The following is a 115,343-nucleotide window of genomic DNA, read 5'->3' as shown; positions in this document are numbered from 1 at the left end:
CTTGAGCAGTATCACGAAGGGCTGATCGGCACCACTGGATGCCCATCGGGTGAGGTGCAGGTGCGGTTGCGGCTGGGGCAATACGACGAGGCGCTGAAAGCCGCCGGCGAGTTCCAGGATATTTTCGGTAAAGAAAACTTTTATGTCGAAGTTATGGACCATGGGATCGACATCGAACGCCGGGTTCGCGATGAGCTGCTGTCGATAGCCAAGAAGCTAAATGCGCCGTTGCTGGCCACGAACGATTCCCACTATGTGACCGAAGATCAGCACACGGTACAAGAGGCGATGCTTGCCTTGAACTCCGGCACCACGTTGCACGATCCGAACCGGTTCCGTTTTGATGGATCGAGCTACTACCTGCGCAGTGCAGAAGAAATGTGGGACTTGTTCGGTCACCTTGACGGGGCGTGCGAGAACACGCTTGAGGTAGCCGAACGCTGCAATATCAGCTTTGATGAGGACGCTAATTACATGCCTCATTTCCCCGTTCCGGAAGGGGAAGACGAAAGCTCGTGGTTCGTCCGCGAGGTGAACGCTGGCCTGCACCGGCGCTACGGGTCGACGATTCCCGATGACGTTCGTGAACGCGCCGACTACGAAATGAAGGTCATCACGGACATGGGCTTCCCGGGATACTTCCTCGTGGTCTCTGATTACATTCGCTGGGCACGTTCGCAAGGGATCCGCGTTGGCCCCGGCCGTGGTTCGGGTGCCGGTTCGATGGTCGCCTACGCTCTGGAGATCACTCAGCTTGACCCGATCAAGCACGAGCTCCTGTTTGAGAGGTTCTTGAATCCGGAACGTATTTCGATGCCGGATCTTGATATCGACTTTGACGATACGCGCCGTGACGAAGTGATCGAATACGTTGAAAACAAGTATGGCCATGACAAGGTGTCCCAAGTGGTCACGTTTGGGACGATCAAAGCTAAGCAGGCGCTCAAGGACGCGGCGCGCGTGCTCGGATACCCGTACGAGATGGGCGAACGGCTCACGAAAGCGATGCCGCCGTCGGTGATGGGCAAGGACATCCCGGTCAACGAACTGTTCAATAAGGATCACGAGAGGTATGCGGAAGCAGTCGAGATCCGCGCACTGATTGAAGAGAACCCGGATGCGCGCAAAGTCTACGATTTGGCTTGTGGGCTTGAGGGGATGACCAGGCAGACGGGCGTGCATGCCTGTGCCGTCATCATGTCTTCTAAGCCGCTTACCGACGTCATCCCGCTCATGAAGAACAAGAAGGATGACCTCATCCTCACTCAGTTCGAATACCCCGAATGTGAGGCGCTCGGCCTGATCAAAATGGACTTCCTTGGCCTGTCCAACCTCACGGTGATTGAAGGTGCGCTCGCAAATATTCGTGCGAACGGTAAGGAAGCTCCCGACGTCGATAACCTGTCTCTCGACGATCCGAAGACATTCGAGCTACTCGGCCGCGGTGAAACCCTCGGCATCTTCCAGCTCGATGGCACGGGAATGCGCACGCTGCTCAAGCAGATGAAGATGGATTCGTTTGCTGACATTTCGGCAGTGTCTGCGCTTTACCGTCCAGGTCCAATGGGTGCGAATTCGCACACGAACTATGCGTTGCGTAAGAACGGGCTGCAAGAAAAGACGCCGATCCATCCTGAACTGGCCGAAGCACTCGAACCGATTCTTGGTTCTACCCATGGCCTGATCGTCTTCCAAGAGCAAGTGATGCGTATCGCCCAGCAGTTGGCCGGCTTCACGCTTGGCCAGGCCGATATTTTGCGTAAGGCGATGGGCAAGAAGCAGGCCTCCGTGCTGCAAGAGCAATATCAGGGTTTTGCTGATGGCATGGCCAAGAATGGCTTCTCACAAGAAGCGATTCAGACGCTGTGGGACGTCCTGTTGCCGTTTTCCAGTTATGCGTTCAACAAGTCGCATTCGGAAGCCTATGCCCTCGTGTCGTACCAGACTGCCTACCTCAAGGCGCATTTCCCGGCTGAGTTCATGGCCGCGTTGTTGACGTCGAAAATGTCGGATAAGACGAAGGTTGCTACCTACCTTGCCGAATGCCGGCGGATGGACATTAACGTGCTTGTTCCGGACGTCAACGAGTCGGCCGCTGATTACGCGGCTGTCGGTGATGAGATCCGCGTGGGCCTGCGGGCTGTACGAAACGTGGGAACAAACGTCGTGGAAGGCATCATCCAGGCTCGTGAAGAGAAGGGCCCGTTCACATCATTCCAAGATTTCTTGAGCAAGATCCCGCTGTCGGCCTGCAATAAGCGCTCGATCGAATGCCTGATCAAAGCCGGCGCGTTCGATAGTCTGGGTGAAACTCGGCGCGCACTGGTCGCGATCGTGGATGATGCGATTGATTCGGTCATCCCTGTGAAGCGCAATGAGGCTGCAGGCCAGTTCGATCTGTTCGCCGGTCTCGGTGGTGATCAAATCGAGGGTCAAGGCTTCGATATCGTTGTTCCGGATATTCCCGAGTGGTCGAAGCAGGACAAGCTCAATTTCGAACGGGAAATGCTCGGCCTGTATGTTTCGGATCATCCGCTGTCAGGAATGGAATCCGTACTGAACAGGTTTGCTGACACGACCGTCGTTGAATTGCTTGACTCCGAAAGTGAGGTAGACGGCAGGAGGGTGACGATCGCGGGTCTGATCACAAAGGTCGAGACTCGTATTACGCAGAAGTCAGGTCAGGCGTGGGCCACGGTCACGATTGAAGATCGTACGGGACCAATTGACGTGAATTTCTTCCCGAAGACCTACCAGCAAGTGTCGTCGATGCTTGTACCAGACACCGTCGTCGTCCTTGAGGCGACCGTGTCGGTCCAGGAAGATAATCCGCTCAAGTTGTCCGCTCGTTCTCTGAGGGTTCCGCCCACGTGGCAGATTGATGCGAATGCGCCCGTTGCGCTTACGGTGGATGAACGCATGTGTACGTGCGAGCGCATGATCGAACTGGGCCGAGTCCTGGGGCAATATCCGGGGGAGGCACCGGTGCATCTGCATATCAAGGGCCCGCTGAAAACCACGATTGTCAGGCTTGCAGACCGGTTTAGCGTATCGCCGGAGCCGAGTATGTATACCGATCTGAAAGTGTTACTCGGCCGGGACTGCGTAGTGAACTAGCCTTCAACCACGCGCACGGCATACCCGCCGGCGCTGACGACGTCACCGTCTGCGAGCTTATGGGAGCGGCGGGTCTCCACTTGGCCGTTCACGGTCACTTCGCCGCTTTCGATGAGCTTGCGGGCGTGTGCGCCGCTTTCAGCGAAGTTGGCTAGCTTGAGTAGTTGGCCAAGTTTGATGGGTAGGCGTACAGGGTAGTTCTCCATGTGTTCATCGTGCCCGGAAAGGCGGGTAGTTTTCAAACCGCCACTCTACTGGCGATTTTGACGAACTGATGCCGCGTTTTAGGCTGCGCAGTCTTCGCACAGTCCGTAGATTTCTAGCTCGTGCGTGACGTCCGTGAAAGAGTGCTCGGAGGCGACTTTCTGAGTTAGTTCTTCGAGTGGGTCGATAGTGATTTCCACGGTTTTGCCGCAGGATCGGCACATGAGGTGATGGTGGTGGCCCGCGTGTTCACAGTAGCGGAACAGTTGCACGTCAGAGTTTTCTTGGCGTAGCACGTCCACAGAGCCGGCCTCAGACATAGCTTGCAGGTTGCGGTACACGGTGGCTAATCCGATAGCTTCGCCGCGTTCGAGAAGCAGCTCATGGATTTTTTGTGCTGGTAGGAATTCTTCCGTCTCCGCGAGGAGCTCGGTGATGGCCGAGCGTTGGCGGGTCATTCTCATTGTTTAATCACGTCCACTTGATGCCGATGAGGTATCACTATGTTCACAATAGTCGTTTTCGGCGTCAAGCGGAGTGATACCTAGCTCAGATTCGATCTGCGGGTGAGGGTGATGGTGGCCGTTGCGTGCGAAGAGTTTCAGTAGAAGTGGGCGTAGTAGTGCGACGACGGCGTAGAGGGCCACCATGAGCACGACTATTGTGGCGCCTGGCGACCACGGTTTGATGTATGTGATGGTTAGTCCGGTTAGTGCGGTGACGACGCCGATGACCATCGCAGAGTGCATTGTTGTTTTGAACGATCGGGTCACTGTCTGTGCGATGGCGACGGGGACGATCATGAGCGCTGATACGAGGAGGACGCCCACGATACGCATCGCTACGGCAACGGTGAGTGCTGCGGTGACGGAGATGAGGATCGAGAGCATCTGGGTGGGAAGGCCGGAGGCGCGGGAGAATTCTTCGTCGTAGGACAGGGAGAACAGGGCGGGGCGTAAGCCGAGTCCGACGGCGAGGATGAAGATGGCGAGAATGATGGTGAGGATCGTGTCGGTGTGCGTGACTGTGGATATCGAGCCGAACAAGTAGGCGTTGAGGTTGGACGTCGTTCCACCGGCGATTCCGATAAGGAGCACGCCGCCTGCGATGCCTCCGTAGAAGAGCATGGCGAGGGCGACGTCGCCGGAGGCGTGACCGTGTGTGCGCATCCATTCGATGAGCAAGGCGCCGAGTACTGAGACAACGATGGCGCCGGGTACAGCCCAGGCGTCGCGGTCGACTGCTCCTGCCCATGATGCGGCGAGCCATCCGAGAGCCACTCCGGTCAGTGCGACGTGGCCGATGCCGTCGCCGAGGAGGGTGAGACGGCGTTGCACGAGGTAGGTGCCGACGACGGGCGCAGATAGCCCGACGAGTATGGCGACGATGATGGCGCGCTGCATGAGGGTGGATTGCAGCATGTCAGCGATGATCACAGCGGGCCTTCCAAATAGGGAGAGCGATAGTGGGGTGGGTCGTCGGTGTATTCGTGCGCGTGGTCGTGCAACGGATTGGCATGGTAGCCGGATCCGCGCAGATCGGAGACGTCGTCGGTGTGTTCACGTACGCGTCCGCCGTCGAGAATGAGCGCCTCGTCAACGAGGCCGAGGTATTCGTGGATCTCATGTAAGACGAGCACGATTGTTTTGCCGCGGTCGTGTTGGGCGTGGAGGACGTCGAGGATCGCGCGGCGGGAATTGGTGTCGACTCCGGCGAAGGGTTCGTCGAGGATGAGCATGTCTGGATCGCGTACGAGCGCGCGAGCCGTCAGTATCCGTTGCTGTTGGCCGCCGGAGAACGTCTGCACGGATTCGTGTGCTCGGTGGGCGAGACCAACCTGGTCGAGTGCGGCCAGCGCGCGTTCTTTACCGCCGCGGCTAGGGCGTAGCTTGTTGCCGTAGATCAGGCCGCCCATAACGGCTTCGAGGGCGGTGGCCGGCACTCCCGAGGTAGCGGTGACTCGCTGTGGTGCGTATCCGATCCGCGCCCAGTCAACTTTGCGGCGAGATGCCAGGCTCTGCCCGTAAAGTTCAATGCGCCCAGCACTAATCGGGATGGCCCCGACAAGCGCACGCACGAGCGTGGACTTGCCGGAGCCATTTGCACCCACGATGGCTAGCGTGCGCCCAGCGGCCAGTTCGAAGTCGATCCCGAGGAGAATATGAGCCGAACCGAGCTGGACGTGGACGCCGCTAGCTTTGATCGCGGTTGTCAATTGCAACCCATCGACGTCTGGAGAAGCTCAAAGTTGTGCTTCATGACGTCCACGTAGTCCATGTCCGGGTTACGGTGGGTTGCTGCCGGGTCGAGGATGTCGACCTTGAGGCCTGCCTCGTCCCCGATTGCTTTCGCCGTCTTCATTTCGGCGTCCGAGGTGCCGAACACGGTGTCAAGATTGTGTTCCTGTGCCAGTTCGGTGACTTCCTTGACGCGTGCAGGCGAGGGTTCGATCTCTGGATCGAAGCCGGCAATGCCGATTTCGGTCAGGCCGCCTTCGCGGGCCATGTAGGCAAAGGCCTTGTGTGAGACCAGGAAAGAGTTGGTGCGGCACTGCTTGGTTTCGAAAGAATCAAGCTCGTCGGCAAGCTCTTGCAGACGGGCCTTGACCGCGTCGCGGTTAGCCTTATAGGTCTCTTCGTTGTCCGGATCTAGCTTGATGAGCTCAGCAGCAACCTGGTCGGCCGCGAGAATCATACGGTTCGGATCGGTCCAGAAGTGCGGATCATGCGTGCCATGATCATGGCCATCGTGGCCGTGCCCGTGGTCATGTCCATGGTCGTGATCGTGTCCGTGGTCATGATCGTGTTCTTCTTCGGTGGCTTCACCATCGCCGTGGTCATGCCCATGGTCGTGATCGTGGTCGTGTCCGTGGTCATGATCGTGTTCTTCTTCGGTGGCTTCACCATCGCCGTGGTCATGCCCGTGGTCATGCCCGTGATCGTGCCCGTGGTCATGGCCGTGTGGATCTCCGCCTAGTTCTTCGTAGAGCAGGAGATCGACGTACTCGCCGATGTTGACGGCATCAACGTTTGCCGTTTCGACGGCGTCGTCAATCGCCGGGGAGAGCTTTTCGACGTAGAGCACGAGCTGGGAGTTTTCCATGTCGGCAATTTCGCGCGGGGAAAGCTCGACGCCGTGTGCGTCGGCTCCCGGAGGGGTGAGATCCGTGACCGTCACGTTGTCGCCGCCGATCTCCTCCACCAGATAGGTGAGGGGGTAGAACGACGTCGTCACTGCCAATTTGCTGTCTGAACCGGCCGAACCGGTGGTTTGCTCGCCGGAGGGGCTATCGGACGAGCAGGCGCTTAATGCGAGTCCGCTCGCAAATACTACTGCTAATAACTTCTTCTTCATGAGAGCCATTCTCACCTTAATGAGAATTATTGTCAACTAATTTATGTAAGGATGGCCTTGCTTTCGGCGACACACGCGCTAAGTGACTCGTCCCACGCGGCGTTTGTGGGACGTCGTCGTTATCTTCCCTAGAATGGGCGGTGTCGTATTTACGGCACTAGGCCACCGGGTTTCCGGTGAACCGCGGCAGCCAGTCGCGGGAAGTTCGTCCGCATCATCCAGATGCGGTGAGGAAAGGAGCGAAACAGTGGCCAAACCGGCACCTTCGCGTCTCGATCAAGTTATTAACCTCGCTAAGCGCCGCGGCTTCGTGTACCAGTCGGGCGAAATCTATGGAGGTTCGCGTTCTGCCTGGGACTACGGTCCGCTTGGCGTGGAGCTCAAGGAAAACATTAAGCGGCAGTGGTGGAAACGCAACGTGCAAGGACGCCCAGACATCGTGGGCCTCGACTCGTCGATCATTTTGCCACGCAAAGTGTGGGAAGTCTCCGGGCACGTGGACACATTCACGGACCCGTTGACGGAATGCTTGAGCTGCCACAAGCGCCTGCGTGAAGACGAGCTGAAAGAAATCTACGCGGCGAAGAACGACGTCGCAGAAGCCGACGTCGATATGGCCGACGTGCCGTGCCCGAACTGTGGCACCCGCGGCCAGTGGACGGAACCACGCGCCTTTTCCGGCCTGCTCAAGACGTTCCTGGGGCCGGTCGACGACGAAGCCGGGCTACACTACCTGCGCCCAGAAACTGCTCAGGGTATTTTTGTTAACTTTGCGAACGTCATGACGTCCGCGCGGATGAAGCCGCCGTTTGGTATTGGCCAGACGGGCAAGTCCTTCCGTAACGAAATCACGCCGGGTAATTTCATTTTCCGTACCCGCGAGTTTGAGCAGATGGAGATCCAGTTCTTCGTACCGCCGGGCACGGATGAGGAATGGCACCAAACCTGGATTGACGAGCGGCTGGCTTGGTACACCGACCTCGGCATTAACCCGGATAACCTGCGCCTTTACGAACATCCGCAGGAGAAGCTCTCGCACTATTCGAAGCGCACGGTGGACATCGAATATCGTTTCGGCTTCCAAAACAACGAGTTCGGCGAGCTGGAAGGTATCGCCAACCGTACGGACTACGATCTGAGTGCGCATTCGCAGGCGTCGGGTAAGAAGCTGGAGTATTTCGATCAGCAGACCGGCGAGCGTTACACGCCGTTCGTCATCGAACCGTCTGCTGGTCTGACCCGCTCGCTCATGGCGTTTCTCGTGGACGCCTACGCGGAGGATGAGGCGCCGAACACGAAGGGCGGGGTCGATAAGCGCGTGCTGCTCAAGCTCGATCCGCGCCTTGCGCCGGTCAAGGCGGCGGTTCTCCCGCTGTCGCGTTCGGACAAGCTCTCGCCGATGGCGAAGGAACTTGCCGCAGAGTTGCGCCAGTACTGGAACGTCGAGTTCGACGACGCCGGTGCAGTCGGCCGCCGCTACCGCCGTCAGGACGAGATCGGCACGCCGTTCTGCATCACCGTCGATTTCGATTCGCTTGACGACGGCGCGGTGACGATCCGCGACCGCGACTCGATGGAACAGGTGCGCATCCCGGTGGGCGAGGTCAAGGGTTACCTCGCTGAGAAACTGTTGGGCTGCTAGTGGGCGCTCACGGTTCTGGTCGGCTGAATCTGGCACCGAAGGATCGGCGCCGGGTTCAGCTGATTTTGGCGGCGATCGTGGTGCCGCTTGCGGTTGCCACGATCGCCGGCCTGATCGCTCTATGGCCGCGGGGGAGCACGCCTGTCGGCTCGGTTCAGTTGCTTGATTCTGGGGTCGAAATGGCCACCGGCAAGATCACGTCGATCGGGCAGACGGACGAGCTTGGCCAGACCCCGGTCCACATGGAGGTGTCCGGGGTCGAGGTGCCGGTACACGTACCGTTCGACGTGGTGGGTAACGGGCTGAGCGAGGGCGACACGATTAAGGCCATGTTCAACCCCGCGGCGCTCGATACGGGGACTCCATACATTTTCGTGGACTTTGTGCGAGGAGTGCCCCTCATTGCGTTGCTGGCGCTGTACGTGATCGTTGTGCTCGCGGTGGCCCGCATCAAGGGCTTGGCCGCGCTGCTTGGTTTGGGCGCTTCGCTGGCCGTCGTGGGCGCGTTCATGTTGCCTGCGCTCATGGTCGGCGAAGATCCCCGGCTTGTGGTCATGGTGGGCGCGTCGGCCATGATGTTTTCCTCCATTTATTTGGCCCACGGGGTGTCAATTCGCACGACGACGGCGGTGCTCGGCACCTTCGCGGGCCTCGTCATCACTGGCTTGCTGGCAGTGTGGGCGGTGGGGGCCACCAAACTGACGGGCACGCTGTCCGATGACGCCCGCACGCTCTACGGCGAACTGGGCTATCTCGACATGCGACATATTCTGCTGACCGGCATCGTGCTGGCCGGACTGGGCGCACTCAACGATGTGACGATCACCCAGGTATCGACTGTTTGGGAGTTGCATTCTGCGAATCCGCAGGCCAGCAGGCGGCGGATTTTCCGGCAGGGCATGGTGATCGGGCGCGATCACATTGCTTCGACCGTGTATACGCTCGCTTTTGCGTACGTGGGCACGTCCTTGCCATTGCTCATGAGCGCGGCGCTCGTGGATCGCGGCTTTTTGGATTTGATGACGGTGGGTCAGATCGCGGAAGAAGTGGTGCGCACGCTCGTGGCCTCCATCGGGCTCGTGCTCGCAATTCCGATGACCACGTTGATCGCCACTTGGCTCGCTCCGGTCGCGCCGGCTAAGCAGGTGAGCGACGAGTGAGCGCAGGCGGTACGAAGCCGCGCAGCCGGCGCGGAGAGTTCCCGGAGGCGCCACCGCGTGCGACTGGGGTGCAGGAGGGCACGCCGACCGTTCGGATCGGCGCTCTTACCCTGGGCACGCCCGTCATGCTCGCTCCGATGGCAGGGGTAACGAACCCGCCGTTTCGCCAGCTGTGCCGCGAATTTGGTGAGCGCGCTCTGGCAGACGTGAAGGCACACAATAGCGGGCAGCCGGTGCGTTACGAGCGGCCAGGCAGTTACGCACCCACAGGCCTGTATGTGTGCGAAATGATCACCTCGCGGGCACTGATCGAGCAAACCCCGGAGACCATGCGGATGATCGAACCGGACATGGGCGATCCCGTACGCTCGATCCAGCTGTACGGGGTGGCGCCGGCCGCGGTTGCAGAATCAGTACGCTTACTGGTTGGCAACGGCTGGGCCGACCACATCGACCTCAATTTCGGCTGCCCGGTTCCGAAAGTTACTCGCAAGGGTGGCGGATCAGCGCTGCCGTGGAAACACGACTTGTTCGCGCAGATCGTGGAAGCCTCCGTCAGCGCCGCACAGGAAGCCTCCGGCGGGCTTGTACCTGTCACAGCCAAGTTTCGGATTGGTATCGACGACGAGCACGAAACCTTCCGGGACGTCACACGCATGTGTGAAGACGCCGGAATCGCGGCACTCACCTTGCACGCCCGGACTATGGCTCAGCATTATTCGGGCCACGCCCGCTGGGATGTGATCGGCGAACTTAAGGAGATGACCGAGCTGCCTGTTTTCGGCAATGGAGACGTGTTCGAGGCCGAAGACGCGGCCGCACTTGTGGCGCAAACTGGGGCGGACGGCGTCGTCGTTGGGCGTGGCTGCCAAGGGCGCCCGTGGTTGTTCTATGACCTGGTAGCCGCCGCACACGGGTCTGACCTGCGATACAAGCCGAGCTTAGGCCAGGTGGCCGAGGTGATCGTCCGGCATGCCGAGCTGTCCATCGATCATTTCCGCGACGAGCGCCGTGCGATGCGAGAGATGCGCAAGCACGTGGGCTGGTACATGCGCGGTTTTGCGATCGGCGGGCAGGCCCGCCGCGATCTGGGCTTGGTGGACTCGCTTGACGATCTGCGCGGCCAGCTGGCGCGCCTGGATCTGAGTCAGCCCTATCCGGTTGCTGCGGAAGGTCCGCGCGGGCGAGCTGGCGGGGAAAAGCGCCCCCACTTACCCGAGTTCTGGTTAGATTCTCATGAACTGTCGGCCGAGCAACGCGCCCAGATTCATCAGGCGGAGCTGGGAATCTCCGGCGGCTAGTACGCCAAGAGCCTGCTAGAAGCTGCTTGTACGCCTGATCCACGCCACCTCGCCGGGCGGCACGAGCAAGTTCGGCCCGCGTTCGGGAAGCGCGATCATCGACGACATGAGCACGCGCCCGTCGTTTGGAATCTCGTAGTGGTGCGGGCCGAAGTTGATGAGCATGTCGGCGCGTTCGGTGGTGAGCTGAATAAAACCGTCGGCGGCCTTGGAATCGTCGATCAACAGATGCGCCTTGTGCAGGCCGAGAGAATCGCGCATCCGCATGGCGTGGCGGGTGGACGGCCCCGCGCCGACGACGTCCTTTTCAAAATGAACAATGCCCGGCAAGAAAATCGTGGCAAGTGCGAGCCCGGACTGAGATATCCGCCCGGAAATATTATTGAGAACATTCCACGTGGCATTCCAGGCGGGTAGCGCTCCGGCAGCGCGGTAGAGCTGGAAAGACATGGCGGTTTGGTGGAAGTAGTTGCTCGCGGTCAGCGGCGTGGCACCGGTTATGTCGAAACGGAGCACGTCGAAAAAGTCTTCGAGGGCGTGTTCGCTGACAGAGTCGAACGAATCGGCGCGCAGAGAGATTGAGAGTATTGAGTCGGGATGGCGGTACTGCATCCATGCTTGCAGTTCGCGCACGTTCCACCCGCTGTGCTCGTGCGCGCCATCTGAATGTGTGGCAGCGATGTTATCCCGGCCGAGTTCGACGCCGCGTGCACCCTTGTCGAACCAGTCCTCGAGTACGCCGAATCGTTCGCCGATGCTCATGTCATCGTGCCCCCGGGCGGCCAGCACGCCGCTGCCAATGTTGGGAATGACGGCGATTCCGCGTCGCTTTGCGTGTGCACTGACGGATGAGACGTAGCGCGGATCGGCGTCGGCAGCGATCGCCGGCAGTGTGACCACGTGCATGCCAACCCGTGCAAGCCCAGAAATAAGCTCGAGTGCGCTAGCTGTGTTAGGTACTTCGCTTGGCGCAGTCTGATACCACAGGTGGCGGTCTCGCCACGGTCCGGCGGATGCCGGGGCCTGGTAGAGGAGCGTCATGGACGTGGACGCGACTTTATCAACACCTCGTACAACCACGTTCCTTATTGTGCCATGTAAGGCGGGTATGGTTAATTCGTGAGTTACTCGAGTTTTGACACGGCTAGATGGGCGCCGGAGGCGTCGAAGAGTCCCTCGCGCACGGATTTCGAACGGGATCGGGCGCGGGTGCTTCATTCGTCTGCCCTGCGCCGTTTGGGCGCGAAAACGCAGGTGTTGGGCCCGGAGTCGAACGATTTTATTCGCACGCGGCTCACGCATTCACTCGAGGTAGCACAGGTGGGCAGGTCTCTCGCGAAAAACTTGGGTGCCGACCAGGATCTGGTGGAAAGCGCATGCCTAGCTCATGATATTGGTCACCCGCCGTTCGGTCACAACGGCGAGCGGGCGCTCAACGACATCGCATCTGGCATCGGCGGTTTCGAGGGCAACGCGCAGACGTTACGTATCCTCACTCGGCTGGAGCCGAAACGTTTTCACGACGACGCCCGCCCGGCCGGGCTGAATCTCACGCGCGCGGCCACCGACGCGGCGATTAAGTACCCGTGGGCGAACGGGCAGGCGCCTGCCGGGAAGAGCCAGCGCAAGTTTGGTTTCTACGCCTCGGATGAGCCGGCGTTTGCGTGGGCGCGTAGCGGCGCACCGGAAAACCGCCAGTGCGCCGAAGCGCAGATGATGGATTTGGCAGACGACATCGCCTATTCAGTACACGATCTGGAAGATTCCATTGTGCGCGGGGCGCTGCGCCCCGCAGAGTTTCTGGCTGATCGCGAAGGGCAGGTTACCGCCGTCGTCGAATCCACTTTGAACTGGTATGGCGACGCCGTTTCTGCGTCCGAGCTCGAAGCTGCGGCCGGCAGGCTGTTCACGATGCACTCATGGCCTGCCGAATATTCCGGTACGCTGCGCGATCTCGCCCAACTGAAGGATCTCACGTCGGACTTGATCGGAAGGTTTGTGGGGGCAGTCAGCGCAGCGAGCCTGGCAGCCTCTGGGGGCGAGCCGCTCACGCGTTACAACGGGGACGTGACGATTCCACGCGACACGCTTGCCGAGATCACGTTTTTGAAAGGCTTAGCAGTGCACTTCGTTATGGCACCGCGGGAAACCGAACCGCGCTACTACGAAGAACGCAGCCTCATCATGGATCTTGTGGACGCCATCATGGAAGATCCCGTAGAGAGGCTGGAACCGCATTTAGCGGAAATGTGGAAAATGGCCGACGGCGAAGACGCCCAACTCCGCGTCGTCGTGGACCAAGTAGCTTCGCTCACCGATCAATCGGCCAGGTTGTGGCATTCCACCTACTGCGGAATGCTCCGCAACTGACTACCGATTGGTGAGGCGGCGGGCGGCTCTGTGGAGGCATGCGGCGCGGGCGGCGCCGAGGGGTTAATATGAGTGCGTGGCTGGCCTAATCAAAAAGCAGAGTATCGACGAGGTGCGCGACCGCACCCGGATCGATGATGTGGTGAGCCAATACGTCACTCTCAAACCCGCAGGAGTCGGCTCACTTAAAGGCCTGTGCCCGTTCCATGACGAAAAAACACCGTCGTTCAACGTGCGCCCGCACGTGGGCCGCTGGCACTGCTTCGGCTGCGGCGAAGGCGGAGATGTCATCTCGTTCATCATGAACATCGAACACATCTCGTTCGTTGAAGCCGTGGAATACCTAGCTGAAAAAACGGGTGTGCAGCTGCAATACGAGGAAGGCAGCAGGCCTGCTGGTGGCGGGCAGAAAGACGTGACGCGCTCGCGGCTCATTGATGCCCACCGGGTGGCCGAAGAGTTTTATGTACGTCAGCTTGCTACACCCGAGGCGAAAGAGGCGCGTGCGATGCTCGCCGATCGAGGTTTCGATGCTGACGCGATTGCGCACTTCCGCGTCGGCTACGCCCCTGACACCTGGGATAGCGTACTTAAAGAGCTGCGCCGCAGCGGGTTTACGGAAAAGGAGATCAGTGCCTCCGGGCTGGGCACGCAGGGCAGCCGAGGCCTGTACGATCGCTTCCGCGGCCGGGTCATGTGGCCAATCCGCTCGATCACTGGCGACACGATAGGTTTCGGCGCACGCAAGCTTGGCGACGGCGACGGCCCGAAATATTTGAACACGCCCGAGACCATGATCTACAAGAAGTCGCAGGTGCTCTACGGGCTCGACCTGGCGAAGAGGGATATTGCGCGGGATCGGCGGATCGTCGTCGTCGAAGGATATACCGATGTGATGGCCGCTCATCTGGCGGGCGTGCCGCACGCGGTAGCCACGTGCGGCACGGCATTCGGCGAAGAGCATGTGAAGATCGTGCGCCGGTTGCTGCGCGATACGGCCAACCCGGCCGCCGGTGTCATGTTGGCCGGCGGCAAAGCCTTTGGCGGGGAAGTGATTTTCACTTTTGACGGCGATGAGGCTGGCAAGAAAGCCGCCTTGCGCGCTTTTCAGGAGGATCAAAGCTTCGCCGCGCAAACGTTCGTCGCGATTTCACCGGGCGGGTTGGATCCGTGTGACGTGCGCTTGGCCTACGGAGACGAGGGCGTGCGTAGCCTCGTTGAGTCACGCCAGCCTTTGTTTGCGTTCGTCATCAAATCAATCTTGGAAGGCGTGCCCCTGCACACTGCCGAAGGCCGCACGGCGGGCCTGCGGGCAGCCGCGCCGGTGATCGCCTCCATCCGGGATCGGGTTTTGCGAGGCGAATACGTGCGTGAGTTAGCTGGCTGGCTGGGCATGGACGAACGAATGGTTTACCAGACGGTGGCACAGTCTGCGCGCGTTCCCCAACAGATCGAATGGGCCGATGGCACCCCGGTGGAGGAAACCCGCCCGGCGAGCCCTCTGCCGCCGCGCAACCAGATCAAAGACCCGGTTGCGCGCGTGGAACGCCAAGCCCTCGAAGTCATGTTGCAACTGCCCGGTTTAGCGCTCGCGGCCAACGCTCAAGATTTACCCGCGCAGAGTTTCACGGTGCCCACCCACCAAGCCGTCCACGATGCGATCCGGGCGGCAGGCGGCGTCGCGCTCTATAAACAGCGCCTCGACCAGCTCAAAGAAGCAGGTCACAGCGACGATCTCGAGGCGAAGGCGACCAGCTGGTTTGTGGAGCAGGTGCTCGCGCAGGCCGATGACCTCGTCGCGCAGGCAATCACCCAACTCGCCGTCGAGCCGCTACCGGAATCGGACCCGGATCAGCAGTGGCCTTACGTGCGGGGGATCATGATGTCACTGATCAAGCAGGGGATCACACGCCAAATTGCGGACGTGCGGGGCATGGTGCAACGCGCCACGCCCGATTCGCCCGAGCAGGCCAAACTTTTCGAGCGGTTACTCGAGCTAGAAAACCAGCGGCGGCTCTTCGACGAAACCGACACCTGAACGCCGTCGTCGCTATCCTTCGTAGCGTTCGATGAGCTCTTCGATCTTGGTAACAGCCTGCGAGACCTCGCCGCTGGAAGCGCTGGTCAGGCCGATGAGGAAAAGCGTCATCGGTGCGCCTGGGCGGGATGGGCCGTGGGCGATTTTCGCAGTGAGGTTGAGTAGCTCGTCACGGTTAGCCTTGTACTGGGTGGCGTCTAGGCCAAGCTCATCGGCGACGGCGTCAAGCCACTTGCCCATGATTTCCATCTTCTTTGCTTCATCAGACACGGTGTTACTCCTTATCATCAGGGGAACTAGATTGGGGGAGCCGCGGTGGATCAGCGAGTTCGGCGTCTTCTTTCGCGCGCCTCTTTGCCCGCAACTTCTCGTTAATAAACGATATCAGCACGGCCAGCAGGTACAGTGCGATGAGCACGAAAGCTTGGATGGTCATCGGCCACGGGGAAGGGAGCGGGTTTGCAATCGCGGCGAACACGAAGCACAGCACCACCGCCCAGCGCCAGTGACGCAGCATCGACCGCCATGAGACGAGCCCGAGGAAATTGAGGACCACGAGCACTTCGGGAAGAAGGAACGACAGTCCGAACGCCATAACGAGCCGCATGTAGAACGACACGTAGGCGGTAGCGCGAATAAAACTCGCGGAGTTGTCGGGGTTGAACGAGGTGAGGATCTCGACTGCGATGGGTGCCATCCGCATTCCGGAGAGCACACCCGCGGCAAACAGCAGGACGCCGACCAGCGAAAACACAATGAGATGCCAGCGTTCCTTTCGTTTAAGCCCAGGGGAGATGAATAGGAATAGTTGGAGCACCCACCACGGGCTGGAAATGATGACGCCGATCCAGAAGGCTACGCGTAGTTTGAGGTCGAAGGCCTGGCCGATCGTGTCAAAGTTGAGAATCGCAGCCTGGCTGGTGATGCGAGTCAGCGGCTCGGTGATGAAGTTCATGGCCGGCTCATACAGGTACCAGCCGATAACAGCACCGACGAAGATACCAGCCAGCGATAGCAGAATGCGTTTGCGAAGTTCGCGCAGGTGTTCGCGAACCGGCATCACTGCCTTGGGGTTATCGCGTTTGCGGGATCTCACGTGTCTTGCTGCGGATAATTGTTTGCGCCGGGTTGTTCAGGGCCAGGTTGTTGAGTGCCGGGCTCGTGCGTACCGGGCTGCTGCATGCCGGGCTGCTGTGTGCCCGGTTGCTGTGTGCCGGGCTGTTGGCCTGCTTGAGAGGGCGGAAGCTGCTTCGGATCGTCGTCTTGTAACTCGCGCAATTCCTTCTTCATCACTTTTGCGGACTGGCCGATGGAACGCGCAATCTCAGGCAACTTCGATGATCCGAACACGATCAGTAACACGACGATGAGCACAATGACGTGCGAAGGCTTCATTGGCGTTCCTTTCCTAGGCAAGCGTTACTCGGCAAGCCAAACTCGAGTGGTGGTAGTTATCTTACCGTGTCGCACACTACTTGGGGTTACTGGGGTCGGCCGCTTTCGTGGTGGTTGGCCGTCGTTTCGGTGGGGTGGCACCCGTTTCACGGGCCCAGGCGGCGATCTCTTCTTGCACGGCTTCGCGGATCATTTGGCGCGGGTCGAGCTCGCTGAGGTCGAAAGCGGACAGGTCGACGTCGCTCAGACCGGTGGCACGGAGATCCTCGCTGGTTTCTTCACGGAGTTTTGCGGAAAATGCTTTGGCGGAGTCGATGAAGTTTCGAAGCCCGCGCATGGCGCTCGTGATCGCGTCGGGGCCGAGCACGATCACAGCGACAGTGAGGATCACAAGGAACTCACTGCCGTTGATCCCGAAAACTTCCATGCCTTCATCCTAGGGTTTGCGGGCAAGAACCTCTAGACGGTTGGCATGTAGGGTGGGAAGTAACGCGTGGTGGGAGGTGTGATGGCGACGCCGTGGCAAGATTCGGTGCCCGAGCAGCGGCTGCGGGCGGTGCAACGTGCGACCGCCCTGTTTTCGCTCGCACGGTTTTACGTGGAGGCTCCGAACTCCGAGGTGTTGCGCCGTTTCACTGACCCGCAGATGGCAGCCACCTGGCCGGTGCGCGATGAGCGGTCGGTGGCTGCCATGGAACAGATCGCAAGTGCGGGCGATCCAGGCAGGGTAGTGGCCGACGACTTCGCAGGGCTCTTCGGACCAGCCGGCACGGTGAAAATGGCCGAATCGGAGTATGCCGGTGATAGGGAAGCCACCGGAGCGCACAGCGGTGGTAGCGCGCGAGCCGGTCTAATCCGAAGCCTGCGTGAGGTCTACCGGGCGTGGCGTTATCAGCCGCTGAAGATGGCGGGTTTCCCTGTGGATCACTTTTCCGTGCAACTGGGTTTCCTCGGTCATCTCATCACGCAGGTAGGCGATGACACCGGCGCATTCGTGCAGGCGCGCGACTTCTATGCAGGCCACCTTGGGTATGCCGAACGCCTACTTGATCACGTGGAACGCGGTGCGCGAAGCGTGACGTACCGGGCGATTGCGCAAATGACGCGAGCAGCGTTAGACGTCGTCGGTGATGAACTGGCAAGTGTCGAACGGAGCCGGGGCGATGAGTGACGACGTCGCGGCTCTGCTGCGCTGGATGTGGGCACATGACCTGCCGCGTGAAGTTGTGCTCGCTTGCGATCATGCGAAGGTGCCGAGGCTGGGGCGAAGGTGCCAGCTTGTGGTGTGGAACGGGTGTTTGACGCAGGCGTCTGTGGGTGTGCCTGCGCAGATTCTTGCGCTCGGGATCGAGAAAGTGGGCGTGGTGGCGTGCTCGGAGGAGCCGGAGGCGATGGCCGAACAGACGTCGGTGTGGGAGTCCCTGACGCCGCGGCTGGTCTATCGCTACACCGAGACTAAGCGTGGGTTGCTTCCCGGTCCAGAGCCGCTGGTGGTCGGTCAGATTGGCGTGCCGCGCCGAGTGTTGCTCGGGCTGGGCTTGCGCGATAAACCGCCGATCCCGATCAAGGCCGACGAAACCGCGCGCACGCTCGCCGCACTGAAATTGCTGAGCGAGCAAGGTCGGGTGCGCCCAGGAGAAGGGCTCGAAGCAAAGCTGGGCGGCGTGCGGCTGGCGGTCAGTGAGTGCACGGCCTGCGGGGTATGCGTGAAGGCGTGCCCGCACGGAGCGTTAACCTTGCTCCACTACGACGACAGTTCTGCACTGTGGCAGACCTCAGAAAAGTGTGCCGGTGAGCAGGCGTGCGTGGAGCTGTGCCCAGTGGAAGGCCTGTGGGTGCAAGGTGACATGCGGCTTGCTGACCTGCTGGATGAACCAGAAAGAAAACTGTATTCGATTAATAGCGCTGCGTGCGTCCAGTGCGGGGCGCGGCACCCAGCCGACGAAGGGGAGCTGTGTGGGGTGTGCCAGTTCCGGAAGGCGAACCCGTTCGGTAGCGCAATGCCCACGATGACTGGTGGCGCGAATGTCACAGGGGCAACGTCGCACGCTGGAATTCAAAGTTCGTAATGCTCGCTGATAGACTGTTCCGGCTGGCCCCCATAGCTCAGACGGTTAGAGCAGGGAACTCATAATTCCTTGGTCGCAGGTTCAAGTCCTGCTGGGGGCACTCAATCGCCCGGACGCTAACAGCCGAACCGAATCCATCGTGGTGGCGTGGGGTGTAGCGTTGTCTTGTAACCCTGCGGGGCTTTCCGTAACAATGAAAACGTGGCAAAGCGGGTCCCGCGCCCGCTGGAAAGAAGAAAAGACATGATAGACGTCGCAACTTTCGGCGAAACCATGGGCACCATTCGATTCACTGACATTCCGGCTATCGGCGGGCGTACGCGCGCATCCTTTGCCGGCGCTGAAACCAATGTTGCCATCGGATTGTCCCGGCTTGGATATAGCACTGCATGGGTGGGAACAGTCGGGCTCGATACCTTCGGGCATCTCATTTTGCGTGGGCTCCGAGCCGAGCAAGTGGACGAGGGCGGCGTTGTCGAAACTGGCGAGTATCCAACGGGACTCATGGTTTCCCGTGAGGCTGGGCTCGGCTCGTTTGCTGTTGACTACCATCGCACCGGCTCAGCTGGACGCCAGTTCTCCGACGAACAGATCGACTACATGTTGTCGTTGAAACCCAAGGTCATTCACCTGACGGGCATCACGCCCGCACTGGGCGATAGTGCCTTGGCTACCACCCAGCGAGTCATCCGCGAAGCGAGCGAACACGGCGTGAAACTTAGTTTTGATGTTAACTATCGTTCTCGGTTGTGGACCGAGGAGGAGGCAACGCCAGTCCTCGCTGAGATTGCTTCCCACGCACATATCGTATTCGGTGGTCCGGAGGAGATTTCTTTGATCACGGGGGAAGCTGATATTGACGATGGCGTTGACGCGCTACTACGCCAAGGTGTCAGCCGTGTGGTGTATAAGAATGCTGGAAGTGCGACCTCGTGCGACGCGGACGGGCAGGTGAGCGCCCCCGGTTTGCAGGTGCCGGTGAAGGACACGATCGGTGCGGGTGACGGTTTCGTGGCTGGCTATCTATCCGGTTGCTTGGACGATCTTCCTGCCTTGGAGAGCCTGCAGCGCGCCCACCTTTGCGGCGCTTTCGCCGTTGGTTCGGTAGGTGATTGGGAGGGTGCGCCAACGCGCCAGACGCTGAAAATCAGCGACCTCGGTGACGGCGAGGTGCTGCGCTAATTGTTGCTGCTCCGAGAGCTTCTATAGCTGCTCGGCTAGCCAGCTGAGCGACTCCGTGGTGCCAGCGTGGACGATCACGTCGGCGTACTTGTCGCCCTTGGTGTGGCCACGGTTGATGATGACGATCGGTTTGTCTGCCCGGTGAGCGGTTCGTACCAGACGTAGTGCGGACTGGACGGGAAGCGAGGTTCCGGCGACGAGCAGGGCGTCGGCCTCGTCGATAATATCGGTGGCTGCTCGCACGTCTTCGGGGCGGACCGTGCCGCCGAAGAACACGACGTTGGTGCGCAAAATACCGCCGCAACGTTCACAGCCGACCACTTGGAATCCTTGTGTGTTTTCTACGGTGGCGTCGGCGTCTGGGGCGATGGCGTCGTTTTCCGGGGCGTCCGACACCCAGGTCGGGTTCGCTGCTAAAAGCCGCTTGTGCAGGCTGTCGCGTGTGAATACCCTGTTGCACTCGGTGCAGACCACTTCGTCGAAGCGTCCGTGCAGGTCGACCGTGCGTCTTGAGCCGGCTCGCGTGTGTAGCCGATCCACGTTCTGTGTGATTAACCCGGTGAGGATCCCGCGCCGTTCGAGATCGGCGAGCGCCTTGTGTCCGGCGTTCGGGGCTGCCATCCGCGGACCGAGCCAGCCTTGATGGTTACGCGCCCAATAATGCCGCCGCCAGCGCTCTTCGGCCATGAACTGCTGGATTGTGATTGGGTTTCGTTTGCGCGAGCCGGGGGAGCGGTAGTCGGGCAGACCCGAATCTGTTGACAATCCGGCACCCGTGAGCGCCGCTATCTTCTTTCCTCGAAGCAGATCGAGTGCTGGTTGCAGTGCCTGAGCGAGATCGTGTGGATCGGGTATCGCCGCCGACGCCGGCGGCACCTCCACGTTCTTCACACGCAAATTTGGCACGTGTGAGCTGGGGAAGTAGTCCTCGATCCGGTGCGCCATGTGGCTAGTCTAGTCCCGTCTATGGGAGGTTGTGGAAAACTGCGGCGCGGGTATGGCTGGCGCACTAGGTTTGGGGTATGGGAGTTCAACGACGGCGTTTTCGCGCCTTGCGTTTAGGTGCGGGTTTGGTGTGTGCTGCTGCAGTGTTGGCTGCCTGCGGTGGGGCTGACCCTGCTGATGGTGGTGGGTCGGCGAGTCCTGCGACCGGTGGTTCGGCTGTGCCGACTGAGGAGTATACGATTCCGCCGCGCCCGCAGGTGATGCCACCGAGCGAGCCTGTGCTGACTGGTGTTGAGCTCGAGGATGCTGCGGCACTTGCTGAGTACTACGTAAAGTTGTATCCCTACGTGAAAAAGACGGGCGATACCGCCGAATGGGAAAAATATGCCCACCCAGAATGTGAGTACTGTCAGACTGTCATTGAGTCCGCAAACAATATGAACCAAGTTGGTGCTTGGACGGACATTAACCTAGGAGTTGTTGAAACGGCATGGTTTAGCTCAACAGGAAAGCTTGATTACCGGATGGACTTCCTTGTTGACCGCAGTGAAATTCACCATTACAACCCAGAGGGTTCAGACTATCTTGAGGCAAATCGTCACGCTGTGATTATCGGCCTAGTCGTCGAAGAAGGGCTCAAAGTGCGATCCTTCGATATTTTAGACCAAGACAAATTTGGAGTTCCCGAGCTGTGATTCTGCACGTCTTATCAACTCTCGTCTTCGGAACTCTTCTCTCCGGAGGTGATGACACTACGTCATCGTGGTCTGCAAGCGTGAGCGGTAGCGCTGTCGTCATCGAAAGTGAACACGTCAGTCAGCCTAAGTCTCCACCCCGGACCGCCTATGCAGGCAGCACGGCGTCTATGCCAAGCGTGGCAGAGGCTCCGCGGGGGAGTGTGAGTGCGTTGGAGTCGGTGAGTGTGGATGAGTTGTGTCGTTCGTATGCTTTCCAACACGCGGGGGCGTTACCGGGTGCGTTGCCGAATTGGCAGATGTCTGGCCCGTTGGCGGAGTATTGCATGAACCGTGGCAGTGAGCCTGCCGCCGAACCAGATGCCGGCGAGGAGGAGGCTGAGGCGGCGGTTCCGGTGGTGTCAGCTGCTGATGTGGGATTTTATGTCCGTGACCACGCCCAAACCATTATTGATGGTGGCGTGTTAACGTTCCAGCCGGCCTCGGGCGAAGTGCTGGTGAATAAGGACGTGTATTTCGCGTCCTCGGCACGCCCCTATGAGGCTGCGGTGAATGTGTTGGGTGTGTCGGCAACGCTGCGGTTTATGCCGGTGGGGTTTCAGTGGTGGCCCGGTGATGGCACGAGTTTGTCGACTGTGAGCCCGGGCGGGGTGTGGCCAGATGGTGACGTGCGAGCCATTTACCGGGCCCCAGGTGTATACCGGCCGGGTGTGCGTATTGGCTGGCGAGTCGAGGTCCGCACTGACGGTAGTGATTGGTTCACCGTGCCAGGCCTAGGTTACACAGCCACTTACGGTAACGAGCTCACCGCGATCGAAGCCGAAGCAATCCTCGTCCCCGTCCCTTAACCGCTACGGCTAACACAGCCGCTGTCGGCTACAGTTATCGTGTCGGCAAAAAGAAGGGACGCACGGATGCACAAACCCGATGAACACACAGACGGCCAGGAACCACCCTCGGATGAGATGTACGACAAGCAACGCAAAGCTCTTTGGAAAACAATCATCCTCGCACTTGCTCTTGGCGTGATTCTGGCGATCTTAGGCTTTTTCGCTGGGCGCAACCTGGCCCCAATGCTCAAGGACTCGCCAGAAACCACGTCGCCGTCGGCCGATCGCGATAGTGCAGGTTGTCGATGTTCAAGCGTAAAAAGCTACCGGCACACCTCGCCGACGAACACGGAACCATGCCAGCTGCAGCCACGCCGGTAGAACCCGAAACAGAAGGCACGTGGATTGCTGGCTGGAACGCGCACTTCGCCGTCGTACCGAAAGAAGGCGAACGCACCGTCTATACGTGGTCCGACTTCGAAGCTGGCACGTGGGATGACGACACGGACACGCTCAGCCTCATTTTCATCGACCCACGCAACGCGCCGCTCACATTCCGCATCCCGCGCCACGCCGATCCGACAGCGATCACGATGATCCGGGAGAGAATCGACAGATCGATCGTGCACCGCCAGGTCGAAGAACTCCCATCCGGCGCAATCGCACGTGGGCAAGTACGGCGTAACCCCGACGACACGCTATTCACACAGATTATTGTGGACGACGAGGTCACCGACGAGGACCGCATCGCGCTCGACGTTTTTGAAAACCAACTCCGTGAAGCGGTTGGACTCGACATCATCTAGACATTTCTTCCGCATCGGGGCAGGTCAGCTTGTGTCAATTGACACAGTGAGGCATTTTGGCCGGTTCAGAATTCGCTTTTCGAAAATCGTTTGCTAAAGTGATCAAGTCGCAATCCCGCGTAGCTCAATGGCAGAGCATTCGACTGTTAATCGAAGGGTTGTTGGTTCGAGTCCAACCGCGGGAGCTTTTCTTTTCCTTGAGATACCAACAAAAACCGGAATCGTATAAACGAAAGCTATTCAGCGCGTACCCAACGTGCACCCATGGAATCAGTCGCGAACGCCTTGCACCGCTCCCAACGTGATCAGCACGTGTGAAACAATACCACCATGAGTTATCGAGATATCCGCATTATTGGCGACCCCGTACTACGCACCCCCTGCGACCCGATCACCACGATCACTCCCGGGATCCGCCAACTTGTGGAAGACCTGCTCGACACCGTCAACGAACCCGGCCGCGCAGGCCTAGCAGCTAACCAGATCGGCGTCGGCTACCGCGCGTTCTCGTGGAATATCGACGGCGAGCGAGGATACATCCTCAACCCAGTCATCACAGAGATGTCTACAGACGAGTTCCAAAACGACGACGAAGGCTGCCTCTCCGTGCCCGGACTGTGGTTCCCGTGCAAACGTGCAGTATACGCTCGCGCAGAAGGTGTCGATCTCGATGGTAATCCGGTCGTTGTGGAAGGCGATGGTATTTGGGGCCAGCTCGTCCAGCACGAAATCGACCACCTCGACGGCTACCTTTACATCGACCGTCTCGAACGCTCCCTGAAGAAAGAAGCCTTCCGCCAGCTCAGGGAGAACACATGACCACGCCAGTGCTTGTGCTTGCCGGAGCCTCCGGTTTCATCGGCACACGCCTCGTTGAGGCCGCGAAAGCCGCAGGTTACGAGGTGCGCCGCCTTGTCCGATCAGCGCCGGAACGCGCGGGTGACTACCAGTGGGATCCGGCGTCGGGGACGATCGACACCAGCGTCTTCGACTGCGCCTACGGGGTGATTTGCCTCAATGGCGCTGGCCTGTTCAGCAGGCCGTGGACGGCGTCGTACAAACGCGTGCTGTGGGATTCACGAATAGATTCGGTGTGCACGATCGCTGATTCACTTGCGGCACGCGCACAGCGTGAGGGTGCCGACGCATTGCCGCAGGTATTTATTGCTGGTTCGGCCGTAGGCTTTTACGGCTCGGGACGCCCGGACACTGATGGTACTGTGACCAGAAGCGCCTACGCCATTCTCACCGAAAGCAGCCCGAACGGGACAGGCTTCCTCGCTGAGCTGTGCATGGCGTGGGAGAGCGAAGCCAATAGGGTAGCCGACCTCGGGATCCGCACGGTCAACGCGCGTACCGGCCTTGTCATGGGCCAAAGCGGCGGAATGCTCGCGATTTTGCAACATCCGTATCGTATTGGGCTCGGTGCACGGCTTGGCGACGGCGAGAACTGGATGCCCACAATCGCTCGTGACGACTACGTGCGTGCATTGCTCTGCATTCTGCGAGAGCCGGACCTGTCTGGCCCGGTCAACATGACGAGCCCGGATCCGGTACCAAACAAGGTGTGGCACCGCGCGCTGGCCGACCATTTTCGCAGGCCAGGGTTCCTTGCCGTGCCCGAGTTGCCAATGCGCATCACCCTTGGAGATTTTGCGAACGAGGCCGTGCTTGCCTCGCAACGCGTCATGCCACAAAAGTTGCTCGATCACGGCTTCCGATTCATCGCGCCCACCGTGCCGGAAATTTTCAGCCACGAAATACCTGTGCCAAAATAAGTTTCTGGTTCTGCAGGGTGCTTGGATCTAAAGCGCGTTGGTCTAAGCCGAGCCGGATCAGCCAATCGCAAAATAATGTGGCGTGACTTTCTGGCTAGCGTATGGCATTCTTGAAGTATCTGACCTTTTCGGGGTGTCACGGGGAATTTCACCCAGAAGGAGGTCACGGTGAACAACAAAGCCACTCGAGGCGTCATATTTATTCATTCGGTCACACCGGCCGTTCAACCACACGTTGAATGGGCGGTGACAAGCGTGCTTGGCTATCCCGTTCATTTTGAGTGGACGAAACAGCCTGCGCTACCCAATATGAACCGCGGCGAAGTGTCCTGGACAGGCGAGGCCGGCACGGGAGCACAGATTGCCTCCGCCCTTGGCGGGTGGGAGCACCTGCGATTTGAAGTTACAGAAGAGCCGACGCCGACTACCGACGGCGGACGCTGGTCATGCACCCCGGGCCTAGGGATTTTCTACGCCCAGACAGATCAGCTGGGTAACGTCGTCGTACCAGAAAACCGCATCCGGGCGGCCATCGAAGACTCCGGGGGAGACGCGGCCGAACTACGCCGCCTGCTCGACGTCGCACTCGGCCAGGCGTGGGACGACGAGCTGGAAGTGTTCCGCTACGCCGGAGCAGGCGCGCCCGTAAGGTGGTTGCACCGAGTCGGCTAACAGCTTATTGCTCACGACGACGGCGGGCGTCGGCACGCGCCTAGCACGCCGCTAGGCATTCACGCCGCTAGGAATTGAATAGGTTTGCGAGGTCGGCAAGTGCGGCGTCGAGATCCTCACCGTCGATCAGCTCATCATCGGCGATCTCACCGTCAGCACACTCGCCACTAGCCTGCTCGCCAGATGCCGCGCCGCCATCCGCCAGCTGGTCGTCACCACCTGTGCTATCTGTGCCCTCGCCGTCGTCGACCATCTCGTAGTCAAGCGGAACGTCAGACAGGGCATGCTCCATGAGATCGCCGATGGTCGTGGCCTCAGCAATGGCGGCGTCGACGATCTCGACCTTCGCCAGCTTCTCCAAGCCGGTGGCAAGCGCCCAGATGGACACCACGTCCAGCCCCAGGTCAGCCTCCATACGAGCTTCGGGTACGATCTCAGCCTCAGGGATTTCGGGCGCAATATCTGCGAGTAGGACGCGCGTGCGTGCCAATGCTAGATCGTGCCTGCTTACCATGACCGCTCCTTCACCCGATAACATCCGTGGCCCATGTGAATCAGTTAGAATTACCGTATGGCATTTCTAGAACTCATGCGTCAGCTCTTCGATGGAACTCACCGCGGCGCCGACATGCCAGAAATTGAACGAGCAGCAGCGTTACGCGATCAACTGTCGAACGATCCTAATGATATCGCTGCTTTTGAGGAACTGGCTTCGATCATCAAGAATAGCGACACGGTTCGCAACCCCGCCGATCCGCTTACTGGCGACAAGCTGGTCAGCGAAGACATCGCGGAAAAAACAGATCCCGAACTGGTGCTGTGGGCACTGAGTGAAGAGATCGGTTCGGATTCTCGGGCGTGGTACCCGCTCGTGCAACTGGCTCGCCTAGCTGGTGAAGAAGACTCCGAGGCGGCACGCCGCTATCTAGAAACTGCGGCGGATAGGGACGACACCGGTCTGGCACTCGCAGAAGGCGTGAAGCTGTTGCGCGAAACAGGCCAGCACAATGCGGCTATCCAACTGGGCCTTGGCCGCTGGCAACCAGACAAACAGACGCCAGCCGTTGGCGAAGAGCTGGTTAACGCCGCGCTCGCTGCCAACAAGGTCGATGAAGCGCGCGGGTATATTGACATTCTTAAAGAATCGGGCGCACCCGATAACCTCATTGACGAGTTATCGATCGCGCTCGCCACCATGAACAAGGAGGACTAATGGCCGCATTTATTGAGATTCACCCGGAAGATCCGCAGCCGCGCCTCGTGTCCAAGGTGGTTGATCGGTTACGCGACGGCGACGTCGTCGCCCTGCCCACCGATTCCGGATACGCAATCGCATGCACGCTCGGCAACAAGGACGGGCTGGAGCGTATTCGTACCATTCGCCAAGTCGGTGCCAAGCATCACTTCACGTTGCTGTGCCACGACTTCGCGCAGTTCGGATCGCTCGTCATCGTCAATAATTCGTTCTTCCGCCTCATCAAATCACTGACCCCGGGCCCGTACACGTTCATCATGAAGGGCACGAAGGAAGTGCCGCGGATGACTCTCAACCCGAAGAAAAACACCGTCGGCGCCCGCATTCCCGATCATAAGATCACGCAGGCAATCCTTGCTGAACTCGGCGCGCCGCTGCTGTCATCCACCTTGATCTTGCCCGGTGAGGACGAGCCGATGACTGAAGGCTGGATCGTCAACGACCGGCTTGGCAACGCGATTGACGTCGTCGTCGAAGGCCCGGTGGGCGAGGAAGGCCCAACCACGGTAATCGACCTGTCGAGCGGTGAGGCGATTATCGAACGCGTTGGCGCCGGCGACATCTCCATGTTCGACATTTAGAACCTTTACACAACTTCATACACGTTCAATTCCAGACCACGAGGAAAGGTGCGAATGCTACGCGCAGTTCTTTTTGATCTAGACGGCACAATTGCAGATTCTGCCCCGATTATCACGCGGACGATCGGCAACACGATGAGGGAACTTGCAGGCCTCGACCAGCCCGACTCCGCCTACAGGCGATACGTGGGCCCGCCGCTCAACGAGTCGTTTGCCCACCTTGGTGTTCCAGCCGATGAGATCACGAGCTATATCGCCCACTACAAGGCCGCATACGCCAAAGTTCACCACGCTACGCCCGTGTTCGACGGCGTGCCAGAACTCCTAGGCGCGGTACGGGACGCGGGTTTCGCCGTCGGGCTTGCCACATCCAAAATGGAAGACGTCGCCAAAGTTGTTGTTGAGAACCTCGGGCTCACCGACTATTTCGACGTGCTGTGCGGCTCGCTGCCCGGGGAGGTCGAGCTTGGCAAACCCGCCGTCGTCGCCACGGCACTGACGCGTCTTCACGACGCCGGCCTCCTCGAGGTTGGCGTACGCGAGAAGCAGGGGATGGACAGCCCACTTCGCGACGACGTCGTGATGGTCGGCGATCGCATCTACGACATCGAGGGCGCCCGGCTACACGGCATCCGCACGATCCTCGCCACGTGGGGAGACTCGTGGCCGGAGGAAGAAAAGCTCGCCTGGCGTACGGCCAGCACCGCAGATGAGGTGCTCGAGATCCTGCTCGACGCACGCGAGAACGGCATCGCTTAAACCGAGCTATTCGGCATATTATTCCGTTACCACTAGGCTCTTCCGGCGCATACCCATTGCCAGCGCCTAGTCAGTGCTGGTGAACTGGGATTGATGCAGGTCGTAGTATGCGCCGCGTTGGGCGAGCAGCTCCTCGTGAGTCCCTTGTTCGACGACGTCGCCGTCGGCCATCACGATGATCACGTCCGCGTTGCGAATGGTAGACAGGCGGTGGGCGATGACGAACGACGTGCGCCCGCTGCGAAGTTCACCCATGGCGCGCTGAACGAGCATTTCCGTGCGTGTGTCAACGGAGGACGTGGCTTCATCAAGAATGAGCACGGCCGGATCGGACAAGTAGGCACGCGCGATGGTGAGAAGCTGCTTCTCGCCGGCGGAGATGTTGCCGCCCTCGTCGTCGATCACAGTGTCGTAGCCGTCGGGCAGCTGGCGGATGAGCCGATCCACGCCGGTGGCCTGCGCGGCCGCGATGACGTCTTCTCGTGTAGCTCCGTCCTTGCCAAAGGCGATGTTCTCTGCAATCGTGCCTTCGAACAGCCATGTATCTTGCAACACCATCCCGATGTTGGCACGCAACGAATCTTTGGAGAATTCGCGGGTAGACACGCCGTCCACGGTAATCTGCCCGGAGTCGATCTCATAGAAGCGCATCAACAGGTTGACGAGCGTGGTTTTCCCCGCGCCGGTCGGCCCCACGATCGCCACCTGATCGCCGGGTTCCACGTTAAGACTCAGCCCTTTAATAACTGGCGTGCCAGGTTCGTAGGCGAAGACGACGTCGTCGAAACAAATCCGCCCGCGCCGCTCGCCGCTCGGAACTAATTCGGATAGCGACGCCGTGGAGTCGGCCTCCATTTCGGGGGAGTCAAGGAAGTCAAAAATGCGTTCCCCGGAGGCCGCACCAGACTGCAACATGGCCGCCATCGAGGCGAGCGTGGAGACCGGCTGGTTGAGCTGGCGCGAATACTGGATAAACGCCTGAATGCCACCGATGCTAAGCCTCCCGCTGATCACCTGCAATCCGCCAGCAACAGCGACGATAACGAAGCCGATGTTTGCTACAAACCCCATGATCGGCTGGGCGAGTTGGGAAAGGAACTGCCCCTTATATCCTGCGGTGAAAAGCTCGTCGTTGGCGTCGGCGAACACTTCGCTGAAGTCGTCCTCAAGGCCGTAGGCGCTCACCACCTCAAAACCCGTAAAGGACTCTTCGACGATTGCGGACACGTCACCGGTTTTTGCCCACTGCTTGCGGAACTGGGGTCGCGCACGCCCCAACACGACGACGAGCGCGGCAATACCGAAGGGGAGCACCGCGAGCGAGAGCAAGGTCAGCAGCGGCGATATCCACACCATCATCGCGAGCACACCGATGAGCACGTAGAGCGAATAAATCACCTGGTTGAGGGTCTGCATGAGCGACTGGGTGACGTTGTCGATGTCATTCGTTACGCGGGAGAGCAGATCGCCGTGCGGTTGTGCATCGAGCCAGGATAGCGGCAACCGGTCGATCTTTTCTTGCGCGGCTTGGCGCAAGCGGAAGCCAAGATTTTGCACTGTTTGCCGAATGAGAATCCCAGCTGCGAAGTCAGTGACTGCTGAGAGCGTGTAGAGTCCAGCGACGACGGCGAGCACCTGGCCAAGTTTGCCGAAATCGACTCCGGAGCCGGCCACGCCGTCGACGATCACGTTTGTAGCATCACCAAGTAACTTCGGGGCGAGGATCGAACCGGCCGCCGCGAATACCGTCAGCACTACGGTGAGCCCGATCCGGAAACGATCCGGTTTGAGCAGCCGACCAAGGCGCAAAAGCGCGCCTTTCGCGTCGCGTGCCTTGGAATCATACGGGTTAACCCTGGAGCGCCGGCTCATAGTGCCGCCTCGATATCAATTTGGGAGGCCACGATCTCCTGGTAGGTCTCACACGTGGCGAGCAGGTCATCGTGCGTGCCCGAACCTACCACTGTGCCTGCTTCCAACACGTGAATCTCGTCTGCATCACGGATCGTTGCCACGCGCTGGGCCACAATTAACACTGCGGTGTCGCCAATAAAGGCTCGTAAGCCGTTTCGTAGGCGTGCGTCAGTCACGTAGTCGAGTGCCGAGAACGAATCGTCAAACACCAGAAGGTCGGCCTGCCGCTTCCCGGCGGCGTCCGGTAAGCATCGGTAGATCGCCCTCGCAATCGTCAACCGTTGGCGCTGGCCACCCGAAAAATTCTTGCCCCCAGATTCCACCTCGGCGTCAATCCCGCCAGGTAGCTTTTCCACGAACTCCCAGGCTTGAGCGGCCTGCAAGGCACGCTCGACCCGTTCGCGATCCACGTGGGAAGTCGTGTCTTTTGCCGACGCCGAGCCGGCCACGTTCGAGGCGATCGTTCCAGAAAACAAGAACGCGGTCTGCGGCACGAGGGCGATACGCGAACGCAGCTCGTGTGGATCCACATCACGAACGGATATGCCGCCTGCGGTCACCTGCCCGGTGGTCGCATCGAGCATCCGAGGCAGGAGCCGTACCAGCGAGGACTTACCCGATCCGGTGGAGCCGATCAACGCCGTCGTCTTCCCTGGAACAAACGACATGCTGATGTTATGCAGCACCGGCTGTTGCGCACCCGGATACTGTAAACCGACGTTCTCGAGCGCGAACGTTAACGGGCCAGACGGCAGCGACCGGAACGAAGCTGGTGCGGTGATCGAGGGTTCGACGTCGAAAATCTCCTGCAACCGTTTGGCCGACACCTCGCCGCGCGGATACATCATGACGATCATGCCCGATATCATCACCGAGATCATGATCATCATCAGATATGAAATATAGGCGGTGAGCGCTCCCACCTGCATGTCCCCGGCCGAAATGAGATGGCCGGAAAACCAGACGACGGCCACGCATGCGAAACCGACAATGAGGTTCGAGGCGGGGATCATGAATGCCCACAGCACACCGATTTCCACCCAGACCCGGCGCAGGGCAGTATTCGTGTCCGCGAACTTCTCCCGCTGCGTATCCTGGCGGATGAACGCTCGAATCACGCGCACGCCCGAAAGCTGTTCACGTAGCAGCGTGTTCACCCTGTCGATCAGTTTTTGTTGCAACTCGTAGCGCGGGGCCAAAATCCGGATGATCGTCAAGATAAGCAACGCTAGCAATGGCACGACGACGATGAGCAACGCGGAAAGCTTCACATTTTGTTGGATGGCCATCACAACCCCGCCGATTCCCATAAGAGGCGCCATGACCATGATCGTAAAACCGGCGATGATCACCATCTGCACCTGGTTCACGTCGTTTGTGGTGCGAGTGATGAGTGTGGGCGCGCCAAATTTGGCCTGATCGACCGCCGAGAAAGATTGCACTTGCCGGAAGGTTCGGGTGCGCAGATCACGCCCGAGCTCCATCGCCGTTTTCGCACCGATGTAGATCGCGCCCACCATCGCCACGATCTGCACGACGGCGATCACGAGCATGACGATGCCGAGCTGCCAAATCAATGATTGGTTGCCGGTGAGCACGCCGTCGTCGATAATACGCGCGTTGATGGCAGGTAGCACGAGACTTAGAATCACTTGCACGAACTGCAAAACCATAATTGCCGTAAAGGCAAGTTTCTTGCTCCGAAGATAATCTCGCGCGATGCGAAACAACGTCATGAAAATCCTTCACCAAAAGCCGCTAACTCGTTAAGTCTATGCGGTCAGCAGTCAACAACAAAGGTGGGCTAGGCGATTATGGCGCCTAGCCCACCTTTCGGGTTGTCCCTACACGGCAAGTGCTACCGTGAGGGTTTAGTATTCGCTAGTCCTGAGCGACAAGCCCGTACTTGTCGATGGCTTCCTTCACCTTCGAGCGGTCGATCTCACCACGGTCAGCGAGCGCCTGCAGCGCACGCACAACCATCGAGGCGGCATCGATACGGAAGTAACGACGAGCAGCAGCACGCGTATCAGCAATACCGAAGCCGTTCGCGCCGAGCACGTAGTAGTCGGTCGGAACCCACGGGCGGATCGCATCCTGCACCTGCTTCTCGAAGTCCGAGGTAGCGATAACCGGGCCGGCTTCACCCTCGAGCTTCTGCGTCAGGTAAGCCTTACGCGGCTCGGCCTCCGGGTGCAGGTAGTTGTACTCGTCAACCTCCAGGCCATCCTTACGCAGCTCGTACCACGAGGTCACCGACCACACGCCGGCTGCCACGCCCCATTCGTTGCGCAGCATCTCGCGAGCCTCACGCGCCCACGGCACACCCACACCAGAAGCGAAGAGCTGGACGACCGGGCCGTCACCCTCCGGCGCCTCAACACGGTAGATACCCTTGAGGATGCCATCAACATCCACGTTCTCCGGCTCGGCAGGCTGGTGGATCGGCTCGTTGTAGATCGTGATGTAGTACATGACATCCTGATCACGCCCATCCGAACCATCGCCGTACATGCGCACCAGACCATCCTTGAAGATGTGCCGGATCTCGTAGGCGTAAGCCGGATCGTACTGGACCACGGCCGGGTTCGTCGAGGCAATTACGTGGCTGTGACCATCCATGTGCTGCAAGCCTTCGCCCGTCAGCGTGGTACGCCCCGCCGTCGCGCCCATGATAAAGCCGCGCGCCAACTGATCGCCAGCATGCCAGAACTGATCGCCCGTACGCTGGAAACCGAACATCGAGTAGAAGATGTACACCGGAACCATCGGCAGCCCGTGCGTTGCATACGACGTACCGACGGCCGTGAACGCAGCGTTCGACCCCGCCTCGGTAATACCGGTGTGCAGGATCTGACCCTTCGTGGACTCCTTGTAGTTCAGCAACAGGTCCGAATCAACAGCCGTGTAGTTCTGGCCATGGACGTTAAAGATCTTCGCGCTCGGGAAGATCGAATCCAAACCAAAGGTACGCGCCTCATCCGGAATGATCGGCACGATCCGGTAGCCGAAGTCCTTATCACGCAGCAAATCCTTGAGCAGACGGACGAACGCCATCGTCGTCGCAACCTTCTGCTTACCCGAACCGCGCTTGAGCGAATTCCAATTCTTCTCCGCAGGCATCGTAATGCCCTGCTGGACTACGCGACGCTCCGGCAAGTAGCCGCCCAGCTTACGACGCTGTTCATGCATGTACTCAAGAGCCGGATTCTTCGGCGAGGGCTTGAAGTACGGCGCGTGGAACGGATCTTCAAGCTGATCGTCAGAGATATCCAGCTCGAGCGTGTCACGTAGCAGCTTCAGATCATCCGAGTTCAGCTTCTTCATCTGGTGCGTCGAGTTACGACCAGCGAAGTTAGAACCAAGCGCGTAACCCTTAATCGTGTGCGCAATGATCACAGTCGGCTGACCGGTATGCTCCACGGCCGCCTTGTAAGCTGCGTAAACCTTCCGGTAATCGTGGCCGCCGCGGCGCAGCGCCCAAATCTTCTCATCCGACCAGTCAGCAACCATCGCCTTTGTGCGCGGATCACGGCCGAAGAAGTGCTCGCGCACGTACGCGCCGTCGTTGGCCTTGAAGGTTTGGAAATCGCCGTCCACGGTCTCGTTCATAAGGTTGACCAGTGCGCGATCCTTATCTGCCAGCAGGAGCTCATCCCACTCGCGGCCCCAGATCACCTTAATGACGTTCCAGCCAGCGCCCTTGAACGATGCTTCGAGCTCCTGAATGATCTTGCCATTACCACGAACCGGGCCGTCAAGACGCTGCAGGTTTGCGTTGATCACGAACGTCAGGTTGTCAAGATTCTGCGACGCCGCCAAATGTGCCGCGCCGCGAGATTCGACTTCGTCCATTTCGCCGTCGCCAATAAACGCCCACACATGCTGCTGCGAGGTATCCTTCAGGCCGCGTTCGTGCAGGTAACGGTTGTACCACGCCTGGTAGATCGCAGAAATCGGACCCAAACCGAGCGAGACGGTGGGGAACTCCCAGAAGTCCGGCATCTGACGCGGGTGCGGGTACGACGGCAGACCGCGACCACCCGAGCGGCGCGAGAACTGCTGGCGGAACGAATCCAAGTCCGCTTCGGTCAAGCGGCCCTCCAAGAAGGCACGCGCGTAGTTACCTGGCGAGGAATGACCCTGGAAGAACACATGATCGCCACCACCGGGCGCGTTCTTACCACGGAAGAAGTGGTTGAAGCCCACCTCGTAGAGCGTGGCCTGAGCTGCATAGGACGAAATGTGCCCGCCCACCGCGATATCCGGATTCTGCTGGCGGGTCACCATCACCGCAGCGTTCCAACGCGTCCAGCGGCGGATCTCCTTTTCCAGTGACTCATCACCTGGATAGTACGGCTCGTCATCGATGCCGATGGTGTTCACAAATGGCGTCACAATATTTGGTGGAAGCGTGATCCCGCGGCGGCGCGCGTGATTTTGCATCGCTGTCAAAATATAACGCGTGCGTGGAGCTCCCTGATGTTGAATGAGCCCTTCAATGGACTCCACCCACTCCTGGGTTTCGTCCGGATCAATATCCGGTACTTGGCTAAGCAAACCATTGATGAGCGGCCTAATTGGCTGTTGACTCACGATTACTCCTCTGTATGTTCGTCAGCATGGTCGACCAAACCATGCGTTGATATATAGGTTACCGGTTTAGTGCGAAGATCACACCGTAATCTGGAAAACATCTCCGAAGCGCTCTCACTGAATGAAACGGCGTGTCGCGCTTATGCCCTTGGCACGTGCCCAGAAGTTACGTATTATCAACGAAGCGCACTAAAATAGTGTTTGCTTTGAAAAATCACGCGAAAGGCGGCACAAGTGTCCCGGGCAACGGGTAAGGAGTTTGACTTCAAGAGTGGCCAGCTCATCCAAGAATTTGGCTACGACGACGACGTTGACATGGAGTTACGCTCCACAATCGAAGACATCACCGGCGAACAGCTCGAAGATGAAGACTACCGCGGATCGTCAGATGGTGTGATCGCCTGGTGGCGGTCCGACGACGGCGATCAAGACGACCTGGCAGATCTGCTCGTGGACTGTTGTGCCGGCCTTGCCGACGACACCGCGCAAATCCTCCTCATGGTTCCTGACCCAAGCCAGGACTACTCGGTGTCGATGCAAGATGTTGATGAGGCGGCACGCACGGCTGGTCTCATGGTCACCACGACCCGCTATCTGCCCTCGGGGTGGACAGCCTTCCAGATCGTTCGCTAGTTTGCGCTTGCTGCCTATTGCGGCGTGTTGCTGACTCGCCTGGCCCGTTTGCATACAATCGGTGCCCGGTGTGGTGCGTTGCGATTTTCACAGGGGTCGAATTGGCCACCTGAGTTTCATTTCCGTGCTACCTGCGGTTAAGATATTCGGCGGACCCTTAGCTCAGTTGGTAGAGCAACGCGTTTACACCGCGTGTGTCATCGGTTCGAGTCCGGTAGGGTCCACTCTTTTTGCCTCGGCACACGGTGTGAGCGGAAACTTTTTGCGCTATAGCCGGAGATCTTGGAATATACGAAGATAACCCGCTAGAGCGGGAAAAGTTTCCGGTGCAAGCCGGGTATGGTGGGTTCTGGTAGCCGAATTGTCCCAGGAGGTTCCCATGTGTACGCCCGAGCCGCGCCCGATACTCGGTCACGTGCCCGGACTCGATCAAGCCGCAGCGCATTGGATCGATGAGGCGACTATCGCCTGGCCGTCATACATGGTGGACCGCCCCGAACAATACAGCTTCGAACTGTGGGTAGGTGCTCACAAGTCAGCTGATCTTACCTACACTCCAGCTCGCCTGGGCGCCGCGCAGCTCGAGAACCGGCGCCACCTTAAGGACTATCTTTCACTGCGTGTCATCATGGAGCGCTCCGAGATCGAAAAAGCGCTTAAGAGCGATCTCATCGTAGCGGCAAGAGATGCAAGCGGACAGATTGCGGCCGCAACGCACATGCAAATCCCCGGCGTGCTCGATTCGCTTTACGCGGGTTCGGCACGTGAGCGTGTTTTCGGAGTGACGTTTAGGAACGGGATTCCTACGTTTCGACTGTGGGCGCCCACGGCCCGTAAGGTGCGGTTGCAACTGTTTTCAGATGATCTCGGCGCAAACCCGCCAACGCGCTCGGGGGAGCACGCTAGTAAGGGCGCGCACACTCCCGTGCTGATTGACATGGAGCGCGCGGACGATGGCACGTGGGAAACTGTGGGTGCAGCTGAGTGGATGGGTTGTGCTTACAGGTATGAGGTCGAAGTCTACGTGCCGCAGACCGGCAAGGTGGAGCGTAACGTTGTTACGGATCCCTATTCGGTGGGCTTGAGCGTGAACTCCACGCACTCGATCGTGCTCGATCTTAACGATCCCCACTACATGCCAGACATGTGGTTGAACGCTGCCGCGCCCACGATAGACAATCCGTGCGAGCGGACGATCTACGAGCTGCACATCTGCGACTTTTCAATGTCTGATGAGACCGTGCCACACCACCTGAGAGGCACCTATCAGGCGTTCGCGCTCGATAACACGAACGGGGTGCGCCACCTGCGCGAATTGGCAGCGGCAGGTATGAACACGATCCACCTGCTGCCCAGTTTCGATATCGCCACCATAGAGGAGCGGCGAGATCGTCAAGCTGAACCGGTTATTCCGCAAGCGGGCCCGGCGTCGGCGAAGCAGCAGGCAGCGGTGATGGCCACCGCCGATCGGGACGCCTACAACTGGGGCTACGACCCGTATCACTTCACCACGCCAGAAGGTTCGTACGCTTCGGACGGCAATCAGACCGGGGGAGCACGCACCTACGCGTTCCGCCAGATGGTAGGCGCCTTGCATGCGATGGGTTTTCAAGTGGTTCTCGATCAGGTGTTTAACCACACGGCGTGTTCGGGGCAGGGCGAAAAATCGGTGCTTGATCGGATTGTGCCCGGCTACTATCACCGCCTCACCCCGCAGGGTGCGGTAGCCACCTCCACGTGCTGCCCGAACGTGGCCACCGAGCACGTGATGGCTGAAAAGCTCATGGTCGATTCGGTGGTCACGTGGGCGCGGCACTACCGGGTTGACGGCTTCCGCTTCGACCTCATGGGGCACCATTCTCGAGCGAACATGGACGCCGTTCGTGCGGCTCTCAACGAGTTGACGTTAGAGGCCGACGGCGTGGACGGTTCGGCCATCTATATCTACGGCGAGGGCTGGAATTTCGGCGACGACGTCCAGCACAACCTGCGCTTCACACAGGCCACCCAAGGGCAGCTGGACGGAACGGGCATCGGAACCTTTAACGATAGGTTGCGTGACGCCGTCGTGGGCGGGGCACCCTTCGATCACGACAAGTCTGCCCGCCAAGGTTTCGCAACAGGCCAATACACTGCCCCGAACGCGCTCAACGCCGCCGACGATGCCGAACTGGCGGCGCTGCGCTATCACCAGGATCTCATCCGGCTCTCGATGGCAGGCAACCTGGGGCACTACCGATTCCTAGCCAGCGATGGACAGCACAAGTCTGGCGCTGAATTCGACTTCCGGGGCAGCCCAGCAGGTTATGCCAGCCGCCCAGACGAAACCGTGAACTACGTAGATGCCCACGACAACGAAACCCTGTTCGACATCGGCGTGTGGAAACTTCCCGCGGATACCCCGATGGCAACCCGAATTCGGATGAATACGGTGGCGCTCGCGACAGTGATGCTCGGCCAGTCGCCGGCGTTTTGGCATGCGGGAACCGAATTGTTGCGTTCGAAATCGCTAGACCGGAACTCCTATAACTCTGGCGATCACTTCAACCGCCTGGATCTTTCTGGCCGCACGCACAACTTTGGTGTCGGCTTGCCACCCGCGCCCGATAACGAGTCACAGTGGGCGGCAATGGCCCCGTACTTGAACAATCCGGCGAACGTGGCAAGCGCGCAGGATATTGCGACGGCGCGCGCTCAGGCGCTGGACTTGCTCAGGCTGCGCCGAGCCCACCGCCTGCTCACGTTGGGTGATGCGGATGCGATCTGCGAGAAGGTGTCGTTCCCGGGCGCGGGTCCAGACCAGCAGGCCGGGCTCATCATCATGAGAGTTGATGACACGGTCGGCACGCCGGTTGATCCGGTGCAGGCCGGCCTGCTCGTCGCAATCAATGCGGCGCCGCATGTGCTCTCGCAGCAGATCGAAGATATGGCAGGGGTGGACCTGACGCTCTCACCGGTGCACACGAATCGCCCGGGTGCAGACCCGGTGTTGCTTACCACCCGGTGGGAGGCGGAGTCGGGCACGTTGCACGTGCCTCCGCGTTCGGCCGTGGTGCTCGTCCATTATCGTGCAAGCAACACGCCCAGTGCCATGCCAAGCCCCGCGCAGGCTACCGAGCCGCCGAGCATGATGAGCGCGTAGGTTCCTCCGTTCAGCGAATCGTCGGTGACTCCAATGTCGATGGACTGCACTGCGGCAGTTGAAAACGTGGTGAAACCACCGCAGAACCCGGTTCCTGCAAGCGCGTAAAAGAACTTGCCGCCGTCGCTCAGCGTTCCGCCGCCGCTGAACGCATCACTGCCGCGCAGCACGCCGACGAGCAGCCCGAGCAGGAAGGATCCGGCAAAGTTGACGGCCACCGTTCCCCAAGGCTTGGGAATATGAGAGTCGACGCCGTAGCGCGCGGCAGCACCAAACCCGCCGCCAATAGCGACTGCCAGTAGCTCTACCATCAGTGACCACCCCGTATCAGCTGCGCTACGAGGCGGCCTAATAGGGCAGCGGCAATACCGGCAATAACTGTGAATACGGCGTAGGCGAAACCCAGCAGTACCGATTCGTTCAGCATCTGCACCGTGTCAACGGCCAGTGCACTATAGGTGGTGAATCCGCCGAGGACGCCCGTCCCCACAAAGAGCCGGGCCCGTTCAGGTAAGACATCAGTAATAAATCCGAGCGCCAACGCGCCGAACACGTTAATAAGGAGCGTGACGACGGGCGGGTGCGCAGCGCCGACCGTCAGCAAGTAGCGAGCGCCCGCGCCGAGCGCGCCGCCAAGTCCAACAAGGAGTCCGTTCACGGTCTTACTCTAAACCCACGCCGACGTTCGCACGTCGCGAGCGAGTTTGCTCGGGTAGGGTTATGACCATGAGCACTGTAGCTGATGTTGTGGCCGTCATGAATACGCATTTTCCGCCGTCGCTGGCGGAAGACTGGGATCGCGTAGGGCTTGTGGCCGGTGATCCAGCCGACGAGGTAACCACAGTGGGCTTTGCCGTAGATCCGTGTGCCGCCGTCGTCGATGAGGCAATCGAACGCGGAGCACAGATGCTGATCACCCACCACCCGCTGTACCTGCGCGGAACATCCACGGTCGCTGCCGACACGCCGAAAGGCTCCTGGGTACACAAGCTCATCCGCGGCGGGGTAGCACTCTTTGCTGCGCATACCAACGCCGATTCGGCAGCGAACGGCTCGGCTGTTGCGCTCGCGGAATTACTCAAGCTCCGCAACACTCGGCCGATCGCACCGAACGACTCCGACCCTACGCTTGGTCTGGGACGCGTGGGCGAGTTGGAGATGACGATGACGGTGCGCGAGCTCGCCCATCGGCTGAAAGCGATGATTCCAGAAACGCCCGCCGGGATTACGATTGGCGGCGATCCGCACAAGATCGTCAAAACTGTGGCCGTCTCACCTGGTTCGGGTGATTCGTTCCTCGCGGCGGCCAACGCGGCCGGAGCGGACGTCTACATCACCGCCGACCTGCGCCACCATCCAGCCACCGATCACTTGTGGGCAGGCGGGTGCGCGCTCATCGGAGCCACGCATTTTGCTTCCGAATGGCCGGTGCTGCCGAAACTGCGCGACGCCGTCGCCGGCGACCTCGGCCTGGACGCGTATATTTCAACAATCGTCACCGATCCGTGGGTAGAAAGAATTTAAGACAATGGCACGTGCACCTCGCGAAGATCAACTGCAACTACTCGACGTGGCAGAACTGGACGCACAGTTGGCCAGGCTCCGCTCAGAGAACGAGAATCATCCGCTGCGCGGGCAGGTTGGCGCGCTCATGAATGAGGTTGCAGCGAAAGCACTGGACGTCACACAAGCACGCGAGGCATTTGCACAGGCCGAGCAAGCCTACGAGAAGGCAGCAGCAAAGTCAGCTGAGCTGTCCGGCGTCGTGAAAGAAAAGAAAGACCGGCTCAACGCGGGTATCGGGATGGATTCACGCGAACTCATGACCCTGCAATCAGAAATTGACACGAACGAGCAGATGCTCGATGAAGCCTTCGACGCCGAGTTCGCCGCACTCGAACAGGTCGAACACTGGGAAGCCGAAATCACGCGCCTGAGCGAAGAACAGAGCCAACTCAATGGCGCTATCGTGGCAGGCCGTGCTGAGCTCGAAGCCGAGATCGAGCAGATCGAGCGCGACGCCGCAGATATTCGCGCCCAACGCGATGCGCTGTACGAGCCGCTTGCTGAACCGCTTAAGAAGGAATACGAGCGAGCCGTGGCACGCGGGGGACTGTCCGTGATCGCACTTCACCCGAGCGGGCGAACCTCCGGTGGCGTGCAACTGTCGCCAATCGAAGTCAATTACATCAAGAACGCTGATCCGGATAACATCCACATCTCCGACGACTACCAGTGCATCGTCGTGCTTACCGACGTTTAAGCCCGCTAGGCGGAGACCTCTCGGTGGACTAATCGACGTGTTCGACCAACGTAAGCCGCGCCGGTTTGCGCCCTTCAGCAGGGCTCAGCTCCACGCCCGTGATCTCTCCGGAATCAATTAGCGAGTGCGCGAATTCGGCGAGCTCTCCGGCATCCGCGGGCGGGTTCGGCTCGCGTACCAAAGCTCCGGCAAGCAGCCCGCGGTAGTGTTTGGCCATGTGCGAGACGACGCTCCGCTTCTCGTTCTTGATTCGCGCCGCACCAACGACGACGTAGTCGGCATCCGACGGCGGGAACCACACCTGATATTCGGCCGACCGGCAGTCAACCACCAAACCGTTGTGTTGGGCACCAGTGCCGCGCAGTTCCTTCTTCCACGCCGTGCCCACTTTCCCAAGGTTCGGTAAGGCGGTGTTCATGGACAGCCGGTAATTCGGTATGAGATCGGACGGGCGGGTGTAGCCGAACACGGCGGAGAAGATGCGCACGACGTCGTCGGCGCGGGCGAGCTCGCTGGCACTTAGTTTGCCGAACTGGGCGGCGTCAAACAGTACGCCCGTATAGATCTCGTGTGCTGGCGCGCACGGCAACTCGTAAAAGTCGATCTGGGCTCGGACCTCGGGCTCGATGGACGGACCAACGCCAAGAACCTTCAGCGCCTGCGGGCTAGCCGATACCTGCTGCAGTTCGCCGATGATCTGCTCGCGTAACGGATTGTGCTCGGGTGCGGCAAGAGTATCGAGATCGAGCGCAGGGCCGTCTGGTGGGCTCGTCTTGCCAGCCGAAGGCGGAAGAAGAATAAGCATGTGTCCCATCCTAACGTCGAGTACAATAATCTTTCGCAGTTGGCTGGGCGGCCGCGTGCACGCACGAGGAACGTCCGGGCTCCACAGGGAAACGGTGGTGGGTAACGCCCACTCGGAGTGATCCGCAGGAAAGTGCAACAGAAAGCAAACCGCCCTCGCATCTGCCCTTGTGGCTGGATGTGAAGGTAAGGGTGAAAGGGTGAGGTAAGAGCTCACCGCGGGCTAGGTAACTAGGCCGGCACGGTAAACCCCACCGGGAGCAAGACCGAGCAGCGCGCTATGAGTGTCCCGCTCGCGCGCGGGTTGGTTGCTTGAACCCGCCGGTAACGACGGGTCTAGATAGATGGTCGCCACCGCCTTGGCGGTACAGAACCCGGCGTACAGGCTGACTGCCAGGGGCTCGCGTGATGCGAGCCCCTTTTCTGCCTCTGATCGCGTTAACTGGACAGGGTCTGGTGTGCAAACAGCGCCGAGCCGACGATTCCTGCCGAGTTGAGCAGATCAGCAGGTACGATTGGCGCATTCGTGGTGATGAGCGGTAAGAACTTTTTGTGCTTCTTCGAGATGCCGCCGCCAACGATGAACAGATCGGGGGAGAAGAGCATCTCGATATAGCTGAATATTTCCTGGAGCCGTCCCGCCCATTCTTCGTAGCTCAGGCCCTCGCGCTCGAACACGGCCGACGACGCGTACTTCTCAGCTTCCGTCCCGCTCGCCAACACGAGGTGACCGAGTTCCGTATTGGGCACCAGCACTCCGTTTGAGACGACGGCCGAACCAATCCCCGTACCGAGCGTGAGCATGATGATCGTACCGTGGTGCCCGTTCGCAGCCCCGTAATGCACTTCGGCGTAACCTGCGGCATCGGCGTCGTTCATGACAGCGACGGGGCGCTTGAGTTGGCGCGATATCACGCGCGCGGGGAACAAGCCCTCCCACTCTTTTGACAAGTTGGCCATGAACGGAATCGACCCGCGCACGATCGGCGCCGGAAAGGACACCCCCACGGGCAGCTCGCTCGGCAGCTCAAAATGATCGACGATGTCACGAATGATCTTAGCGATTGCCTTCGGCGAGGCGCCCTCGGGAGTGGGTACGCGGTAGCGCTCATCGAGAAACTGGCCGGTCTTTAGGTCAACCGGTGCGCCCTTGATCCCCGAACCACCAACGTCAACACCGATGGCAACTTTGCGATACTTCTTCTTCACTAGACCGCCCTTTCGCGGCGAAACTATGCCGTTTTAAGGAATGATAGGGCTCGTCTTACCCTCGGTGGGCAACGTTAAGATTTCTGCTCCGTCCTCGGTGACGACGAGCGTGTGCTCCCACTGGGCGGTACGGCCGCGATCTTTGGTCAGGACGGTCCAGTCGTCGTCCCACTGCCACCAATCAATCTCACCCAAGGTCAGCATTGGCTCGATTGTGAACACCATGCCCACTTCGATGAGATCACCATATCGGGGAGCGGCGTCGTAATGAGGAATGATCAATCCGGAGTGGAAGGCCTCGCCAACCCCGTGGCCCGTGAAATCTTCCACCACACCGTAGTCGAAACGCTTCGCATACGATTCGATCACCCGGCCGATGACGTTGATCGCCCGCCCAGGTTTGACGGCCTTGATCCCGCGCATCATGGCCTCGTAGGTGCGTTCACACAGGAGCTTCGATTCGTCATCAACCTCGCCCACGTAGAACATCGCATTCGTATCCCCGTGAACGCCGTCCTTGTATGCTGTGACGTCGAGGTTGACGATGTCACCTTCTTCGAGCGGGCGATCATCAGGAATGCCATGGCAAATGACCTCGTTGATCGAGGTGCAGATCGACTTCGGGAAACCCATGTAGCCGAGCGTCGACGGGTAGGCACCCTGGGAAACCATGTAATCATGCGCGATCTGATCGAGCTCATCGGTCGTGACGCCCGGCTTGATCGCGGCGCCCGCTAGCTGCATAGCATCAGCGGCAATCCGCCCGGCCGCCCGGATCTTCTCAATCGTCTCCGGCGACTTGATCTCCGAGGCCGTCACCACTTCCGGGCCGGAGTGAAACATGTATTCTGGCCGTTCAATATATGCGGGAACGGTGCGCATGGGCGAAACGACGCCCGGTTGAAGATTACCTAATGGTGCTCGATCTGCTTGCATGTCAATAAGCTTAGCAAGCTCAAGGTGGGTATGATCGAAGCATGGCATTCTGGTTCAACATGGTAACGGGGCAGGTAGTGGAGTCGGAGGAGCCGCCGTTCGCCGCCGCGGAGCGCATGGGGCCGTATCCCACACACGAGGATGCACACAACGCGTATCTCATTGCTGCACTGCGTAATGTGACTGCCGACATCGAAGATGAGGCCGCCACGGCCGCTGACGAAGACGATTTTGATCGCGACCAACGCGAATGGGAAGAGGCATGGGAATGAAACTCATACTTGTCCGCCACGGCCAGACTTACAACAACGCCGCTCATAGGATTGACACGGCCGCACCCGGCGCGGTTCTCACCGAGGAAGGGTGGACGCAGGCCAACGACGTCGTCGCCACACTTCTCACCCACGATCCACAAACCATCTGGGCGTCGAACCTCACCCGTACGCAGCAGACGGCCACCCCGCTCGCCACGCGACTCGGGCTTAACATCAACATCAATCCAGGCTTTCGGGAAATCCAGGCTGGAGATTTAGAAAACGGCGACACGGAACAGCACTACCGCGACTATTCGCGTACGATCTTCCGCTGGGTAGAAGGCGACATGGATCTGTCGATGCCCGGAGCGCCAGACGTGACCGGCACGTCCGTACTCGCACGTTTCGACGACGCCGTCCGCCAAGTCGAAGCCGAAGGGGACCAGAGCGCAGTCGTGTTCGCTCATGGAGCGGTCATCGCCTTCTGGGTGGGCATGCGCGGGGGAGGGGCACTACCGGACGAATTCGTGCCGCTCGTCAACACCGGGGTAGTGGTACTAAGCGGCACGCTCGATTCCGGCTATCGCCTCGAATCGTGGATGGATAACGTGATGTAAACGGCGGTTAGCCGCGCATCGCGCGCCGATCCGGGCGCACGTTAAACGGATCGATGCCCTTCGGGATCGGCAGAGAGTTAGTCGGGATTGCCTTCATTCGCGCCGAGACTGCGGCGACCTCGTCGTGACTCATCACCTTCGGCAGCCGCTTGATGTGCTTTTCCAGCTTGTCAATCGGCACCTGACCGTCGTCGTGCCCCACTTTCACCACTTGGACGGGCGCCGACGGCGCCACGCGCTTAATCGCCTTGCGCTCGTCGTTCAGCAGGCGATTAACCCGATTCGCCGGGCCTTCCGCAATGAGAACAATGCCCGGCCGGCCAATCGCACGGTAAACCATATCTTGCGTACGCGCGTTAAAACGCACCGGCTCCTGCTCGATCACCCAGCCACGCTTAATATTCCCGAGCACGGCACCAACCGCGCCAGGCACGCCGTCGATCTGAGCGTAGGACGCCCTCTTGACAAGTTGCACAAGAACCAGAAGCGCAAGCGTGATACCCATGAAGATTCCCATGAGAATCCAGATGATCCACTGGCGGGTTGTCACAGCGCCAATAACACCGATGACAACACCGAGGAGAAAACCACCCAGAATACCCCAAGGCGCCCACGGGTACGTCTTCTTCGAGACCCGGTACGCATCCCCGAGGTAGCTCCACCAGCGCTTCTTCTTAGGTTTGTTCTTTGCCATTGCACTTCCTTGATTTGGCCAACTGCTTAGAGTGTAGTAGATGAGCCGCGAGTGCTCAAAGCATACGGCGGCGTCGGCTCATCGGGCGGAATGGGCGCGTTCGTCGCGGCGCCCCGTCGTCGCAGCGACGAGCGTGAGAGCCAGCCCGCAGGCGGCCGCGGCGAGGAATCCGTAGTCCGTGTTCGTCTCGAGGAGCCGCCCGATCAGCGCGCTTGCCGCCGCGGTTCCGAGCACGTTCGAGGACACGATGACGGTGTTTGCGACGCCGTCGCCCCCACGCGGCGCCCACATTCCCGCCAGCGTAAAGATCGCCACGCCCGTCGGACCAATGAATAGACCCGCGAGGAACACCAATGGGGAGAGCGTGAGCCCCGACGTCGCGAGCGTACACGCCGCTGCACCCACGGCCATGCCAATTCCGCCGACGAAGATGCGCGAGACGAAGGTGAACCGAGCTGGGAGCCCGACGGCGATGAGCGCGGTGATCGCGGCGCTCAGGCCCAGCGATGCGTAGATGAGGCCGCCCATCCCGGGCATACCGTTTGCTTGGGCGAAAGCGGTGACACTGGTCTGCATCGCCCCGAAAAACATGCCCAAGAAAGCCATCGCCAAGAGTGGCGTGCGCACTCGCCGAACAATATGTGCGAATGATGGGCGCTGTGAATCCTTGAGCTGCGGCCCGGGTGAATGGCGTGAGAGCGCGAACGGAAACACGCAAGTGAGTACCAGTACGGCTGCCAAGAGCATTGGCGCGCTTGCCGACAGCGAGGCGGCAATGATGCCGACTGCGGCTGGACCGAGCACGAAAACCATTTCGTCGTTGACCGTCTCCCACGACATCGCGGCCGGCATCTGCTTACGCGAGGCGATGGAATACCAGCGAACGCGAGCCAGCGGACCAATCGGAGACGTGGTAATACCGATCGCTGCCGCGTTTGCCACAAGTGCTATTGGAGACGGGTCGCCTGCCGCTAACACCACGATCAGGATCAAGAACGCAATATTGAAAGGTGCAATAGCAAGCAAGGGTAGACGCTGACCATAGGTGTCGGTCAACCGGCCAATGACGACGTTCCCAATACCGTTCGCAATCGCATAGGCGGCCGAACAGTAAGCCGCGTTTGCCACCGATCCGGTCTCGCTCGCCACGAGCGTGAGGATGCCAATCGTTCCCATGCCCGTTGGTAGCCGCCCGAAAAATGAAATTAGCAAATAGGGAATCCCCACCAGTTTGGGTAATTCTTTATAGCCGCTCAATGCGCCCATGTTCATCCTTTACTTCTTTAATAACCAGCGCCTATTATCATCCAAAGCGGTCCAGATAGCGATTCACAAAGTTGTGGAAAAGATAATCATTACGCCAGTGACTATGTTGTGATTGGTCTATGGGCAGAGCATGGATGGCATGGACGGCATTGAGCGCGTTCATCATCGGATTCGGCATCGCCATTTTACAGCCTGCTGCCACGCCCGCCGAAGACTGGGAATCCTTTGTAATTGAACGGATAACAGCTCGCAACCAGGCAATCATTGACTCCGACTGGCCCGGGCTCGCACGTCTGACCGTTCCCGATTCTCCAGCGCGGAAAGCCGACGAAGAACTATGGGCATGGCTGGAACACAATGACGTGGAGTCCATCACCACCGAAGTTTTATCGGTAGAAGTTCTCCATGTGCAAGGCCCCGAGCTACAGGTGGTGACCCGGCAACTGGGTGCTCGTGTGCGAGGACATCCGGAGATGAACGAAGCAGAGTCGATCTGTGGAAGGTGGCGCTTCGACGAGGGCGCACTAGCCGAGATCCGCCCCTGCCCGATCAGTACGGCAGTCGGAGAACGCTAGCAGCTGTCACTGGCAGTTCCGGGGGTACCTGTTGCGTTCCCGGGGTAGACAAATCGCCGGATTCGGTACCCCGGGAAGCGAACGTGTACCCCGGGAACGGTGGGAACTGCGCCTGCACATAGAACTGCGCCTGCGCATGCCTCCCAACATGCCGGTGGGGCCTGGCGTTCGCTAGGCCCCACCGGGTTTTAGTTCAGACGCCTACCGGACGTCTACCAGATGCCTCCAGATTAGAGGACGTCTGGGAAGTCGCCTTCCTCGATGCGGGTCTTCACATCGAAGAGGTAACGCGAAGCATCCGCGCCGTCGACAATCCGGTGATCGTAAGAGATCGACAGGATGCACTTGTTGCGAATTGCGATCACATCGTTGCCGTCCTGATCCTTGACCACACCCGGTGCCTTGTAGATCATGCCCGTGCCAAGAATGGCAACATTCGGCTGGTTGATGATCGGCGTATCCGCGATAGCTCCCGCGGAACCGGTGTTCGTGATCGTGAACGTGGAACCGGACAGCTCGTCAGGCTTGATCTTGCCATCGCGCGTGCGCGACGCGAGATCAGCGATCGCCTTCGAAATACCTGCGATGTTGAGATCGCCAGCATTCTTGACCACCGGTACGAACAGGCCGCGATCGGTGTCAACAGCAATACCGATGTTCTCCACATCGTGGTAGACGATCTCGTTACCCTCCACCGAGGAATTCAGCAGCGGGTGTGCCTTCAGAGCTTCGGTTGCAGCCTGCACGAAGAACGGCAGGAACGTGAGCTTGACGCCCTCGCGTGCAAGGAAGCCATCCTTCGCACGAGCACGCAGGTTCCAGATTCGGGTGACGTCCACTTCCATGAACGTGGTCAGCTGAGCCGAGGTTTCGAGCGACTCGACCATGTGCTTAGCGATTGCCCTGCGCACGCCCGTCATCTTCTTACGAGTACCGCGCAGCGAGGCGGCTTCCTTGGCCTTTTCAGCGATCTTCGCCTTGGCACCAGCCTGTGGCGCGGCAGGAGCTGCAGGTGCAGCAGGAGCAGCGGGAGCGGCCGGTGCTGCGGCAGCTTCGGCCGCCTTCTTCGCAGCCTCAGCAGCAGCTTCGACGTCCTGGCGGCGGATACGGCCACCGACGCCGGTGCCTTCCACCGTGGACAGGTCGACGCCGAGATCCTTCGCCAGCTTGCGCACGATCGGCGTCACGTAGGCAGACTTGCCATCTTCAGGTGCTGCCGACTTTGCCGGTGCCGGAGGCGCCGGGGGAGCAGCCGGAGCAGCAGGTGCGGCCGGTTCAGCCGGAGCTGCAGGTGCAGCCGGGGCCGGTTCGGGCTCAGCCTTCGGTTCTTCAGCGGCAGGCGCGGCAGGTGCCGGAGCTTCGCCACCAATGATGGCAAGCACAGTGCCGACGGCAACGGTCTCGTCTTCACCGACCTTGATTTCGCTCAGAATACCGGATGCGGGAGCTGGAACCTCGGTATCAACCTTGTCGGTGGACACTTCGAGGATCGGCTCGTCTTCCTCGACCTCGTCGCCAACTTCCTTCAGCCACGTGGTCACCGTACCCTCGTCAACGGATTCGCCGAGAGCAGGCATCTTCACTTCGACACCGCCCTGCCCAGAACTGGTTGAATCCGACGCCGGGGCACGCTCTGGCTCCGCGCTTTCAGCGGGCGCTTCTTCCTGAGCAGGTTCAGCCGCAGGAGCAGCCTGTGCTGCGCCCGAGCCGTCGCCAATGTAACCGAGAACGGTGCCGACCGCCACGGTCTCATCTTCGCCAACCTCGATCGATTCGAGAATGCCAGCGGCAGGGGCTGGAACTTCCGTGTCGACCTTATCGGTGGACACTTCGAGTATGGGCTCGTCGGCTTCGACCTCGTCGCCAACTTCCTTCAGCCATGTGGTGACCGTGCCCTCATCGACGGACTCGCCCAGTGCGGGCATCTTAATAGGTTCAGACATGTTTAATTCTCCTTCGGTCAGTTGTGCATTGGCTTGCCTGCGAGAGCGAGGATCGCTTCGCCAACGGCTTCGTTCTGGGTTGGGTGAGCATGCACGAGGCCTTCGAAGTCCTCAGGCATTGCCTCCCATGCAGTCATCAGCATACCTTCACCAACCTGTTCGCCCATGCGGGCGCCGATGGCGTGGAAGCCGACGATCGGGCCGTCCTTCTCGCGGACGATCTTGACGAAGCCCTGAGCTCCGAGCATCTGCGACTTGCCGTTGCCAGCCAGGTTGAACATGGCGGTTTCAACGTTTTCCTTACCGAACTTCGCTTCGGCCTTCTCCTGGGACAGGCCAACCGAGGCGATCTCCGGGTTCGAGAAGGTTACCTTCGGGATCAGATCCTCGTTGATGACCTTCGGGTTCAGTCCGGCAATTTCTTCTGCCACGAACTCGCCCTGGAGGTAGCCGCGGTGTGCGAGCTGGACTCCCGGCACGATGTCACCGACCGCGTAAATGTTGCCGACGCCCGTGTGCAGGCGCTCGTTGGTGATCACGAAGCCGCGATCAATCTTGATGCCCTGCTCTTCGAAACCGAGGTTCGCTGTGGCAGCGCCGCGGCCAATGGCGATCAGGAGCACATCGGCGTCGTACTGCTTGCCATCCTGGGTGAACACGTGCACGCCGGAATCGTCTTCCTCAACGCGATCAAACATCGTGTTCGTCTTGAACGTGATCTTCCGACGGCGGAACTGACGCTCGAGCATCTTCGAGACTTCCTTGTCCTCATTCGGGACAAGGTTGGGAAGACCTTCGATGATCGTCACGTTAGCGCCAAGCGAGTTCCACACGGAGGCGAACTCACAGCCAATCACGCCGCCACCGAGCACGATCACCGAATTGGGCACCCAGTCCATCTTCAGTGCCTGTTCGGAGGTGATCACGCGGTTGGTGATGGTCTGGCCGATTGTCTTCGAGTACGAACCGGTGGCCAGGACGACGTTCTTGCCCTTGACCCGCTGGCCGTTAACTTCAACCGTGTCTTGGCTGACGAGGCGGCCATAGCCGTTAATGACCTCGATCTTGCGCGATGCGATGAGGCCCGTGAGCCCCTTGTGCATCTGGTTAACAACGCCGTCCTTGTACTTGTTGAGTGCGCCCATGTCGACGCCTTCGAAGGTGCCCAAAATGCCGATCGACTTCGACTCGCGCATTTCGTCAGCAACTTCGGCCGCGTGAAGGAGCGCCTTGGTGGGGATACAGCCGCGGTGCAAACACGTGCCGCCGAGCTTATCGCCTTCAATGAGCGCTACCTTCATTCCCAATTGTGCCGCGCGCAAAGCCGTAGCGTAACCGCCGGAGCCCGCGCCAAGAACGACTACATCGTATTCTTGTGAATCAGTCACTTACCTCTCCCTCGAGATTAATGGTGTGCTGGATAGACCAACCTGTATCGCCCTTAAGTATTCCACTTTGTGATCCAAAATTCTTGTATATCCATGAAGTTACCCACGGGCTGAACTTCGCACAGCGGCCAGTTAGACTCGTTCAATGGCACTATTTTCTCGCAGGCGTTCGAGCTCGAATAGCGACGGCGGTATTTTCGGCAAGCGTCGTAAGCGCGCTGAAACGACAGCGCATTTAGAAAACTTTGTTGCGACGCGCTCGGGCGTGTCGGCATATTTCGAGGCGGAAACTCCACGCGACCCTTCTGCGATCGTGCTTGTTGCTGTTGATGGCGAGTGGACGAGACGTAAAGTCCCCAGCTTCTCGGCGGCTAAAGAGCTGGCCGAAAAACTGGGGATTTCACTTTTTGACGTTGCTGCGACTGGCTATCCGCGTGCCATGCGGGAATGGTCGATGAAGAATCCCGGCACACAGGCACGCTAGGCGTTCGCCGTTGCTAACGCTTAGGCGTCGCGTTCAATGGCGGCGAGCATCGTGCGAAGCATGACGCCGGTTGCGCCCTTGGGTGTGGCACCGCGCGGAGCCGTACGATTGAACGACGGGCCTGCGATGTCAAGGTGTGCCCACTTTGGTGCGTCCACGAACTCTTTCAAGAACAGGCCGGCTGTGAGCATGCCACCGAAGCGGCTGCCACCGGAGTTCTTCATGTCGGCGATGTTCGAATCGAGCGTGTCGCGAAGGTGTGCCGGAAGGGGCATGTGCCAAGCATCTTCTCCCACGGTTCCGGCAACCTCGGCGATGGTGGCGGCATACTCGTCGCTTCCCATGACGCCGGTGTAGCGTTCGCCGAGGGCAACCATTTGCGCGCCCGTCAACGTGGCGATATCGATGATCTTGTCGGCTTTCTCCTCGCTGGCCATAATGAGTCCGTCTGCGAGCACGAGTCGGCCTTCGGCGTCCGTGTTGTCGATTTCGACGGACTTGCCGTTGCGGTAGACGATGACGTCGTCGGGATGGCCAGCGGTACCTGAGACCATGTTTTCTGCCAGGCACATCCAGGCCACAACGTGGCGCTTCACCCCAAGGCGTGCGGCAGCGATGATCGTGTTGAGAACCGTGGCAGCACCGGCCATGTCGGTCTTCATTTCCGTCATTGCGTTCGACGGCTTAAGCGAGTATCCGCCGGTATCGAAGGTGATGCCCTTACCAACGAGCGCGGTGGTTGACCCTTGCGCACCTTCAGGTTTCCACTCGATACGAACTAGGCGCGGGGGATTGGCTGAACCGCGGCCAACCTGGAGGAGACCGACTAGGCCAAGTTCTTCCAATTCGTCTTCCCGGTAGACCTTGACGTCCAGACCTGCCGCTCCGGCTTCATCTTCTGCGATCTGCGCCAGCGTTTCAGGTACGAGCTCACTGGGGGACAGGTTAACGAGATCACGCACGCGATTGATCTGCTCGGCGAGCACCTGGCCGCGCGTCACGGCGGCGTCGTCATCCACTGACACGACGAGCTTGCCAAGCGGAGCCTTCTTTGGCTGCTTGTATTCGTCGAACACGTAGCCGCCAGTCAGCGCACCTTCCACGGCGGCTGCGACGTCGGATACGGCTGAGGCGACGACGAGCTCGTCCACTCCAGCTGCGGCGCGTACCAGCTCGCCGAAAGCTTCGCGTTCGGAGTCCGGATCGACGACGACGAACACCAACTTCGCCGTATCTGCCGGGTTCACTAGGCGCACGACACCCGAGGCATCCAGCGTGGCGAGCGCTGTTTCGATCGCCGAGACGAAGTCCTTGTCAGTGATCAGCGTGTTTAATGTAAAAGACTCGCCCTTCTTTGCCGCGACAACGGCGAGATTGCGAGCGAGATCTTGCGAAAATTCTTTGGTTTCAATTTGGGTCATGCGTACAGTATAGATCTGGTACCGCCTCCGGGGCGATTTTCCGATTTCGCTTGTAGACGGACACGAAAATATAATCGGCATGTCATGATGGTAGTAGCCGCACGCAAAGGAGATAACGAGCACGTGAGTGAACAACTGAACGACACGCGCACCCGCGCCCGTGGCTGGCCAGTGGTTATCATCGCGGCGCTATGCGTTGGGGCGGCTGTTTTCGTGTGGCGTGCCGTGGTCGCGGTGACCGAAGCCGTGGTGGCCGGGAACTACCTAGTCGCTGTGACCACGATCGTTGCTGCACTGACGTGGTTGGCCGGCTGCGTCGGCGTCGTACACAACGGCAAGCGAATGCGACGCCTGGCCGCGATCGCATGGCTAATCAATCTCTTGGGCGCGGGCGCTGGCCTTATCTGGCCGGAGTATTTCGCCCGGGTGAGCCCCTGGTTTGAAGCTGGATCAACCTACTACTATCTGCCAACGCTCGGTGTGGTCGTTGCACTAGCGTGGCTGGCGTGGTCTCGGCCCGCAGCCCTTGCCGCACGCCAATAACGTAACGCCGCCTTACTTTCCCTTTTTCTTAGCGCGCCGTGCTTTGCGGGCGGCTTTCAAGTCGGCAGGTGAACCGCCGTCGGGATATTCGCCGCGTGCCACTTGCGGGCTAGGCAAACGCCAGCGGCGCAGGTAAAAAGCGCGGCCAACCATCTGAAGCATGAGTCCGCGCGGCACGTTATCAAACCGGTATTCCACAAGTAGTTTGGCACGGTAGCCGGTCATGAACGCGACGATCGTCATGAGCAGGAACACGCCGTACATCGTCCACACGATCGGAATGATCACATCAGGCCACTTAGGTTGGAGAAACATGAGCGGCAGGATCATGAGCGCGACGGGCATAAAGAACGCGGATAGCGGCCCGGAGGCGTCCACGAAGTCGCGGGCGAAACGCCGTTCGGGGCCGCGATGCTGGATGGGCATATTGCGTTCGTCGCCGGTGCGCATCGCTTCTTGTTGTTTGCGATAAATCTCGTTCGATTTGGCTCGGCTTTCAGCTTTGCGGGCGCGCCGTTCTTCACGTGTTAACGATTTCGTGTCGGAGACAAGGGGACGACGCCGCGCAGCTTCCACGTCTTTACGGCGTGGCGTTGGCGCACCCTTTGCTGGCGTGTAGCCTTTGGGCAGCGCCTTCTTCTTGGGTGCGAGGTCGCGGTTTTCTTCCTTATTCTTCTTAGGTCCGAACACAGTTATCCTTCAGCTTTGCGGTTATCCGCCCTTAGTGTAATTGTTACCTGCCACATTCACGTGGTCATTTCGGGTTAACCCCGCCACCCGGCGTAGGCTATGGTCATGGGATATCAAGATGTTATTGCGTCAGTTGACGAACGTATGGAGCAGGCAACCGCGGACCTCATTGATCTGGTTGCGATTCCTTCCGTGTCCGCCGATTCTTTCGATCAGCGTCACATGGTGGAATCCGCCCGGTGGATCGCCGAGCGTGCCAACAAGCTCGGGTTAGACACGCGCGTCATCGAGTTGGAAGCAAACGGTAAGAAGGGCCGCCCAGCTATTTTGGCGACCCGCCCGGCCGCACCCGGCAAGCCGACTGTCATGTTGTATGCACACCACGACGTGCAACCTCCAGGCGATCGTGACCTGTGGGATTCCGAACCTTTCGTGGCTGTTGAGCGTGATGGACGCCTGTACGGGCGCGGCACCGGCGACGACAAGGCCGGCGTGATCGCCCACCTGACAGCCATCGAAGCGGCGCGCCCCGGCGTCGGCATCGTCCTGTTTATCGAAGGTGAAGAAGAGATAGGCTCGCCCACCTTCGTCGACTTCCTCGAAAAGTACAAGGACGATTTGGCAGCGGACGTCATCGTCGTCGCCGATTCGAGTAACTGGAAAGTGGGAATCCCTGCGCTGACGACGTCGTTGCGCGGCGTTACTCAAGTGACAGTCACGGTTAGTGCGCTCGATCACGCACTGCACTCGGGTATGTATGGCGGACCGGTGCTTGATTCGGTCACGCTGGCCTCGCGCCTGATTGCCACCTTGCACGATGAGGCCGGAAACGTCGCGATCGAAGGTCTGGTGTCGAAAGATGAGACCGACGTCGACTATCCGGAAGAGGAGTTCCGTGCGGATGCCGGCGTGCTCGAGGGCGTACAACTTGCCGGTGAGGGATCGCTGACGTCACGGATGTGGACCAAACCCGCGATTTCTGTGACCGCGATGGACGTGACACCAGTGGATCTCGTGTCGAACACTCTCATCCCGTCTACACGTTTTGTGCTCTCGCTGCGCGTTGCTCCCGGTCAGGACGTGTCCGAAGCCGCCGATGCTCTCGTGGCACACCTCAAGGCCAACGCTCCATTCGGCGCTCACGTCGACGTGACGATCGACGAGCGCGGCCCGTCCTTCGAAGCTGGCGAGCGTACGGACACGTTTAAGCTCATGCAATGGGCACTGAGTGAAGCCTGGGGCACCGATTCGGTGGAGATTGGCGTGGGCGGGTCAATCCCATTCATTTCTGATCTTTCGAAGGTGTTCCCGAAGGCGCAGATTCTGGTGACCGGCGTGGAAGACCCGGACACCCGCGCACACTCTGAGAACGAATCCCTGCACCTTGGCGACTGGCGGCATGCCATTGTTGCCGAAGCGCTTTTGCTGACGAGGCTCGGAGAATAACACTGAAAGTCGCACTCATCTGTTCGGCTTTGCCGGGCATGGGGCCACGCGCTGTTGCCACACGGGCGATGAGCGCGTGGCTATCCGTGCGCGATGACGACGTCGAATGCCTGCTCACGTCCGAGGGCCAGACGGTTGCGCACGTGGGCACTGGTCTTGACGACGTCGTGGCCGCACGGCATCCACACGCGCAACCGAACTATATCGACACCGCGCCGCGCCGCGTGCACTGGACGTGGCCCGGCGCCGCGTTCATCGATCTGGCAGACGCGGTGAGCTGGGCGGGGGAGGGCTCGCCGATTGGATCCACCGCCTTTCTTGGTGGCGATATTCTTGCGCTCAAAGAAGCGGGCTCGACCGCGGTGCACGTGCACGTGCCGAGGCTCATGACCCATTCAGATCTGGGGCTTGGATTCCTTGGCAAGCTCGCCGGAGTAGAACTCGATGTCCTCGCAGAGCCCTTCGACCTGAGCGACATCGTTGCCAGGGCACGTCGCACGCTTGGCGACCTGCGGCTGACTGCCACCTATAGTGGCGACCTGCCGCTGACCGGAGTGGGCGGCATGGCTAGGGCGTGGCATGATGCCGGCGCAGATGGTGCTGCGGCCCAAAACTTTGAGCGGCGCGCGGGAGAATGGGTGGTCGAACTGACCCGAGCAGCGCAACGGGCTGGGCGTACGTCGCTCCTCAACGGGCCAACTATCAATCCGCGAGCCGGGTGGGCCGGCGTGGGCGGCGGTTTAGGAATGTTGCTTGATCTCATGGGCGGGCAACTACGCACGATCGGTGAGCATCTGGTGTCCGTGCCCAGTGACGTTGATCTTGTGGTGTACGTGTGCGGGGCAGTCGGCGTCGATTTACCCACCGGATTGCACGCCGCAGCTACCCAAGCACAGGATATCGGCGTGCCAGTGGTACTTCTCACTGACAGTTCGGGTTTGCGTAAAGGTGAACTGCCGCGGCTCGGTTTGCACGGTAGTTACGAGCTGCGCCCCGAGCGCGCCTTTGCTGGCGATAGCGACGATTTGGCAGCCATATCAACGATCCCGCCGCTTCTCGACGACGCCGTGGCACGGATAGCCCGCACGTGGGGCTGGGATTTTTAACCCCGTAGCGCCAGCGATCGTTACCCGATAGAGTGCAGGGGTGCGCCTAAAGCTTAAGCTCGCGGCGCGGGTCTAGAGACGCCAGCCAGCAAACGGGTACTCTAAGACCAGTAACTTATTTGGAGGTAACTATGAGCGAAACGGTCGACACCCAGACTCACGGCGTGACCCTCACACAGGTCGCTGCGAATAAGGTCAAGTCTCTTCTCGACCAGGAAGGCCGTGACGACCTGCGTCTACGCATTGCCGTCCAGCCCGGTGGCTGCTCCGGCCTGATGTACCAGCTTTATTTCGATGAGCGCTTCTTCGATGACGACCTGGTTCGCGACTTCGACGGTGTCGAAGTGTTGGTGGACGCGAAGTCGGCACCCTATTTGGACGGTGCCACGATCGACTTTGCTGATTCGATTGAACGTCAGGGATTCACGATCGATAACCCGCAGGCTGTCGGTACCTGCGCGTGTGGTGACTCGTTCCACTGATACGTTTTTGGTATTCCCCACCTTTGGGTGGGGAATATTCTTGTGAGGAGAATAGATGCGAAAACTTGCCATGGTTGCGGCGCTGGCATTACTTTTGAGCGGCTGTTCGGGAAGCGATGATCCTTCTCCGAGCGCAGACCCGAGTGAGACTGCGAGCCCTATCGAATATGGCACGGACATGCCCACGTTAGACACGTCCGGTGAGCACCCCAAGCTTGCATTCCCGGGGCCAAATCCCGTTGAGGGCCTCAAGGTTGAGGTCGTGGAAGAAGGCACGGGCCGGATCGTCGAGGCTGGCGACGTCGTCGTTGCTCACTATGTGGGGCAGGTGTGGGGATCGTCGGATCCTTTCGATTCGTCTTTCGAACGCGGTGAGCCGAGCTCGTTTTCGTTGCAGCAAGTGATTCGTGGCTGGACGGAAGGTCTGAGCGGACTACCCGTGGGATCGAAAGTGATCGTCTCAATTCCGCCCGAGTACGGTTATGGTCCGACCGGCCAGCCGAATGCGGGAATTGGTGGTACGGATACGATCGCGTTTTACGTTGAGTTGCACTCAGCACTCGGTATTAACGACGCCGGCCACGTCGACGCCGAGATGAAGGTTGACCTGGCAGAACTACCAGTGGAGATCACAGGTGAGCTCGGCAAGCCCGTCACTGTCAAGGTGAAAGATGGCGTGAAGGCTCCCGAAGGCGAACCCCAGGTCACCGTCATTGCAGAAGGTAAGGGTGAACCCGTAGGGGAAGCTGGAACAATCATGTACCAGCAGTACGCGATGTCGTCGTGGGACAACTCGGTATCCGAGGTCACCTATGGCCAGTTCGGCCCGCAAAAAGTGCTCATCGGTAACGGGAGCGTCTTCGACAAGTTTTCCGGGATTCCCGTGGGCTCACGCGTTTTGCTCCAAGTGCCGGCATCGGACGGTGGCGAGAATTCAACCACGGCTCCGGCTTTCGCTGCAGTGGTTGACATCATCGACCAGATGCCAAGCCCCAATCCTCCCGGTGACCAGGGCAAGCAGGCAGACGAAGCGAAATAATTAGCACGGCCTAGCAGCTGTGTGAATGCACGAGGGCGTGGGCGCAAACTTGCGCCCTCGTCTCGCGCTTGGAACTGCGAGCCTGAGTTCACTGTTTTGTATCGAACTCGGTACTATGGAACGAGATCTTAGATATGGAGAAAACTTATGGGATCCGAAGTCAACGATAAGGACGGCAAGCCGTTCGAAGTTCTCGTCTACTCCGATAATCGCACTACTCGGCAGGATGTCATGTTCGCGGTAGGGCGCCGCGTTGAGCGGGGACTTCCGCAGATCAATTGGACTGAGGCCGCCACGTGGGAAGGCGCTTACCTGCTCGTGGAAGAGAACCATTTTGATTTGCTCATCCTCGATGGTGAGGCTGCCAAACTCGGCGGTATCGGGTTGGGCAAGATGGTTCGTGACGAGCTTGTTCCAGACATGCCCTACGTGATCCTCATTGGGCGCCCTCAAGATGAATGGCTCGCCCGCGTAGCAAAGCCGAACGCGATCGTGGAGCACCCGGTTGATCCGCGTACGTTGCATGCCGCGGTTGCTGAGATTTTGAGGGAGAAGGTCGCTGCTTAATGTACACATGGCCAGAGATTACGACCAAGGTCATTAACCGTGTTGATCTGAGCTCCGAAGAGACTGCGTGGGCGATGGATCGCGTGATGAGTGGGCAGACGTCGTCGGTGTCGCTTGCCGGTTTTCTGACCGCGCTTGCAACAAAAGGGGAGACGACGGACGAACTGCTCGGCCTCGCTGACTCCATGCAGGCACATGCTGCGCCCGTCAATCTTGATACGGATTCTCTTGACATCGTGGGCACGGGAGGCGACCGGCTTCGCACAGTCAACATTTCCACGACGGCCTCGCTCATCATTGCCGCATCGGGGATCAAGGTGGTCAAGCACGGCAATCGCGCATCCTCGTCGAAGTCTGGTTCTGCTGACTGCTTGGAAGCTCTTGGGATCCGACTCGACCTGCCGGTGCACGCGGTGGAAAAGATTTTCGACGAGCTGGGCATCACGTTCCTGTTTGCAAACCTGTTCCATCCGTCGATGAAATATGCGGCGACCGCACGCCGAGAACTTGGCGTAGGAACTGCGTTCAACGTGCTCGGACCGTTGACTAATCCGGCTAAACCAGAAGCGGGAGCTATCGGCGTGTCAAACAAGCACCACGCTCCGCTCGTGGCCGGAGTGTTGGCAAGGCGCAATAATCGCGCGCTCGTCTTCCGCGGTACGAATGGTCTAGATGAACTATCCACTGTGTGTATGAACGAGGTGTGGGAAGTTCGCGATGGTGAGATCACCTACCACGAGTTGGACGCGACCTCCGATCTTGGCCTGGAAAAAGCCGATATTGAGGATCTGCGAGGCCAGGATGCCACGTATAATGCGGGCGTTGCTCGGCGGGTATTGGATGGCGAAAAAGGGCCCGTGCGAGATTCAGTCAATCTCAACGCGGCCGGAGCTATCGTTGCAGATGGCCGCCTCGAAGGTGTACGCCCGGACGATGGTACGTTCGTGGAGCGGATGCGCAACGGGCTGGCAATCGCGGAAGCGACGATCGACTCCGGAAAAGCATCCGATCTGCTGACGAACTGGATCGAACTGTCGAAAAAGTTTTAGACCCTCAGAATAACCCTGGGATGTTGGGATAGACCGGGCGATGCGGCGTTGGCCGCTCGCCCGGTCTAGACTATTCAGCTCCTACTCGGCCTTTGGCCTCATTAGTCGAGTCCGATGTCGAAAGCAGCCTCGAGGTCTGCGCGGGAAAACTCCTGGAAGGCCAGATAGGTCTGCAGTTCTTTCACTCCCGGAACCTTCGCGATCTGGTCGGGGATCACCGTTGCCAGATCCTCGTGTTGGGGAACCGCCACGATGGCGATCAAATCGACGTCGCCAGTAACGGAATAGACTCGCTTAACACTCTTGATGCTGGCTACGGCGTCGGCAACTTCGGGAATGTGATCGACCTCGGCGTCGATCATGACGATTGCAGTAATCATGAATGCTCCTTGCTCGCTAATACAACAATTCTAATGCGCGTGCCACCATTATTCAGATTATTCACGCATGCCGGTGTGGTTGGCCGATCTGTTTGGCAGCTTGAGCGAAAAGGCTCCTGCCCGGCTCCACGCCAATAAATCCGGCGCGGTTGCGTGGAGCAACTGGACGTCGTCGCGAAATAGCCACTGCGCTAGGATCCGTACCTCGTCGTGAGAAACGTGCTGGCTCGCAAATTCCGGTTCGGTAGCTGGCGGATATCCAGAATCAAGGAATCGTGCCACGGCAGGGACCTCCTCGATCGTGCTCGCACTCATCGTGGTACGCAAAGCCCCGTAGTCAATCACGGCCACATCCCAGCCCGTGCTTCCGGGAGCTGCATCGTTTGCAGGAGCTGCGGCGATAATACGTTCGTTGCCAACCAACGAGCGAAACTCTTCATAGTTTTTAGCGCCTGCTACGAGGCTGTAGAGCCGATCTCGTTCACCAGCCGCCTGCTCGTAGCGCCGCTGGGAGCTCAGGTTGCGAATTTTAGCCAGTGAAGCGTTCACGCTGTCACGTACCTGCCCGCCCAACGCCAGTTCGACGGCGGACACCTGCTCTACTTGCCGGATTCCCGACAAGCATGGCGCCGAACATTTACCAAGCTCGGCAAGATGGCACGCGCCGCGGCCATCAGGAGCCAGTGGAATGACCTGCGTGCACTCACGAATCCCGCTGACCGACTCGAGGAGCTCAATGGCGTTACGCGCCTGACGTTCCGAAGTAAACGGTCCAAGAGCGCTACCCATCTGGGGTCGAGTGATTTTCCGGCACACTTTCAAACGCGGATGGGCTTCGTCTGTGAGCGCGATCCACGGACGGCTCAGGGTTCGCCGCGAGCGGCGATTATACGGCGGATCAAGTTCGTCAATAAGGCGAACTTCGAGCACGTTGGCCTCGAGCACAGTATTGGTGGCCTGAGCGTCAACTGACACCGCAAGATCCACCATTTCAGCCATACGCTTACGCTTTTCAGCTGCGGTGAAATATTGGCGCACCCGCTTATACACGTTGACTGACGTGCCAACATAGAGCACTTCGCCGCCCGGCCCGATAAACCTGTAGACGCCTGGTCCGCGCGGCAAACCATCGGCGAGCACGGCCTTGGCACGGCGGTGCTGCGGAACGGGATCTGCAGCAGTGAGCAGATCATCAAGATGAGTGACCCCAATACCGCCCAGCCGAGCGAGGATGGCGTGCAGCACGTCAACGGTTGCGCGCGCATCATCGAGTGCCCGATGGGTTGGTTCCACGCTGGCTCCGCATATCCGGGCGAGCGTTGCCAGCTTATAGTTCGGTGCTTCGTCCCGTGTAAAAGTCTTGCGAGCCAGCTTGAGTGTGTCCACAACCCTGCGTTTTGGTAGGTCAATGCCCAAGCCAGCGCACGCTCCACGCAGGTGGCCCATATCGAAACGAGCGTTGTGGGCAACGAGCACCACGTCGGGGTCATCGCCCAGAAACTCTAAAAACTCGCCCATCGCCTGCGAGATATCCGGAGCCAGAGCAACCATTGCGTTTGTTATTCCGGTCAGCAACGTAATGTGCGGTTCGATCACTACCCCCCCCCCCCCCCCCCCGGGTTAACGAGCGTGGTAAACTCGTCAAAAACTTCCCCTCCGCGTACTTTCACCGCACCAAATTCGGTGATCGCGTTCAACCCCGGTGGGCCGCCCGTCGTCTCTAAATCAAGCACGAGGAACGTAACATCGAAAAGATTCGGACCCAGTGAATCCAACGCCAGTTGCTCTTCTTGTGGCGCAGCAGTGCCCTCTCGATGCGGGCGAGAGGGAGTGAGGTCTAGGCGTGCACCTGGGCGCTGGCCATTGCGGTGTCTCATGCCCATAGGCTAACGAGTGCCCTCCGACAATTAGACGCGCGTGCCGTCGTCGTCAGGATTGTGCGCCCAGGGAGCGCTCACGAAAACTCCGCCGGCCGCTGAACCAAAGCCGATGAGTCCCAGCACGATCCACCACGATTGATCCAGGGCGATCACCCCGGCAAAACCGAGAAGGAAAAGAAGCGCGACGGCCGCCGTCGTTAAGAAGAACAGCCGGGCTAAATCAGGCCGCGAAGCTGGCGACACCGGTGGAGAATCGGGAAGGTCTGCCGGGTCGAAAGGCTCATCTACAAGCTCGTCATCTGCCGGGGGAGACCACGTGCGAAAACCGCGCTCTTGCGCCATCTTGTGCTGCATTGCCACCCATTCGGCATCCCAGTCAGTACCCGAATCCTTTTCCCGCATAGTGTTCACCATATCGCTTTACGCTGACGGGGGAGCAGTAGGCCGATTATCCTCCGCGAAGTGGTCAAGAATCGGTAAGATGATAAGCGTTGGCAAACAAACGTCGCGAAGGAGCGACATTGTTAAAGGAAGGTACTATGACAATCCGCCGTGTTGCATTACTCACAGCAGGAGGCTTCGCTCCCTGCCTTTCCACAGCCGTTGGCGATCTCATTGAGCGCTACACGAAAGAAATTCCCGATGCGGAAATCATCGGCTACCAGCATGGATACCATGGTCTGCTCAAGGGCAACTATGTTGTGTTCGACGACGAGGCGCGCAAGAAGGCACACATTCTTACGAAATTCGGTGGCTCGCCGATCGGTAACTCGCGTGTGAAGCTCACGAACTCGAAGGATCTCATTGAGCGCGGCCTGATCGAGCCTGGCCAGAACGCTCTCGAGGTCGCTGCCGATCAGCTGAAAGCTGACGGCGTGGACGTGCTCCACACGATCGGTGGCGATGACACGAACACCACCGCAGCTGATCTGGCCGCTTACCTGCATGAGAACGGCTACGAACTGACTGTGGTCGGCCTGCCGAAGACTATCGACAACGATATTGTTCCGATCCGCCAGTCGCTCGGTGCCTACACGGCTGCTGAGCAGGCCTCGCTGTTTGCGCAGAACATTGTTGGTGAGCACCGGGCAAACCCGCGCATGCTCATCATTCACGAGATCATGGGCCGTAACTGTGGTTACCTTGCCGCGCAGGCAACCAAGTACTACCGCGATTGGGTGAAGGAACAGGAGTGGGTGCCCTCGGCTGGCCTGACGAAGGAACGCTGGGACGTGCACGCACTCTACTTGCCGGAGATGACCTTCGATCTGGACGTGGAGGCTTCCAGACTACGCAAGATTATGGACGAGCAGGGTAACGTCAACATCTTCCTGTCCGAGGGTGCGGGCGTTGCAGAGATCATTGAAGAGATCCTGGAAAGCGGCGGCGAGGTGGAACGCGACGCGTTCGGCCACGTCAAACTCGACACGATCAACCCGGGTGAGTGGTTTGCGAACAAGTTCGCTGAAATCATTGGCGCCGAAAAGGTGATGGTGCAAAAGTCGGGCTACTTCTCACGCTCGGCCAAGTCGAACGACACCGACCTCGAGCTCATTCGCGAGATGACCGATCACGCTGTGAAGTCGGCGAAGGAAGGCGTCTCGGGCGTCGTTGGTCACGATGAAGAGCGTGGCGACGAGCTGCGGACCATCGAGTTCGACCGCATCGCCGGCCACAAGGCATTCGACGTGAGCCAGGACTGGTTCACCGAAATGATGGATGAGATCGGCCAGAAGTGGGCTCCGGCTCCCAAGGCTGAGTAACACAATCACGTGACGCGGCAGCGCGCGAGGGGATTTCCCTTCGCGCGCTTTCGCTTTGCGGACTGCCTGCCAACTGCGGCGCAGAATTTGTTTACAATCAAGATATGTTTAACGACGCAGATGACACGATTCTTGACCAGGGATGGAAGAAACTTCCGGCAAAGCATCAACCGCAGTATCCGGATCCTGATTTTCTGAAGACGACCGTTGACTATCTGCGTACCCTTCCGCCGCTCATTTTTGCAGGTGAGGCGGATTCGTTGACGAAAGAAATCGCTAAAGCCACCCGCGGCGAAGCGTTCGTGCTTCAGGGTGGGGATTGCGCGGAGTCGTTTGCGGACGCCACGGCTGATCGTATTCGCGCGAAAATCCGCACGATTTTGCAGATGGCTGTCGTGCTCACCTATTCGGCGTCGGTGCCGGTTGTTAAGGTTGGGCGGATGGCCGGGCAGTACGCTAAGCCGAGGTCGAATCCGATGGAGACTCGCGACGGCGTGGAACTGCCCTCGTACATGGGCGATGCCGTTAACGGCCACGAGTTCTCTGCTGCGACTCGCACGCCAGATCCGCACCGGTTGGTGGAGGCCTACCAGCATTCGGCAGCAACCTTGAACTTGATCCGCGCGTTTACCGGTGGCGGTTTTGCGGATATCGCGAAGGTGCACGAGTGGAATAAGGGCTTTTCTTCGAATCCGGCGTACCGCCGTTACACGACGCTCGCCACGGAGATCGATCGGGCGATGCAGTTCATGAAAGCTGCTGGCGCTTATTCGGAGTCGTTGCGAACAGTCGATTTTTACTCTTCACACGAGGCGCTACTGCTCGACTACGAGGATGCGATGACGCGCATTGATTCGCGCACGGGTTTGCCATACAACACGGGCGCGCACTTCCTGTGGATCGGGGAGCGCACACGTGACGTGGACGGCGCACACGTTGCCATGCTCGCCCAGGTACAAAACCCAATCGGTGTGAAGATCGGCCCAACGGCCACGCGCGATGAACTGCTCGGTTTGATGGACAAGCTTAACCCGGAGGGCAAGGAAGGCCGGCTCACGTTGATCACCCGGCTCGGTGCGAACAAGGTTGAGCAGGTGTTACCTCAGATTATCGAGGCCGTGCAGAGCGATCGTCGCCCGGTTAATTGGATGTCTGATCCGATGCACGGCAACACGATCTCAGTGGGCAGGTTCAAGACCCGCCGCTTGGACGACGTGCTGGATGAGGTACGCGGATTCTTCCGCGTACACCGCGAAATGGGAACAATTCCGGGTGGGCTACACATGGAGCTCACTGGCGACGACGTGACTGAAGTGCTCGGCGGATCTGAAGAGATCGTGGAAGAAGCGCTGGGCGATCGCTACGAGACGCTCGTTGACCCTCGGCTTAATCATCAGCAGTCGCTCGAGCTGGCATTCTTAGTCTCGGAGATCTTGCGCGAAGATTTCTAGCCTAAGCTCACGCTAAGCGGGCGCCCGTGATGGGCGCTTAGACGATCGTGATCGTGATCGTGCTGCCCGGCTTGACGCGTTCGCCTGCACCGGGGGACTGCGCTCGCACAGTGCCGAAGTATCCGCCAAGGAACCGGTCGTAGCTGACGACGAAACCGGCTTCTTCCAGTGTTGTCGTGGCTTCGCCTTCTTGCATGCCAAACACGTTCGGTACTTCCACCAGCTCCGGGCCTTTCGAGACCGTGAGGTTCATGGAATCACCTCGATAGAGCGTGGTGCCAGCGGCTGGTTCTTGGGAGATGACGTGGCCTTGCGGCGTCGTGTCTGAAAACTCTTCCGTGGTGGTTGCACTGAGTCCGTACTCGGCAAGGCGAGCAGAGGCGTCGTCCAGTGACGCTCCGGTCAGGTCCGGCACCGAGATCGGCTTGCGACCCAAAGACACGGTGATGGTGACCTGCGAGCTGTGCGGAACGGACGTGCCCGGTTCTGGAGTCTGCGATATGACCTGGCCCTGCGGCACGGTCTCAGAGTAATCTTCTTCGACGACGGCGTTGAGCCGCGCCTCTTTGAGGGCGGCTTGGGCCTCATCGGACGTTTGTCCGACGACGTCGATGACGTCGACGTGCTCAACGCCAGCGGAGACGACGAGGGTCACAGTTTCGGAAGGATGAAGGGACGTGCCGGCTGTGGGATCGGAGTCAACAACGAGCCCGGCAGCGACGTCGTCGGAAAACGTTGTGGTGGTGTCGACGGGGAAACCAACTGCTTCCAACGATGCGCGTGCGTCAGCTTCAGACAGACCAGTAACCACGGGTACCTCTACACGCTGTCCGGGACCTTCCGAGAAGTACCACCACGTGCCGTAAGCTCCAGCGCCGATAAGCACGAGAAGGATGGTCATGAGCAGCGGCCACACCCTGCGCTTGCGCGCGGGCCGTTCCGTTTTAGCGGTGTCGTTACGCGTGGCCTTGGCCGGCAACTCGGCGGCGTCCGGTGCCTTCGCGGGCATGACGGCAGTCTTCGCCGGCGGGTTAGCAGGGATAGAAGCGGCCTCGTCGGTGGTGTGAGAGACCGGCTTGGCTGTGGGAAATACAGGAATACGGCGAATGAGGAGTTCTTCAGGTAATGATTCTGAGATGTCGATAAGCGCGTCGAGTGCTGCTGAGGCGTCCTGTGGCCGTTTGGACGGGCTCTTCGCAGTGAGGAGCGCAATCAGCGAGTCCACCTCGGGCGGAATCCAGTCAGCAAGATCCGAAAGCCGCGGCATCGTGTCGTTAACGTGCTTGTACGCAACCGACAGGGCAGACTCCCCTTGGAACGGCAGCTGGCCCGCAATCAGCTCGTAGAGCATCACGCCAACCGAATACAGATCGCCCGTCTTACCCGTGGTGCCATCTGCCACAAACTCGGGTGCAACGTAACCGACCGTGCCGAGCATCGTGTTCGTCTGAGTCGACGTGGCATCAGACGCTGCCCGAGCCAGGCCAAAATCCGTAAGTTTGGCCGTCAAGCGGGGCTCAATGGCAGTTGGTTCAAGGGGAGCGGCCAGCAACACGTTTTCCGGTTTGATATCGCGGTGAATGATGCCCGCCGAATGAGCAGCTGCAAGCCCGGTGAGCACCTGACGAATAAGTTCGAGGCTAATACCGAGCGGAAGAGACCCATGGGCCGTCAGTTCAGAACGAAGATCCGGACCAGAAATGAGCTCCATCACAAGGTAGGGCCGTTCACCTGTGGGAGTGTCCGCGATCCCTTGGTCATGCACGGCAACAATGTGAGAACTTGACAGGCGCGCAGCAGACCGAGCCTCGGAAATGAACCGGCGCACAAAATCAGACTGCTCAGCCAGATGCGAATGAATGACCTTCAGAGCAACTTCGCGTTGCAAGCGCTCGTCAGTTGCCCGATAAACAGTGGCCATACCTCCGCGAGCAATGCGCGCGGAGATGGCGTATCTGCCATCGAGGACTGTACCTAGCAGTGGGTCTGGTGCTCTCACGATATCTACAATAGCGCGCAAAACCGATCAGCCCGGCATGGACTGATCGGCTTCGCGTGTCGGTATGTTAGAAGCGGTTCATGGCCTGCTTAATCTTGGCCACGTAGTTCACCGTATCCGGGCGCATGCCGTACTTTCGCACGCCTCCCAGACCCTGGTAGTAGCCCGCAACAGCGACGTCGAAATTCGACTCCGCGCGGTGCAACTGGCGGATGATGGCCACGCCGGCAACGACGTTGTCGTAGGGGTCAAGCAGATCGAGCTTGCGGCCGACCAGATCGGATGCCCATTCACCCGACGATGGAATCACCTGCATCGTGCCAATCGCGTTCGCAGGGGAGACTGCCGTGGCATCGAAACCGGATTCGATGTAGGCGTGCGCAAGAGCCAGGCGAGGGTCAACACCCATGTCGCGTGCGACGTCGGCAACCATCTGCTGCATCTCAGCGCGCGAGGGCACGCTCTTCGAAATGAGCGCGTGCTTGTTTTCGTTCGCTGCTGCCACAGTCTTGTCCGGATAGGTGTATCCGGGGAAGTTATTGGTGACCAACTGCTTCTTGGCTGGCGCGCCGGCTGCTGCCTGCTGTGCAGGAGCAGACGTTGCGCCGCCAATCGTGAGCTTTTGGCCAACATAGATTCTGTTCGGGTTAGAGATTCCATTGGCAGCCGACAGCTGTGCAACGGACACCCCGTGCTGGCGGGCGATCTTACCGAGCGTGTCGCCTGCCTTGACCGTGTAGGTAGTGCCAGCCGGCGCGGCCTGAGGTGCAGGCGCAGCCTTGGGCGCAGGAGCCGGTGCTGGTGCAGGCGTGGCCGCGGGGGCCGGCGCCGGTGCGGCCTGACCGATGGTGAGACGCTGGCCAACGCGAATGATGTTCCGGTTAGCAATGTTGTTGTCGGCAGCCAGTTTGGCAACAGTGGTGCCGTGCTGGCGTGCAATCTTCCCGAGCGTATCGCCGGCCTTGACCGTGTAGGTAGTGCCAGCCGGCGCGGCCTGAGGTGCAGGCGCAGCCTTGGGCGCAGGAGCCGGTGCTGGTGCAGGCGTGGCCGCGGGGGCCGGCGCCGGTGCGGCCTGACCGATGGTGAGACGCTGGCCAACGCGAATGATGTTCGGGTTAGCAATGTTGTTGTCGGCAGCCAGTTTGGCAACAGTGGTGCCGTGCTGGCGTGCAATCTTCCCGAGCGTATCGCCTGCCTTCACGCGGTAGATCTGCGTGACAGGTGCTGGCGTGGCCGCTGGTTGCGGAGCTGGCGCCGGCTGGGAAACGTTTGCCGGCCCAGGAATGCGAAGCTGCTGACCGGGGAAGATGAGATTCGGGTTGCGCAGATTGTTTGCCTGCGCAATTGCACTCACGGTGGTTCCAGTGCGATGAGCAATAGCGCTGAGGGTATCGCCCGGCTTGACCTGATACGTCATGAGAGGAGACGTAAAAATAGGAATTCGCGACTGTGTGGTGTTAGCCACTGCGTCTGCGTGGGCGGTAGGAGTAATGATCGTTGCCGCTGTGGCCGCCGCGAGCGCAGCTCCCGAGCGCTTAATCCATGAGGACATGGAACCTCCGTGTTTGCACGTGTTTTACATGTGACTGTTGTGAGTCGAGATGTAAATGTTATTTATGATTCACATGAGACATTAGCGCACCTCTCGGCGTGTTTCCACTTATTTTCAAAAATATGGTGTAAGGAATACCCCTTCGAACGTTGTCGCTCGAAGGGGTGCGTCACGAGGTGATGCTAAGCGGGTTTAGCTGCGCCGCGTTGCGAGTGCTTCCATTACTGAATGCAGTATGGGCGAGCTGGGAATGTGCGTGAGCGCAACGAGCGCCTCTTGTTCGTAGCGAGTGATCATCTCTTCGTGAGCATCATATGCCCCGCATTCGGTGACGACTCGCTGCACGTAGGCGACGTCAGTAGGCGACAGTTCTTTGCCGAGAAGGGAGTCGATGTTCACGACGGCGTCGGCGTCGGCCATTCCCCGGGTGAGGGCGAGGAGCACAGTGCGCTTACCTTCGGTGATGTCACCGCCAGCCGGCTTTCCGGTGTCTTCGAGTTTGCCGAAGATGCCCAGTTCGTCGTCGCGAAGTTGGAATGCGATTCCGAGAGGGCGGCCGACTCGCGACAGGTGAGTCAGATCGGTGTCGGTAGCACCCGCGAGGGCGGCGCCGATGAGGAGCGGCAACTCAACGGAGTAGCGGGCTGATTTGTGCCGCACAACAAGGAGGGCTTCGGATACTGCGCTAGCCTGATCGTCGTTGAGCGCGGTAAGTTCAGCTCGAAAATCGAGGTATTGGCCGTATGCGGTTTCCGCCGTCATTTCGTGGAAGAGTTTGCGCGCTGTTGCGAAGGCGTCTGCGCTCATGTGTTCGGCGCGTTCGAACTCCAAAGCGGCAAGCGATAATAGGAAGTCTCCTGCCAAGATTGCAGACTTGCGCCCAAAGCTCCCGGAATCGCCCATCATCGACATCGCCCGGTGACTGGTGGAAAAACTGCGGTGAATCGCAGGCACGCCGCGGCGGGTGTCAGATTCATCGATGATGTCATCATGGGCGAGTGCCGATAGTTGGTAAAGCTCCACGGCCGTTCCCGCGTGGATCGGTGAGAGTGTTGGCGCGTATGCCTCACAGCCGGCAGCTACGAGCAACGCTCGGGTGCGCTTTCCAGCCTCGGCAAGGCTGTAGACGGGGCGCAGAAATTCTTTCCAAATGCTCAGTGCCCGCTCGTCATCGATGAACGGAGCCGATTCGTCGAGAGCTGTGATGATCCGCTGAGATACTGCGGCACGAAAGTCTTGCATGGGTTGAGCATATCGAGACTGCGTCGAGTTAACCACAGGTTGCCAAACGTCATGTTAATCCACAATTGACTACCGCCGGAAAAGCTCGCGGTACACAAAAGAGTTGAATGAGGGCATGGATAGAATACGACTTACACACCAACATGAATCTTTGGCTTTGACGCCTCACCTCATGGGCTTTCGCCCACACAACTCCGTGGTCCTGCTTGCGCTTGCAACCGAGCCGGATGGGATGAGCGGGCCTCTCATCCGCGCGCATGCCGATCAGGGCGTGCCACACGGACTTATCGATACCGTTTTAGAGTTCATCGACGTCTTCAATGTGACGAATCTTGCCATCGCCTGGTATGGCACAGACATGGCCGCCATGCTCGCTGATACCACGTCGATGGATCTGCTGGATACGGCAGGCCTGGCAGCCCAAAGCTTTCTGGACTGCCGATACGGGCCTAACGGATACGTGTGCGTGGGTATCACCGACTACACGCATTGGGCTGGACTCATGGACGTGCGCGACGTCGACGGCCAATCGGTAGAAGAACTTGTTGCGCGCGGCCTCGTGGGATCTTTCGCCGAGCTCAACGAGTCTCCCGGAGTGATGGAGCTCGTCTTCCAAGGATCGGCGCCCCTTGACACAGAACCAAAGGATGAACCTGCTCGTTTGCCATGGTCGAGCCGCCAATGCGCGGTTGAGTCGGCGCGCGATGAGCGCGAACGGACCAGGCTGCGCCGCAAATGCGCCAATGTGTGGCAAGAAGTGCTCGATCTGCTTCGGCAGGGGATAGAACCTGAGCAGTGTGTACCTTCGGATGAGGCCATTGGCCTACTCAATGCAGGGTTAGATTCGGTGCTGTTACGCGATCGCGTGATCGTGTGCGCCGTCAACAACGCGGTGACCAATGTCACTCGTATTCCGCGGGCTCAGCTAGCTAAGCGGCTATGTGATGCCAACGAATATTCAGCCACGTATCTGCCGCAGATCGTCGACCTGCTCGAATACATTGCACGCTATTCCGACGACGACGATCCGGCGGCTTTCGCCGTCGCTGGCTATCTGTCGTGGTGGCAGAATGACCATGAGCGCGCATACAAAAACGCCATGCACGCAGCCCAGTCGGACTCTGAATATTCTCTTGCTAAGCTCGTCCTGCGGGCTCTGTTTGTAGATTTACAGCCGCCGGTGAATTATTGTCAGCAGCAAAGCGAACAAGCCTAAGCTGGCGACGGGCACACCAAGAACATGTGGACGATGCACACGCGTGAACGGAGGGACTATGGCAATCATCGTGCCGATGATGAAATCCGAGCATGCCCTGCACGCGGGTATTGATATCGCTCGGCGGCGTCATGACACGCTGGTGGCGCTTTTTATTCGCCCGGTCGCTCACTCCGATCAGCACCTGGTCGATGAAGAAGTTGATGGACTGGCACAACGGTTAGATCAGGCAGATATCGCATTTCGAGTTGAAGTCCGCCTCACTGACAGCGAGCCTTCACGAATTATCAGTGATGTTGCGCAAGAGTTCGATGCCGGCCTCGTCGTTGTCTCGGCAGCCGCTGGGCAGTCGCATGGCAAATATATGCTGGGCACACAGATCCAAAAACTACTGATTGAATGTCCGTGTTCCGTGCTCGTTGTTCGTGAGTGACATTACATTGACCACATGACGCCGCGGGAATATCATCGCGCATTTTGCGTTCTTATCAATGAGCAATAAAGGTTTTCAACAAAAACCGCTATAATATGCAAGTTGTCATCACTTTTCGAAAGGTTGCACGTGGCTGTATCTCAGACTCCGACTTCTACCGCTTCAACGTCTGCGCACAAGGTAAATGTCGACGTCGCCTCACTGCCCGACATGCGGGTTCCCGAGCTGCGCACGCTCGCTAAAGAACTCGGGCTTAAGCTCAACTCGCGGGCCGTTAAAGCTGTGCTCATCGAGCACATTACCGCTGCGGTAGAAGCGCCCGCGCAACCGGGTAAAGGCAACTCGGCAGATAAGGCCGTGTCACAGGAGTCGGCCGAGTCAGCACCACAAGAGAAAGCGCAAAAGCCCGCTCAGAAGCCGGCACCAACAGCAGCTGAACCAGCTAAGCAAACAAAGGCTAGCTCAGCGAAGGCCAAGGAAGCAGGCAATAACTCTGAGCTTGCCAAACTGACAGTGCCAGAGCTAAGAAAAATTGCGAAAAGCCGCGGAGTATCCGGCTATTCGAATATGCGCAAGCAAGATCTTGTCGACTTACTGAGCTCGCTAGAAACGCCGGCGCCTGAAGCACAGACCAGCTCCGATACGGCAAAGGCGGCCTCGAAGCCGGAGAAGGCTACACAGCCAGAGAAAACTTCGACACCGAAGAAAACTGCACAGCCGGCAACGCAGCAAGCCGGTGACCTCGTCGATAGCGCAGATGTTGATAGCGCAGATGAGGACGCCACTCCTGCTACGCCAGATGATCCGGATGACGATCTTGACGACGATCTTGATGACGACCTCGACTTAGATGACGATCTTGACGACGACCTCGATGACGACGATCTTGACGATCTCGATTCAGCCGATAGTGCTGACGAAACTGAGGACGAGGACGACGAAGACGAGGACGACGATGAGGAAAAGACCGTCATCGTGACCGCGTCGAGTAAGGACTCGAAGGGCGCGTTCGTCGTCAAAGACTCCGATGATACCGATGAACCGGAACAGCGCGTCCACGTTGCCGGCGCAACCGCCGATCCTGTTAAGGATTACCTCAAGCAAATCGGTAAGGTGCCGTTGCTCAATGCTGCTGAAGAAGTCGAGCTTGCGCAACGTATTGAGGCCGGGCTGTATGCGCAGCACCTTCTTGATACGACCACGATCGAAGATCGCAAGTATCGCCGTGAGCTGGAGATCATTGCACGTGACGGGCGTAACGCCAAGAACCACTTGCTCGAGGCAAACCTTCGCCTCGTCGTCTCTCTTGCCAAGCGTTACACGGGTAGGGGAATGCTTTTCCTCGATCTCATTCAGGAAGGCAACTTGGGGCTGGTGCGCGCAGTGGAAAAGTTTGACTACGCTAAGGGCTTTAAGTTCTCCACCTACGCAACGTGGTGGATCCGGCAAGCTATTACCCGTGCGATGGCCGATCAAGCGCGAACTATTCGTATCCCGGTCCACATGGTCGAAGTGATCAACAAGCTGGCCAGGGTTCAGCGCCAGATGTTGCAAGATCTTGGGCGAGAGCCCACCACCGAAGAGCTCGCACGCGAGCTCGACATGACCGAAGAAAAAGTTATTGAGGTGCAAAAGTACGGGCGTGAACCGATCTCGCTCCACACACCGCTGGGTGAGGATGGCGATTCCGAATTTGGCGACTTGATCGAGGACTCGGATGCCGTGGTTCCCGCAGATGCAGTTGGGTTCACACTCTTGCAAGAACAGCTCCACCAGGTGCTGGACACGCTGTCGGAGCGTGAAGCGGGAGTGGTCTCGATGCGCTTTGGGCTCACCGATGGCCAGCCCAAGACTCTCGATGAGATCGGTAAAGTCTACGGGGTGACCCGCGAGCGGATCCGGCAGATTGAGTCTAAGACGATGTCAAAACTGCGCCATCCGTCGCGTTCGCAAGTGTTGCGTGATTACCTCGAATAATTCCACGGCCGAGCCCGCGCCCACTGAGCTGGGCGCACTTCGGCGTCGTCGCGATTGACCGCAACATCGGTGTAGCGCCGCCCTTCCTGCTCAAATCTGACGAACGTGCGGAAAATATCCGCACAGGTGAGGGCGTCGCCGAGTGCGCGATGCGCCCTGCCAGGCACAATGTGCAGACGATCGGCCAGCCCACGTAGCGAGTGGGAACCAGGCTCGAGGTAGATCCGAGACTGGTCCATTGTGCACACCCACGATTCATCGCCAAGCCGATGTGGCACTCCTGCTCGTTCGAATTCCCGATTGAGGAAAGCCCGATCGAACTGTGCGTTGTGTGCGACGATGAGCCGGCTGGCCAGCCTGTCTGCCAGCGCGGTAGCAATATCGGCAAAAGTGGGTGCGCCTGTCACGTGGGCCGTGGTAATGCCATGGATATGGACGGCTCCGGTATCTCGGCCAGGATCAACGAGGCTCTGCCAACGCCCAGTTTCTTGCAACGCCCGATCAAGATGCAATACAGCGATCTCCACTACGCGGTCGGTGTGCGGGTCCAAACCTGTGGTTTCGATATCAATGACTGCAAAGCCCGTGCCACTCATTGCGCCATTGTCTCATAGCCGGGCGGCAACCTAACTATTTTGCCGGGGGCGAACCACCATGAGATGTGCGGAATTATTTTGTGCTTTCATGCTTTGATCATGGTGTGAACAGAATAATTGAAGCACCAGTATTGACAGCCGCTGATCGTTGCGATGCCTGTAACGCGCAGGCCTTCGTGCGTGTTGCGCTTGTATCGGGCAACCTGTTTTTCTGCGCTCACCACGCGCGCAAGCACATGCCCAAACTCAAGAAGGTGGCTCTGAGCATCGTTGACGAAACGGGGCAGCTCGCTCAGTAACCACATGTCACATCAGGCGTGGGGTGCTGGTCGCCCCCATTTTCATTTCCATTGTGGTGAGCACCCCGAGTGCACTTCACCGATTTCCGCGCCGTTTCGGGCTAGCATTCTTGCGTGTCAACTTCGCAACAACAGGAATATACCGCCCGCCATCTGTCCGTCTTAGAAGGGCTTGAGGCGGTCCGTAAACGACCCGGAATGTATATCGGATCCACTGATTCTCGGGGCCTCATGCACTGCCTGTGGGAAATCATTGACAACTCTGTTGACGAAGCTACAGAGGGGCACGCAACAAAAATCACGGTGACCCTGTTTGCTGACGGCTCGGTTGAAGTGAGCGACGACGGGCGTGGCATCCCTGTTGATGAAGTTCCGGGAACGGGCGCGTCCGGCGTCGAAGTGGTGTACACGAAACTGCACGCTGGTGGAAAGTTTGACGGCTCGATGTACGGAACAGCCGGCGGTTTGCACGGTGTGGGAGCCTCGGTTGTTAACGCGCTGTCGGCACGGCTTGATGTTGCTGTACGGCGAGACGGCAAAGTGTGGGAAATGTCGTTCCGCAGGGGCGAACCAGGTGAGTTCACTGACAAGGGCCCGGCCACGCCTGATTCGCCATTTACCGCCTTTAGTACGCATTCGCAGCTGCGGGTCACGGGTAAAGTGCCGCGCAAGTCCACCGGCACCACGGTGCGATACTGGGCAGATCCGGAAATCTTTCCAGCCGACACCGAGTTCAACTACGACCACCTTGTTGAGCGGGCTCGCGAAAAAGCGTTCCTTGTGCCCGGGTTAGAGATTGTGATTCGCGACGAACGCGATTCATCTGAGGCTGTTGAAGAGGTTTTTAAGTACGATGGCGGAGTCGTTGACTTTGTGGACCACCTCGCCACGGATGCGCCCGTCACTCGCACGATGCATATCACAGGTTCGGGCACGTTTACTGAAACAGTGCAAGAGCTCGATAAGAAATCGGGACACCTGACACCGCGCGAAGTGGAGCGTACATGCGACGTCGATATTGCGTTGCGGTGGGGCACTGGCTATGACACGCGTGAGGAAACGTTCGTCAATATTATTGCCACGCCCAAGGGCGGCACTCACTTGGCAGGTTTTGAAGCAGGTCTAGTGAAGACGGTGCGCGGCCAGATTAATGCCAGATCACGCCAACTCAAAGTGACTGCGCGCGATCCACGGATCGAAAAGGACGACATTCTAGCGGGCCTGACCGCCGTCGTCGCGGTGCGTTTCCCGGAGCCACAATTTGAAGGGCAGACAAAAGAGGTGCTTGGCACGGCGCCGATTCGCGGTATTGTGTCGAAGGTCGTCGAAGAGGGCCTAACCAAAGAGCTGACCTCAACTAAGAGGGACGCACGTACGGAAAACCTGCGCGTGTTAGAAAAGATTGTCGCGGAAATGCGTGCCCGTGTTGCAGCGCGCACGCAAAAAGAGATTTCCCGGAGGAAGAACGCGCTCGAAACGTCCACCCTTCCGGCCAAGCTTGCCGACTGCCGGTCTGAAGAGATCGACAAAACCGAACTGTTCATCGTAGAGGGCGATTCTGCTTTGGGTACGGCCAAACTTGCGCGGGATTCTGATTTCCAAGCGTTACTGCCAATCCGGGGCAAGATTCTCAACGTGCAAAAGGCATCACCAGCGGACATCTTGAAAAATCAGGAAGTATCGTCGATTATCCAAGTCGTGGGAGCTGGCTCTGGGCGCACTTTCGACCTAGATGCGGCACGATACGGCAAGATCATTTTCATGACGGACGCCGATGTGGACGGCGCACATATCCGCACGCTCCTGCTCACGCTGTTCTTCCGCTACATGCGTCCGCTCGTGGAAGCAGGCAGAGTGTACGCTGCCGTGCCGCCACTACACCGCATCGAAGTCGCCGGGCGTGGCGGAAAGAAGAGCGAGTATATCTACTCCTATTCGGATGCGGAACTAAACCAGATTCTTGCCCGGCTTAAGAGGCAGGGCAAGAGCTACAAAGAACCGATACAGCGGTATAAGGGTCTTGGTGAGATGGATGCCGATCAGCTTGCAGAAACCACGATGAATCCGCAGCGGCGCACATTGCGCCGAATCTGCCTCGAAGACGAAGAATCCTTGCGCTATGCGGAAGAAACATTCGAACTGCTCATGGGATCAGAAGTCGCGCCGAGGAAAGACTTCATTATCGAGGGTGCACATGACATTTCGCGCGACCAGATTGACGCATAGGGCACGCATCGAAGGTTAGGTACACTGGAGAGCATGCACACGGGCAAGTATTTAGGACGATCGCTAGAGCAGCGCCTGGCTGCTCCTCGCGAGCTCATGTTGCCCAGCCCCCATCTGGGATTAACGTGGAGGCCGCTCGACGTCGACGATCTTGACCCCGTCCGCGAACTCATTGACGATTCGGCGGACCCGCGGATATCGGATGAACCTCGCCTAAGTACGCTCATCACACCCCACGTGGCAAATGATTCCCAGAACTCCGCGGACTTCGCCAGCCTGGGCGGCTGGGATTCAGCAGGCACACTTCAAGCGTTCGGCCTTGTGGTCATCAAACCACATCCACTCACAGAACTGCAGGCCGATATTTTCGGCCTTATCCGCCCCCAGTGGCGGGGGCGTGGTATTGGGCGGGCGCTGCTGGAATGGCAAGATGGGCGGGCGCGCCAACTCATGCTCGCACAAGGCCGTGACCTGCCGGCGTCGATACGCAGTAAAGTACACGCAGACAACATGGGTAGGCGCAGGCTGCTCACCGCAGGCGGGTTCTCTCCGCAAACCAGTTGGGCGATGATGGATCTTGACCTTGAGACCAAGCACAAGTCGATGGCCGAATCTGCTCGCACACGGCTCAGGCAACGCGGAATGGAACTGCGCCGGCTTGACGAATCTGATGGCGATGAAGTGCGCCGCCTTCACAACCGGTTGGCGATGGTGATGGAACGTCGCCAGCCACTGACCGAAGACGAATGGGAAAAACGGCTTTCAGAATCAGACCCGTACACGTCCGCAATTTTGACCGACGGCGAACACCTCGTCGGCTATTCACTGTGCGTGGTTGATCATCATCTGGCGCGTATGCGTGTCACCTCCTATGGGATTGACCGCGGTTTTCGCCAGCAAGGTAACGGCACCGACCTCCTGCTTTCTCAAGTGGGCATTGCGCTACGGCGCGAATATCGTACGGTGCGCGTGCCCGTCGTGTCCGCAACAGCCTCCCTTGCACCGGTGCTGACCGAATACGGTTTTCATGAAGGGCAGGCCGAGATTCTTTATACAATCGATATCTGATGAGTGTTTCACCGTGGCAATGGCAACCTCTCACGGCGTCGGACGCGCCGGAGATTCTCGATCTGATATCCCGAATCGAGGATTCTGATAACGCACCGATTCGCACCACGCGCGGCGAAGTTGAGTCGTATTTCCATGCGTCTCACGAATGGCGTGCACAGGGAGCATGGGTGGACGGCGAGCTCGTGGCCTTCGGCCTTGCTCGAATGCCGCTATCTGTTTTAGCCATGCCGATCACGATATCTGGTGGGGTTGCTCCACAGTGGCGAGCGCGCGGACTGGGTAAAGATCTTTTGGATCGCCAGTTACATGCGGCACGCAGACTGGCGGATATCGCGGGAACTGACGAAGCGGCCGTGCACATGTATGCGGAAAGCTCGCAGTCAGGGCTTCTCGAACTTGCGCAAAGTATCGGATTCGAACACCATTCACAGTTCATACAAATGCGCCGCAGCCTCGATGAGCCATTGACTAACTCGGCAGAGTCCACCTACGTGCAGATCGTCAAGCTTACCGAGGAATGGATGAAACCTGCTCGCAAAACACACAATCGGGTGTTTTCCCAGTCTGCACCTCCTACATGGACGAAACTGAATACCGAAGCTTGGAATGCGCGCATGGAAACAATGGAACGCGACTGGTGCCTCGTCGCTCTCGACACCTTCGGTGATCGACCGCGCCTAGCTGGATACTTACTGGCCTCGCGTTTTTCTTCCGATATTTCTACAGACGGTCCGCTTGATGATGAAGGCTACGTCGAAGAAATCGTGGTCGCACCCCAATGGCGAGGGATGAACATTGCTCGCACACTGATCTATTCGGCAATTGAACGTTTCCGCGCGGCGGGCCTGTCCTACATTGGTTTGGACGTGAATGTGGACGCAGAAAACTCGGATCTGGTGACTCTTTTTGAGCACTTTGGGTTTTCGCAGATTTCGAAAACCTACATCCTTGCCACCACAGTTTAGAGCTGGCGCGGGCTACCCAATCGCGTGAACGACGCTCGATAATTGCTCCCCGGAACCATCTCTGCGTTCGTCGACGTCGGGAAGCTGCACGGGCTTGCCGCGCTGGCCTGTGGCACGGGTAGGCATTTCGCCCACCCAAGCGAGCTGTAGCATGTCTTCTCCGGTGAGGAACCTGTGTGCACGTACTCCGCCTGTTGCTCGGCCTTTCGAGGGGAAGCGGTCGATCGGAGTAACTTTCGCTGTGCCCGGCACGGCTCCCGGAATCGAACCGCTTGAGCCGGCGATCGTGACAACAGCATGCCCGGCAAGATCATTGGATGGTACGACGCCGAACGCGATGACTCGCGCGTCGTCGGCAAGGCGAATGCCGGCAACACCTTGCCCTGCGGGCCCTTGCGGGCGGACGTCGCCAGCGCTGAAGCGCAAGAGTTGAGCATTCGATGTTACGAGCACAATCTGATCGTCGTCGCCCGCTGGCATCGCACCGATCACGCGGTCGCCGTCAGCAAGCTTAATAATGCTCAGCGCACCTTTTTCTGGAATATCGGGCTTGACGCGTTTGATCTTCCCGCCGGCAGTGGCGACGCCGAGTACAGGTGCGTCCTCGCCAAGAGGAACGAGACCGACGACGGATGCTCCCTTACCCATGAGGATGAGTTCACTCACCGGTGCACCACCGCTCAAACTGGGGGCAGTTTCGGTGGCAGGAATCGCCGGGATGTCAGCCACGTCGAGACGCAGCACGGCGCCGTCCGAGGTCACCACGCCCACCTGAGCAAGATTGGTAGTTGCCACTTTGGACCGCACCGTGTCGTGTGCCGCACGTGGGCCGGTACGTGCCGGTTCGACGTCGCTTCCAATGCGGGCAATGAGCCCGTCAGCAGAGAGCACCACCCAGCACGGATCGTCCGTGAGCTTGGCCCCCGTCCGGGAGGACGATGCAACGACGTCAGACTCTAACAGTACAGTTCTGCGGGGTGTGCCGAACTCACGGGAGACCTGTGCGAGCTCATCAGACACGAGGGCTCTCAGGCGGACATCGGATTCCAAAATCTCGGTGAGCTGGGCAATGGTGTCCAACAACTCGGAGCGTTCTGATTCGAGTTCGATCTGACTAAACTTCGTTAGTCTGCGAAGCCGTAGCTCAAGAATGTACTCGGCTTGCAGTTCACTCAGGTCGAACACTTTCATGAGCCGATCTTTAGCGATCGCAGAATCATCGGATGAGCGGATGACGGCGATGACCTCGTCAATATCGAGAATCGCGATGAGCAAGCCTTCAACAAGGTGGAGGCGGTCTTTGGCCTTGTTGAGCCGGAAGTTCGTCCGCCGGCGAGTCACCTCAAGGCGGTGGTCCAAAAAGACCTGTAGCAGTTCTTTCAGGCCGAGCGTGCGGGGTTCGCCATCAACCAGGGCCACGTTATTAATACCGAAAGACTCTTCTAAGGGCGTGTACTTGTACAGATCTGCAAGTACGGCTTCCGGGTCGAAGGAATTCTTCACTTCGATGACCAGGCGTGTCCCATGATGCCGATCGGTCAGATTCTGAACTCCAGAAATACCCTGGAGCTTCTTGTTGTGGACCCCGTCCTTGATCTTGTCGATCACCTTTTCAGGACCGACGAGGTAGGGCAGTTCAGTAAAAATAATGCCCTTCTTGCGCGCCGAAATGTTTTCAATATGGGCCGTAGCGCGCGTGCGGAAAATCCCGCGGCCGGTTTCGTAGGCTTGGCGGACCCCGTCTAAACCAACGATTTTTCCGCCTTCGGGCAGGTCAGGGCCGGGAATGTAGCGCATGAGATCTTCCAGTGAGGCATCCGGGTTGTCGAGCAGGAAGCGTGCGCCGGCAACAACCTCGGTCAGGTTGTGGGGAGCCATATTCGTGGCCATGCCGACGGCAATGCCTGAAGAACCGTTGACAAGCAGGTTTGGGATGGCAGCGGGAAGAACCTCCGGCTGCATGTACGTGTTGTCATAGTTGGGCACCATGTCGACGACATCTTCGTCTAGCGACGCCGTCATCGCCAGTGCAGCCGGAGCCAACCGTACTTCGGTGTAACGCGGGGCTGCCGGCCCGTCGTCGAGCGAACCGAAGTTTCCGTGCCCGTCCACCATCGGCAGGCGCATCGTAAACGGCTGTGCAAGGCGGACCGTTGCGTCGTAAATCGCCGTGTCGCCATGAGGGTGGAGGCGGCCCATGACATCACCGATCACGCGCGAAGATTTCACGTGACCCTTATCCGGGCGCAAACCCATCCGATCCATCTGGAACAGGATGCGGCGCTGTACCGGTTTCAGGCCGTCACGCGCGTCGGGAAGTGCGCGAGCGTAGATAACCGAATACGAATATTCGAGAAAGGACGTGCGCATTTCTTTCGACACGTCAATATCGACAACCTGCTCTTTGGTCTTCGCCATTGTTCTATTATCCGAGGTCTTACCGTCGATTTCGGGCAGGAAGGCGCCGTGTTGGCCGTGAGATTGGTGACCTCCGGTCGCTAAAGTCTGCCATTTTGAGACAATGGACTAATGATTGATGTGCGTTCGGAATTTGATAGGGCTTTAACCAGCCTTGTATCGCCTGAATCACCTGTACTTCACGACGTGTACCGTGCCGTTGGCTCGCAGACTATTCAAACGTTTTATGTCCGTCCCGAAACGGTGTTTGATGCGGATTCGGTCTACGACCGCATCGTGGCTTTCGTGGTTACCGATAGCCGTCTGGTGCTCGTGTATTCAGATACGAACTATGAAATGGACACCCGTGGCGAATACGTGACGACCACCCAGTCAATTCCGCTCCACACGATAAAAGACCACCAGATTATTCGCCGTCGCAAGTTCGAGGGTGAACGAGTGGGGGAGTTGAATTCGATCCTTATTCGTCTGCGGTGGGGCACGTCGTATAACTACGATGTCCAGCCGGGTGCGTGTGAGGATCCGACGTGCACGAACGACCACGGCTACATCGGGGTCGTGACGAACGAGGATTTCCAAATTTATCTCGATCGGCACACGGACGAAGCGTATTTCAAAGCCGGAGTGGCCTTCATTGAATCCCTTGAGTCCATTTTGGGGCGTCGGTGAGCCTGGAAGCGAAGCTCGCCGGGGCAGTATTGCCGGCGTCGCGCAACCTATCTGGAGTGCTCCCTAGTGCGCTGGCTGCAATAGGTGCGCCGGAAGGGCAGAAGGTTTTCGATTTTCCTGCCGCCTCACGAGCGTGTGTGGTTCTGGCTGACGGCCTAGGTTTCCATCAGCTTCATGGCCGTATTGGGCACGCCCCGAACTTGCGCGCATTCGGGGTTGATAACTTTATTACCACGGTCGCGCCGTCGACCACCGCGGCCGGCATTACCGCATTCGGCACGGGCCAGCTTCCAGGGACCACGGCGATGGCAGGTTATTCTCTGCGCGTCCCGAACAGCTCAACGACTTTCAACCTCATTTCGTGGGATCACCCGGATCTGAATCCGGCCACTTGGCAACGCCAGCCCACCCTGTTTGAACGCTCCAGTGCGGACCTCGTGAAGATCCAACCGAAAAAGTATGTGGATTCTGGGCTTACGCTTGCCGCACTGCGCGGTGGCCGTACGGCGGTTGCGCAGAGTCTTCCTTCGCGTGTTGACGCTGCTGTCGACGAGCTTGCACAGGGAGCAGACCTCGTTTACCTCTATTGGGATCGCATCGATTCGGTCGGCCATCGCTCGGGGTGGACATCCCCGCAGTGGACAGCCGAATTAGAGTTTTTTGACGCCGAATTTGGGCGCCTTCTTAGCATGCTTCCCGCAGATACGCTCGTGATTGTGACCGCCGATCACGGAATGGTCGATACTACCGAGCAGGTTGACATTCGGGACTTCGACGATCTTGCCACAGGTGTCGACGTCGTTGCCGGTGAATCACGCGCAGTCCAGGTGTACACGGACACGCCCGACGAGGTCGCAGACCGCTGGGCTCACTTCTTCGGCGACGACGCCTGGGTTGTCACAAAGACCGAGGTCATAGAGTCGGGTATGTTCGGCACGGTGAACGAATTTACTCGCGCCGCCATCGGGGACGTGTTCGCTTTCGCCAAGGGCGGGCTCGCTATTGTCGATTCACAGTTCCAATCGCCCGGCGCACTGAGCCTCGTTGGAGTACACGGCTCGCTGACCGACCAGGAGATGCACATCCCGCTGGCGGTCGGGCTCGTGTAGGGGTTCCTACCTGTCTTTCGAATAGCCGAACACGATCTCATCCCATGACGGCATGGCAGGCCGATCCCGGCGCCCCTTCTTTTTCTTCGCCTTACCCTTTTCTTGCTGGGCATTCTCAAGCGTTTCTTTATCCACAACGCCCGGGATTTCTTGCTGATCAGATGCGGGCTCGCCTTCGTTGCTGGGTAGCTCTAACACGGTTGCGTCAGTGGCTGCTTCCGGCTCTGAATGTGCTGGGTGCGCACCTGCGAATTCCGGCTCGTCGGCGTCGTCTGGCATGGGCTGAGATGTGCCCCGCTTCGAATTAAGTGAAGCGAGCATCGAATCGATATCGACAGGGTTCGACGTCGACACCGGCTGGGCATCGAGTGCAGAAATCTTATCCGCACTCGGCTGCGTAGACTCTTCTTTCGTGGCCGAGTCACCGCGGGCTTCGCCTGCACCGGCAACAGATTCGGACGTAGGTGCAACCGACGACGCCGGAGCGCGCCACGGATCAGCAGGTATCTGACTTTCCGTGAGCCGCTTCGCTTCGTCATTACGTGCATGCAGAGTCTGCGCCTTCGTGTCGACGTTCCACAGGGCCGTGTGTTCCCGACCCTCACTGGGGTAGCGCGCGGCAAGAGTCCACATTTCGCCCTTGTCGCGGTACGCGTCCCACGTCACCGCCGTCGCATCAACCTGGCGAGCAACCAAGCGGGAGGTCACGAGTTCCTCGAGAGTCATTCCACCCACGTCTTGGCCCAGCCGGTACGAACGGGCCAACTGGGCGGTGTATTCACGTTCCGCGAAAATGGGGAAGGCCAGACCTTTGAGCTGGCTGGGCGGAAGTGATGAGATTTCCGATACTTCAGCAATCGACAGACCCGCTCTAAAATGCGCCTGAATCTCCCGTGGCGTAATGGGTTTTGGTTCGGCGTCGTCGCTCGAAATATCGGTGCGTAGCGCAGCGCGAAGCTCGTCAGTAATCGGCAACACGTAGCGGTTGCCTTCGGAGTCGTTGAGACTAAGCTGTTGCCCGTCCGTCAACCCCAGCAGTTCGAGCTCGATCATATGTTTCCTCCTACGCTACTTTCTCAAGGGTGCCATCTACACGCCGATAAAGGTGCATAAAAGCTGGCGTGTTGCCATATAGCAAGTATCTCACTAATTCTTCTATGTGGGATGTGTTGTCAAATCTGCGCAGCTTTGGTACAAAGACCATGAAGATTTATCGATCAAGGGATGAACATGGCTACAGATTACGATGCGCCACGCAAGCAGGACGAAGAGCTGAAAGAAGACTCGCTCACCCAGCTCAAAGCGCGCAGCAATGACCATCAGTCGAGCTCTGTGGATGAAGACGAGGTTGAGGCCGCCGAGGGTTTTGAACTTCCGGGAGCCGACCTGTCCAATGTTGAACTGTCAGTCGCGGTCGTTCCCGCGCAAGATGACGAGTTCACGTGCTCACAGTGTTTCCTTGTTCATCACAGATCTCAGCTAGCCTACGAGGAGGGCGGCTTGCCCGTCTGCGCGGATTGCGGATCGTAGAGGGAGTTTGACAATCGTGTGGTTTTTCCGGAAGAAAAAGACATCCGTTCCAGCTGAGACCGAAGACGCCGAGCAAGGCGCCGCGTCAGAAGTTGAGACGCCGGCGCCCACCACTGGTCCGTGGGATAGTGGTGACATCGACGACGTCGGCGATCGCCTCGACGCCGGTTCGCTGTGGATTCCTATCGTTCCGGAAGCCTCACTCCAGTTTTCTTTAGACAAGGCACGCAAGCAGGTGCTGAGCGTGGTTTACGTCAAAGACGGGTCCGCGCTCCAATTGCAGGCGTTCGCAGCGCCCAGGTCGCGAGGCATTTGGGACGACGTTCGTGGAGACATGCGCACGTCAATCGCCAACCAGGGCGGTTCTTCTCAGGAGGTAACCGGCCCCTTTGGTGCAGAATTACAGGCTCAGATGCCCATTCCGAATTCGAAAAACTTCGCACCGCACAGGTTTATTGGGATTGATGGGCCAAGGTGGCTGCTACGCGTCACGATCTACGGGAAGGCGGGCTCTGACGAAGCTGCCGCAGGCGAGCTACTCGACATCGTGAAAGATGTTGTTGTGCACCGCGGGCAAACCCCGCATCCACCTCGCGAATTGTTGCCGCTTGAGATGCCGGACAAGGTGAAGAAGCACCAGCAAGCTGGCAGTGAGTAGTTAGTACACATGCGTGAAAAGTCGGTGCTCACTGGAGCGGTTCGTGCTATCACCTATCCAGGCGTGGGCACTCCGGCACGGCTACATATCAGGTTACAAACAGCACGTGGAATTATCAGCCTGATCTTCCTATCCCGGGAAACGATCGAATGTATCGATATTGGTTCGCAACTGACCGTGACCGGCACGTTGACCACGCACCGGGCAATACCAACAATGTTCAATCCGAGCTACGTCGTCGAGGACTCCCATGAGCAACAACAATGAGCAGGCCCCTGTAGGGTTGCGTGCCATCATCGAAGAAGACTTCAACCTGATGGATGCCGTGGGCGGCCCGCGTGGTGTGGTTGAGTCGGTGGTTCCCACGCTCGTGTTCCTCGTGTTGTACACGATCACGAACGAACTCAACATGCCGCTCGCTATCTCGGTGGGTTCCTCGCTCGTTCTTATCGCTATCCGGGCTATTCAACGTATTCCCGTTTTGCCGGCGCTCGGCGGCCTGTTCGCTATCGCGCTGTCTGCTTTTATCGCGTGGCGTAGCGGGCAGGCGGCAAACTTTTTCGTGTGGGGGCTCGTCACGAACGCGGCCTACCTGGCAGGCTTGCTGATTTCGCTTGCGCTGCGTTGGCCAGCACTCGGCCTGCTCATTGGATTTTTGCGCGGTGACGCGACCGGTTGGCGGCGGGGCACCAGCCCGGAGGCGATCATCACCCGGCGTAGATATACGCAGATCACGTGGATGTGGGTGGCGCTGTTTGCGGCGCGCCTGACCGCTCAACTGCCGCTCTATCTTGCCAACGCCACGGAGGCGCTGGGCGTGGCACGGCTTTTTATGGGTGTGCCACTGTTCGCGCTTATCGCATGGTTTACGTGGATGATGGTGCGAAGTCTTCCGCCTGCGGACTTTGCAGCAGATCTTCAATCACACCAACATCCGGACCAGCCTGAGGACCCACAATAAAAATCAGTTGATCTGCGGCCTCGATACTCATATCCGGTGCGGCCGCGAGCGGCACGCCGTCGCGAATAATTGTTGTGATGACGATATCGGGCGGCAGCGTGTAGCTACCTAGAGGCGCACGGGTTATCTCAGATCCGGGAGCAACGGTACCCTGATACAGGCTGGCGCCGGATTGGAACTGCATTCGGCGCACGAGCCGGCCGGTGGTAATCGCTTCTTCGATGATTTCGGACATGATGTGCGGTGTTGACACGGCGACGTCGACACCCCACGTCTCATCGAACAACCACGCGTTGGCCTGATGTGAGACTCGAGCGATGACTCGTGGTACGCCGAATTCGGTTTTGGCGAGCAGGGATATGACAAGGTTCGCCTTGTCGTCACCGGTTGTTGCGACGACGGCGTCGGCACCGCCGGCCCCCGCGGCGGTCAGCGTGTGGACGTCGCAGGCGTCGCCGAGCACCCAGTCTGCCTGCGGTACGGAAGCCACTCGCATGGCCTCATGCTTCACGTCGATGATTGTGACGTGGTGGCCGTCGGCTGTCATGTCTTTTGCGACGAGCCGCCCAACCGATCCGGCGCCTGCGATGAGAATGTTCATCTTTGTTCTTCTTCCAGCGGGTGATTACAGATGCGTTGAACAGTCTGCGCTCCTGACATGTGGGCGATGAGCCGCAGCTCGTCGCCGTCTTGGATGACCGTGTCTGCTTGGGGTAGGAGAGCGGTGAGTTCGCGCGTGATGTAAGCACATCGTGCCCCCGTAATCCGTTCCACGTCGCTCACTGTTGCGCCGTACCATGATTCGTGGAGGTCGACGTAAAACACTGCGGCCCCTGTTGCCGAATCGACGTGTTCGATGTGCGGGCCGTGGGCGATGAGCTTGCGCATTGCCTGTTCTGTCGACCACGGGATAGGGACGACGACGTCGATCCCCATTTTCGAATAGACGGCGGCACGTTCAGAATCGTAAATCCGTGCGACGACGTTGCTCAGACCGAATGTTTCACGTACCACGCGCGCGGCGATGATATTCGAGTTGTCGCCACTCGAAACCGCTGCGAAACCGGCGGCTTCCTCGATGCCTGCTTGGCGGAGAATATCGCGTTCAAAACCGGTTCCGGTGACCTGCTGGCCACTAAACGATTGCGGCAACTTGGAAAACGCGCGTGCGTTGTGATCAATGACAGCCACCGAGTGGCCAAGGTCTTCCAATCCCACTGCGAGGCTGACCCCGAGACGCCCGCAACCCATAATGACAAAATGCACGTTATAGACGCTACCCCAATTCAAAATAAAGCGTAACCTTTCATTGTGTTCTTTTTAAGGTCGCGGGATAATTCGCACTCGGTTGCCAGTGCGTTTTCTACTGTTGTCCTGATGGCAGTGATCGTGCCCCAGATCGTTTTGCGTGCGATGTCATATTCGCAAAGATCGACCGGCGCCCTTGTGGCGCTCGTTGTTGGCTTCATCACCACCACCGCAGCCTTGTGGTTTAGCCGGAGAATGGGCGAGCAGGCTCCCCGCAGACCTTCCCACCAACTTGCCGAACGTAACATTGCACGCTGGGCGGCATTCTTGGTGGCGGCAGCCCGTATTTTCGCCTATTCACTGCTCATCATTTTGGGCATCGAGCTTGCGGTTACTGCGGTGGAAACCGTGACGTCGATTTCGTGGGGAGCGTGGCTTGATCCGATTCTTATTTTGGTGGTGGCCGTACCCGCGCTACTCGGGTGGGCACGCAAACCACGGCTGATCATGCTGTGTGCTGGCTTAGCCCTGATCATGCTTGGCGCTCTGCTCGTCTACGGGCTCGTTCAAGAGGCGATCGGGGCGATCGACTTCGAAAACATTAGGCTGGCGCGCAAGGAAGCCTACTCCACCCCAGGAGTCTATGATGACGCGTGGCCGTTCGTTGAAGCTGCTGTCGGGGGAGCGGCACTGGGCGCGGTAGCCTCGTTGATCAGCGAACGTATTTTGGATCCGCAGCAAAACCGATGGGTTCCGGCTAAAACAATGGCGCGCTTAATGGCGGTGGCTTTCCTTGCGGTTGCAGTCACGCTGTACTTCGTGGTCGCGCTGAAAATGCCCGGGCACCGGGTTGCGATCCCATCGCTGTCCATGGCATACGCGTTCTTTGGGCCTGGACTGCAAGCAGTGCTCGCGGCCGTCTATGCGCTACTTGGCTTGTGCGTGGCGAGCGCATCTTACGGGCAACTGCCGCGCCTGCTTCGCGAACTCGCCTTAGATGGCCTGCTACCACGGCGTCTGCAGGCTGCCGACGCCGTCATGCCGCGCCGGCTCATCATCGCCACAATCAGTGTGCTCGCCGCAGTTGTCACGCTCGTCCTTGATTCGACGAGGTCGGTATCTTTAGTTTTCGTGCTCACGATGTACATCGTGGTCGCCATGACATGCCTAGCCATGGTGGCACGCGCTCGCCGGACACTCCAGGTCTCAGTCGATTCCGTGCAGCGCAAGCAAGCTCGGGTAAACGCGTGGGCATTTGGCGCATACGCGCTACTTGCGATCACGGTGGTGATCGCGGTGATCATAGCCCGGCCCAAATGGGCGTTTTACGGCAGCGCCGCCCTGCTCGTGCCGGTCATCTTCCTCATGACCTACGCGCGCGGGCAAGATAAGCGGGAAGCCCAGCTCGAACTGGCCTCAATATCCGCCGGCCGTACACTCCCTACCCGCGTACACGGCGTCGTCATCATTGAAAGGGTGGACGAGGCGGCGATCCAGGCCGTCACGTGGGCGCGTGCGCTACGGCTGTCCTCGCTCACCGCGATAGCGGTCGACGTGAACCCCGCTCAAACGGACCAGATTCGCACGGCGTGGAAAGAAGCCATGATCCCGGTGGATCTCACTATTTTGGGCGAGCCGCAAGGGGCGTTGCGTGGCCCGGTCATTGAATATGTGCGAGCAAGGCTCGCTGAACATCCTCGTGACCTCATCCAAATCATTGTTCCGCGCGTGATCTCAACGAGTGTGTGGGATCGTTTCTTCTTGCACCATTCCACGCCGCGCGTCATCTCCTCGCTACGGCACGAGCCGGGTGTGCTCATCAGTGAAGCTCCGTACAGGTTGGGAGACGACGATTGAGAGTTCGGATTGACGACATCGGACACGGCGGGGTCGGGGTTGGGCGGATTGACGACCGAGTGATCTTCGTTCGCGGCGCTATCCCAGGTGAGCTCGTCGACGTCGCCATCACGGATAAGCGTGCGAAATTCTTGCGCGGTGTTGTACGAGACGTGATTGAGCCAAGCCCTGATCGCGTTGACCATCCTTGGCCAGACGGGCAAGCCGGGCGGGTGGGTGCCGCCGATTTCGGCCATATTCGCCTTACCGGTCAGCGTGAGCTCAAATCTGCGGTGATTAAGCAGGCAGTCCGACGTATCGGGGGTGAGGCGCTTGCGGACATGGTGAGTGGGCACGATCTTGGCGTGCGCGCCGTGGACGAGGGCGATGGGTGGCATAGCCGCACGAGGTTCGACGTCGTCAAAATGGAACGCGGTGTTGGCATGTACGCCGAAAAGACGAACACTCTCGTGCCGATCTCGTCCGTGCCGCTTGCTGTGCGCGATCTTGAACAACTCGACCTGTTCGGAACCTCTTGGGATGAGGCGATCAAGCCGGGAGAAAGGATCAAAGCTGTGGCTCCGGCGTCGGGCCCAAACGTCGTTGTGGCTGGCGGGCGCGTGTGGTCAGCTCCGGGGCGCGACGCCGCCGACCACGTCCAGGAACGTGCGTATACAGGCGAGGAGATCGTCGACTACCAGGTGAGCGCGGCCGGCTTTTGGCAAATTCACCACCGCGCCCCATCTGCGTTGTTAAGCGAAGTTCTACGCGGCAGCGACGTTGGGCCCGGAGACCACGTTGCTGAGCTGTTTTCGGGTGCAGGGCTATTTACTGTGCCGCTTGCTCGCCGTGTGGGGCCTAGCGGCAGCGTACGAGCATATGAAGGTTCAGCCCGAGCGGTTGCGGATGCCAACGTGAACCTTGATGGCATGCCGTGGGCGAGCGCGCGCCAGCGCAGGATTGACGCGACCATAGCGAAAGAGCTGACGGGGGCAGACGTCGTCGTCGCTGATCCGCCGCGAGCCGGGCTTGGAGCCCAAACTGCGGATGCGCTGGGTGCCTTGCCGGCACGAAAAATTGTTCTGGTGTCGTGTGATCCGGCCGCGATGGCTCGAGACGTGGCACAATTGGTTGCAAGCGGCAGGGAGATTGAGTCCATCGTGGCACTTGATATTTTCCCGCATACTCATCACGTTGAAGTGATTTGCGTGTTGAGGTGACATCACGGCGTAAGCCTGATATCTTAATGTCAAGATAACTTGTTCGGCGGCAAGCTTTCGAAGGAGAACAATGAGTATCGATAGTTTTGGAGCGAAATCAACGCTCGAGGTGGGCGGCACAGAATACGAAATCTACCGGCTGGATGCGGTCAGCGGTACGGAAAAACTCCCGTTTGCACTCAAAGTGCTCGCGGAGAACCTACTTCGCACTGAAGACGGCGCGAACGTGACCGCCGAGCACATTAAGGCGTTGGCTAACTGGGATCCGAATGCGGAGCCGGAGCACGAGATTCAGTTCACTCCGGCGCGCGTGGTCATGCAGGATTTTACGGGCGTGCCGTGCGTGGTTGATTTGGCGACGATGCGCGAGGCCGTCACGGATCTCGGCGGTGATCCGGATCAGATTAACCCGCTTAACCCGGCCGAGCTCGTCATTGACCACTCGGTGCAGATCGACGTGTTCGGCACCCAGAACGCGTTCCAACGCAACGTGGAAATCGAATATGGGCGCAATCGGGAGCGCTACCAATTCCTGCGTTGGGGTCAAAACGCCTTCGAAAACTTCAAAGTGGTTCCGCCGTGCACGGGCATCGTCCACCAAGTCAACATCGAATATCTCGCGCGGGTGACGATGGCCCAAGAAAACGGAGGCGTACTACAGGCCTACCCAGACACGTGTGTGGGAACCGATTCGCACACCACGATGGTCAACGGTCTTGGCGTGCTGGGCTGGGGCGTGGGTGGTATTGAGGCTGAAGCCGCAATGCTTGGCCAGCCGGTATCCATGCTGATCCCGCGCGTCGTCGGCTTCAAGCTCACCGGCCAAATTCCTGCAGGTTCCACGGCCACCGACGTCGTGCTCACGATCACCCAGATGCTGCGCCAGCACGGTGTGGTGGGCAAGTTCGTAGAATTCTATGGCGACGGCGTGAGCGCAGTACCACTGGCGAACCGGGCCACGATTGGAAACATGTCGCCCGAGTTCGGCTCGACCGCGGCTATTTTCCCAATCGACGACGTCACCCTTGACTACCTGCGGCTGACCGGACGCTCTGAAGAACAGATCGAACTCGTCGAAGCATACTCGAAGGAACAGGGGCTGTGGCACGATCCGGAGAAGGTCGTCGAGTACTCCGAATACATCGAACTCGACCTGTCCACGGTGGTTCCCTCGATCGCCGGCCCGAAGCGTCCACAAGACCGCATCGTGCTGACTGAGGCGAAGGAATCTTTCCGCAAGGAACTCCCTAACTACGCCACGGGTGAGCCTTCAGACGACGGCCGGATCCACAAGGTTTCCCCGGTGACGCTGGCTAATGGCACAAAGACCGAGCTCGATCACGGTGCGGTTGCGATCGCGTCGATCACGTCGTGTACGAACACGTCAAACCCGTCGGTCATGATGGCGGCCGGTATCTTGGCTCGCAATGCTAACCGGCGCGGACTCAAACCTAAGCCCTGGGTCAAAACCTCGATGGCGCCCGGTTCACAGGTGGTCACGGACTACTACGAGAAGGCCGGTCTGTGGCCGGATCTGGAAGCGCTTGGCTTCCACCTCGTGGGTTACGGGTGTGCCACCTGTATCGGCAACTCCGGTCCGCTGCCCGAAGAGGTATCCAAGGTTGTCAACGACCAAGACCTCGCCGTCGTCTCAGTGCTCTCCGGTAACCGCAACTTTGAAGGGCGTATTAACCCGGACGTGAAGATGAACTATCTCGCCTCCCCGCCGCTCGTGATCGCCTACGCGCTGGCTGGCACGATGGATTTCGACTTCGAGTCGGAACCGCTAGGCCAGGACCAGGACGGCAACGACGTCTTTTTGGCCGACATTTGGCCGGATGCGGACGAGGTACAGGCGACGATCGACGCTTCGGTTAACCGCGAGATGTTCGAAACCTCGTATTCGGACGTGTTCAAGGGCGACAAGCTGTGGCAGGAACTGGAAACCCCGGAAGGTTCGACTTTCGACTGGGATCCGCAGTCCACGTACGTGCGCAAGCCCCCGTACTTTGAGGGCATGACGATGGAGCTCGAGCCCGTCACGGATATTTCTGGCGCACGCGTGCTTGCCAAACTCGGTGATTCGGTGACCACCGACCATATTTCTCCGGCAGGCGCGATCAAACCGGAATCGCCGGCCGGTCAGTACCTCGAATCGCATGGTATCGGGCGTCGAGACTTCAACTCGTACGGCTCGCGCCGAGGCAACCACGAGGTCATGATCCGGGGAACGTTCGCCAACATTCGCTTGCGCAACCAGCTTCTGGACGGCGTTGAGGGCGGATACACGAAGAACTTCTTGACTGGGGAGCAGGAATCGATTTACGACGCCGCGCAGGCCTATCAGGAGGCCGGTGTTCCGCTCGTCGTGCTCGCAGGGGCCGAATACGGTTCGGGATCCTCACGTGACTGGGCAGCGAAGGGAACGGCACTGCTCGGCGTCAAGGCTGTGATTACGACGTCGTTCGAGCGTATCCACCGCTCCAACCTGATCGGCATGGGTGTGTTGCCGCTGCAATTCCCGGCGGGGCAAAGCGCGGACACGCTTGGTCTCGACGGCACGGAAACGTTCGACATCGAAGGCATCACCGAGCTCAACGACGGCCGCACACCGAAGACTGTCAAGGTAACGGCACGCAAGGACGACGGCACCGAGATCGAATTCGACGCCGTCGTCAGGATCGACACCCCTGGAGAAGCCGACTACTTCCGCAACGGTGGCATCCTGCAGTACGTGCTACGCAACCTCGCCAAGCAAGCATAAGTGTGCAGGGCTTGACCACAAAACGCCGCACTACCACCGTCTTAGAATGTAAGGGTGGTAGTGTGGCGCCAGTGGTGAAGGAGGTGTGCCGGTGATGCTCGACTCGATTCATAGTCCTGCCGATCTGAAGAAGCTGAAGGTCTCGCAGCTCGAAAAACTCGCGGCGGAAATCCGCCGGTTTCTCGTGACCAACGTGGCCAAAACCGGCGGTCATCTGGGGCCGAATCTCGGTGTCGTCGAACTGACGATCGCGATCCATCGAGTCTTTGAATCGCCAGCAGACCCGATTATTTGGGATACCGGGCACCAAGCCTACGTTCACAAGATTTTGACCGGGCGCAAAGATTTCACAAAGCTGCGCCAGGAGGGCGGGCTATCCGGCTACCCCTCGCGTGCGGAGTCGCCGCACGACGTCGTCGAAAACTCGCATGCGTCCACCGCGCTGTCCTGGGCCGACGGCGTAGCACGCGCGATGCAATACGCTGGCCGAGACAACCGGGTGGTTGCCGTGATTGGCGACGGCGCCCTCACCGGTGGCATGGCGTGGGAAGCGCTCAACAATATTGCCGAAGATCCAGATCGTCCGATCGTCATCGTCGTCAACGACAACGGACGATCATACGCGCCCACCGTGGGCGGTATCGTGCGCAGGCTTGATCCGGTGCGCAAACTTGACGCCGTGCGAGTCAACCGTGATTACGATAATTTCCTCGACTGGGGCAGGCGCACCTTGCAAGGTTCGGGCATCCCCGGCCAGCTCACCTATGACGCGCTACGCGGGCTGAAGAAGGGCATGAAAGAAATGTTCTTCGATGCCGGTATTTTCGATTCTCTCGGACTGAAATACATGGGGCCGATCGATGGTCACGACATCCGTAGCCTCGAAGAAGCCCTGACGATGGCACGCGACTACGGCGGGCCCGTCGTCGTTCATGCGATCACAGAAAAAGGGCGCGGCTACAAGCCGGCAGAAAAGAACAAGGCGGATCATTTCCATGCAGTCGGGCGGATTCACCCGGAAACCGGTCTGCCGATCGAACCGTCACGGTTTGGCTGGACGAGCATCTTTGCAGACGAAATCGTGGACATCGCTCGGCAAGATCCCACTGTCGTGGGAGTGACGGCCGCAATGTTGCGCCCAGTTGGGCTCGGCCCGATGCTCAAAGAATTTCCCAAACGAGTCATCGACGTCGGTATCGCGGAACAGCACGCGCTCACTATGGCCGCTGGGCTATCACATGGCGGCTATCGTCCGGTGGTCGCCTTATATGCAACGTTCATGAACCGCGGCTTTGACCAGCTTCTCATGGATGTCGCGTTACACAACGAGCCGGTGACGATCTGCCTTGATCGTGCTGGAGTCACGGGTGACGACGGCGCGTCTCACAACGGCATGTGGGATCTCGCACTGGCAGCAATGATGCCGAACATCTCGGTTGCGGTCCCTCGCGACGAGGCCACGATGCGCGCCTTGCTTTACGAAGCAATCGACAAGCCCGGGCCCGCGATCGTCCGCTATCCGAAAGGTTCCGTACCGGCCGAGCTTCCAGCCATCCGTAAGATCGGCAGTATTGACGTCATTTACGAGCGTAGTATTCCGGGGCGCGCTCCAATCGTTTACGTGGCCGTGGGTGCAATGGCACACACGATGGTTGAGGCTGCCCGCCAACAGGACAATGAATCGATCATTGTGGTCGATCCGCGGTGGGTGCTTCCCGTTAACGAAGATCTCGTTAATCTCATCTCGAACGCCGGGGGAGTGGTCACTCTCGAAGATGGGCTGGCCGATAATGGAGTGGGCGCTGCCATCCAACGTAGTCTCACTCAATCGGGGCACCTCATTCCTGCGAAGACGTTGGGAATCGCAAAAGAGTTTCTTACGCACTCGGCGCGAGCCGATATCCTTGCCGAGCAGGGGATGGACACCGCCGCAGTCATCGCAGCAACCCGTGAGGTGCGGGAAAAGATTACCCAACGGGCCGCGGCCCGCGAGCGCGGTACGCTCTAAAGTACCACGCCGGCTTCTTGAGCTGCTTGGTGTATCGGGCCTGAGACCTGGTCAATTTGCCAGGGGCGTGCGCCTTCGCGGCGGAGAATCGCGCCCAGGTCATCTATCGTGTGCCAGCCTTCCCATGCGGCCATGCGTTGGATCGCCGGTTTAATGAGCACCTCCTGCCGGATGCCTAATTCTTCAGCGAGGTCAAGGACTGTTGTGCGCAATACCTGCCAGCGGTCGAAGGCATCCGGGTCCATCGTTTCCCAGCGGTTGACAGGCGGATGGGGTGTTTTCTTATCGGTGAGTTTGCGCTGCGGAAGATCGTGGGGATCAAGAGCCCATGCGGTTCGAATCGCTTTCCACCAGGTTTTAGCATCCTCGAGTCCGTCGTCAGCTTCTAAGAGAGGGGAGTTCTCTATGGCTGACCAGGATCTCGGCTTGCTTTCCGCCAGTTCGGCAAGAACAGTGCTCGATATTACTTTGGAGGGTGCGACGTCGCGTTCACGGGCAAGTGCGTCACGGGCGTCCCACAGTTCGCGAAGCATTCCTAGAGCGCGCCGGTCCAGTATCCCTACGCGGTGGGCGTATCGCCGCCACGGATCTTTACGCGGCGGTTTCGGTGTGCGAGTTCGTACCTCTTCGCATTCTTGCTCGAACCAAGACATGCGGCCTGCGGCCACAAGCTGATCGGTGAGCTTGTGGCGAAGTTCGTGGAGCAACTCCACGTCTAGAGCCGCGTAGGCACGCAGTTCGGAAGGTAGCGGACGCTGTGACCAATCGGAGTTCGAGTGTTCTTTCGCGAGCGTCCACCCGGTGAGTTTCTCCGTTATTGCTTGCAAAGAGTGCCGTTCGTAACCGAGGATGAGCGCTGCAATTTCGGTGTCGAACACCTTCGTCGGTGTGAGGCCGAGTTCGTGCAGGCTAGGAAGATCCTGATCGGCGGAATGTAAAATCCATTCCTCGCGCATGACCTCCCGCAAGCCGTCGAGGCGATCCTCGATACCAACGGGGTCGATGAGCACAGTGCCTGCTCCGGGGCGCCTTACCTGAATGAGATAAGCCCGGTTAGAATATCTGATTCCCATCGCCCGCTCGGTGTCGACTGCGAAAGGACCGTGACCTCGGGCCAGCCGAGCAACGGCGTCGTCAATATCTGAATGCGTGACGTCAGGAATACCCTCTCGAGGCTCCTCAATGAGCACGGGCGGAAGATCGTAGGTCAAATCCGCTCAACCTTACGGGCAAGCGTGGCCACCTGATCACTCCACGGGCCAAGCCCTGAAATCGAAGCCAAGAAATCTGCCCAGGCGTGCACATGTTCTGTTAAGTATTCGGTCTGTGGCGTCCAGGACGCGCGCACCTCAAGGTCAACGCGCGCCGAATTAATGTGCAACCCACCGAACGTTTCGTTGAACACGCGCGTCACCGTTCCGTTCAAACTGTGATAGGAGGCTCCACGGTTATCAAGCGCGTCACGCAACCACGACCAGGCGACTTCACCAAGAAGCGGATCATCACCCATGACGGAATCCATTGGCGCCTGGGCGTGCACGACGATCCGAAACGTGCCGTTCCACGCAGGCTGAGTTTGAGGATCGTGCAAGACGGCGAACCTGCCTGCGCCCTGCCGTTCGGCCTCGTCATGGTCCGCCGAGGGGAACACTTCAGCCTGCAACGCCACCGCCCACGGGGCAATCTGGGTAGGCCCGGGAATTTGACCAATACGCAGTTCCGGGCGGAAGGTTTGCCCTTTCAAAGAACTAAGCGCGGTCAGAAACTCCGCAGTCGGCTGATTCGTGGTCACGTTTCGACTTTAACGGCCTAACGTGACAAGGTGGCCGTGGCGCGCCGATCATTGAAAAATGGCCACTGACGCCCCGCCAAAACTGACGGTGGTGCCAGATACCGTGGGTACGTCCCAGCTGAGGACGATCTCCTTGCCATCGATAGGAGCGACGACGTCGAGCGGCTCATCCGCACGGGAGAACACGATGACCGTGTCACCTCGGCGCATCCACCCGCCATCGCCGTCCACGCGCATCGTGGTAGCCGACCTGTCTCCACTGGCAATATCCGGATGGTCGCGCAGGTCGATGAGCTGGCGAACAAAATCGAGCATGCGCGCGTGTTCACCGAATCCGACCTCGTGCCAATCTAGCTTCGACGTGATGAACGCCTGGATATCCTGCGGATCATACATTCTCGTTTCGATATCGCCGTATATCGATGTCATGTCCCAATCAGCAAATTCTGCTAGACGGCCAGCCAAAATGTGTTGCCCCAGATCCGGGCCGTGATCAGTGAAATAGTGGAACGGTTTACGGGTGGCAAACTCCTCGCCCATGAACAGCATGGGCGTGTAATGAGAAAGCAAGATGAGCGCCCGAGATACCGCAAGCTGCCCTAACGAGGCTTTCAACGACGGGCGATCTGAAATAAGCCGGTTACCCACCTGGTCGTGATTCTCGTCAAACACCATGAACCGGTGCCCCGAAAAACTTTCCGGGATCGGCTTGCCCCGGGGCGCAGACGGGAACGTTAACTCTTGGCCCACTCTCACAAAACCATGTTCGAAGGCTTGCGCCATGGCAGATTCATCCACGTAGTCTGCATAGTAGGCGTTTGACTCGCCGGTCAGCCACACATGGAGGGCGTGGTGGACGTCGTCGGCCCACTGCATGTCCATCCCATATCCACCCTCGGCCGTGGGAGTGACGAGCAGCGGGTTATTATCTTCGGACTCAGCCGTGATCGTAAAAGTACGCCCGAGCTGTCTGCCAAGCTCGGCAACCTCGTCCGAAAGCTGGGCAAGAAAATGCCTCGGGGAATCGTCGAGCAGGTGGTGCACGGCGTCGAGCCTCAGCGCGTCAAAATGATAGTCGCGTAGCCACTGCTTCGCATTGTCAATAAGATAGCGCCGAACCTGCTCGGAGTGCTCGCCGTCCAAATTGAGGGCCTCACCCCACGGCGTGTGATGAGCGCTCGAAAAGTAGGGTGCGAACTGGGCCAGATAGTTGCCGTCCGGCCCGAAATGGTTGTAGACAACGTCGAGGCACGCCGACATCCCGCGGGCATGAATCCCATCGACGAGCGCCACCAGGTCTGTGGGCGAACCGTACGGTTCATGGATAGCGTAGATAGACACGCCGTCGTATCCCCATCCACGCTGCCCTGGCATTGGTGCGATCGGCATGAGTTGTACGACGTCGACACCCAGGTCACGCAGATAATCAAGGCGATCAATGGCCGCACGGAACGTACCTTCGCGAGTGAACGCGCCGACGTGGAGCTCGTAAAAAACCTTCCCATGCAGGTTCTCACCCTGCCAGTGGCCATCAGTCCACGAAAACGACGCCGGGTCCACGATCTCACTCGGGCCGTGCGGACCTTCTGGCTGGCGCATGGACCTCGGATCAGGCAAGGCCATCCCGCCGTCAACCTTAAGCTGATAACGAGTTCCCGCTGGCAACGGCTGGGGTGACACGAAATGTTCGCCGTCACGGATGAGCGCGGTTTCGTTATCGCCGACGACGAGGCTCACTGTGCGAGCATTGGGCGCCCAGATCGACACGTTAGTCATCAACACGCTCCAACACGGCAGCAGGGAAACGGCCAAGAACGTCAGAAAGCGGCTGCGTACCACCGCTAATCTCGCTACCCGTCAACACGTTACGCCAACTGCCATCAGGTAGAACGATCGTGTAATCACCAGGGGATTCTGGAAGGTGCCGCATCGCGGCAGTCACGACCACCGGTTCGTCATCAAGCACCCTCGCAAAAGCAAGCGCCCGACCAGTAGAGACAGGCAACGGTTCGTAGCCACACTCCGCCGATGAAATCCGTGGCAGTGAGCGGCGAAGCCTGGCAATCCGCGACGTGACCCACAGCTTTTCCGTATCCAGATCAGGCGACGAAGGTAGACCATCACGATCCAGCTTTGCGAGTAGCTCGCTCAGCGCCTCGTAATCAACCGGGCGGCGATTATCCGGATCCACAAGCGAGGTCTGTGTGACCTCTTCACCGTTGTAAATATCTGGCACGCCCACCGCAGTCATCTGAATGGCCTTCTGAGCCAAAATTTGCGCGCGAGCAGCAGCGGATGTCCGCTTGTGGAAATCCGCCAGAAGATCAGCAGCAGGAGAGTTAAGGATCGCCTGCGCATAGTCGAGCAGAGCCTGTTCTGCTTGCTCGTTTTGCTCTGTCCACGTGGTCCACGACTTCTGCTCGCGCGATGCCTTATACAGGTACTCGTTGAGCCGCTCGGCAGGAATCGGACCGGCCTCGCTCCACGTTCCAAGCAGAGTCTGCCACAGCAGGTTTTCAATCTGACCATCCAGATCAGCTGGCCGCTCATCAGCAACGATGTCCCGCGCCTTGGCAAGCATCTCCTGCCAGTCGTCGGCATACTGTGCGATCGGCGCTATTCGGGCCCGCACATCCTCACAACGCTTCGTATCATGAGTGGACAGGCACGTCATCGTGGTCGGCCAGGTGAGTGACAATAGATTTTGGAAGTCATGGAAGTCGTCCGGCGTCGTCGTGAAATAATGCGGGCCGCCGCCAACCTCATTCGCCGAAGTCAGCACGGTGTAGCGATAGAAGGTCGTGTCCTCTACGCCCTTAGCCATAACCGCTCCGCACACCTGCTGGAAGCGAATAATGGCCTCGTTACGAGCAGACTCGTGCGTACGACCAGCCGAACCGATTTCGTAACCAAGCAACAATTCGACGACGGTGTTCAGCGTATCTTGCCGATCCTCATCAAGCTTGCGGGCGGCACGCTCGGCGGCATCACGCAACACGCGCTCATCCGTGGGGTTAGGGCGCTCCCCAGGAACCACGTAGGCCCGGTAGCGATCCATGTGAACCACGAGCTCAACCACAACTTCAACAATCGCACGGAACGTGTGATCGCGAAGCCGGACGTCCGCGTGGCAAATCTTTGCCAAAATGTTGGCCAGCCGATCGACCTCCGCATATAGCGAGGTGTCAATAATCTGCCGTTTCGCACTGACTTCAACGGACCCCACAGAGTGCACAGACCCCGATAGCTCACCGTAAATCTGGGTCAACACCGGCAAGCCACTAGGATCGGTAAACAGGCCCTGCACACGCATCAGCGTGTCATAGCCGGTAGTACCAGCACACGGCCAATCCGACGGCAACTGTTCATCACCTTCGAGGATCTTTTCCGCCACTGTCCACGCCCCGCCCGTCGCATCCGACAGGTTGCGGAAATATTCGCGCGGATCAGCAAGCCCATCAGGGTGATCGATCCGGAAAGCGTCAATATAGCCTTCCTCCTGCAACTGCAACAGTAGTGCATGCGATTCGCGGAATACGTCGGGATCTTCCACCCGGATCGCAGCCAGCGTGTCGACGTCGAAGAACCTGCGATAATTCAGTTCCTCGTTCGCCACCCGCCAATGAGCAAGCCGGTAATACTGCGCATCCAACAGTTCCGGAAGCGGCAGATTCTCAGTACCGCGGCGCACCGGGAACACGTGGTCGTAGTAACGCACCACCTTAGTTTCGCCGTCGTCTTCAAAACCTGGCACGCGCATGTCATCAATCGTGATCGTGCCATCCGTGATCTCTTGGCCAATTCGCCTGCCCAACACCGGCATGAGCAGGCCATCACCGGCATCTGATAATTCGATATCAAACCAGTTAAAGTACGGTGATTCCTCGCCGTCGCGCAGCACGGACCACAGCGCTCGGTTATGGAACAGGGGAGTGGGAACTGCCATATGGTTCGGCACAATATCGACAATCAGGTACATGCCGGCGTCGTGGATCGCCCGCGACACCTTCCTGAAACCTTCGATACCGCCAAGATCGGCAGAAATCTTTTCGTGGTCAACCACGTCATAGCCGTGATTCGACCCGGGAGCAGCCTGCAGGATCGGGGAGAAGTAAACATCCGTGACACCGAGTGCAGACAGGTAGGGAACAATCCTTTCAACATCCGCAAAATCGAAGTCCGGGCTGAGCTGGAGACGATAGGTGGTCACGGGGGTGCGCCGGTCAGCGGGCGGCACATGTGAATGACGTCGCTCTTCGGTGGTCATGTTACTCCTTTGTACGCAAACCATTGTAGGCGAGTCCCCGGCGTTGTGGGGACCCGCCTACACAGTAGCTCCGGTAGTTACCGCGACTTCTTAGTCTTAGCTGGTTTCGCCTTTACTGTAGATGCTGGCGCGTCTGCATCAGCCACAGGCTCTTCGGCAGCAGGCTCGGAATCTTTAGCCTCAGGCACAGACGACGCCGTTTGCTCTGCCTCCTCAGAACTATCAATGTCAAGGAGAGAATGGCGATCTGCACGGTAACGCACCAAAATCGTGATCGAACGCGACTTTACCGGGAACGTATCGCCTGACATGTACTCGTCCGCGCAATTCGCCTCACAATCGGTCGAGAGAACTTCGACCCACTTTTGTTCCTCATCAGTTGCCGGGATCGTGAAGTCAAGATCCTCTTCCGAGGCGTTGAAAGCAAGGAGGAAGTCGTCATCAAGGACCGGGTTTCCACGCGCGTCCGGCTCCGCAATACGATCACCGTTCAAGTAGACCATGACGGAGCGGGCATACCACGTATCCCAATCCTCATCTGCCATCACCTGGCCGTTGTTCGCGAACCACATGATGTCGCCCAGTTCGGATTCGCCGCCGCGCCCGGCGTCGCCCTGGAAGAAACGCCGACGCCGGAACACCGGATGGTCGCGACGCATCGCAATCAACTCTCGGACGAAACGATGGATCTCAATTTGATCCGCATCAAGTTCCCAGTTCACCCACGACAGCTCGTTGTCCTGAGCATACGTGTTGTTGTTGCCGTTTTGTGTGCGGCCGATTTCGTCGCCGTGCGAAATCATTGGAACACCCTGCGAGGTGAGCAACGTCGTGAAGAAATTTTTGATTTGCCGCATCCGAAGCGCCTTGATTTCCGGATCGTCCGTGTGGCCTTCCACGCCGTGGTTCCACGAGCGGTTGTGGTTTTCGCCGTCGGCGCCGTCTTCTCCGTTGGCGTCGTTGTGCTTGTGGTTGTATGACACGAGGTCGCGAAGCGTGAAACCATCGTGTGCAGTGATGAAGTTGATCGACGCGAACGGGCGGCGCCCCGAATGCTCATAAAGATCTGACGAGCCAGCGAACCTACTTGCGAACTCGGACAGCACCGAGGGTTCCCCACGCCAGAAATCACGCATCGTGTCGCGATAATCCCCATTCCACTCCGTCCACAACGGCGGGAACTCGCCCACGTTATAGCCGCCTTCGCCCACGTCCCACGGCTCAGCAATGAGCTTGACCTGCGAAATGATCGGGTCTTGCTGAATGATGTCAAAGAACGACGACAGCTTATCCACTGCGTGGAGTTCGCGCGCCAACGTGGATGCCAAATCGAAGCGGAAGCCGTCCACGTGCATGTCAACGACCCAGTAGCGCAGCGAATCCATGATCAGCTGCAGCGAATGCGGAGATGACATGTTGAGCGAATTACCCGTACCAGTGGTGTCGAAGTAGTGCGCCTTGTCGTCTTCCACCAGACGGTAGTAGGCAGAGTTATCGATTCCGCGGAACGATAGGGTCGGACCCATATGGTTGCCTTCTGCCGTGTGGTTGTAGACGACGTCGAGGATCACCTCAATATCAGCGGCATGGTAGGCCTTGACCATCGATTTGAACTCGTCAACTTGCGAGCCACGTTCGCCCGACGACGAATAGGTGTTCTGTGGCGCAAAGAAGCCGATCGTGTTGTATCCCCAGTAGTTCGACAGCCCTTTTTCGATAAGCGACGTGTCGTTCACGTACTGGTGGATCGGCATAAGCTCCACTGCGGTGACGCCGAGCTCCTTCAAGTAATCCACCATGGCCGGATGCGCCATACCCATGTAGGTGCCGCGTAAAGATTCGGGGATCTCCGGATGCAGCTGGGTCATGCCTTTCAAGTGCGCTTCGTAAATGACGGACTTGTGATAGGGATGCTTCGGCGGGCGATCATGCCCCCAGTCAAAGAACGGGTTAATGACCACAGACAGCATCGTGTGCCCGAGTGAATCAAGTTCAGAACGCTTCGAATTGTCGAAGAAGTCGTAACTGAAATTGGCCTGGTGATTTTCCACCTGCCCCTCAATGGCCTTCGCGTATGGGTCGAGTAGAATCTTCGACGGATCACACCGGTGCCCAGCAGCCGGATCATACGGCCCGTGTACACGGAACCCGTACCGTTGACCAGGGCGAATACCCGGTAGGTAGCAGTGCCAAACGTGCGCGTCGACCTCTTTGAGCTCGATGCGCTTCTCATTGAGGTCGTCGTCAATTAAGCACAGCTCGATCTTGTCCGCAACCGACGAAAAGATCGCAAAATTAGTGCCCGTGCCATCGTAGGTGGCACCGAGCGGATAAGGTTTACCAGGCCAAACTTCCATGCCTTAAGACTCTCATGTTTGCGGCAAAACTTTATGCCAAAACACTGTGATGTGTGCTTTTTCGCTGATGGCCGCGGCAGTGCAACGAGGCTCGCGCGATGCGGTGGATAACAATCCGATGTGGTGGGCGATACTGGGATCGAACCAGTGACCTCTTCCGTGTGAAGGAAGCGCGCTACCACTACGCTAATCGCCCTAAGATGAGCTGGCAATAACCAACTGCCCACTGACAATAGCCGACCTGGCCGCCTTTGCGCAAACCAGTATCGTGGTGGCACACATCATGTTTTCAGGATTAGACTTTCTCGAGGCTAACTGGCTATATTAGTCAAGCACTCAAACGAGAGTTCGCGGACGTAGCTCAGCTGGTAGAGCACCACCTTGCCAAGGTGGGGGTCGCGGGTTCGAATCCCGTCGTCCGCTCGATGGCCATAAAGCGGGTGTCCGCTTCAACTCCTGGTGGGTTGGCCGAGAGGCGAGGCAGCGGCCTGCAAAGCCGTATACACGGGTTCGAATCCCGTACCCACCTCTCAATCACTAGGGCGATTGGCGCAGTTGGTTAGCGCGCTTCCCCGACACGGAAGAGGTCACTGGTTCGAGTCCAGTATCGCCCACCAAGCCCCGGCTTTGCCCGGGGCTTTTTGCTTATCTGCGCGGTGCGTGGGGTAGCGCAGGCTCGGCCTTAGCGTTCCGGGGGTACCCGTTGCGTTCCCGGGGTAGACAAATCGCCGGATCTGCTACCCCCGGAAGTGAACGTGTACCCCGGGAACCGTACGGCGCTAGATGGACGCGGCGTCCGCCTCGGCGCTCGCATGCACGTCAGCGCTGACGTCGTCGCCGTCGGCAGCCTCGGGTGCTTTGGGTCCAACGAATGCGCTGATGGCCAGCAGGGCTGCCAAGATTAACAGCGCTGCGATAACGATCACCCGGGCGTCGATCTGCGCTCCGGCTGCCCGGATGACGCCAGAAACGGCCGTGATGATTCCGAATGCCCCAAGTGTTGATGTGGTTGCACGCATTTACTGTCCTTCCGTCGTCGTGGTGGTTGCTTGCTGTTCAGGGGTTTCAGCCGGGGTTGCGGACTCTAGCCACTGGCTCCACGGCATGTCGCCCGGACTTTCTCCATGGAATTCGAAGTCGCCGTAGGCATAGCGGATAGAAATCACGGTGGCCTTATCCGGATCTGCGACGGCGGCCGGGCTATGAACCTCAATGGTGTCACCGGGTTCTAGGTTGTCGTGAGCCCCGTAGTGAGCCAGGACGTCCTCATACAGATCGGGAGATTCCACAGCCATCGGTGTGAGTAGTTCGTTGCCGTCGTGGACAAGTTTCCATGGCCTGAGTGTGGCGTAGAAGATGCGGGAAGGCCCAAGAGCTTCCTCATCTCGAGTAAGCCGGTAAATGACCGGAACGTCCTCGGACACGATACGTAGGCCGTTATGAACCGCGAGCGTATCAACATCGGTGATGGCGTTCTTTGAGATCGGCTTGGTGACCTGGGATGTGTGGCGGTAGAACAGCGACGGCGTCGTGGTCCCGTCGTCGTAGTGGAAGACCTTCAGGTTTTCCGCCAGTAAAAACCTCGTGGGAATCACAAGCGATACAGCCAGTGCGATCGCTGTGGGAAATCCGATCAGCCAGGTTAGTGCTGTGAGCCATGTTGCACGTTTGCCTCGGATACCCGCGAGGAAAACGCCGAGAGCCAGGATACCGAGCGCTACAGATAGCGCCATGAGAATGCTTGCCAGGTACCTGCCGGTAAAAAGGAGTGCGAGAGCTGCTCCCGCGAGTGCCAGTGCGGTGAACGCTGTTGCGTAGCGATGTGATATTGCCGGAGTTACTTTGCGTTTGCGCAGCTTTTTAGGTGCGGGTTCCGGGGAGACGAATGGCTGGGTGGGCGCGGCAGTGTACGCCGGCTCGCTTGGCACGTACGTGTGCGCTTGAGCTTTCATACGCATGCGGATCACAGCGAGAAGGGCGATCACAGCGACGATAAACACGAGGATGAAGAACCATTCGCCGCCGCGGACATCCATGAAAAGTCCGAGCCAAAACACGGTAAACGGAACGAATGCCAGTAATCCAAGGAGGGTGAGAACGATTCCGGCGGCTAACGTGGAATCGGGGTCACGCAAAGCTCGCTCCGCGACGATGTCTTCGGTGTCGTAGTCGGGAATGAATAGCCAGCCTAGCCCGTACACCAATAGCCCAAGACCGCCGACTGGAATGATGAGTAGTGCGAGGATGCGCACGATGGCGGGGGAGAGCCCCCACCTGTGTGCGAGCCCGGCGCATACTCCACCGAGTAATCTGTCTGGGGTACGCCGGATCGGACGGGAACGAATCTTGTCGAAAATGTTCATGGCTTAAGTCTTCGCTAAATGGCCGACCTCAGCGACCCTTAACACCCCTGATTCTTCCCTGATTTTCGCCTTATTCCTTGGACTTTGAGCGCATCGGTGAGAGCCTTAAACCGTGAACACATATTCTGATTTACGAGCACCGTGGGCACGGCAACGCCCGGAGCTGGCTCGCCGTGAGCCGATGATGGTGGCAGGCGTGTGCCGGGGGCTCGCGGTGCACCTTGGCGGGAAAACGTGGGCCTGGCGACTTGGCTGTGTTGCGTTGGCGTGGACGGGTATCGTTCCGGTTATTTACGTTGCGCTCGCATTGACGACGCCGCGCGAGCGGCCCGCCGTCGCAGTAGAAAACCAGCGGCTAGCAAAACCGTTGGTGAAATTACGGCCGGATTCGTCGAAGTTGACGGCGGCTGCACTTATTTTCCTTCTTGCAATCATCGTGTTTGGCCTGATCATCGGAGCCGGTAATCTCTACGTGATGAACGCTCTTTGCGTGGCGTTGATTGTCGTCGGTGCGGGAATCGCGTGGAGTAGCCGGGGTTCGCGTGCGTCGACTGCCACGATGCTGGCAGGTCTGGTTATTGCGGCTCTCGGTGCGATTATTTTGGTGACGAACAGCAGGCCGAGCAGCACGTTTGAGACGGCGATTTTGAGCGGGATTGCGGTGCTAGCGGCGGCAGCTTTTGTGCTCTATCCGGCATTGGCTCGTTCCGCCACGCTCGTCAAAGAGATCGATGAGCAGCGTATACGCGAAGAAACTCGCGCAGATATTGCCGCCCACTTGCACGATTCGGTCTTGCAGACGTTGGCCCTTATCCGGGCTCGTGCCGACAGTCCGCACGAGGTGCGTGTGTTGGCTCGACAACAGGAACAGGAGCTGCGTGATTACCTGTATTCGAACCGTGCGGATGCGGACACGTCCCTAGCTGACGCGTTGACGGCGAAGGCACGTGACGTGGAGAATGCTTACGGGGTGGAAATCGACGTCGTGATCACCGGCGATCAGCAACCCACACCGGCAGGCCGAGCCCTCATTGAAGCTGCGGGCGAAGCGCTGACGAACGCATGCAAACACGGAGAAGGTCCGGTCTCGGTCTACGGCGAGCTCGGCGAGGGTGCCGATGTGTGGATCCGCGACCGGGGAGCCGGCTTCGATCTGGGCGCCGTGGCAGAGGATCGGATCGGGATCCGGCATTCGATTTATGGGCGGATGGAACGGGCCGGCGGCCGGGCAACAATCCGCACGCCCTTGCAATCGGGCGGCACGGAAGTGCATCTTCAGTTAAACCCGCAGGCAGACAACCGTAGGGAGGAGAGCTTATGAGGGTCATTGTGGTTGATGATCACGATCTGGTACGGGCGGGTATCATCGCCCAAATCGACGCGCACGACGGGATCCAGGTAGTGGGGCAGGCCGCAAGCGTCGATGAAGCGGTGGACGTCATCGCTACGGTTCCCTCCGACGTCGTGCTTCTCGATGTTCATCTACCCGGCGGACACGGTGGCGGGGGAGCCGAAGTGCTGCGACGCGTGTTTACCGGGCACGGCAACAAACCACGGTTTCTCGCCCTGTCGGTGTCGGACGCTGCCGACGACGTCGTCTCAGTGATTCGCGCCGGAGCTCGCGGCTACGTCACGAAGTCGATTAACAGTACGGAGCTTATCGAGGCGATGCAGCGGGTGATGGCTGGAGATGCCGCGTTTTCGCCCAAGCTTGCCGGTTTCGTGTTGGATGCCTTCGGAACGAGCGCGGCAGCCGTTGCCGACCAAGACGAGGAACTCGACAGGCTTTCGGCTCGCGAACAAGAAGTCATGCGGCTCATCGCCCGCGGCTACACCTACAAAGAGGCGGCGGCAGAGCTCTTCATCTCGGTGAAGACGATTGAGACCCACGTGTCGGCGTGCCTGCGCAAGCTGCAATTATCGAACCGGAAAGAGCTGTCCCGCTGGGCGGCCGCTCGCGGTATTGACTAGCATTCGACGACGTTGACACCGAGCCCGACGTGGACGGCTAGCCCGCCAAGGGCGGTCTCTTTGTACTTGGCCTGCATGTCCCGGCCGGTTTCGCGCATGGTGGTAATGACGTCGTCGAGAGAGACCATGTGCGAGCCGTCGCCGCGCATCGCCGTACGGGCGGCGGCCACCGCTTTGATTGCGGCGATCGCGTTGCGTTCAATGCACGGGATTTGAACCAGCCCGCCAATAGGGTCGCAGGTGAGCCCAAGGTTATGTTCCATTGCGATTTCGGCGGCGTTTTCGACTTGTTGGGGCGTGCCGCCTAAGACGGCGGCGAGCCCGGCGGCAGCCATTGAACACGCCGAACCGACCTCGCCTTGGCAGCCAACTTCCGCCCCGGAAATTGAGGCCATTGTTTTAAAGATCATGCCGATTGCGCCTGCGGTCAGGAGGAACTTTTCGACGGCAGCCGGGCCGAAGTCTGGCAGAAAGTCGCGGCAATAGTGCATAACTGCGGGAATGATGCCGGCCGCGCCGTTTGTTGGTGCGGTCACCACACGCCCGCCTCCGGCGTTTTCCTCGTTCACAGCCAGCGCGTACAGGGTGATCCAATCCATTGCGCGCAGGGGATCGGTGCCGGACGACTCTGCTTTCAACGACGCGTGCATGCCCGGGGCACGCCTTAGCACGTTCAACCCGCCAGGGAGGATACCTTCACGGGTGTAACCGTTGCACACGCACTCTTCCATCACCTGCCAAATATCCGCGAGCCCCGAGGAGATGTCGGCGCGCGTGCGCATCGCCAACTCGTTCTCCAGTGCCACCTCGGCGATTGACATGCCCGTGGCTTCGCAAATCTCGAGTAGCTGCGCCCCCGTCGTGAACGGATAGGGCAGGCTGTGCGTGGGCGCGACTTCCTTATCTGCATCTTCCGCGTTGACGACGAAGCCGCCACCCACCGAATAGTACGTTTCCGCAAGAAGCTGGTCTGTGCCCTGCCAAGCGACGAAGGTCATCCCATTGGGATGCCCAGGCAGCTCTGTCCGACCCACCAAAACGATGTCGGTTGCCGGCGTGAAGTCAATGGGGCTGGTGCCCGCCGCGGTAGCCAGTGCGAGGCGCTGGTTTTTGCGAACGCGGGCGACGGCGTCGTCGGCCTCAATCGGATCAACGTGAGCGGGATCTTCGCCCATAAGGCCGAGGATCACCGCTTTGTCCGTGCCGTGACCAATCCCGGTGGCACCCAGCGAGCCGTAGAGCGTACACGTCACTTTCGTCACGGTATCGGGAAGTTTGCGTGCAAACCGCGCCGCCGCAATCATCGGGCCAACCGTGTGGGACGACGACGGACCAATACCTATCTTGAAAAGATCAAACACGCTCAACGCCATGAGCTGATCGTACCGCCGTATGCGGGGCTTCACATGTCCAAGTTCCGGGCGCGGCACGGTCAGGGGTATGATTGAGCCCGTGCGTGCCTTGTATGTGCGTACATTTATGCGGAAGGAGCCCCTGTGCCGAACCTAGTCATCGACGGCGAGACCCTGAACATTGACCAGCCAATCACCGGCATCGAACACTATACGGCGAATCGGGATATCGTCGCTTTGCGGGTTGATGGCGAATTAGTGGACTTAGACCGGGACCTGTACAGCTTTGCAGATGGGGCCGTTGTTGAGGGCGTGTCGATCCACGAACAAGATGGGCTCAATATTTTGCGGCATTCCGCCACGCACGTTCTCGCCCAGGCTGTGCAAAACAAGTTCCCAGACGTCAATCTGGGTATCGGCCCGTTTATTACGGACGGCTTTTACTACGATTTCGGCAATATCGATCCCGTCACGCCCGAGCTTCTTGCGGAGTTGGAAAAGGACATGAAGCGGATCGTCAAGGAGGGCCAGCGGTTTTGCCGCAGGGTCATTTCCGACGACGACGCCCACACGGAGCTTGCCGACCAGCCGTACAAGCTCGAGCTCGTCCAGCTCAAGGGCGGCTCTGATGCTGACAACGATCAGGCCGCTGAAGGTGCGTCCATCGAAGTCGGTGGCGGCGAGCTGACGATGTATGACAACGTCAACCGCAAGGGCGAGGTGGTGTGGACCGACCTGTGCCGCGGCCCGCACCTGCCTTCGACGAAACTGATCGGTAACGGTTTCGCGCTGACCCGTTCGTCGGCCGCCTATTGGCGTGGCGATCAGGCCAACGATTCGCTCCAGCGCATCTACGGCACCGCGTGGCCGTCCAAGGCAGAGCTGGTGGATTACAAGAAGCGGATCGAAGAAGCGCAAAAGCGCGATCATCGCAAGCTCGGCGCCGAACTTGATCTGTTCTCCTTCCCGGACGAAATCGGTTCAGGCCTTGCCGTCTTCCACCCCAAGGGCGGAATGATCCGAATGATCATGGAAGAATACTCGCGCAAACGGCACCTGGAGGCGGGCTATTCCTTCGTCAACACCCCGCATATCACGAAGGCGAACCTGTTCGAGATTTCCGGCCACCTCGACTTCTATGCCGATGGCATGTACCCGCCGATGCACATGGATGAGGTACGCGATGCCGACGGCAACATCACCAAGCAGGGGCAGGACTACTATCTCAAGCCGATGAACTGCCCGATGCACAATCTTATCTTCCGCTCTCGCGGCCGCTCGTACCGTGAGCTTCCGCTGCGCCTGTTCGAGTTCGGCACGGTCTACCGTAATGAAGCCTCCGGTGTGGTGCACGGGCTCACGCGGGCTCGCGGTTTTACGCAGGATGACGCGCATATTTACTGTACGCGCGAACAGATGAAAGACGAGCTCACCACGCTTCTCGACTTCGTGCTCTCGCTGCTGAAGGACTACGGCCTGGAGGATTTCTACCTCGAACTGTCCACCAAGGATCCGAACAAGTACGTAGGCGACGACGAGACGTGGGAGGAAGCCACCCGCATTCTGGAAGAGGTCTGCACGGCTTCTGGCCTAGACCTGGTTCCAGATCCCGAAGGTGCCGCGTTCTACGGTCCCAAAGTCTCCGTGCAGGCCAAGGACGCGCTCGGGCGCACGTGGCAGATGTCCACCATCCAGCTGGACTTCAACTTGCCGGAACGTTTCGAGCTGGAATACACGGCTCCGGACGGCTCGCGCCAGCGCCCGGTCATGATCCACCGCGCACTGTTCGGCTCGATTGAGCGGTTCTTCGGTGTGCTCACCGAACACTATGCGGGCCAGTTCCCAGCGTGGCTTGCCCCCGTGCAAGTGCGTTGCATACCGGTGGCCGAGGCGTTCAACGATTATCTCGACGACGTCGCAGCTCGGTTACGTGCCCGTGGCGTACGAGTGGAGGTCGATAAGTCTGATGACCGCTTCGGTAAGAAGATCCGCAACGCGTCGAAGGACAAGATTCCGTTCACGCTCATCGCGGGTGGCGACGACGTCGAGGCCGGCGCGGTAAGTTTCCGTATGCGCGATGGTTCGCAAGATAACGGGATCCCGATCGACGAGGCGATCGAGCGGATCGTCGCCGACATTGAAGCGCATGTGAATCAGTAATGTTATCGAGCAAGGGGCGCCCGCTGGCGCAGGTGTTATTCGGTCCGATTGCCCGCCTGTTTATCAAGCTGGGAATCAGCGCGAACACGGTCACGGTGGTGGGCGGAATCGCGTCGAGTCTGTCAGCGCTGTTTTTCTTCCCGCAGAACATGTTGCTCGCAGGCACGATTATCACGACCATCCTCGTCATCTTTGACAACCTCGATGGTCAGATCGCCCGGCTGACAGGCACCACGTCAAAGTGGGGCGCCTTCTTGGATTCCTCGATGGATCGGGTATCGGACGGCGCTATTTTCGCCGCTCTGGCCCTGTGGGGGTACTGGCATGCTGATGAGGCGTGGCGGCTTGCCGTCGTGAGTGGTGCGATCGCTGCATGCGTGGCTGGCTCGATCGTGCCGTACGTACGGGCACGTGCTGAGGGCGTCGGTTACACGGCTGCGGTGGGGATCGCCGAGCGGGCAGACCGGCTGGTCGCCGCGCTCGTACTGGTCATTGCCACCATGTTGGGCGCACCGCATTGGGTGATCGGCATCGGCCTGTGGATCTTGGCGGTACTGGCACTGATCACCGTGATACAGCGTATGGTGCACGTCTACCGGCAGATGAAAGACGCGGGCGAAGCGTGAACATCCTGTCGATCTTCCGAGGTGCAATCTGGCTCGTCAAAGTCCTGCCGGAGTCGGTAGGTCGCGCATTCTTCCGAGCAATAGGCACGCTCGCCGGGGTGTCGAACATGAAAGGCGCCGCACAACTTCGCAAAAACTATCAGCGCATCGAGCCGCTGGAATCGCCGTGGGCGCAACGCCTGCGGAGCGCCAAGGCCATGCGCTCCTATATGGACTACTACTATGAGGCCTTCCGGCTACCGGCACTGACCGCCGAGCAGATCGAGGCGCGCGTCGAGCTCGTTAACGGCGAAAAGCTCGTCGCCCACATGAACAGCGGCCGCTCCGCATCGGGTGCGCTCTTACACATGGGTAACTGGGATCTTGCAGGAGCATGGGCGTGCGCCCACCTGGCTCCCACCTATTCGATTGCCGAAAAACTGCAGCCGCCCGAACTCGCCGATCTGTTCCTCGACTTTCGCAGGTCTCTCGGCCTTACGATCTATCAGACCGGGCAGAAGGGCACTATTTCCGCGTTGACGCAGGACATGAAAGCTGGACACGCTTTCGTGCCGTTGCTTGTGGACCGCGACCTGTCGGCGTCGGGCGTCGAAGTGAAAATGGCCGGGCATCCTGTGCGAGTGGCAGTGGGCTCAGCGGTGCTCGCACAGCACACTGGCGAACCGATGTTTCCGGTGACGATCACCACCTCCGATTTTGGCGACGACGCCGCGCGAGTCAAACGAGCCGGAACGCGATACGGGATCAAACTGATCGTGGGCGAACCCATTTATTCTGCAGTTGAGCCAGATGCTCCCGCGCCCCAGCGGCAAGCCGATATTATTCGGATGAATCAGGAATGGCTCGACCAGATCGAACCGCTCTTGCGCGAACACCTCACGGATTGGCATATGCTACAAAAAGTGTTCGTTGCAGACCTCGATCCCGAACGTCTCGCCAGGGCGAGACGGAAGGAAGAACAATGAAAATTGGAATCGCCTGTGGCTACTCGTGGGACGTTCCCGGAGGCGTGCAGTACCATTGCCGGGATTTAGCGGCCGAGCTCATTGCGCGAGGCCACGACGTCTCGGTCATTGCACCAGCAGAAGCCGAGCCTGCCGAAGATTTTGTGCACCCCGTGGGGGCAGCTATTCCGATCCGCTATAACGGCTCAGTTGCACGGTTAGCCTTTGGCCCGAAGGTCAACCGTGAAGTGCGCAAATGGTTATCTGCCGGGCAGTTTGACGTGTTGCACGTGCACGAACCGTTCACCCCGTCGGTGTCGATGCTCGCGTTGATGAGTGCTGAATGCCCCGTCGTGTCCACTTTCCACACGGCGATGGACCACTCCCGTATGCTCACGATGGCCGCTCCGATCATCGTTCCAATCTTGGATAAGATTCAAGCACGCATCGCGGTGTCGGAAGAGGCACGCCGTACAGCTGTCCAGCATCTTGGCGGTGACGCCTGGATCATTCCTAACGGAGTGTTCGTACGCGACATGCAGATCGACGCAAAAGATCCGCGTTTCACAGGTACACCTGAGGAACCAACTCTCGCTTTCTTGGGGAGGATCGACGAGCCACGCAAAGGTCTACCCGTGGTTGCGCAGGCATTTGGGAAGATTCGGGAAGCACACCCGGGCGTGCGGCTGCTCGTGGCGGGCAGGGGCGACGTCGATCAGGCCCGTGCAATGTTTGGTGAGCACGCGCAGGCTGTGGAGTTTTTAGGTGGGGTCAGTGACGCCGATAAGGCTCTACTCCTTGGAAGTGCGGACGCCTACCTCGCCCCGAACACGGGCGGAGAGTCCTTCGGCATTATCTTGGTGGAAGCGATGAGTGCTGGAGCGTTCGTCGTCGCGTCCGATATCCCAGCATTCCGTGCCGTGCTCAACGACGGCGAATATGGTGTGCACTTTAAGAATGAAGACGCCGATGATTTAGCCGACGTCGTCAACGCGGCTTTGGCAGATCCGCAGCGGCGGGAAGAAACGGCGCGTGTTGCAAGCCAAGCGGCCTGGCGTTTTGACTGGGGGACCGTGGCATCGCACATCCTGTCCGTTTACGATACGGCGATCCGAACTGCTCGAATCGAGGTGGGCGAATAATGGCGTGGTGGCAGATCGCGCTGATCGTCGCGCTCGTGGTACTGGTGCTTGCCGGCGTTGTCATCTCATTGCAAGCACGCTCGCTCGATCGGGTACACAAGAACGTGACGAAATCGCGTATCGCCTTAGAGCGTGCGCTTGTCGAGCGTGCCAAAGCCGCGCTACACGTAGCACGCTCAGGAGTGTTAGATGCGGCGAGCTCAGTCGTGCTCGCCGGAGTTGCTACCGAAGCGCTTGAAGCTTCAGCAAACCCGATTGTTAATGACGGCTGGGAAGATATTCGAGTTGAAGATAGCGAGGGGAAGGCCCTAACTCCGGGACTGGACGCCCCAGATCGTCTTGTCATCGAATCAGAACTTTCGCGTGCGCTATGCCACAGCGTCGACCAGTTAGATACGGCAAGCCCGGAGCTTGACAGGCTTACGAACGCTCGGATCGCCGTGCAGATGACGCGGCGTTTTCACAACAATCACGTCTCGCAAGCTCGGCGTCTGCGCAAGTCCGTGCTGGTTCGCATGCTGCGCCTGCAGGGAAGTGCTCCAGAACCCATTACGGTGAACCTTGATGATCGGATGAATCGCGCCGAAAGGGGCAACGGTGAATAATCCTTCTCCAACGTGGAGACCAGTACGCCGATACGGGCGCGGTTTTTATTTCGTGGTCACCACCATCTGCGTGGTGGGCGTCCTCGGATTCCTCAACCTCCTGCCCATGCTGCTCGAAGGAGCCGGGGCAAGCGGATTCGTTACGTCAGCGCTACTAGCAGCCATCCCGCTGTTTTTCACCTTCTTGTTCGTGTTTTACATTGACAGGTTTGAGCCCGAACCACTGTGGCTTTACGGCGCGGCCTTAGCGTGGGGTGGCGGTATCGCCGTTGTTCTTGCACTGGCCGGGAACACGTGGTGGGAGGAAACACTAGCCCCCGCGGTCCTTGGTGCTACCGCCTCGGAAAATGACATCTTCCGCTTTACCGCATCAATAGGTGCACCCGTTATCGAAGAGTTCGTTAAAGGACTCGGCATCATCGTCATTTTCCTTTTCTTCCGCAAGCACTTCAACGGTCCGGTGGACGGCATCGTCTACGGTGCGATCATCGGTGGCGGCTTTGCGTTTACGGAAAACATTTTGTATTTCACTAACTACCATGACGAACTTGGGGAAATCTTCCAGATACGAGTGTTGGACGGGCCGCTTAGCCACGACGCCTACACGGCGTTCTTCGGATTCTTCATCGGCTTCGCGGTCTATGCCCGTTCCAAGGTGGCCTTACTCGGCTGGCTTGTGCCTGCGATGGCCGGTTCGATGTTCTTCCACTTCACAAATAATGATGGCCTATATTGGATGACGTACGAGACCTACATGTTCGTCAACAACGTGCCGGTTGCCATTTTGATCATCGCAATGGTGGTTTACAGCCGTAATCAGGAAATCATGACCGTACGTAACGGGCTTATTCCCTACGTGAATTCGGGGTGGATTTCGGCTGCCGAGGCGAACATGGTGCTGTCGATGCGCGAGCGGCAGCGTGCTAAAGCGTGGGCAGAATCTGCAGCTCGCTACCTCGGGGCGCCGCAAGGTGAGGGGCGCAAGGCGATGAATAGTTTCCAAATCGAACTGGTTCAGCTGGCACACAACCGGGTGCGCCACGATAACCTGCGTACGCTCGGCTCCAACGAATATTTGG

106 protein-coding genes, 7 tRNA genes and 1 other RNA gene (2 of these 114 only partly in view) are annotated in these 115,343 nt (G+C 59.0%); 67 read left to right on the top strand and 47 right to left on the bottom strand.

Features of this window, described 5'->3' with window-relative positions; genetic code table 11:
- A protein-coding gene (gene dnaE / locus EL234_RS01365; protein WP_126415782.1) for a DNA polymerase III subunit alpha crosses the window boundary here: on the top strand, positions 1-3,117 show its 3' portion. Its footprint begins 420 nt before the window's first position; only the last 3,117 of its 3,537 coding nucleotides appear in the window; its start codon lies beyond the left edge, outside the window; the stop codon is at positions 3,115-3,117.
- Here the strand turns inward: dnaE and EL234_RS01360 are convergent.
- The 5 genes from EL234_RS01360 to EL234_RS01340 all read right to left on the bottom strand — a co-directional run bounded on the left by EL234_RS01360 (position 3,114) and on the right by EL234_RS01340 (position 6,675).
- The gene (locus tag EL234_RS01360) at positions 3,114-3,323 is read right to left on the bottom strand and encodes an RNA-binding S4 domain-containing protein (RefSeq protein WP_126417204.1); all 210 of its coding nucleotides are present in this window, start codon (positions 3,321-3,323) and stop codon (positions 3,114-3,116) included. The genes dnaE and EL234_RS01360 overlap by 4 nt on opposite strands.
- A 78-nt stretch (positions 3,324-3,401) precedes the next feature.
- On the bottom strand, positions 3,402-3,779 hold the full coding sequence (locus EL234_RS01355) for a Fur family transcriptional regulator (RefSeq protein ID WP_241969043.1): 378 nt from the start codon (positions 3,777-3,779) through the stop codon (positions 3,402-3,404).
- 9 nt (positions 3,780-3,788) lie between these two features.
- Positions 3,789-4,742, bottom strand: a complete 954-nt coding sequence (locus tag EL234_RS01350) for a metal ABC transporter permease (protein ID WP_126417203.1) — start codon at positions 4,740-4,742, stop codon at positions 3,789-3,791.
- 11 nt (positions 4,743-4,753) lie between these two features.
- Positions 4,754-5,536 (bottom strand): metal ABC transporter ATP-binding protein, encoded by a 783-nt coding sequence (locus EL234_RS01345; protein WP_126415780.1) that lies wholly within the window; start codon positions 5,534-5,536, stop codon positions 4,754-4,756.
- A complete protein-coding gene (locus tag EL234_RS01340; protein WP_164712283.1) occupies positions 5,533-6,675 on the bottom strand; it encodes a metal ABC transporter substrate-binding protein in 1,143 nt (380 codons plus the stop codon). Before EL234_RS01340 ends, EL234_RS01345 begins: the two co-directional genes overlap by 4 nt.
- Positions 6,676-6,922: 247 nt before the next feature.
- On the opposite strand from EL234_RS01340, the gene EL234_RS01335 reads away from it, so the two are divergent.
- The 3 genes from EL234_RS01335 (at position 6,923) to dusB (ending at position 10,778) form a co-directional block, all read left to right on the top strand.
- Entirely contained in the window at positions 6,923-8,317 is a 1,395-nt protein-coding gene (locus EL234_RS01335) for a glycine--tRNA ligase (RefSeq protein ID WP_241969041.1), read from the top strand.
- Complete coding sequence (locus tag EL234_RS01330; protein ID WP_126415778.1) at positions 8,317-9,477, top strand: YibE/F family protein; 1,161 nt, start codon at positions 8,317-8,319, stop codon at positions 9,475-9,477. Before EL234_RS01335 ends, EL234_RS01330 begins: the two co-directional genes overlap by 1 nt.
- Before the next feature lie 125 nt (positions 9,478-9,602).
- Positions 9,603-10,778, top strand: coding sequence for a tRNA dihydrouridine synthase DusB (gene dusB / locus EL234_RS01325; RefSeq protein ID WP_126417201.1), 1,176 nt, complete (start codon positions 9,603-9,605; stop codon positions 10,776-10,778).
- A 15-nt stretch (positions 10,779-10,793) separates the two neighbouring features.
- Here dusB and EL234_RS01320 read toward each other — a convergent pair whose 3' ends face one another.
- Positions 10,794-11,858, bottom strand: a complete 1,065-nt coding sequence (locus EL234_RS01320; protein WP_164712281.1) for a hypothetical protein — start codon at positions 11,856-11,858, stop codon at positions 10,794-10,796.
- Positions 11,859-11,897: 39 nt separating this feature from the next.
- Between EL234_RS01320 and EL234_RS01315 the strand changes: the two genes are divergently transcribed.
- Together EL234_RS01315 and dnaG are read left to right on the top strand one after the other, a co-directional pair.
- Entirely contained in the window at positions 11,898-13,148 is a 1,251-nt protein-coding gene (locus tag EL234_RS01315; protein WP_126415776.1) for a deoxyguanosinetriphosphate triphosphohydrolase, read from the top strand.
- A 76-nt stretch (positions 13,149-13,224) separates the two neighbouring features.
- Positions 13,225-15,186, top strand: a complete 1,962-nt coding sequence (gene dnaG, locus EL234_RS01310; protein WP_126415775.1) for a DNA primase — start codon at positions 13,225-13,227, stop codon at positions 15,184-15,186.
- A gap of 12 nt (positions 15,187-15,198) precedes the next feature.
- Here dnaG and EL234_RS01305 read toward each other — a convergent pair whose 3' ends face one another.
- From EL234_RS01305 to EL234_RS01290, 4 genes are all read right to left on the bottom strand, one after another.
- Positions 15,199-15,456, bottom strand: coding sequence for a DUF6457 domain-containing protein (locus EL234_RS01305; protein WP_126415774.1), 258 nt, complete (start codon positions 15,454-15,456; stop codon positions 15,199-15,201).
- Between the two features lie 4 nt (positions 15,457-15,460).
- Positions 15,461-16,282, bottom strand: coding sequence for a twin-arginine translocase subunit TatC (gene tatC / locus EL234_RS01300; protein ID WP_241969039.1), 822 nt, complete (start codon positions 16,280-16,282; stop codon positions 15,461-15,463).
- Complete coding sequence (locus EL234_RS01295) at positions 16,279-16,581, bottom strand: twin-arginine translocase TatA/TatE family subunit (protein WP_126415773.1); 303 nt, start codon at positions 16,579-16,581, stop codon at positions 16,279-16,281. The genes tatC and EL234_RS01295 overlap by 4 nt, the downstream gene beginning before the upstream one ends.
- Positions 16,582-16,657: 76 nt before the next feature.
- Positions 16,658-17,008: a Sec-independent protein translocase subunit TatA/TatB gene (locus EL234_RS01290; protein ID WP_126415772.1), complete on the bottom strand. Its 351-nt coding sequence runs from the start codon at positions 17,006-17,008 to the stop codon at positions 16,658-16,660.
- 81 nt (positions 17,009-17,089) lie between these two features.
- On the opposite strand from EL234_RS01290, the gene EL234_RS01285 reads away from it, so the two are divergent.
- The 4 genes from EL234_RS01285 to EL234_RS01270 all read left to right on the top strand — a co-directional run bounded on the left by EL234_RS01285 (position 17,090) and on the right by EL234_RS01270 (position 19,832).
- On the top strand, positions 17,090-17,752 hold the full coding sequence (locus EL234_RS01285; protein ID WP_126415771.1) for a TorD/DmsD family molecular chaperone: 663 nt from the start codon (positions 17,090-17,092) through the stop codon (positions 17,750-17,752).
- A complete protein-coding gene (locus EL234_RS01280; protein WP_407701391.1) occupies positions 17,712-18,650 on the top strand; it encodes a 4Fe-4S dicluster domain-containing protein in 939 nt (312 codons plus the stop codon). Before EL234_RS01285 ends, EL234_RS01280 begins: the two co-directional genes overlap by 41 nt.
- Positions 18,651-18,676: 26 nt before the next feature.
- Positions 18,677-18,750 (top strand) — tRNA-Ile (locus tag EL234_RS01275).
- Between the two features lie 101 nt (positions 18,751-18,851).
- On the top strand, positions 18,852-19,832 hold the full coding sequence (locus tag EL234_RS01270; RefSeq protein WP_126415769.1) for a sugar kinase: 981 nt from the start codon (positions 18,852-18,854) through the stop codon (positions 19,830-19,832).
- Positions 19,833-19,853: 21 nt separating this feature from the next.
- On the opposite strand, the gene EL234_RS01265 is transcribed toward EL234_RS01270, so the two are convergent.
- A complete protein-coding gene (locus EL234_RS01265; protein WP_126415768.1) occupies positions 19,854-20,777 on the bottom strand; it encodes a Sir2 family NAD-dependent protein deacetylase in 924 nt (307 codons plus the stop codon).
- 77 nt (positions 20,778-20,854) lie between these two features.
- Between EL234_RS01265 and EL234_RS01260 the strand changes: the two genes are divergently transcribed.
- From EL234_RS01260 to EL234_RS01230, 7 genes are all read left to right on the top strand, one after another.
- A complete protein-coding gene (locus tag EL234_RS01260; protein WP_126415767.1) occupies positions 20,855-21,472 on the top strand; it encodes a DUF6318 family protein in 618 nt (205 codons plus the stop codon).
- A 203-nt stretch (positions 21,473-21,675) separates the two neighbouring features.
- On the top strand, positions 21,676-22,320 hold the full coding sequence (locus EL234_RS01255) for a hypothetical protein (RefSeq protein WP_126415766.1): 645 nt from the start codon (positions 21,676-21,678) through the stop codon (positions 22,318-22,320).
- 287 nt (positions 22,321-22,607) lie between these two features.
- Positions 22,608-23,108, top strand: a complete 501-nt coding sequence (locus EL234_RS01250) for a hypothetical protein (RefSeq protein WP_126415765.1) — start codon at positions 22,608-22,610, stop codon at positions 23,106-23,108.
- Between the two features lie 113 nt (positions 23,109-23,221).
- Positions 23,222-23,293: transfer RNA gene (locus EL234_RS01245), tRNA-Asn, on the top strand.
- A gap of 145 nt (positions 23,294-23,438) precedes the next feature.
- Complete coding sequence (locus EL234_RS01240; protein ID WP_126415764.1) at positions 23,439-23,927, top strand: peptide deformylase; 489 nt, start codon at positions 23,439-23,441, stop codon at positions 23,925-23,927.
- Complete coding sequence (locus tag EL234_RS01235; protein ID WP_126415763.1) at positions 23,924-24,886, top strand: TIGR01777 family oxidoreductase; 963 nt, start codon at positions 23,924-23,926, stop codon at positions 24,884-24,886. The genes EL234_RS01240 and EL234_RS01235 overlap by 4 nt, the downstream gene beginning before the upstream one ends.
- A gap of 168 nt (positions 24,887-25,054) precedes the next feature.
- Complete coding sequence (locus tag EL234_RS01230; RefSeq protein WP_126415762.1) at positions 25,055-25,558, top strand: DUF3145 domain-containing protein; 504 nt, start codon at positions 25,055-25,057, stop codon at positions 25,556-25,558.
- A 67-nt stretch (positions 25,559-25,625) separates the two neighbouring features.
- On the opposite strand, the gene EL234_RS01225 is transcribed toward EL234_RS01230, so the two are convergent.
- Positions 25,626-26,072 (bottom strand): acyl carrier protein, encoded by a 447-nt coding sequence (locus EL234_RS01225; RefSeq protein ID WP_126415761.1) that lies wholly within the window; start codon positions 26,070-26,072, stop codon positions 25,626-25,628.
- Between the two features lie 57 nt (positions 26,073-26,129).
- Here EL234_RS01225 and EL234_RS01220 point away from each other — a divergent pair, with 57 nt between their 5' ends.
- The 3 genes from EL234_RS01220 to EL234_RS01210 are packed head-to-tail and all read left to right on the top strand — an operon-like array spanning position 26,130 to position 28,153.
- Entirely contained in the window at positions 26,130-26,771 is a 642-nt protein-coding gene (locus EL234_RS01220; protein ID WP_126415760.1) for a hypothetical protein, read from the top strand.
- Positions 26,771-27,394: an L-threonylcarbamoyladenylate synthase gene (locus EL234_RS01215; protein WP_126415759.1), complete on the top strand. Its 624-nt coding sequence runs from the start codon at positions 26,771-26,773 to the stop codon at positions 27,392-27,394. The genes EL234_RS01220 and EL234_RS01215 overlap by 1 nt, the downstream gene beginning before the upstream one ends.
- Positions 27,395-27,448: 54 nt before the next feature.
- Positions 27,449-28,153 (top strand): HAD hydrolase-like protein, encoded by a 705-nt coding sequence (locus EL234_RS01210; protein ID WP_126415758.1) that lies wholly within the window; start codon positions 27,449-27,451, stop codon positions 28,151-28,153.
- A gap of 66 nt (positions 28,154-28,219) precedes the next feature.
- Here EL234_RS01210 and EL234_RS01205 read toward each other — a convergent pair whose 3' ends face one another.
- The 3 genes from EL234_RS01205 to aceE all read right to left on the bottom strand — a co-directional run bounded on the left by EL234_RS01205 (position 28,220) and on the right by aceE (position 34,663).
- A complete protein-coding gene (locus tag EL234_RS01205) occupies positions 28,220-30,025 on the bottom strand; it encodes an ABC transporter ATP-binding protein (RefSeq protein WP_126415757.1) in 1,806 nt (601 codons plus the stop codon).
- Positions 30,022-31,803 carry an ABC transporter ATP-binding protein gene (locus EL234_RS01200; protein WP_126415756.1) on the bottom strand — a complete coding sequence of 594 codons (1,782 nt, stop codon included), beginning with the start codon at positions 31,801-31,803 and terminating at the stop codon, positions 30,022-30,024. The genes EL234_RS01205 and EL234_RS01200 overlap by 4 nt, the downstream gene beginning before the upstream one ends.
- A 145-nt stretch (positions 31,804-31,948) precedes the next feature.
- The gene (aceE, locus tag EL234_RS01195) at positions 31,949-34,663 is read right to left on the bottom strand and encodes a pyruvate dehydrogenase (acetyl-transferring), homodimeric type (protein WP_126415755.1); all 2,715 of its coding nucleotides are present in this window, start codon (positions 34,661-34,663) and stop codon (positions 31,949-31,951) included.
- 234 nt (positions 34,664-34,897) lie between these two features.
- On the opposite strand from aceE, the gene EL234_RS01190 reads away from it, so the two are divergent.
- From EL234_RS01190 to pulA, 3 genes are all read left to right on the top strand, one after another.
- Positions 34,898-35,296, top strand: coding sequence for a DUF3052 family protein (locus EL234_RS01190; RefSeq protein ID WP_126415754.1), 399 nt, complete (start codon positions 34,898-34,900; stop codon positions 35,294-35,296).
- Between the two features lie 151 nt (positions 35,297-35,447).
- Positions 35,448-35,520: transfer RNA gene (locus tag EL234_RS01185), tRNA-Val, on the top strand.
- Positions 35,521-35,711: 191 nt separating this feature from the next.
- Positions 35,712-38,438, top strand: a complete 2,727-nt coding sequence (gene pulA / locus EL234_RS01180) for a pullulanase-type alpha-1,6-glucosidase (RefSeq protein ID WP_164712280.1) — start codon at positions 35,712-35,714, stop codon at positions 38,436-38,438.
- Here the strand turns inward: pulA and EL234_RS01175 are convergent.
- Together EL234_RS01175 and EL234_RS01170 are read right to left on the bottom strand one after the other, a co-directional pair.
- On the bottom strand, positions 38,360-38,749 hold the full coding sequence (locus EL234_RS01175; RefSeq protein WP_126415752.1) for a fluoride efflux transporter FluC: 390 nt from the start codon (positions 38,747-38,749) through the stop codon (positions 38,360-38,362). The genes pulA and EL234_RS01175 overlap by 79 nt on opposite strands.
- Positions 38,749-39,096 (bottom strand): fluoride efflux transporter FluC, encoded by a 348-nt coding sequence (locus EL234_RS01170; protein ID WP_126415751.1) that lies wholly within the window; start codon positions 39,094-39,096, stop codon positions 38,749-38,751. The genes EL234_RS01175 and EL234_RS01170 overlap by 1 nt, the downstream gene beginning before the upstream one ends.
- A 68-nt stretch (positions 39,097-39,164) precedes the next feature.
- On the opposite strand from EL234_RS01170, the gene EL234_RS01165 reads away from it, so the two are divergent.
- Both EL234_RS01165 and EL234_RS01160 read left to right on the top strand, forming a co-directional pair.
- Entirely contained in the window at positions 39,165-39,962 is a 798-nt protein-coding gene (locus tag EL234_RS01165) for a Nif3-like dinuclear metal center hexameric protein (RefSeq protein ID WP_241969037.1), read from the top strand.
- 4 nt (positions 39,963-39,966) lie between these two features.
- Positions 39,967-40,701, top strand: coding sequence for a zinc ribbon domain-containing protein (locus EL234_RS01160; protein ID WP_126415749.1), 735 nt, complete (start codon positions 39,967-39,969; stop codon positions 40,699-40,701).
- Positions 40,702-40,729: 28 nt separating this feature from the next.
- Here EL234_RS01160 and EL234_RS01155 read toward each other — a convergent pair whose 3' ends face one another.
- On the bottom strand, positions 40,730-41,506 hold the full coding sequence (locus EL234_RS01155) for a YaaA family protein (RefSeq protein ID WP_164712278.1): 777 nt from the start codon (positions 41,504-41,506) through the stop codon (positions 40,730-40,732).
- A gap of 35 nt (positions 41,507-41,541) precedes the next feature.
- On the opposite strand from EL234_RS01155, the gene rnpB reads away from it, so the two are divergent.
- Positions 41,542-41,903, top strand: an RNA gene (gene rnpB, locus EL234_RS01150) — RNase P RNA component class A.
- 40 nt (positions 41,904-41,943) lie between these two features.
- On the opposite strand, the gene ppgK is transcribed toward rnpB, so the two are convergent.
- Together ppgK and map are read right to left on the bottom strand one after the other, a co-directional pair.
- The gene (gene ppgK / locus EL234_RS01145) at positions 41,944-42,714 is read right to left on the bottom strand and encodes a polyphosphate--glucose phosphotransferase (RefSeq protein ID WP_126415747.1); all 771 of its coding nucleotides are present in this window, start codon (positions 42,712-42,714) and stop codon (positions 41,944-41,946) included.
- Positions 42,715-42,747: 33 nt separating this feature from the next.
- Positions 42,748-43,650 carry a type I methionyl aminopeptidase gene (gene map, locus EL234_RS01140; RefSeq protein ID WP_126415746.1) on the bottom strand — a complete coding sequence of 301 codons (903 nt, stop codon included), beginning with the start codon at positions 43,648-43,650 and terminating at the stop codon, positions 42,748-42,750.
- A gap of 41 nt (positions 43,651-43,691) precedes the next feature.
- Between map and EL234_RS01135 the strand changes: the two genes are divergently transcribed.
- Complete coding sequence (locus EL234_RS01135) at positions 43,692-43,922, top strand: methionine aminopeptidase (RefSeq protein WP_126415745.1); 231 nt, start codon at positions 43,692-43,694, stop codon at positions 43,920-43,922.
- Positions 43,919-44,521, top strand: coding sequence for a histidine phosphatase family protein (locus EL234_RS01130; RefSeq protein WP_164712276.1), 603 nt, complete (start codon positions 43,919-43,921; stop codon positions 44,519-44,521). Before EL234_RS01135 ends, EL234_RS01130 begins: the two co-directional genes overlap by 4 nt.
- Before the next feature lie 7 nt (positions 44,522-44,528).
- On the opposite strand, the gene EL234_RS01125 is transcribed toward EL234_RS01130, so the two are convergent.
- Both EL234_RS01125 and EL234_RS01120 read right to left on the bottom strand, forming a co-directional pair.
- Positions 44,529-45,215: a DUF4191 domain-containing protein gene (locus EL234_RS01125; protein ID WP_126415743.1), complete on the bottom strand. Its 687-nt coding sequence runs from the start codon at positions 45,213-45,215 to the stop codon at positions 44,529-44,531.
- A 78-nt stretch (positions 45,216-45,293) separates the two neighbouring features.
- Positions 45,294-46,481: an MFS transporter gene (locus EL234_RS01120; protein ID WP_164712274.1), complete on the bottom strand. Its 1,188-nt coding sequence runs from the start codon at positions 46,479-46,481 to the stop codon at positions 45,294-45,296.
- A 119-nt stretch (positions 46,482-46,600) separates the two neighbouring features.
- Between EL234_RS01120 and EL234_RS01115 the strand changes: the two genes are divergently transcribed.
- Complete coding sequence (locus tag EL234_RS01115; RefSeq protein ID WP_126415741.1) at positions 46,601-47,056, top strand: hypothetical protein; 456 nt, start codon at positions 46,601-46,603, stop codon at positions 47,054-47,056.
- Positions 47,057-47,286: 230 nt separating this feature from the next.
- On the opposite strand, the gene sucB is transcribed toward EL234_RS01115, so the two are convergent.
- Both sucB and lpdA read right to left on the bottom strand, forming a co-directional pair.
- On the bottom strand, positions 47,287-48,999 hold the full coding sequence (gene sucB / locus EL234_RS01110) for a 2-oxoglutarate dehydrogenase, E2 component, dihydrolipoamide succinyltransferase (protein ID WP_126415740.1): 1,713 nt from the start codon (positions 48,997-48,999) through the stop codon (positions 47,287-47,289).
- 17 nt (positions 49,000-49,016) lie between these two features.
- Positions 49,017-50,387 (bottom strand): dihydrolipoyl dehydrogenase, encoded by a 1,371-nt coding sequence (gene lpdA / locus EL234_RS01105; protein ID WP_126415739.1) that lies wholly within the window; start codon positions 50,385-50,387, stop codon positions 49,017-49,019.
- 145 nt (positions 50,388-50,532) lie between these two features.
- On the opposite strand from lpdA, the gene EL234_RS01100 reads away from it, so the two are divergent.
- Positions 50,533-50,871 (top strand): oxidoreductase, encoded by a 339-nt coding sequence (locus EL234_RS01100; RefSeq protein ID WP_126415738.1) that lies wholly within the window; start codon positions 50,533-50,535, stop codon positions 50,869-50,871.
- Positions 50,872-50,891: 20 nt separating this feature from the next.
- Here EL234_RS01100 and EL234_RS01095 read toward each other — a convergent pair whose 3' ends face one another.
- Positions 50,892-52,292, bottom strand: a complete 1,401-nt coding sequence (locus tag EL234_RS01095) for a leucyl aminopeptidase (RefSeq protein WP_126415737.1) — start codon at positions 52,290-52,292, stop codon at positions 50,892-50,894.
- Positions 52,293-52,415: 123 nt separating this feature from the next.
- Between EL234_RS01095 and EL234_RS01090 the strand changes: the two genes are divergently transcribed.
- The gene (locus tag EL234_RS01090; RefSeq protein ID WP_241969035.1) at positions 52,416-52,835 is read left to right on the top strand and encodes a hypothetical protein; all 420 of its coding nucleotides are present in this window, start codon (positions 52,416-52,418) and stop codon (positions 52,833-52,835) included.
- Between the two features lie 12 nt (positions 52,836-52,847).
- On the opposite strand, the gene EL234_RS01085 is transcribed toward EL234_RS01090, so the two are convergent.
- Positions 52,848-53,525: a DUF3043 domain-containing protein gene (locus tag EL234_RS01085; protein WP_164712272.1), complete on the bottom strand. Its 678-nt coding sequence runs from the start codon at positions 53,523-53,525 to the stop codon at positions 52,848-52,850.
- Positions 53,526-53,630: 105 nt separating this feature from the next.
- Here EL234_RS01085 and EL234_RS01080 point away from each other — a divergent pair, with 105 nt between their 5' ends.
- From EL234_RS01080 to trpD, 6 genes are all read left to right on the top strand, one after another.
- Positions 53,631-54,971: a dipeptidase gene (locus EL234_RS01080; RefSeq protein WP_126415735.1), complete on the top strand. Its 1,341-nt coding sequence runs from the start codon at positions 53,631-53,633 to the stop codon at positions 54,969-54,971.
- A gap of 68 nt (positions 54,972-55,039) precedes the next feature.
- Positions 55,040-56,077 carry a hypothetical protein gene (locus EL234_RS01075; protein WP_126415734.1) on the top strand — a complete coding sequence of 346 codons (1,038 nt, stop codon included), beginning with the start codon at positions 55,040-55,042 and terminating at the stop codon, positions 56,075-56,077.
- A 131-nt stretch (positions 56,078-56,208) separates the two neighbouring features.
- Positions 56,209-56,559: a HesB/IscA family protein gene (locus tag EL234_RS01070; protein WP_126415733.1), complete on the top strand. Its 351-nt coding sequence runs from the start codon at positions 56,209-56,211 to the stop codon at positions 56,557-56,559.
- 55 nt (positions 56,560-56,614) lie between these two features.
- Positions 56,615-57,598 (top strand): FKBP-type peptidyl-prolyl cis-trans isomerase, encoded by a 984-nt coding sequence (locus EL234_RS01065; RefSeq protein ID WP_126415732.1) that lies wholly within the window; start codon positions 56,615-56,617, stop codon positions 57,596-57,598.
- 147 nt (positions 57,599-57,745) lie between these two features.
- On the top strand, positions 57,746-58,165 hold the full coding sequence (locus EL234_RS01060; RefSeq protein ID WP_126415731.1) for a DNA-binding transcriptional response regulator: 420 nt from the start codon (positions 57,746-57,748) through the stop codon (positions 58,163-58,165).
- A complete protein-coding gene (gene trpD / locus EL234_RS01055; protein ID WP_126415730.1) occupies positions 58,165-59,214 on the top strand; it encodes an anthranilate phosphoribosyltransferase in 1,050 nt (349 codons plus the stop codon). Before EL234_RS01060 ends, trpD begins: the two co-directional genes overlap by 1 nt.
- Before the next feature lie 101 nt (positions 59,215-59,315).
- On the opposite strand, the gene EL234_RS01050 is transcribed toward trpD, so the two are convergent.
- The 4 genes from EL234_RS01050 to EL234_RS01035 are packed head-to-tail and all read right to left on the bottom strand — an operon-like array spanning position 59,316 to position 61,876.
- Complete coding sequence (locus tag EL234_RS01050; RefSeq protein ID WP_126415729.1) at positions 59,316-59,594, bottom strand: Lrp/AsnC family transcriptional regulator; 279 nt, start codon at positions 59,592-59,594, stop codon at positions 59,316-59,318.
- A gap of 57 nt (positions 59,595-59,651) precedes the next feature.
- A complete protein-coding gene (locus EL234_RS01045) occupies positions 59,652-61,190 on the bottom strand; it encodes a DEDD exonuclease domain-containing protein (RefSeq protein WP_126415728.1) in 1,539 nt (512 codons plus the stop codon).
- Positions 61,190-61,471: an exonuclease domain-containing protein gene (locus EL234_RS09530; protein WP_164712270.1), complete on the bottom strand. Its 282-nt coding sequence runs from the start codon at positions 61,469-61,471 to the stop codon at positions 61,190-61,192. Before EL234_RS09530 ends, EL234_RS01045 begins: the two co-directional genes overlap by 1 nt.
- Before the next feature lie 30 nt (positions 61,472-61,501).
- A complete protein-coding gene (locus EL234_RS01035) occupies positions 61,502-61,876 on the bottom strand; it encodes a hypothetical protein (RefSeq protein ID WP_126415726.1) in 375 nt (124 codons plus the stop codon).
- 137 nt (positions 61,877-62,013) lie between these two features.
- Between EL234_RS01035 and EL234_RS01030 the strand changes: the two genes are divergently transcribed.
- Both EL234_RS01030 and EL234_RS01025 read left to right on the top strand, forming a co-directional pair.
- The gene (locus EL234_RS01030) at positions 62,014-63,237 is read left to right on the top strand and encodes a pyrophosphate--fructose-6-phosphate 1-phosphotransferase (protein ID WP_126415725.1); all 1,224 of its coding nucleotides are present in this window, start codon (positions 62,014-62,016) and stop codon (positions 63,235-63,237) included.
- Positions 63,238-63,341: 104 nt separating this feature from the next.
- Positions 63,342-64,688, top strand: coding sequence for a class II 3-deoxy-7-phosphoheptulonate synthase (locus tag EL234_RS01025; protein ID WP_126415724.1), 1,347 nt, complete (start codon positions 63,342-63,344; stop codon positions 64,686-64,688).
- 37 nt (positions 64,689-64,725) lie between these two features.
- Here EL234_RS01025 and pknB read toward each other — a convergent pair whose 3' ends face one another.
- The 3 genes from pknB to EL234_RS01010 form a co-directional block, all read right to left on the bottom strand.
- Positions 64,726-66,687, bottom strand: coding sequence for a Stk1 family PASTA domain-containing Ser/Thr kinase (pknB, locus tag EL234_RS01020; protein ID WP_164712268.1), 1,962 nt, complete (start codon positions 66,685-66,687; stop codon positions 64,726-64,728).
- A 67-nt stretch (positions 66,688-66,754) separates the two neighbouring features.
- Complete coding sequence (locus EL234_RS01015; protein WP_126415722.1) at positions 66,755-68,239, bottom strand: LysM peptidoglycan-binding domain-containing protein; 1,485 nt, start codon at positions 68,237-68,239, stop codon at positions 66,755-66,757.
- Between the two features lie 192 nt (positions 68,240-68,431).
- A complete protein-coding gene (locus EL234_RS01010) occupies positions 68,432-69,481 on the bottom strand; it encodes a polyprenyl synthetase family protein (protein WP_126415721.1) in 1,050 nt (349 codons plus the stop codon).
- A 151-nt stretch (positions 69,482-69,632) separates the two neighbouring features.
- Here EL234_RS01010 and EL234_RS01005 point away from each other — a divergent pair, with 151 nt between their 5' ends.
- The 3 genes from EL234_RS01005 to EL234_RS00995 all read left to right on the top strand — a co-directional run bounded on the left by EL234_RS01005 (position 69,633) and on the right by EL234_RS00995 (position 73,107).
- Complete coding sequence (locus EL234_RS01005) at positions 69,633-70,697, top strand: DUF4192 family protein (RefSeq protein WP_164712266.1); 1,065 nt, start codon at positions 69,633-69,635, stop codon at positions 70,695-70,697.
- A gap of 58 nt (positions 70,698-70,755) precedes the next feature.
- On the top strand, positions 70,756-71,130 hold the full coding sequence (locus EL234_RS01000) for a universal stress protein (RefSeq protein ID WP_126415719.1): 375 nt from the start codon (positions 70,756-70,758) through the stop codon (positions 71,128-71,130).
- 129 nt (positions 71,131-71,259) lie between these two features.
- The gene (locus EL234_RS00995) at positions 71,260-73,107 is read left to right on the top strand and encodes an RNA polymerase sigma factor (protein ID WP_241969033.1); all 1,848 of its coding nucleotides are present in this window, start codon (positions 71,260-71,262) and stop codon (positions 73,105-73,107) included.
- Here EL234_RS00995 and EL234_RS00990 read toward each other — a convergent pair.
- Positions 73,095-73,703 (bottom strand): 3'-5' exonuclease, encoded by a 609-nt coding sequence (locus EL234_RS00990; RefSeq protein ID WP_126415718.1) that lies wholly within the window; start codon positions 73,701-73,703, stop codon positions 73,095-73,097. The two genes, EL234_RS00995 and EL234_RS00990, sit on opposite strands and share 13 nt — an antisense overlap.
- A gap of 104 nt (positions 73,704-73,807) precedes the next feature.
- Between EL234_RS00990 and EL234_RS00985 the strand changes: the two genes are divergently transcribed.
- The 4 genes from EL234_RS00985 (at position 73,808) to EL234_RS00970 (ending at position 78,264) form a co-directional block, all read left to right on the top strand.
- On the top strand, positions 73,808-74,002 hold the full coding sequence (locus EL234_RS00985; RefSeq protein ID WP_126415717.1) for a DUF7455 domain-containing protein: 195 nt from the start codon (positions 73,808-73,810) through the stop codon (positions 74,000-74,002).
- Positions 74,003-74,116: 114 nt separating this feature from the next.
- On the top strand, positions 74,117-76,228 hold the full coding sequence (locus EL234_RS00980; RefSeq protein ID WP_126415716.1) for a DNA gyrase/topoisomerase IV subunit B: 2,112 nt from the start codon (positions 74,117-74,119) through the stop codon (positions 76,226-76,228).
- Between the two features lie 33 nt (positions 76,229-76,261).
- Positions 76,262-77,296: a GNAT family N-acetyltransferase gene (locus EL234_RS00975; RefSeq protein ID WP_126415715.1), complete on the top strand. Its 1,035-nt coding sequence runs from the start codon at positions 76,262-76,264 to the stop codon at positions 77,294-77,296.
- On the top strand, positions 77,296-78,264 hold the full coding sequence (locus EL234_RS00970; RefSeq protein WP_126415714.1) for a GNAT family N-acetyltransferase: 969 nt from the start codon (positions 77,296-77,298) through the stop codon (positions 78,262-78,264). Before EL234_RS00975 ends, EL234_RS00970 begins: the two co-directional genes overlap by 1 nt.
- Before the next feature lie 12 nt (positions 78,265-78,276).
- Here EL234_RS00970 and EL234_RS00965 read toward each other — a convergent pair whose 3' ends face one another.
- Positions 78,277-80,682 carry a DNA gyrase/topoisomerase IV subunit A gene (locus tag EL234_RS00965; protein ID WP_126415713.1) on the bottom strand — a complete coding sequence of 802 codons (2,406 nt, stop codon included), beginning with the start codon at positions 80,680-80,682 and terminating at the stop codon, positions 78,277-78,279.
- Positions 80,683-80,793: 111 nt separating this feature from the next.
- Between EL234_RS00965 and EL234_RS00960 the strand changes: the two genes are divergently transcribed.
- Both EL234_RS00960 and EL234_RS00955 read left to right on the top strand, forming a co-directional pair.
- Positions 80,794-81,351: a DUF5998 family protein gene (locus tag EL234_RS00960; protein WP_126415712.1), complete on the top strand. Its 558-nt coding sequence runs from the start codon at positions 80,794-80,796 to the stop codon at positions 81,349-81,351.
- The gene (locus tag EL234_RS00955; RefSeq protein ID WP_126415711.1) at positions 81,348-82,460 is read left to right on the top strand and encodes an alkaline phosphatase family protein; all 1,113 of its coding nucleotides are present in this window, start codon (positions 81,348-81,350) and stop codon (positions 82,458-82,460) included. The genes EL234_RS00960 and EL234_RS00955 overlap by 4 nt, the downstream gene beginning before the upstream one ends.
- Positions 82,461-82,466: 6 nt before the next feature.
- Here the strand turns inward: EL234_RS00955 and sepH are convergent, their stop codons facing one another.
- Positions 82,467-83,513: a septation protein SepH gene (gene sepH / locus EL234_RS00950; RefSeq protein WP_126415710.1), complete on the bottom strand. Its 1,047-nt coding sequence runs from the start codon at positions 83,511-83,513 to the stop codon at positions 82,467-82,469.
- Positions 83,514-83,690: 177 nt separating this feature from the next.
- On the opposite strand from sepH, the gene EL234_RS00945 reads away from it, so the two are divergent.
- Genes EL234_RS00945 through EL234_RS00930 form a run of 4 tightly spaced genes read left to right on the top strand, consistent with a single transcriptional unit; the run spans position 83,691 to position 85,609 of the window.
- Positions 83,691-83,990, top strand: coding sequence for a DUF4193 domain-containing protein (locus EL234_RS00945; RefSeq protein ID WP_126415709.1), 300 nt, complete (start codon positions 83,691-83,693; stop codon positions 83,988-83,990).
- Positions 83,991-84,006: 16 nt separating this feature from the next.
- Complete coding sequence (locus tag EL234_RS00940; protein ID WP_206750438.1) at positions 84,007-84,648, top strand: DUF3710 domain-containing protein; 642 nt, start codon at positions 84,007-84,009, stop codon at positions 84,646-84,648.
- Positions 84,649-84,657: 9 nt separating this feature from the next.
- Positions 84,658-84,915, top strand: coding sequence for a single stranded DNA-binding domain-containing protein (locus EL234_RS00935; RefSeq protein ID WP_126415707.1), 258 nt, complete (start codon positions 84,658-84,660; stop codon positions 84,913-84,915).
- The gene (locus EL234_RS00930; protein WP_241969030.1) at positions 84,899-85,609 is read left to right on the top strand and encodes a DUF3159 domain-containing protein; all 711 of its coding nucleotides are present in this window, start codon (positions 84,899-84,901) and stop codon (positions 85,607-85,609) included. Before EL234_RS00935 ends, EL234_RS00930 begins: the two co-directional genes overlap by 17 nt.
- Here EL234_RS00930 and EL234_RS00925 read toward each other — a convergent pair.
- Both EL234_RS00925 and EL234_RS00920 read right to left on the bottom strand, forming a co-directional pair.
- Complete coding sequence (locus tag EL234_RS00925; RefSeq protein ID WP_126415706.1) at positions 85,515-86,210, bottom strand: potassium channel family protein; 696 nt, start codon at positions 86,208-86,210, stop codon at positions 85,515-85,517. The two genes, EL234_RS00930 and EL234_RS00925, sit on opposite strands and share 95 nt — an antisense overlap.
- Positions 86,207-86,875 carry a potassium channel family protein gene (locus EL234_RS00920; RefSeq protein ID WP_126415705.1) on the bottom strand — a complete coding sequence of 223 codons (669 nt, stop codon included), beginning with the start codon at positions 86,873-86,875 and terminating at the stop codon, positions 86,207-86,209. Before EL234_RS00920 ends, EL234_RS00925 begins: the two co-directional genes overlap by 4 nt.
- Before the next feature lie 111 nt (positions 86,876-86,986).
- Here EL234_RS00920 and EL234_RS00915 point away from each other — a divergent pair, with 111 nt between their 5' ends.
- The 4 genes from EL234_RS00915 (at position 86,987) to dxs (ending at position 94,685) form a co-directional block, all read left to right on the top strand.
- Positions 86,987-88,714 (top strand): APC family permease, encoded by a 1,728-nt coding sequence (locus tag EL234_RS00915; protein ID WP_126415704.1) that lies wholly within the window; start codon positions 86,987-86,989, stop codon positions 88,712-88,714.
- Complete coding sequence (locus EL234_RS00910) at positions 88,711-89,913, top strand: class I SAM-dependent RNA methyltransferase (protein WP_126415703.1); 1,203 nt, start codon at positions 88,711-88,713, stop codon at positions 89,911-89,913. The genes EL234_RS00915 and EL234_RS00910 overlap by 4 nt, the downstream gene beginning before the upstream one ends.
- 70 nt (positions 89,914-89,983) lie before the next feature.
- A complete protein-coding gene (acnA, locus tag EL234_RS00905) occupies positions 89,984-92,677 on the top strand; it encodes an aconitate hydratase AcnA (protein WP_126415702.1) in 2,694 nt (897 codons plus the stop codon).
- A gap of 94 nt (positions 92,678-92,771) precedes the next feature.
- Positions 92,772-94,685, top strand: coding sequence for a 1-deoxy-D-xylulose-5-phosphate synthase (gene dxs / locus EL234_RS00900; RefSeq protein WP_126415701.1), 1,914 nt, complete (start codon positions 92,772-92,774; stop codon positions 94,683-94,685).
- Here the strand turns inward: dxs and EL234_RS00895 are convergent.
- From EL234_RS00895 to EL234_RS00870, 6 genes are all read right to left on the bottom strand, one after another.
- Positions 94,682-95,896, bottom strand: coding sequence for a ribonuclease D (locus tag EL234_RS00895; protein WP_126415700.1), 1,215 nt, complete (start codon positions 95,894-95,896; stop codon positions 94,682-94,684). The genes dxs and EL234_RS00895 overlap by 4 nt on opposite strands.
- On the bottom strand, positions 95,893-96,477 hold the full coding sequence (locus EL234_RS00890) for a DUF3000 domain-containing protein (RefSeq protein ID WP_126415699.1): 585 nt from the start codon (positions 96,475-96,477) through the stop codon (positions 95,893-95,895). Before EL234_RS00890 ends, EL234_RS00895 begins: the two co-directional genes overlap by 4 nt.
- Positions 96,478-96,525: 48 nt before the next feature.
- A complete protein-coding gene (gene treZ / locus EL234_RS00885; RefSeq protein WP_126415698.1) occupies positions 96,526-98,253 on the bottom strand; it encodes a malto-oligosyltrehalose trehalohydrolase in 1,728 nt (575 codons plus the stop codon).
- Positions 98,246-100,744, bottom strand: coding sequence for a malto-oligosyltrehalose synthase (gene treY / locus EL234_RS00880; RefSeq protein WP_126415697.1), 2,499 nt, complete (start codon positions 100,742-100,744; stop codon positions 98,246-98,248). Before treY ends, treZ begins: the two co-directional genes overlap by 8 nt.
- Before the next feature lie 77 nt (positions 100,745-100,821).
- Positions 100,822-103,101 carry a glycogen debranching protein GlgX gene (gene glgX / locus EL234_RS00875; protein WP_126415696.1) on the bottom strand — a complete coding sequence of 760 codons (2,280 nt, stop codon included), beginning with the start codon at positions 103,099-103,101 and terminating at the stop codon, positions 100,822-100,824.
- A 121-nt stretch (positions 103,102-103,222) separates the two neighbouring features.
- A tRNA-Val gene (locus EL234_RS00870) sits at positions 103,223-103,297 on the bottom strand.
- 154 nt (positions 103,298-103,451) lie between these two features.
- Here EL234_RS00870 and EL234_RS00865 point away from each other — a divergent pair.
- From EL234_RS00865 to EL234_RS00855, 3 genes are all read left to right on the top strand, one after another.
- A tRNA-Gly gene (locus EL234_RS00865) sits at positions 103,452-103,524 on the top strand.
- Between the two features lie 35 nt (positions 103,525-103,559).
- A tRNA-Cys gene (locus EL234_RS00860) sits at positions 103,560-103,630 on the top strand.
- Between the two features lie 11 nt (positions 103,631-103,641).
- Positions 103,642-103,718, top strand: a tRNA-Val gene (locus tag EL234_RS00855).
- Positions 103,719-103,880: 162 nt separating this feature from the next.
- Here EL234_RS00855 and EL234_RS00850 read toward each other — a convergent pair.
- Together EL234_RS00850 and EL234_RS00845 are read right to left on the bottom strand one after the other, a co-directional pair.
- Positions 103,881-104,120 (bottom strand): hypothetical protein, encoded by a 240-nt coding sequence (locus EL234_RS00850; RefSeq protein WP_126415695.1) that lies wholly within the window; start codon positions 104,118-104,120, stop codon positions 103,881-103,883.
- On the bottom strand, positions 104,121-105,464 hold the full coding sequence (locus EL234_RS00845; protein WP_126415694.1) for a PspC domain-containing protein: 1,344 nt from the start codon (positions 105,462-105,464) through the stop codon (positions 104,121-104,123). It lies immediately after the preceding gene.
- A 112-nt stretch (positions 105,465-105,576) separates the two neighbouring features.
- Between EL234_RS00845 and EL234_RS00840 the strand changes: the two genes are divergently transcribed.
- Both EL234_RS00840 and EL234_RS00835 read left to right on the top strand, forming a co-directional pair.
- A complete protein-coding gene (locus EL234_RS00840) occupies positions 105,577-106,785 on the top strand; it encodes an ATP-binding protein (protein WP_126415693.1) in 1,209 nt (402 codons plus the stop codon).
- Entirely contained in the window at positions 106,782-107,435 is a 654-nt protein-coding gene (locus tag EL234_RS00835; RefSeq protein WP_126415692.1) for a response regulator, read from the top strand. The genes EL234_RS00840 and EL234_RS00835 overlap by 4 nt, the downstream gene beginning before the upstream one ends.
- Here EL234_RS00835 and EL234_RS00830 read toward each other — a convergent pair.
- Positions 107,432-108,808 carry an L-serine ammonia-lyase gene (locus EL234_RS00830; RefSeq protein WP_126415691.1) on the bottom strand — a complete coding sequence of 459 codons (1,377 nt, stop codon included), beginning with the start codon at positions 108,806-108,808 and terminating at the stop codon, positions 107,432-107,434. The genes EL234_RS00835 and EL234_RS00830 overlap by 4 nt on opposite strands.
- 123 nt (positions 108,809-108,931) lie before the next feature.
- Here EL234_RS00830 and thrS point away from each other — a divergent pair, with 123 nt between their 5' ends.
- The 6 genes in view from thrS to EL234_RS00800 are tightly spaced (each overlapping or abutting the next) and all read left to right on the top strand, a layout consistent with a single transcriptional unit that may run on beyond the window.
- The gene (gene thrS, locus EL234_RS00825; protein ID WP_126415690.1) at positions 108,932-110,947 is read left to right on the top strand and encodes a threonine--tRNA ligase; all 2,016 of its coding nucleotides are present in this window, start codon (positions 108,932-108,934) and stop codon (positions 110,945-110,947) included.
- On the top strand, positions 110,947-111,573 hold the full coding sequence (gene pgsA / locus EL234_RS00820) for a phosphatidylinositol phosphate synthase (RefSeq protein ID WP_126415689.1): 627 nt from the start codon (positions 110,947-110,949) through the stop codon (positions 111,571-111,573). Before thrS ends, pgsA begins: the two co-directional genes overlap by 1 nt.
- On the top strand, positions 111,570-112,538 hold the full coding sequence (locus EL234_RS00815; RefSeq protein WP_164712262.1) for a phosphatidylinositol mannoside acyltransferase: 969 nt from the start codon (positions 111,570-111,572) through the stop codon (positions 112,536-112,538). The genes pgsA and EL234_RS00815 overlap by 4 nt, the downstream gene beginning before the upstream one ends.
- On the top strand, positions 112,535-113,659 hold the full coding sequence (locus EL234_RS00810) for a glycosyltransferase family 4 protein (protein WP_126415687.1): 1,125 nt from the start codon (positions 112,535-112,537) through the stop codon (positions 113,657-113,659). The genes EL234_RS00815 and EL234_RS00810 overlap by 4 nt, the downstream gene beginning before the upstream one ends.
- On the top strand, positions 113,659-114,264 hold the full coding sequence (locus tag EL234_RS00805; protein WP_126415686.1) for a hypothetical protein: 606 nt from the start codon (positions 113,659-113,661) through the stop codon (positions 114,262-114,264). The genes EL234_RS00810 and EL234_RS00805 overlap by 1 nt, the downstream gene beginning before the upstream one ends.
- Positions 114,257-115,343: the 5' portion of a PrsW family intramembrane metalloprotease gene (locus EL234_RS00800; protein ID WP_126415685.1), read on the top strand. The gene runs 62 nt beyond the window's last position; 1,087 of the gene's 1,149 nt are visible here — the first part of the coding sequence; its start codon is at positions 114,257-114,259; the stop codon falls past the right edge of the window. Before EL234_RS00805 ends, EL234_RS00800 begins: the two co-directional genes overlap by 8 nt.

The organism is Trueperella bialowiezensis (assembly GCF_900637955.1).
Taxonomy (GTDB): Bacteria; Actinomycetota; Actinomycetes; order Actinomycetales; family Actinomycetaceae; genus Trueperella; species Trueperella bialowiezensis.
The sequence above is the reverse complement of the archived record's forward strand: the minus strand, read 5'-3'. Positions and strand labels throughout refer to the sequence as shown.

Coding starts and splice junctions, on each gene's coding strand:
- EL234_RS01070 (WP_126415733.1), top strand. CDS start 56,209: ATGAGCGAAACGGTCGACACCCAGACTCACGGCGTGACCCTCACACAG.
- EL234_RS01200 (WP_126415756.1), bottom strand. CDS start 31,803: ATGACGTTGTTTCGCATCGCGCGAGATTATCTTCGGAGCAAGAAACTT.
- EL234_RS01035 (WP_126415726.1), bottom strand. CDS start 61,876: ATGCGGGAAAAGGATTCGGGTACTGACTGGGATGCCGAATGGGTGGCA.
- EL234_RS00915 (WP_126415704.1), top strand. CDS start 86,987: ATGGCAGTGATCGTGCCCCAGATCGTTTTGCGTGCGATGTCATATTCG.
- EL234_RS01250 (WP_126415765.1), top strand. CDS start 22,608: ATGTTCAAGCGTAAAAAGCTACCGGCACACCTCGCCGACGAACACGGA.
- EL234_RS01015 (WP_126415722.1), bottom strand. CDS start 68,239: ATGTCCTCATGGATTAAGCGCTCGGGAGCTGCGCTCGCGGCGGCCACA.
- EL234_RS00930 (WP_241969030.1), top strand. CDS start 84,899: ATGAGCAACAACAATGAGCAGGCCCCTGTAGGGTTGCGTGCCATCATC.
- EL234_RS01350 (WP_126417203.1), bottom strand. CDS start 4,742: ATGCTGCAATCCACCCTCATGCAGCGCGCCATCATCGTCGCCATACTC.
- EL234_RS01340 (WP_164712283.1), bottom strand. CDS start 6,675: ATGAAGAAGAAGTTATTAGCAGTAGTATTTGCGAGCGGACTCGCATTA.
- EL234_RS01165 (WP_241969037.1), top strand. CDS start 39,165: ATGAGCACTGTAGCTGATGTTGTGGCCGTCATGAATACGCATTTTCCG.
- EL234_RS01025 (WP_126415724.1), top strand. CDS start 63,342: ATGTTTAACGACGCAGATGACACGATTCTTGACCAGGGATGGAAGAAA.
- treZ (WP_126415698.1), bottom strand. CDS start 98,253: ATGACTAACGTGTCGATCTGGGCGCCCAATGCTCGCACAGTGAGCCTC.
- EL234_RS00960 (WP_126415712.1), top strand. CDS start 80,794: ATGATTGATGTGCGTTCGGAATTTGATAGGGCTTTAACCAGCCTTGTA.
- EL234_RS01115 (WP_126415741.1), top strand. CDS start 46,601: ATGGGCAGAGCATGGATGGCATGGACGGCATTGAGCGCGTTCATCATC.
- EL234_RS01010 (WP_126415721.1), bottom strand. CDS start 69,481: ATGCAAGACTTTCGTGCCGCAGTATCTCAGCGGATCATCACAGCTCTC.
- EL234_RS00835 (WP_126415692.1), top strand. CDS start 106,782: ATGAGGGTCATTGTGGTTGATGATCACGATCTGGTACGGGCGGGTATC.
- EL234_RS01100 (WP_126415738.1), top strand. CDS start 50,533: ATGGCACTATTTTCTCGCAGGCGTTCGAGCTCGAATAGCGACGGCGGT.
- sepH (WP_126415710.1), bottom strand. CDS start 83,513: ATGATCGAGCTCGAACTGCTGGGGTTGACGGACGGGCAACAGCTTAGT.
- EL234_RS01160 (WP_126415749.1), top strand. CDS start 39,967: ATGGCACGTGCACCTCGCGAAGATCAACTGCAACTACTCGACGTGGCA.
- EL234_RS00935 (WP_126415707.1), top strand. CDS start 84,658: ATGCGTGAAAAGTCGGTGCTCACTGGAGCGGTTCGTGCTATCACCTAT.
- EL234_RS01240 (WP_126415764.1), top strand. CDS start 23,439: ATGAGTTATCGAGATATCCGCATTATTGGCGACCCCGTACTACGCACC.
- EL234_RS01215 (WP_126415759.1), top strand. CDS start 26,771: ATGGCCGCATTTATTGAGATTCACCCGGAAGATCCGCAGCCGCGCCTC.
- treY (WP_126415697.1), bottom strand. CDS start 100,744: ATGACCACCGAAGAGCGACGTCATTCACATGTGCCGCCCGCTGACCGG.
- pgsA (WP_126415689.1), top strand. CDS start 110,947: ATGTTATCGAGCAAGGGGCGCCCGCTGGCGCAGGTGTTATTCGGTCCG.
- EL234_RS01135 (WP_126415745.1), top strand. CDS start 43,692: ATGGCATTCTGGTTCAACATGGTAACGGGGCAGGTAGTGGAGTCGGAG.
- EL234_RS01075 (WP_126415734.1), top strand. CDS start 55,040: ATGAGCGCGTGGCTATCCGTGCGCGATGACGACGTCGAATGCCTGCTC.
- dusB (WP_126417201.1), top strand. CDS start 9,603: ATGCTCGCTCCGATGGCAGGGGTAACGAACCCGCCGTTTCGCCAGCTG.
- EL234_RS00965 (WP_126415713.1), bottom strand. CDS start 80,682: ATGGCGAAGACCAAAGAGCAGGTTGTCGATATTGACGTGTCGAAAGAA.
- EL234_RS01130 (WP_164712276.1), top strand. CDS start 43,919: ATGAAACTCATACTTGTCCGCCACGGCCAGACTTACAACAACGCCGCT.
- EL234_RS01205 (WP_126415757.1), bottom strand. CDS start 30,025: ATGAGCCGGCGCTCCAGGGTTAACCCGTATGATTCCAAGGCACGCGAC.
- EL234_RS01175 (WP_126415752.1), bottom strand. CDS start 38,749: ATGGTAGAGCTACTGGCAGTCGCTATTGGCGGCGGGTTTGGTGCTGCC.
- EL234_RS01060 (WP_126415731.1), top strand. CDS start 57,746: ATGGGATCCGAAGTCAACGATAAGGACGGCAAGCCGTTCGAAGTTCTC.
- EL234_RS01265 (WP_126415768.1), bottom strand. CDS start 20,777: ATGGCGCACCGGATCGAGGACTACTTCCCCAGCTCACACGTGCCAAAT.
- dxs (WP_126415701.1), top strand. CDS start 92,772: ATGCTCGACTCGATTCATAGTCCTGCCGATCTGAAGAAGCTGAAGGTC.
- EL234_RS01290 (WP_126415772.1), bottom strand. CDS start 17,008: ATGGAAGTTTTCGGGATCAACGGCAGTGAGTTCCTTGTGATCCTCACT.
- EL234_RS01125 (WP_126415743.1), bottom strand. CDS start 45,215: ATGGCAAAGAACAAACCTAAGAAGAAGCGCTGGTGGAGCTACCTCGGG.
- EL234_RS00945 (WP_126415709.1), top strand. CDS start 83,691: ATGGCTACAGATTACGATGCGCCACGCAAGCAGGACGAAGAGCTGAAA.
- EL234_RS00810 (WP_126415687.1), top strand. CDS start 112,535: ATGAAAATTGGAATCGCCTGTGGCTACTCGTGGGACGTTCCCGGAGGC.
- EL234_RS01280 (WP_407701391.1), top strand. CDS start 17,712: ATGAACTGGCAAGTGTCGAACGGAGCCGGGGCGATGAGTGACGACGTC.
- EL234_RS00970 (WP_126415714.1), top strand. CDS start 77,296: ATGAGTGTTTCACCGTGGCAATGGCAACCTCTCACGGCGTCGGACGCG.
- EL234_RS01210 (WP_126415758.1), top strand. CDS start 27,449: ATGCTACGCGCAGTTCTTTTTGATCTAGACGGCACAATTGCAGATTCT.
- acnA (WP_126415702.1), top strand. CDS start 89,984: ATGAGTATCGATAGTTTTGGAGCGAAATCAACGCTCGAGGTGGGCGGC.
- EL234_RS01095 (WP_126415737.1), bottom strand. CDS start 52,292: ATGACCCAAATTGAAACCAAAGAATTTTCGCAAGATCTCGCTCGCAAT.
- EL234_RS00830 (WP_126415691.1), bottom strand. CDS start 108,808: ATGGCGTTGAGCGTGTTTGATCTTTTCAAGATAGGTATTGGTCCGTCG.
- EL234_RS01220 (WP_126415760.1), top strand. CDS start 26,130: ATGGCATTTCTAGAACTCATGCGTCAGCTCTTCGATGGAACTCACCGC.
- map (WP_126415746.1), bottom strand. CDS start 43,650: ATGCAAGCAGATCGAGCACCATTAGGTAATCTTCAACCGGGCGTCGTT.
- EL234_RS00990 (WP_126415718.1), bottom strand. CDS start 73,703: ATGAGTGGCACGGGCTTTGCAGTCATTGATATCGAAACCACAGGTTTG.
- EL234_RS01065 (WP_126415732.1), top strand. CDS start 56,615: ATGCGAAAACTTGCCATGGTTGCGGCGCTGGCATTACTTTTGAGCGGC.
- EL234_RS00805 (WP_126415686.1), top strand. CDS start 113,659: ATGGCGTGGTGGCAGATCGCGCTGATCGTCGCGCTCGTGGTACTGGTG.
- EL234_RS01225 (WP_126415761.1), bottom strand. CDS start 26,072: ATGGTAAGCAGGCACGATCTAGCATTGGCACGCACGCGCGTCCTACTC.
- EL234_RS01235 (WP_126415763.1), top strand. CDS start 23,924: ATGACCACGCCAGTGCTTGTGCTTGCCGGAGCCTCCGGTTTCATCGGC.
- EL234_RS01260 (WP_126415767.1), top strand. CDS start 20,855: ATGGGAGTTCAACGACGGCGTTTTCGCGCCTTGCGTTTAGGTGCGGGT.
- EL234_RS01155 (WP_164712278.1), bottom strand. CDS start 41,506: ATGCTTATTCTTCTTCCGCCTTCGGCTGGCAAGACGAGCCCACCAGAC.
- EL234_RS00850 (WP_126415695.1), bottom strand. CDS start 104,120: ATGCGTGCAACCACATCAACACTTGGGGCATTCGGAATCATCACGGCC.
- EL234_RS09530 (WP_164712270.1), bottom strand. CDS start 61,471: ATGAGACACCGCAATGGCCAGCGCCCAGGTGCACGCCTAGACCTCACT.
- EL234_RS01285 (WP_126415771.1), top strand. CDS start 17,090: ATGGCGACGCCGTGGCAAGATTCGGTGCCCGAGCAGCGGCTGCGGGCG.
- glgX (WP_126415696.1), bottom strand. CDS start 103,101: ATGGAAGTTTGGCCTGGTAAACCTTATCCGCTCGGTGCCACCTACGAT.
- EL234_RS00975 (WP_126415715.1), top strand. CDS start 76,262: ATGCACACGGGCAAGTATTTAGGACGATCGCTAGAGCAGCGCCTGGCT.
- sucB (WP_126415740.1), bottom strand. CDS start 48,999: ATGTCTGAACCTATTAAGATGCCCGCACTGGGCGAGTCCGTCGATGAG.
- EL234_RS01080 (WP_126415735.1), top strand. CDS start 53,631: ATGGGATATCAAGATGTTATTGCGTCAGTTGACGAACGTATGGAGCAG.
- EL234_RS01360 (WP_126417204.1), bottom strand. CDS start 3,323: ATGGAGAACTACCCTGTACGCCTACCCATCAAACTTGGCCAACTACTC.
- EL234_RS01120 (WP_164712274.1), bottom strand. CDS start 46,481: ATGGGCGCATTGAGCGGCTATAAAGAATTACCCAAACTGGTGGGGATT.
- EL234_RS01030 (WP_126415725.1), top strand. CDS start 62,014: ATGACAATCCGCCGTGTTGCATTACTCACAGCAGGAGGCTTCGCTCCC.
- EL234_RS01000 (WP_126415719.1), top strand. CDS start 70,756: ATGGCAATCATCGTGCCGATGATGAAATCCGAGCATGCCCTGCACGCG.
- EL234_RS01295 (WP_126415773.1), bottom strand. CDS start 16,581: ATGAAGCCTTCGCACGTCATTGTGCTCATCGTCGTGTTACTGATCGTG.
- EL234_RS01355 (WP_241969043.1), bottom strand. CDS start 3,779: ATGACCCGCCAACGCTCGGCCATCACCGAGCTCCTCGCGGAGACGGAA.
- EL234_RS00925 (WP_126415706.1), bottom strand. CDS start 86,210: ATGAACATTCTCATCGCAGGCGCCGGATCGGTTGGGCGGCTCGTCGCA.
- EL234_RS01050 (WP_126415729.1), bottom strand. CDS start 59,594: ATGATTACTGCAATCGTCATGATCGACGCCGAGGTCGATCACATTCCC.
- EL234_RS00845 (WP_126415694.1), bottom strand. CDS start 105,464: ATGAACATTTTCGACAAGATTCGTTCCCGTCCGATCCGGCGTACCCCA.
- trpD (WP_126415730.1), top strand. CDS start 58,165: ATGTACACATGGCCAGAGATTACGACCAAGGTCATTAACCGTGTTGAT.